The 115343-nt window shown below is 64.4% G+C and carries 104 protein-coding genes, 1 tRNA gene, 1 other RNA gene, 1 pseudogene and 1 riboswitch (1 of these 108 running past the window's edge); of the genes and pseudogenes, 41 read left to right on the top strand and 66 right to left on the bottom strand.

What is annotated here, in order from left to right:
* Both BUE39_RS03265 and BUE39_RS03260 read right to left on the bottom strand, forming a co-directional pair.
* On the bottom strand, positions 1-233 hold the start of the coding sequence (locus tag BUE39_RS03265; protein WP_073427205.1) for a thymidylate synthase. Its footprint begins 739 nt before the window's first position; only the first 233 of its 972 coding nucleotides appear in the window; the start codon lies at positions 231-233; the stop codon falls past the left edge of the window.
* A gap of 281 nt (positions 234-514) precedes the next feature.
* Positions 515-1912: a sigma-54 dependent transcriptional regulator gene (locus BUE39_RS03260; RefSeq protein ID WP_073427204.1), complete on the bottom strand. Its 1398-nt coding sequence runs from the start codon at positions 1910-1912 to the stop codon at positions 515-517.
* 789 nt (positions 1913-2701) lie between these two features.
* Here BUE39_RS03260 and BUE39_RS03255 point away from each other — a divergent pair.
* Entirely contained in the window at positions 2702-3202 is a 501-nt protein-coding gene (locus tag BUE39_RS03255; RefSeq protein WP_073427203.1) for a dihydrofolate reductase, read from the top strand.
* Between the two features lie 104 nt (positions 3203-3306).
* Here BUE39_RS03255 and pmbA read toward each other — a convergent pair whose 3' ends face one another.
* Entirely contained in the window at positions 3307-4677 is a 1371-nt protein-coding gene (gene pmbA, locus BUE39_RS03250; RefSeq protein WP_073427202.1) for a metalloprotease PmbA, read from the bottom strand.
* Positions 4678-5086: 409 nt separating this feature from the next.
* Between pmbA and yjgA the strand changes: the two genes are divergently transcribed.
* Entirely contained in the window at positions 5087-5698 is a 612-nt protein-coding gene (yjgA, locus tag BUE39_RS03245; RefSeq protein WP_073427241.1) for a ribosome biogenesis factor YjgA, read from the top strand.
* Positions 5679-6323 carry a molybdopterin adenylyltransferase gene (mog, locus tag BUE39_RS03240; RefSeq protein ID WP_073427201.1) on the top strand — a complete coding sequence of 215 codons (645 nt, stop codon included), beginning with the start codon at positions 5679-5681 and terminating at the stop codon, positions 6321-6323. Before yjgA ends, mog begins: the two co-directional genes overlap by 20 nt.
* 22 nt (positions 6324-6345) lie before the next feature.
* On the opposite strand, the gene orn is transcribed toward mog, so the two are convergent.
* Positions 6346-6954, bottom strand: a complete 609-nt coding sequence (gene orn, locus BUE39_RS03235; protein ID WP_073427200.1) for an oligoribonuclease — start codon at positions 6952-6954, stop codon at positions 6346-6348.
* A gap of 145 nt (positions 6955-7099) precedes the next feature.
* On the opposite strand from orn, the gene BUE39_RS03230 reads away from it, so the two are divergent.
* The 3 genes from BUE39_RS03230 to BUE39_RS03220 are packed head-to-tail and all read left to right on the top strand — an operon-like array spanning position 7100 to position 9658.
* The gene (locus tag BUE39_RS03230; protein WP_073427199.1) at positions 7100-8359 is read left to right on the top strand and encodes a M48 family metallopeptidase; all 1260 of its coding nucleotides are present in this window, start codon (positions 7100-7102) and stop codon (positions 8357-8359) included.
* Positions 8356-9306, top strand: a complete 951-nt coding sequence (gene rsgA / locus BUE39_RS03225; RefSeq protein WP_073427198.1) for a ribosome small subunit-dependent GTPase A — start codon at positions 8356-8358, stop codon at positions 9304-9306. Before BUE39_RS03230 ends, rsgA begins: the two co-directional genes overlap by 4 nt.
* A 31-nt stretch (positions 9307-9337) precedes the next feature.
* Positions 9338-9658 carry a putative signal transducing protein gene (locus tag BUE39_RS03220; RefSeq protein ID WP_073427197.1) on the top strand — a complete coding sequence of 107 codons (321 nt, stop codon included), beginning with the start codon at positions 9338-9340 and terminating at the stop codon, positions 9656-9658.
* Between the two features lie 53 nt (positions 9659-9711).
* Here the strand turns inward: BUE39_RS03220 and BUE39_RS03215 are convergent, their stop codons facing one another.
* From BUE39_RS03215 to rpsP, 6 genes are all read right to left on the bottom strand, one after another.
* Positions 9712-10650: a CobD/CbiB family protein gene (locus BUE39_RS03215; protein ID WP_073427196.1), complete on the bottom strand. Its 939-nt coding sequence runs from the start codon at positions 10648-10650 to the stop codon at positions 9712-9714.
* A 114-nt stretch (positions 10651-10764) separates the two neighbouring features.
* The gene (locus BUE39_RS03210; RefSeq protein WP_073427195.1) at positions 10765-11487 is read right to left on the bottom strand and encodes a CoA pyrophosphatase; all 723 of its coding nucleotides are present in this window, start codon (positions 11485-11487) and stop codon (positions 10765-10767) included.
* Positions 11488-11579: 92 nt separating this feature from the next.
* Positions 11580-11969 carry a 50S ribosomal protein L19 gene (rplS, locus tag BUE39_RS03205; protein WP_073427194.1) on the bottom strand — a complete coding sequence of 130 codons (390 nt, stop codon included), beginning with the start codon at positions 11967-11969 and terminating at the stop codon, positions 11580-11582.
* A 152-nt stretch (positions 11970-12121) separates the two neighbouring features.
* A complete protein-coding gene (gene trmD / locus BUE39_RS03200) occupies positions 12122-12889 on the bottom strand; it encodes a tRNA (guanosine(37)-N1)-methyltransferase TrmD (RefSeq protein WP_073427193.1) in 768 nt (255 codons plus the stop codon).
* A gap of 24 nt (positions 12890-12913) precedes the next feature.
* A complete protein-coding gene (gene rimM, locus BUE39_RS03195; protein WP_073427192.1) occupies positions 12914-13639 on the bottom strand; it encodes a ribosome maturation factor RimM in 726 nt (241 codons plus the stop codon).
* A gap of 120 nt (positions 13640-13759) precedes the next feature.
* Positions 13760-14014: a 30S ribosomal protein S16 gene (gene rpsP / locus BUE39_RS03190; protein ID WP_006050280.1), complete on the bottom strand. Its 255-nt coding sequence runs from the start codon at positions 14012-14014 to the stop codon at positions 13760-13762.
* Positions 14015-14184: 170 nt separating this feature from the next.
* Here rpsP and BUE39_RS03185 point away from each other — a divergent pair, with 170 nt between their 5' ends.
* Together BUE39_RS03185 and BUE39_RS03180 are read left to right on the top strand one after the other, a co-directional pair.
* Entirely contained in the window at positions 14185-15375 is a 1191-nt protein-coding gene (locus BUE39_RS03185) for a PQQ-dependent sugar dehydrogenase (RefSeq protein ID WP_073427191.1), read from the top strand.
* A 124-nt stretch (positions 15376-15499) separates the two neighbouring features.
* Positions 15500-15967: an NINE protein gene (locus BUE39_RS03180; protein ID WP_073427190.1), complete on the top strand. Its 468-nt coding sequence runs from the start codon at positions 15500-15502 to the stop codon at positions 15965-15967.
* Between the two features lie 15 nt (positions 15968-15982).
* On the opposite strand, the gene BUE39_RS03175 is transcribed toward BUE39_RS03180, so the two are convergent.
* Positions 15983-17110: a PA0069 family radical SAM protein gene (locus BUE39_RS03175; RefSeq protein WP_073427189.1), complete on the bottom strand. Its 1128-nt coding sequence runs from the start codon at positions 17108-17110 to the stop codon at positions 15983-15985.
* A 92-nt stretch (positions 17111-17202) separates the two neighbouring features.
* Positions 17203-17691, bottom strand: coding sequence for an Lrp/AsnC ligand binding domain-containing protein (locus tag BUE39_RS03170; protein WP_073427188.1), 489 nt, complete (start codon positions 17689-17691; stop codon positions 17203-17205).
* Positions 17692-17856: 165 nt separating this feature from the next.
* Here BUE39_RS03170 and BUE39_RS03165 point away from each other — a divergent pair, with 165 nt between their 5' ends.
* Positions 17857-19143, top strand: coding sequence for a D-amino acid dehydrogenase (locus BUE39_RS03165; RefSeq protein WP_073427187.1), 1287 nt, complete (start codon positions 17857-17859; stop codon positions 19141-19143).
* 89 nt (positions 19144-19232) lie between these two features.
* Here BUE39_RS03165 and BUE39_RS03160 read toward each other — a convergent pair whose 3' ends face one another.
* The 6 genes from BUE39_RS03160 to BUE39_RS03135 form a co-directional block, all read right to left on the bottom strand.
* Entirely contained in the window at positions 19233-21023 is a 1791-nt protein-coding gene (locus BUE39_RS03160) for an acyl-CoA dehydrogenase (RefSeq protein WP_073427186.1), read from the bottom strand.
* A 100-nt stretch (positions 21024-21123) separates the two neighbouring features.
* Positions 21124-22059 (bottom strand): electron transfer flavoprotein subunit alpha/FixB family protein, encoded by a 936-nt coding sequence (locus tag BUE39_RS03155; RefSeq protein ID WP_073427185.1) that lies wholly within the window; start codon positions 22057-22059, stop codon positions 21124-21126.
* 22 nt (positions 22060-22081) lie between these two features.
* Positions 22082-22831: an electron transfer flavoprotein subunit beta/FixA family protein gene (locus BUE39_RS03150; RefSeq protein ID WP_073427184.1), complete on the bottom strand. Its 750-nt coding sequence runs from the start codon at positions 22829-22831 to the stop codon at positions 22082-22084.
* A 238-nt stretch (positions 22832-23069) separates the two neighbouring features.
* Entirely contained in the window at positions 23070-23870 is an 801-nt protein-coding gene (locus BUE39_RS03145; protein WP_073427183.1) for a MetQ/NlpA family ABC transporter substrate-binding protein, read from the bottom strand.
* 53 nt (positions 23871-23923) lie between these two features.
* The gene (locus tag BUE39_RS03140) at positions 23924-24577 is read right to left on the bottom strand and encodes a methionine ABC transporter permease (RefSeq protein WP_073427182.1); all 654 of its coding nucleotides are present in this window, start codon (positions 24575-24577) and stop codon (positions 23924-23926) included.
* Positions 24567-25601 carry a methionine ABC transporter ATP-binding protein gene (locus tag BUE39_RS03135; RefSeq protein ID WP_073427181.1) on the bottom strand — a complete coding sequence of 345 codons (1035 nt, stop codon included), beginning with the start codon at positions 25599-25601 and terminating at the stop codon, positions 24567-24569. Before BUE39_RS03135 ends, BUE39_RS03140 begins: the two co-directional genes overlap by 11 nt.
* A gap of 256 nt (positions 25602-25857) precedes the next feature.
* Here BUE39_RS03135 and BUE39_RS03130 point away from each other — a divergent pair, with 256 nt between their 5' ends.
* On the top strand, positions 25858-26760 hold the full coding sequence (locus BUE39_RS03130; RefSeq protein ID WP_073427180.1) for an alpha/beta hydrolase: 903 nt from the start codon (positions 25858-25860) through the stop codon (positions 26758-26760).
* A 90-nt stretch (positions 26761-26850) separates the two neighbouring features.
* Here BUE39_RS03130 and BUE39_RS03125 read toward each other — a convergent pair whose 3' ends face one another.
* Complete coding sequence (locus BUE39_RS03125; RefSeq protein ID WP_073427179.1) at positions 26851-27651, bottom strand: enoyl-CoA hydratase; 801 nt, start codon at positions 27649-27651, stop codon at positions 26851-26853.
* Between the two features lie 54 nt (positions 27652-27705).
* Entirely contained in the window at positions 27706-28629 is a 924-nt protein-coding gene (locus tag BUE39_RS03120; protein WP_073427178.1) for a histone deacetylase family protein, read from the bottom strand.
* 291 nt (positions 28630-28920) lie between these two features.
* On the opposite strand from BUE39_RS03120, the gene mltB reads away from it, so the two are divergent.
* Complete coding sequence (mltB, locus tag BUE39_RS03115) at positions 28921-30084, top strand: lytic murein transglycosylase B (RefSeq protein ID WP_073427177.1); 1164 nt, start codon at positions 28921-28923, stop codon at positions 30082-30084.
* Between the two features lie 146 nt (positions 30085-30230).
* Here the strand turns inward: mltB and cysM are convergent, their stop codons facing one another.
* The 17 genes from cysM to gyrA all read right to left on the bottom strand — a co-directional run bounded on the left by cysM (position 30231) and on the right by gyrA (position 49844).
* Positions 30231-31133, bottom strand: a complete 903-nt coding sequence (gene cysM, locus BUE39_RS03110; protein ID WP_073427176.1) for a cysteine synthase CysM — start codon at positions 31131-31133, stop codon at positions 30231-30233.
* A 338-nt stretch (positions 31134-31471) separates the two neighbouring features.
* Positions 31472-31864 carry a ComEA family DNA-binding protein gene (locus BUE39_RS03105; protein WP_073427175.1) on the bottom strand — a complete coding sequence of 131 codons (393 nt, stop codon included), beginning with the start codon at positions 31862-31864 and terminating at the stop codon, positions 31472-31474.
* A gap of 77 nt (positions 31865-31941) precedes the next feature.
* Entirely contained in the window at positions 31942-32934 is a 993-nt protein-coding gene (gene rfaD, locus BUE39_RS03100) for an ADP-glyceromanno-heptose 6-epimerase (RefSeq protein ID WP_073427174.1), read from the bottom strand.
* 145 nt (positions 32935-33079) lie between these two features.
* Complete coding sequence (rfaE1, locus tag BUE39_RS03095; protein WP_073427173.1) at positions 33080-34087, bottom strand: D-glycero-beta-D-manno-heptose-7-phosphate kinase; 1008 nt, start codon at positions 34085-34087, stop codon at positions 33080-33082.
* On the bottom strand, positions 34041-35456 hold the full coding sequence (locus BUE39_RS03090) for a UDP-glucose dehydrogenase family protein (RefSeq protein ID WP_073427172.1): 1416 nt from the start codon (positions 35454-35456) through the stop codon (positions 34041-34043). Before BUE39_RS03090 ends, rfaE1 begins: the two co-directional genes overlap by 47 nt.
* A gap of 159 nt (positions 35457-35615) precedes the next feature.
* A complete protein-coding gene (lapB, locus tag BUE39_RS03085; protein WP_073427171.1) occupies positions 35616-36791 on the bottom strand; it encodes a lipopolysaccharide assembly protein LapB in 1176 nt (391 codons plus the stop codon).
* 72 nt (positions 36792-36863) lie between these two features.
* Positions 36864-37157, bottom strand: coding sequence for a LapA family protein (locus BUE39_RS03080; RefSeq protein WP_073427170.1), 294 nt, complete (start codon positions 37155-37157; stop codon positions 36864-36866).
* Between the two features lie 260 nt (positions 37158-37417).
* Complete coding sequence (locus tag BUE39_RS03075) at positions 37418-37741, bottom strand: integration host factor subunit beta (RefSeq protein ID WP_073427169.1); 324 nt, start codon at positions 37739-37741, stop codon at positions 37418-37420.
* A 110-nt stretch (positions 37742-37851) separates the two neighbouring features.
* Positions 37852-39585, bottom strand: a complete 1734-nt coding sequence (gene rpsA, locus BUE39_RS03070) for a 30S ribosomal protein S1 (protein ID WP_073427168.1) — start codon at positions 39583-39585, stop codon at positions 37852-37854.
* A 164-nt stretch (positions 39586-39749) separates the two neighbouring features.
* Positions 39750-40436: a (d)CMP kinase gene (gene cmk / locus BUE39_RS03065; protein WP_073427167.1), complete on the bottom strand. Its 687-nt coding sequence runs from the start codon at positions 40434-40436 to the stop codon at positions 39750-39752.
* Positions 40437-40470: 34 nt separating this feature from the next.
* A complete protein-coding gene (gene aroA, locus BUE39_RS03060; protein WP_073427166.1) occupies positions 40471-41775 on the bottom strand; it encodes a 3-phosphoshikimate 1-carboxyvinyltransferase in 1305 nt (434 codons plus the stop codon).
* Positions 41776-41793: 18 nt separating this feature from the next.
* Entirely contained in the window at positions 41794-42735 is a 942-nt protein-coding gene (locus tag BUE39_RS03055) for a prephenate dehydrogenase (protein WP_073427165.1), read from the bottom strand.
* Between the two features lie 51 nt (positions 42736-42786).
* On the bottom strand, positions 42787-43899 hold the full coding sequence (gene hisC, locus BUE39_RS03050; RefSeq protein ID WP_073427164.1) for a histidinol-phosphate transaminase: 1113 nt from the start codon (positions 43897-43899) through the stop codon (positions 42787-42789).
* Positions 43900-43970: 71 nt separating this feature from the next.
* Positions 43971-45053 (bottom strand): prephenate dehydratase, encoded by a 1083-nt coding sequence (gene pheA, locus BUE39_RS03045; RefSeq protein WP_073427163.1) that lies wholly within the window; start codon positions 45051-45053, stop codon positions 43971-43973.
* Between the two features lie 63 nt (positions 45054-45116).
* Positions 45117-46199 (bottom strand): 3-phosphoserine/phosphohydroxythreonine transaminase, encoded by a 1083-nt coding sequence (gene serC / locus BUE39_RS03040; RefSeq protein WP_073427162.1) that lies wholly within the window; start codon positions 46197-46199, stop codon positions 45117-45119.
* Positions 46200-46481: 282 nt separating this feature from the next.
* A complete protein-coding gene (locus BUE39_RS03035; protein WP_073427240.1) occupies positions 46482-47084 on the bottom strand; it encodes a DUF2059 domain-containing protein in 603 nt (200 codons plus the stop codon).
* A 123-nt stretch (positions 47085-47207) separates the two neighbouring features.
* Positions 47208-49844, bottom strand: coding sequence for a DNA gyrase subunit A (gene gyrA / locus BUE39_RS03030; RefSeq protein WP_073427161.1), 2637 nt, complete (start codon positions 49842-49844; stop codon positions 47208-47210).
* A 475-nt stretch (positions 49845-50319) separates the two neighbouring features.
* Here gyrA and ompA point away from each other — a divergent pair, with 475 nt between their 5' ends.
* The 6 genes and pseudogenes from ompA to BUE39_RS03000 all read left to right on the top strand — a co-directional run bounded on the left by ompA (position 50320) and on the right by BUE39_RS03000 (position 54063).
* Entirely contained in the window at positions 50320-50967 is a 648-nt protein-coding gene (gene ompA, locus BUE39_RS03025) for an outer membrane protein OmpA (protein ID WP_073427160.1), read from the top strand.
* A 211-nt stretch (positions 50968-51178) separates the two neighbouring features.
* Positions 51179-51877, top strand: a complete 699-nt coding sequence (ubiG, locus tag BUE39_RS03020; protein ID WP_073427159.1) for a bifunctional 2-polyprenyl-6-hydroxyphenol methylase/3-demethylubiquinol 3-O-methyltransferase UbiG — start codon at positions 51179-51181, stop codon at positions 51875-51877.
* 31 nt (positions 51878-51908) lie between these two features.
* The gene (gph, locus tag BUE39_RS03015; RefSeq protein WP_073427158.1) at positions 51909-52622 is read left to right on the top strand and encodes a phosphoglycolate phosphatase; all 714 of its coding nucleotides are present in this window, start codon (positions 51909-51911) and stop codon (positions 52620-52622) included.
* Positions 52623-52746: 124 nt separating this feature from the next.
* Positions 52747-53116, top strand: a transfer-messenger RNA (tmRNA) gene (ssrA, locus tag BUE39_RS03010).
* Positions 53117-53343: 227 nt separating this feature from the next.
* Positions 53344-53607 (top strand): annotated as a pseudogene (locus tag BUE39_RS03005) (substrate-binding domain-containing protein); the annotation flags it as partial.
* Between the two features lie 96 nt (positions 53608-53703).
* Positions 53704-54063: a COG4315 family predicted lipoprotein gene (locus BUE39_RS03000; protein WP_073427156.1), complete on the top strand. Its 360-nt coding sequence runs from the start codon at positions 53704-53706 to the stop codon at positions 54061-54063.
* 90 nt (positions 54064-54153) lie between these two features.
* Here BUE39_RS03000 and BUE39_RS02995 read toward each other — a convergent pair whose 3' ends face one another.
* Both BUE39_RS02995 and BUE39_RS02990 read right to left on the bottom strand, forming a co-directional pair.
* Positions 54154-54420 (bottom strand): hypothetical protein, encoded by a 267-nt coding sequence (locus tag BUE39_RS02995; protein WP_073427155.1) that lies wholly within the window; start codon positions 54418-54420, stop codon positions 54154-54156.
* A gap of 108 nt (positions 54421-54528) precedes the next feature.
* A complete protein-coding gene (locus tag BUE39_RS02990) occupies positions 54529-55608 on the bottom strand; it encodes a substrate-binding domain-containing protein (protein WP_073427154.1) in 1080 nt (359 codons plus the stop codon).
* Positions 55609-55745: 137 nt separating this feature from the next.
* On the opposite strand from BUE39_RS02990, the gene BUE39_RS02985 reads away from it, so the two are divergent.
* The 4 genes from BUE39_RS02985 to BUE39_RS02970 are packed head-to-tail and all read left to right on the top strand — an operon-like array spanning position 55746 to position 61016.
* Positions 55746-56231, top strand: a complete 486-nt coding sequence (locus BUE39_RS02985; RefSeq protein WP_073427153.1) for an NAD(P)H-dependent oxidoreductase subunit E — start codon at positions 55746-55748, stop codon at positions 56229-56231.
* Positions 56228-57796 carry a formate dehydrogenase beta subunit gene (locus BUE39_RS02980; protein ID WP_073427152.1) on the top strand — a complete coding sequence of 523 codons (1569 nt, stop codon included), beginning with the start codon at positions 56228-56230 and terminating at the stop codon, positions 57794-57796. Before BUE39_RS02985 ends, BUE39_RS02980 begins: the two co-directional genes overlap by 4 nt.
* 15 nt (positions 57797-57811) lie before the next feature.
* On the top strand, positions 57812-60757 hold the full coding sequence (gene fdhF / locus BUE39_RS02975) for a formate dehydrogenase subunit alpha (protein ID WP_073427151.1): 2946 nt from the start codon (positions 57812-57814) through the stop codon (positions 60755-60757).
* A 7-nt stretch (positions 60758-60764) separates the two neighbouring features.
* On the top strand, positions 60765-61016 hold the full coding sequence (locus tag BUE39_RS02970) for a formate dehydrogenase subunit delta (protein ID WP_073427150.1): 252 nt from the start codon (positions 60765-60767) through the stop codon (positions 61014-61016).
* A 111-nt stretch (positions 61017-61127) separates the two neighbouring features.
* On the opposite strand, the gene BUE39_RS02965 is transcribed toward BUE39_RS02970, so the two are convergent.
* The 3 genes from BUE39_RS02965 to BUE39_RS02955 all read right to left on the bottom strand — a co-directional run bounded on the left by BUE39_RS02965 (position 61128) and on the right by BUE39_RS02955 (position 64473).
* Positions 61128-62861 (bottom strand): FAD-dependent monooxygenase, encoded by a 1734-nt coding sequence (locus BUE39_RS02965; protein WP_073427149.1) that lies wholly within the window; start codon positions 62859-62861, stop codon positions 61128-61130.
* 137 nt (positions 62862-62998) lie between these two features.
* Entirely contained in the window at positions 62999-64129 is a 1131-nt protein-coding gene (locus BUE39_RS02960) for a cation diffusion facilitator family transporter (protein WP_073427148.1), read from the bottom strand.
* Positions 64126-64473, bottom strand: coding sequence for an ArsR/SmtB family transcription factor (locus tag BUE39_RS02955; protein ID WP_073427147.1), 348 nt, complete (start codon positions 64471-64473; stop codon positions 64126-64128). The genes BUE39_RS02960 and BUE39_RS02955 overlap by 4 nt, the downstream gene beginning before the upstream one ends.
* 140 nt (positions 64474-64613) lie before the next feature.
* On the opposite strand from BUE39_RS02955, the gene BUE39_RS02950 reads away from it, so the two are divergent.
* Entirely contained in the window at positions 64614-66461 is a 1848-nt protein-coding gene (locus BUE39_RS02950; RefSeq protein ID WP_073427146.1) for a tetratricopeptide repeat protein, read from the top strand.
* Between the two features lie 128 nt (positions 66462-66589).
* On the opposite strand, the gene tcuC is transcribed toward BUE39_RS02950, so the two are convergent.
* Positions 66590-67891, bottom strand: a complete 1302-nt coding sequence (tcuC, locus tag BUE39_RS02945; RefSeq protein WP_073427145.1) for an MFS transporter — start codon at positions 67889-67891, stop codon at positions 66590-66592.
* Between the two features lie 304 nt (positions 67892-68195).
* Between tcuC and BUE39_RS02940 the strand changes: the two genes are divergently transcribed.
* Together BUE39_RS02940 and BUE39_RS02935 are read left to right on the top strand one after the other, a co-directional pair.
* A complete protein-coding gene (locus BUE39_RS02940) occupies positions 68196-68720 on the top strand; it encodes a GNAT family N-acetyltransferase (protein ID WP_073427144.1) in 525 nt (174 codons plus the stop codon).
* 298 nt (positions 68721-69018) lie between these two features.
* Positions 69019-70212 carry a hypothetical protein gene (locus tag BUE39_RS02935; protein ID WP_073427143.1) on the top strand — a complete coding sequence of 398 codons (1194 nt, stop codon included), beginning with the start codon at positions 69019-69021 and terminating at the stop codon, positions 70210-70212.
* A gap of 77 nt (positions 70213-70289) precedes the next feature.
* Here BUE39_RS02935 and BUE39_RS02930 read toward each other — a convergent pair whose 3' ends face one another.
* From BUE39_RS02930 to BUE39_RS02920, 3 genes are all read right to left on the bottom strand, one after another.
* Positions 70290-71003 (bottom strand): DUF2968 domain-containing protein, encoded by a 714-nt coding sequence (locus tag BUE39_RS02930; RefSeq protein ID WP_073427142.1) that lies wholly within the window; start codon positions 71001-71003, stop codon positions 70290-70292.
* Positions 71004-71533: 530 nt separating this feature from the next.
* On the bottom strand, positions 71534-72967 hold the full coding sequence (locus tag BUE39_RS02925; protein ID WP_412534839.1) for a gamma-glutamyl-gamma-aminobutyrate hydrolase family protein: 1434 nt from the start codon (positions 72965-72967) through the stop codon (positions 71534-71536).
* A 307-nt stretch (positions 72968-73274) separates the two neighbouring features.
* Positions 73275-75032, bottom strand: coding sequence for a cation:proton antiporter (locus BUE39_RS02920; protein ID WP_073427140.1), 1758 nt, complete (start codon positions 75030-75032; stop codon positions 73275-73277).
* Positions 75033-75239: 207 nt separating this feature from the next.
* Between BUE39_RS02920 and BUE39_RS02915 the strand changes: the two genes are divergently transcribed.
* The 10 genes from BUE39_RS02915 to guaD all read left to right on the top strand — a co-directional run bounded on the left by BUE39_RS02915 (position 75240) and on the right by guaD (position 88233).
* A complete protein-coding gene (locus BUE39_RS02915) occupies positions 75240-75926 on the top strand; it encodes a DUF2848 domain-containing protein (RefSeq protein ID WP_073427239.1) in 687 nt (228 codons plus the stop codon).
* Between the two features lie 11 nt (positions 75927-75937).
* Positions 75938-77290 (top strand): MFS transporter, encoded by a 1353-nt coding sequence (locus BUE39_RS02910; RefSeq protein ID WP_073427139.1) that lies wholly within the window; start codon positions 75938-75940, stop codon positions 77288-77290.
* A 155-nt stretch (positions 77291-77445) separates the two neighbouring features.
* Positions 77446-78126 (top strand): GntR family transcriptional regulator, encoded by a 681-nt coding sequence (locus BUE39_RS02905; RefSeq protein WP_073427138.1) that lies wholly within the window; start codon positions 77446-77448, stop codon positions 78124-78126.
* A gap of 64 nt (positions 78127-78190) precedes the next feature.
* Positions 78191-79570, top strand: a complete 1380-nt coding sequence (locus BUE39_RS02900; RefSeq protein WP_073427137.1) for an amidase — start codon at positions 78191-78193, stop codon at positions 79568-79570.
* A gap of 123 nt (positions 79571-79693) precedes the next feature.
* Positions 79694-80203, top strand: coding sequence for a disulfide bond formation protein B (locus tag BUE39_RS02895; RefSeq protein ID WP_073427136.1), 510 nt, complete (start codon positions 79694-79696; stop codon positions 80201-80203).
* A gap of 336 nt (positions 80204-80539) precedes the next feature.
* Positions 80540-82096 carry a xanthine dehydrogenase small subunit gene (gene xdhA / locus BUE39_RS02890; RefSeq protein ID WP_073427135.1) on the top strand — a complete coding sequence of 519 codons (1557 nt, stop codon included), beginning with the start codon at positions 80540-80542 and terminating at the stop codon, positions 82094-82096.
* Positions 82096-84552 carry a xanthine dehydrogenase molybdopterin binding subunit gene (gene xdhB / locus BUE39_RS02885; RefSeq protein WP_073427134.1) on the top strand — a complete coding sequence of 819 codons (2457 nt, stop codon included), beginning with the start codon at positions 82096-82098 and terminating at the stop codon, positions 84550-84552. Before xdhA ends, xdhB begins: the two co-directional genes overlap by 1 nt.
* 96 nt (positions 84553-84648) lie before the next feature.
* Positions 84649-85665 (top strand): xanthine dehydrogenase accessory protein XdhC, encoded by a 1017-nt coding sequence (gene xdhC / locus BUE39_RS02880; protein WP_073427133.1) that lies wholly within the window; start codon positions 84649-84651, stop codon positions 85663-85665.
* Positions 85666-85688: 23 nt separating this feature from the next.
* Positions 85689-86741, top strand: coding sequence for an adenosine deaminase (locus tag BUE39_RS02875; protein WP_073427132.1), 1053 nt, complete (start codon positions 85689-85691; stop codon positions 86739-86741).
* Positions 86742-86844: 103 nt separating this feature from the next.
* The gene (gene guaD / locus BUE39_RS02870) at positions 86845-88233 is read left to right on the top strand and encodes a guanine deaminase (RefSeq protein ID WP_073427131.1); all 1389 of its coding nucleotides are present in this window, start codon (positions 86845-86847) and stop codon (positions 88231-88233) included.
* 80 nt (positions 88234-88313) lie between these two features.
* Here the strand turns inward: guaD and BUE39_RS02865 are convergent, their stop codons facing one another.
* Positions 88314-89573, bottom strand: a complete 1260-nt coding sequence (locus BUE39_RS02865) for an NAD(P)/FAD-dependent oxidoreductase (protein ID WP_073427238.1) — start codon at positions 89571-89573, stop codon at positions 88314-88316.
* A gap of 92 nt (positions 89574-89665) precedes the next feature.
* On the opposite strand from BUE39_RS02865, the gene BUE39_RS02860 reads away from it, so the two are divergent.
* Positions 89666-90394, top strand: a complete 729-nt coding sequence (locus BUE39_RS02860) for a class I SAM-dependent methyltransferase (protein ID WP_073427130.1) — start codon at positions 89666-89668, stop codon at positions 90392-90394.
* Positions 90395-90463: 69 nt separating this feature from the next.
* On the opposite strand, the gene BUE39_RS02855 is transcribed toward BUE39_RS02860, so the two are convergent.
* Genes BUE39_RS02855 through BUE39_RS02770 form a run of 18 tightly spaced genes read right to left on the bottom strand, consistent with a single transcriptional unit; the run spans position 90464 to position 107807 of the window.
* On the bottom strand, positions 90464-90907 hold the full coding sequence (locus BUE39_RS02855) for an excinuclease ABC subunit A (protein WP_073427129.1): 444 nt from the start codon (positions 90905-90907) through the stop codon (positions 90464-90466).
* 51 nt (positions 90908-90958) lie between these two features.
* Positions 90959-91438, bottom strand: a complete 480-nt coding sequence (locus BUE39_RS02850) for a signal peptidase (protein WP_073427128.1) — start codon at positions 91436-91438, stop codon at positions 90959-90961.
* Positions 91439-91472: 34 nt separating this feature from the next.
* Positions 91473-92726: a beta-ketoacyl-[acyl-carrier-protein] synthase family protein gene (locus BUE39_RS02845; protein WP_073427127.1), complete on the bottom strand. Its 1254-nt coding sequence runs from the start codon at positions 92724-92726 to the stop codon at positions 91473-91475.
* Positions 92723-93949 (bottom strand): beta-ketoacyl-ACP synthase, encoded by a 1227-nt coding sequence (locus BUE39_RS02840; RefSeq protein WP_073427126.1) that lies wholly within the window; start codon positions 93947-93949, stop codon positions 92723-92725. Before BUE39_RS02840 ends, BUE39_RS02845 begins: the two co-directional genes overlap by 4 nt.
* On the bottom strand, positions 93949-94674 hold the full coding sequence (locus tag BUE39_RS02835) for a 3-ketoacyl-ACP reductase FabG2 (RefSeq protein ID WP_073427125.1): 726 nt from the start codon (positions 94672-94674) through the stop codon (positions 93949-93951). Before BUE39_RS02835 ends, BUE39_RS02840 begins: the two co-directional genes overlap by 1 nt.
* Positions 94671-95156, bottom strand: coding sequence for a hotdog family protein (locus tag BUE39_RS02830; protein ID WP_073427237.1), 486 nt, complete (start codon positions 95154-95156; stop codon positions 94671-94673). The genes BUE39_RS02835 and BUE39_RS02830 overlap by 4 nt, the downstream gene beginning before the upstream one ends.
* Positions 95157-95178: 22 nt before the next feature.
* Positions 95179-96363: a beta-ketoacyl-[acyl-carrier-protein] synthase family protein gene (locus tag BUE39_RS02825; protein WP_073427124.1), complete on the bottom strand. Its 1185-nt coding sequence runs from the start codon at positions 96361-96363 to the stop codon at positions 95179-95181.
* Positions 96360-98804 (bottom strand): MMPL family transporter, encoded by a 2445-nt coding sequence (locus BUE39_RS02820; RefSeq protein ID WP_073427123.1) that lies wholly within the window; start codon positions 98802-98804, stop codon positions 96360-96362. Before BUE39_RS02820 ends, BUE39_RS02825 begins: the two co-directional genes overlap by 4 nt.
* Positions 98804-99511 (bottom strand): LolA family protein, encoded by a 708-nt coding sequence (locus BUE39_RS02815; protein ID WP_073427122.1) that lies wholly within the window; start codon positions 99509-99511, stop codon positions 98804-98806. Before BUE39_RS02815 ends, BUE39_RS02820 begins: the two co-directional genes overlap by 1 nt.
* Positions 99499-99930 carry an acyl-CoA thioesterase gene (locus BUE39_RS02810; RefSeq protein WP_073427121.1) on the bottom strand — a complete coding sequence of 144 codons (432 nt, stop codon included), beginning with the start codon at positions 99928-99930 and terminating at the stop codon, positions 99499-99501. Before BUE39_RS02810 ends, BUE39_RS02815 begins: the two co-directional genes overlap by 13 nt.
* On the bottom strand, positions 99927-101528 hold the full coding sequence (locus tag BUE39_RS02805; RefSeq protein ID WP_073427120.1) for an HAL/PAL/TAL family ammonia-lyase: 1602 nt from the start codon (positions 101526-101528) through the stop codon (positions 99927-99929). The genes BUE39_RS02810 and BUE39_RS02805 overlap by 4 nt, the downstream gene beginning before the upstream one ends.
* A complete protein-coding gene (locus BUE39_RS02800) occupies positions 101515-103254 on the bottom strand; it encodes a glycosyltransferase family 2 protein (protein WP_073427119.1) in 1740 nt (579 codons plus the stop codon). Before BUE39_RS02800 ends, BUE39_RS02805 begins: the two co-directional genes overlap by 14 nt.
* Positions 103254-105029: an AMP-binding protein gene (locus BUE39_RS02795; RefSeq protein ID WP_073427118.1), complete on the bottom strand. Its 1776-nt coding sequence runs from the start codon at positions 105027-105029 to the stop codon at positions 103254-103256. Before BUE39_RS02795 ends, BUE39_RS02800 begins: the two co-directional genes overlap by 1 nt.
* Positions 105026-105688, bottom strand: coding sequence for a COG4648 family protein (locus BUE39_RS02790; RefSeq protein WP_073427117.1), 663 nt, complete (start codon positions 105686-105688; stop codon positions 105026-105028). The genes BUE39_RS02795 and BUE39_RS02790 overlap by 4 nt, the downstream gene beginning before the upstream one ends.
* A complete protein-coding gene (locus tag BUE39_RS02785) occupies positions 105688-105939 on the bottom strand; it encodes an acyl carrier protein (RefSeq protein WP_073427116.1) in 252 nt (83 codons plus the stop codon). Before BUE39_RS02785 ends, BUE39_RS02790 begins: the two co-directional genes overlap by 1 nt.
* A gap of 3 nt (positions 105940-105942) precedes the next feature.
* Positions 105943-106242 carry a phosphopantetheine-binding protein gene (locus tag BUE39_RS02780; RefSeq protein WP_073427236.1) on the bottom strand — a complete coding sequence of 100 codons (300 nt, stop codon included), beginning with the start codon at positions 106240-106242 and terminating at the stop codon, positions 105943-105945.
* Positions 106217-107011, bottom strand: a complete 795-nt coding sequence (locus BUE39_RS02775; RefSeq protein ID WP_073427115.1) for a lysophospholipid acyltransferase family protein — start codon at positions 107009-107011, stop codon at positions 106217-106219. The genes BUE39_RS02780 and BUE39_RS02775 overlap by 26 nt, the downstream gene beginning before the upstream one ends.
* Positions 106995-107807, bottom strand: coding sequence for a beta-ketoacyl synthase chain length factor (locus BUE39_RS02770; RefSeq protein WP_073427114.1), 813 nt, complete (start codon positions 107805-107807; stop codon positions 106995-106997). The genes BUE39_RS02775 and BUE39_RS02770 overlap by 17 nt, the downstream gene beginning before the upstream one ends.
* Positions 107808-108398: 591 nt before the next feature.
* Positions 108399-108564, top strand: a riboswitch (yybP-ykoY riboswitch).
* 58 nt (positions 108565-108622) lie between these two features.
* On the opposite strand from BUE39_RS02770, the gene BUE39_RS02765 reads away from it, so the two are divergent.
* The gene (locus BUE39_RS02765) at positions 108623-109195 is read left to right on the top strand and encodes a TMEM165/GDT1 family protein (protein WP_073427113.1); all 573 of its coding nucleotides are present in this window, start codon (positions 108623-108625) and stop codon (positions 109193-109195) included.
* Between the two features lie 170 nt (positions 109196-109365).
* Here the strand turns inward: BUE39_RS02765 and BUE39_RS02760 are convergent, their stop codons facing one another.
* Positions 109366-110073 carry a DUF4136 domain-containing protein gene (locus BUE39_RS02760; RefSeq protein WP_073427112.1) on the bottom strand — a complete coding sequence of 236 codons (708 nt, stop codon included), beginning with the start codon at positions 110071-110073 and terminating at the stop codon, positions 109366-109368.
* Between the two features lie 246 nt (positions 110074-110319).
* Between BUE39_RS02760 and pepN the strand changes: the two genes are divergently transcribed.
* The 5 genes from pepN to BUE39_RS02735 all read left to right on the top strand — a co-directional run bounded on the left by pepN (position 110320) and on the right by BUE39_RS02735 (position 115265).
* On the top strand, positions 110320-113025 hold the full coding sequence (gene pepN, locus BUE39_RS02755) for an aminopeptidase N (RefSeq protein ID WP_073427111.1): 2706 nt from the start codon (positions 110320-110322) through the stop codon (positions 113023-113025).
* 216 nt (positions 113026-113241) lie between these two features.
* Positions 113242-113523 carry a type II toxin-antitoxin system RelE/ParE family toxin gene (locus tag BUE39_RS02750; protein ID WP_073427110.1) on the top strand — a complete coding sequence of 94 codons (282 nt, stop codon included), beginning with the start codon at positions 113242-113244 and terminating at the stop codon, positions 113521-113523.
* Between the two features lie 16 nt (positions 113524-113539).
* The gene (locus BUE39_RS02745) at positions 113540-113995 is read left to right on the top strand and encodes a HigA family addiction module antitoxin (RefSeq protein WP_073427109.1); all 456 of its coding nucleotides are present in this window, start codon (positions 113540-113542) and stop codon (positions 113993-113995) included.
* A 122-nt stretch (positions 113996-114117) separates the two neighbouring features.
* Positions 114118-115134 carry a class 1 fructose-bisphosphatase gene (locus BUE39_RS02740; RefSeq protein WP_073427108.1) on the top strand — a complete coding sequence of 339 codons (1017 nt, stop codon included), beginning with the start codon at positions 114118-114120 and terminating at the stop codon, positions 115132-115134.
* Between the two features lie 55 nt (positions 115135-115189).
* Positions 115190-115265, top strand: a tRNA-Thr gene (locus BUE39_RS02735).
* Positions 115266-115343: the final 78 nt, after the last annotated feature.

Here is a 115343-nt window from a genome sequence, read left to right as displayed (position 1 = left end):
TTGCAGCCGAGGTCGCGGAAATCGGCGGCGCTGCGCGACGCGCGCAGGAACCCGACCAGTTCGCCCACCGCCGACTTGAACGCCAGCTTTTTCGTGGTCACTGCGGGAAAGCCCTGCTGGAGATCGAAGCGCAACATGGCGCCCGGCATGCTGATGGTGCGGATGCCGGTGCGGTTCTCCTGCCACGTGCCGGTATCGAGGATCATGCGGACGAGGTCCTGGTACTGTTTCATGCGGTTTCCTTCGACGAGGCGCGTGCCGCCGTCAGTACGCGTCACGGATTGAGCGAAAAACCGATTTTAGCAAGCGCGGGCAGGCAACGTCCGGTCGCGGCGTGCATCGAGGAAAACATCGCGGAAGGGAGCGCTATGGGCAACACTGGGCAAGATGGGGACGCGCGCTCGGTCGAGGCCGTTGGCGGCCTCCGGCAAACTCGCACGAAACGCATGCCGGGCTCGCCGACACGCATCGAGACCCGCTCGGGACTCGTCAAGACCTCAGGCTGATCTCAGGCTCAGAGGTGCGGCACCGAAGCCGGCAAGTCTCCGCCGTGCGGCGCGGCGAGCGGTTCGCCTTCCATATGGCGCATGCCGTGCGAGCACAGCAGACGATACAGCGTCACCCGCGAAATGCCGAGTTCCTGCGCCGCGTCGCCAAGCCTTCCGCGATGGCGCAGTAGCGCCAGTTCGATCGCCTGGCGCTCCGCCGCTTCGCGCGCTTGCGCGAGCGAGACCGGCACAATCTCGACGTATTCGGCCAGTTCCAGATCGCGCGCGGTGATCGCGCGCCCTTCGGACATCACAATGGCCCGCCGCACGCGGTTGATCAATTCACGCACGTTGCCCGGCCAGCCGTAGTTATGCAGCGCCGCGATGGCGTCCGGCGCAAAGCCGCGCAAGCGCCGGCTCGCATCCTTCTTGAAACGCTCCAGCATGTGCCGCGCGAGGAGTTCGATGTCCTTGCCGCGCGCGCGCAGCGGCGGTTCGTCGATTTGCAGCACGCACAGCCGGTGATACAGGTCGGAGCGGAAGCGCCCTTCGATCATCGCCGCGGTCATGTCCACGTGAGTGGCCGAAATGATCCGGACGTCGACGTCGATCGCGCCGTGGCCGCCTAGCCGCTCCACCTTGCGCTCCTGCAGGAAGCGCAGCAGGCTCGCCTGGCTTTCGAGCGGCAGGTCGCCGATTTCGTCGAGAAAGAGCGTGCCGCCGTTGGCCGCTTCCACCCGGCCGATCTTGCGCTGGTTGGCGCCGGTGAACGCACCGCGCTCGTAGCCGAATAATTCAGATTGCAGCAGATGCGGCGGAATCGCGCCGCAGTTGATCGGCACGAAAGGCGCGTTGCGGCGCGCCGAGCGTTCGTGAATCGCGACCGCGGTCAACTCCTTGCCGGTGCCCGATTCGCCCGAGATGAATACCGGTGCGTCGGTCATCGCCACTTTGCGAATGGAGCGGAACAACGCGAGCATGGCGTCGCACGAGCCGACCATTTCGCCCTCCGCGCCTTGCGAACCATCGTTCGAAGCCGGTTCGCCCAGTGAGATCATTCCGTAGGCGTGCCCGACCGAATCGACGATCCTGTCGCCCGCATACGGCACCGTGACATAGTCGAAACAGTAGTCGCGCACGAGCCGGCGCAAGGCGGCGTCCTGCAATTGCCCGGGCATGGTGGCCGCGACCCAGCCGACATTCGGCATGGTGAGGCAGGATTCGAACGCGGCGATTTCGTGCGGCTGAAAATGGCTGGACAGATCGAGCAGCCCGCCCGCGGCCATTCCGGCGCGAACGGCTCGGCGCACGTCGCGCGCCGATCCCACGACCTCGACTTGCCAGCCGCGCTGGTGAAAGCGGGTATTCAGTTCCGCGCTCGGATCGCGCGAAACGTAAATCAGTTGCCGCGTTGCGGGTTCCATTATTCAGATCCTCTCGTCAACGAACGTTAAGGATGACGCACGTACCTGAACCACGTTCAGACACGCTGACTCGTCCGGGATTCGCGAAATAGCAAAAACCGAACGGCCATTCCATTCCGTGCGGACAGCTGATCCCCAAGAAAAGCGGCGTGTGTGTTTGAAACGGCCCGTGAGTGGGCTTTTTTAAATGCGAAGCTGTTTTTACAGAGCTTACTATACGCGCGTCGCTTGGAAAACAACTATGCGAATTTAATCAGCGGATCATTGGAGCAAGGGATGGAGCGCCAATAGACCCTTATTCAGCCGACGAATTAAACAAATCCCGGCAAGCGCTTTTTCGTGTTCGCCGTCCATGTAGTTCATACCATGCGAATTAAGCCATTGCAGTATTTTCCATCTGCCGTTTCAATGCTGAAACATTTCTGCCCGTTTCGCTTATTGCCACGCCAGGAATTACCGATCCATCCCTATCCGCCAATGGATTGCCAGCGATGGCACGCATTTCGCTAAATAATCCCCATCAAGGAGATATATCGTGCGATCCGCTTTGCGCCGCGATCCCGGTGATATTCCGGCTCGCGTGATCTTATGGGACGAACTTGCGCCGCCTTCGCCGCTGCCGATCCCCGTGGATGCCGCACGTAGTAATGCCGCCAGTTGATCTGACAAGGTAGGCGGACCGGATCGAACGGCGCGAACAGGTGCAAGCCGCCGCACCGGAGCCTGACGAGGCGGCGCCCGCCACCGCGTCAGGTAGAATCGCTCCGGTTATGTTCCCTTTCCCATTCGATGACGACGCTCACCCTGATCGTCGCTCGCGCCAATAATGGCGTGATCGGCCGCGACAACCAGTTGCCCTGGCGACTTCCCGAAGATCTCGCGTTCTTCAAGCGCACGACCATGGGTGCGCCCATCATCATGGGCCGCAAGACGCATGAATCGATCGGCCGGCCGCTGCCGGGACGCCGCAACATCGTCGTGACGCGCGATGCCACGCGCCGTTTTCAGGGTTGCGACACGGCGACGACGCTGCAGGAGGCGCTCAAGCTCGCCGCGCGGGATCAGGCGCCCGAAGCGTTCCTGATCGGCGGCGCGCAGTTGTATGAGGAAGGTCTGCGTCGGGCCGACAAGCTCATCGTCACCGAGATCTCCGCCGACTTCGAAGGCGACGCAACCTTCCCCGCGCTCGATGAAAACGAGTGGCAAGAAGTCGCGCATGAAACGCATCGCGCGCATGCGCCGAATGATTTCGACTACGCGTTCGTCACCTATAAACGCAAGGGCGTTTAAGGTTTTTGCGGCGCCCATGAAAAACGCCACGCAATCACTTGCGTGGCGTTTCCGTTTGCAGCGCCGGGCATGCTGCACAACCGGCGGCCCAAAACCAGAACCGCTTACTGGCCCGCGATCGTCATCCGCTCGATCAGCACTGAGCCGGTTTGCTTGGTGCCGCGCGTGATCGTATCCGCGCCGATCGCGACGATATGGTGGAACATTTCCTGCAACGTGCTCGCCACCGTGATTTCCTCGACCGGATACTGGATCTTGCCGTTCTCGACCCAGAAGCCCGACGCGCCACGCGAATAGTCGCCCGTCACGTAATTCACGCCCTGCCCCATCAGTTCGGTGAGCAACAGGCCCGTGCCGAGTTTCCTCAGCATTTCCTCGAAGTCGTCCTCCGCGCGCGTGGTCGAACTGCGCAACGACAGATTGTGCGAGCCGCCCGCATTGCCGGTGGTCTGCATGCCGAGCTTGCGCGCCGAATAGGTCGAGAGGAAATAGCCTTCCACCACGCCGTCCTTCACGACCGAACGCTGCCGCGTGCGCACGCCTTCCTCGTCGAACGGCGCGCTGCCCATTGCACGCGCGACATGCGGATCCTCGACCACCTGCACGTGCGGCGCGAACACCGGCTTGCCGAGGCTGTCGACCAGGAACGACGTCTTGCGGTATAGCGCACCCCCGCTCGTGGCCTGCACGAACGCGCCGAGCAGGCCGGCGGCGAGCGGCGCCTCGAACAGCACCGGCACCTTGCGGGTATCGAGTCCGCGCGCGCCGATGCGCGCCAGCGCGCGTTGCGCCGCGTAACGGCCGACCGCTTCAGGATCGGCCAGGTCTTCCGCGCTGCGGGTGGACGTGTACCAGTCGTCGCGCTGCATGTTGCGGCCGCTACCGGCGATCGGCGCGCACGCGACATAGTGGCGCGAGTACGGATAGCCCGCGAGGAAACCGCGCGAGGTGGCGAGCACGAACTGCGAGTGCTGCGCCGAGACGCTTGCGCCTTCCGAGTTCTTGATTTGCGGATCGGTGGCGAATGCGGCGTCTTCCGCGCGGCGGGCGATTTCGACGGCTTCGTCCGCCGAGAGATTCCACGGGTGATACAGGTCGAGATCGCGCGGCGCGGTTTCGAGCAACTCCGCTTCCGCGAGACCCGCGCAGTCGTCTTCAGCGGTGAAGCGCGCGATGTTGTACGCCGCCGCCACCGTGTCCTTCAAGGCCTGCGACGAAAAATCCGAGGTGCTCGCGTTGCCGCGCTTGTTGCCGATGAATACGGTCACGCCGACCATCTTGTCGCGGTTGTGCTCGATCGTCTCGACTTCGCCGCGCCGCACGGAAACGGACAGGCCGTCGCCCTCGGAAATCTCGGTTGCCGCGTCGGTGCCGCCGAGCGACTTCGCGTGACGAAGGATGTCCGAGGCGATTTCCTTCAGTTCATCCTGGGTATGCGGAAAAAAGCGCTGCTTGACGTCCATGTCTGCTGCCATTGTCGTTGCCGTCCTGTTCGGGGCCGGGCGGCCCTGTGGGTTCACACATGCCACGCACTTGCGTGCGCATTTGCATCGTTAAGCATCCCGCGATCATAGCAAGGTACGCGCTGGTGTACCTGGCATTCGCGGCTGTTTCCCTGCATTCTCCGGGCCTCATGGTGCCGCTGCTTCGCTGCCGCTTCGCGGTGTTGCCTGGGCACTGCCTGGTTGTGGCTTTCGTGCCGCCCAGGTGCGGCTCGAATGCGGCTCGAATGCGGCTTGGATGCGGCTTGGATGCTGCCGCTGTGCCGTCGAGCCGCGGCTCAGTTACGACCGGCTGCCGCTATAGCGCCACCGTTGCCCCGCGCGATGCCGTATGGGCGACAACACGGCGGGTTCAGCACGCCCGGCACGCTACAATATCGGTATGACACGCAAAACCCGCATTCAACCGATCGAATCCGCCGAGCCGGAAGTCGACGAAAACGGCTACGACCGTCCCAGCAAGTCCCAGCTCAAGCGCGAAATGCACGAGTTGCAGGAACTGGGCTCGGCGCTCATCGCGCTGCCCAAGGACGCGCTCAAGCGCATGCCGATGCCCGAAAAGCTCGACGACGCCGTGCGTGAAGCGCGCCGCATCACCGATCACGAAGGCAAGCGCCGCCAGGTGCAATACGTGGGCCGCGTCATGCGCTCGCTGCTGGACGACGAAACCGCCGCGCTGCGAACCGCGCTCGACACGTACAACGGCGTCAACAAGGCGGAAACGGCCAAGCTCCACTGGATCGAACGCACGCGCGAGAAACTGCTCGCCGACGACGCCGCGCTCACCGAGTTCATCCGCCAGCATCCGAACGCGGACCCGCAGCAGGGCCGCACGCTGATCCGCAACGCGCGCAAGGAAGCGCTGCAGAGCAAGCCGCCGCGCTACTTCCGCGAACTGTTCCAGTGGATCAAGAATGCGGACGGCCCCGCCGCCGGCACCGATTCCGCAGCCGACGACGCCCTGGAAGACGACGATGACGACCGCCACGAATAAGCTGACGCGTCAGCACCCCGACGAAATCGTGATCGGCCTCGTGTCGATCAGCGACCGCGCCTCCACCGGCGTGTACGAGGACAAGGGGATTCCGGCCTTGCAGGAATGGCTCGCCGCCGCCTTGACCTCGCCGTGGCAGGTGGTCACCCGCCTGATTCAGGACGACGCGCCCACCATTTCGGCCACGCTGACCGAACTGGTCGACGAAGCAGGCTGCGATCTGGTGCTGACGACCGGCGGCACCGGCCCGTCGCGCCGCGACGTGACGCCCGAAGCAACCCTTGCGGTGGCGACGAAGGAAATGCCCGGCTTCGGCGAGCAGATGCGGCAGATCAGCCTGAATTTCGTGCCCACCGCGATCCTGTCGCGCCAGGTGGCGGTGATCCGCGAAACCGCGGACCACGCGGCGCTGATCATCAATCTGCCGGGTCAGCCGAAGTCGATCAGGGAAACGCTGGAAGGCCTGCGCGACGCCGAAGCGGGCGGCGCCGTGAAAGTGCCGGGCATCTTCGCCGCAGTGCCCTATTGTCTCGACCTGATCGGCGGCCCGTATGTGGAAACCAACGCCGACGTGGCGAAGGCGTTCCGGCCGAAGAACGCGGTGCGCGCCCCCCGGCAGGCTTGACTCGCGAACAGCGGTTGCCGCGTTACATCACCACCGGCGCTTGCGGGGCCGTCGGAATCAGGAAATGCTCGCGGTAGTACTTGAGTTCCTCGATCGACTCATGAATGTCGGCCAGCGCCGTGTGCAGCGCGCGCTTCTGGAAGCCCTTGTAGATGGCCGGCTGCCAGCGGCGGCACAGTTCCTTCAGCGTGCTCACGTCGAGATTGCGGTAATGGAAGAAGCGCTCCAGATCCGGCATCCAGCGCGCCATGAAGCGGCGGTCCTGGCAGATCGAGTTGCCGCACATCGGCGATTTGCCCGGCGGCACGTAGGCGCTGAGAAAGTCGCGGATCTGTTCGGTGGCGTCGGCTTCGCTCACCGTCGAGGCCTTCACGCGGTCGATCAGACCCGAGCGGCCATGCGTGTTCTGGTTCCACTGATCCATCCTGGCGAGCGTCTCGTCGCTCTGATGAATCGCCAGCACCGGCCCCTCGACCATCCTGTCGAGCGTCGAATTCGTCACCACCACCGCGATTTCGATGATGCGGTCGGAATCCGGTTCGAGCCCGGTCATTTCCATGTCGAGCCAGACGAGATTCATGTCGCTGCGCACGAGCGACGGATGTTCGATGGAGGCGAGGATGTCAGTCATGAAGGGCAACCCTGTATCCGCGCAGACGGCCTCCCAGGAAGCCCGCTTGCCGCGGCGAATGTTCGTTTGAAATTGGTTTGAGCGTGTCCCGCCTGGCGGCGGGAAGAAACATATAATTCTCGCATAGATACCACGGAATCCCTGGATGCCTACCCTGTACTTCACCGTCCTGTTCGTCGTCGCCGTCGTGGCGATGGTCGGCACCAAACTGTGGCTCGCGTCGCGGCAGATCCGCTTCGTCGCCGGCCATCGCGAGCAGGTGCCGAGCCAGTTCGCGGGCACTATCGCGCTCAGCGCGCATCAGCGCGCCGCGGATTACACCGTCGAGCGCACCCGTCTGACGATGATCGAGGTCGTGGTCAGCGCGGCCGTGTTGATCGGCCTCACGCTGCTCGGCGGCGTGCAGGCGCTCGATCTGGCGATCTCCGATTGGCTGGGCCGCGGCTATGCCGGCCAGATCGCGCTGGTCGCGGCGGTCATCGCGATCACCAGCGTGATCGACCTGCCGTTCGATTACTACCGGCAATTCGTGGTCGAGCAGCGCTTCGGCTTCAACCGGATGAGCAAGGGCATTTTCTTTCTGGACCGTCTGAAGGGCGTGCTGCTCGCCGCGGCGTTCGGCCTGCCGCTGCTGTTCGTCGTGCTGTGGCTGATGAACCGCGCCGGCAGCCTGTGGTGGCTGTGGACGTGGATCGTCTGGGTGGTGTTCCAGATGCTCGTGCTGGTGCTGTATCCGTCGTTCATCGCGCCGCTCTTCAACAAGTTCGAGCCGCTCAAGGACGAAGCGCTGAAAAGCCGCATCGAAGCGCTGATGAAGCGCTGCGGTTTCGCCGCCAAGGGCCTCTTCGTGATGGACGGCAGCCGCCGTTCGGCGCACGGCAACGCGTACTTCACCGGCTTCGGCGCGGCCAAGCGGATCGTGTTCTTCGACACCTTGCTCGCGCGCCTGTCGGGCAGCGAGATCGAGGCGGTGCTTGCGCATGAACTCGGCCACTTCAAGCGCCGTCACGTGATCAAGCGCATGCTCGTTACCTTCGCGATCAGCCTTGTGATGCTCGCCCTGCTCGGCTGGCTGAAGGAAAGCGTGTGGTTCTATGAAGGGCTGGGCGTGCGGCCGTCGCTGCTCGGCGGCAATGACGGACTTGCGCTGGTGCTGTTCTTCCTTGCACTGCCGGTATTCATCTTCTTCGTCACGCCGCTCGGCAGCCTCAGTTCGCGCAAGCATGAGTTCGAAGCCGACGCGTTCGCCGCCACGCAAACCGATGCACATGACCTCGTCAACGCGCTCGTCAAGCTCTATGAAGACAACGCGTCGACCCTGACGCCCGATCCGCTCTATACCGCGTTCTACTACTCGCATCCGCCGGCGTCGCAGCGGATCGACCGCCTGCTGCGGCACGCATGAGCGGCCGCTCCCCGAAAGCGCCGCGCGCTCCGTCCAGCACGCGCGTAGGCGGCCTCGTGGTGGCGGCTCATGGCCGCCATTACCTCGTCGCGCCGGAAGACGGCGGCGCCATGCTCCAGTGCTTCCCGCGCGGCAAACGCAGCGAAGTGGCGGTCGGCGATCGCGTGATCTACGAGCCGACCTCGGCGGATCAGGGCGTGATCGTCGAGATCGGCGAGCGGCGCAATCTGCTGTACCGCTCCGATCAGTACAAGTCGAAACTCTTCGCGGCGAATCTCGATCAGTTGCTGATCGTGCTCGCGACCGAGCCGCATTTCAGCGAGGACCTGCTCGGGCGCGCGCTGGTCGCCGCCGAGGCGCACGAGCTGAAGCCGTTGATCGTGCTGAACAAGATCGACGTTGTGGCAGAACTGGAAGGCGCGCGTACCCGGCTGGAACGTTATCGCGCGCTCGGCTATACGGTCGTGGAAGTGTCGATCAAGATGCAGCCCGATGCCGCGCGTGCGGCGTTGATCGAGCATCTGCACGGTCATTCGACGCTGCTGCTCGGGCAGTCGGGCATGGGCAAGTCGACGCTGGTCAATCTGCTGATTCCGAACGCTGAAGTCGCCACGCGCGAAATTTCTACCGCGCTGAACAGCGGGCGTCATACCACCACCTTCACGCGGCTCTACCCGCTGCCAGACAGCGCGGACGGCGACGGCGGTGCGTTGATCGACTCGCCCGGCTTCCAGGAATTCGGCCTGCACCATCTGACCGAAGGCCGGCTCGAGCGCGCGTTCCCCGAATTCCGCCCGCTGCTGCCGAATTGCCGCTTTTACAACTGCCATCACTTGCACGAGCCGGGTTGTGCGATTCTCGAAGCGGTTGCCGACGGCCGCATTCGGCGCGAGCGGCACGCGTTGTACGCGCAACTCGTGCATGAAGCCAGCCAGATCGTTCGGTGAAGCACGTCGCCGTCACCCTCCTGGACTCACGATGAAATTGATGCGAGCGCCGAATCTGATCATCGGACAGCATTGGGTCAATGTGCTCGAAGCGGCGGGTATTGCCTGCGAGTTGCACAACCGCTACCTGAACGGCGCGCTCGGCGATATTCCAGCGGATCAGTGCGCGCCGGAATTATGGCTGGTCGATGAACGGGATGAGGCGATGGCGCGGCAGTTGATCGATGCCGCTTCGCGTGGGCCTGCCTCGGGGTCGCCTGCGTGGCAATGTCGCAAGTGCGGTGAGACGCTCGAAGCGCAGTTCACCGTATGCTGGCAGTGTGGGACGGCGCGGGATCCGCGCGACGGGTGAGGCGGTTCGGGGCTGCCCTTAGGCAAGCATCGAACGGAGCCTCAAGCGGAGGCTCAAGCGAGCCATACGGCGATCGTCAGCATCAACAGCAGAATCATCCACAGCACCACCGCGCGCCAGACGAGGCCCACGGCCGATTGGAGCGTGCGAGGCGTGCAATCGTCACCGACCTGCATCGGACCGCCGTCGCCGGTGGCGAGCGCGTCCAGACTCGACGGCTCGGCAAGCGGCCCGCTCAGCCGCGCGCCCAATGCGCCGCTGCCCGCGGCCAGCAACACGCCGTCGTTGGCATCCGGCCACTGGCGCGCATGGTTGCGCCACGCGTAAATCGCGTCCTCGAAATTACCGACGATCGCGAAGCCCAGCGACGTGAGCCGCGCCGGCACCCAGTCGATCACGAAGAAAGCGCGCTGCGCGAAGCTCGAAAACGCGATGGTGCGATCGTCGACCGGCCGTGCCCACGTGCGTGCCAGATATTCGGCGATCCGATACAGCACTGCGCCCGCCGGCCCGACCGGAATCAGGAACCAGAAGAACACGCCGAACACATGGCGATGCGAAGCGACCACCGCGTGAATCAGCGTATGACGCACGATCTCGCTGACAGGCATGTCGACGGTGTCGAGCCCGGTCCATTCATTGAGGATTTCACGCGCGCGCGGCACGTCGTCGTTGTTCAGCGCGAGGTGGATGTCCGTGAAGTAATGGCTGAACTGCCGGAAACCGAGCGTGAAGTACAGCACCGCGACGTTCCACAGGAACGCCAGCGCAAAATGGATGTGATACAGCACGTAGTAGACGAGCGCGACGGCCAGCGTCCAGGGCACCACCACGACGAGCCAGGCAAGCAAGCCATGCTTCGGCTTGCCGGCATCGAATCCGTGCGCCGCCGACTCCGCATGGTATTGAAGCAACGCCGATACGGGATTGTTCGGCGATAGCGCGCGTACCTGTTCAATGATCAGAGCCAGCAATACAGAGAAAAAAGTCATGCGGTGCGCCGTGCTTTTCGAGTTTTACGATTGTTATATAACGATAGCACAGGGTCGGATGCGACTGAGCGTGGACCTCGACAAACATCCGACAACCGCACAGTCTGCGTTGGCTTACGCCGCGAGAAAGCGATAGAAGTTGCGCAGCATCGCCGCCGTCGCGCCCCAGATGAAATAGTGGCCGCCTACTGAATTTGCACTTGCGCCGCCGTCGGATTCCAGCGACGCCGTACGCGGATACGGCATGGCGAAAAAGCGCCGCTCGCCGTTTTCCCAGCGGAACACGCGCTCTTCGTGATGCGCGGGGTTCATCAGAAAGGCGAGCGGCACCTCGAAGACTTCGGCCACTTCAAGCGCGTCGGCTTCCAATGTGAACGGCGGGTGCACGAGGCCGATCACCGGCGTGACGCGGAAACCGGTACCCGTCAGATAGTCGGGCAACGCACCGAGAATCTCGACACGCGACGGATCGAGGCCGACCTCTTCCTGTGCTTCGCGCAGGGCGGTGGCGGTGGCGTTCGCGTCGAATGGCTCCTGACGGCCGCCTGGGAAGCTCACCTGGCCGGCATGATCGTTCAGATGGTCCGCGCGCTGGGTCAGCAGAACGGTCAGGCCGTGATCGCGGACCACCAACGGCACCAGTACCGCCGCGACTCGGGGATCGACGTGCGTATCGCGCCAGGGCGCTTCGACAATCGGTTCAGGCGCCCATGAAAGACGCTGTTCGAAGCGTGCGCGCAGACCGTCGGGCGTGAGACGTCCGCCGGACACCGGCGGCAGATCGGCGCCCGTCGCTTCGACAGGCAGGGTTTCAGGTTCAAAGACGGGGCGGATCAACGGATCTCTCGAACGAGCGGATAGGGGACATGCCGCTATTTTGACCTGGCAAACAAAAAAGCACCCGCGAGGGGTGCTTTTTCTTACAGCATTTACGCTTGGGGAGCAGCGCGGTCTTTCTTCATGACCAGCTTTTCCTTGATCCGGGCCGACTTGCCCGAACGGTCGCGCAGGTAGTACAGCTTCGCACGACGCACATCGCCGCGGCGCTTCACGACGATGCTTGCCAGCAGCGGCGAGTACGTCTGGAACGTACGCTCGACGCCTTCGCCCGACGAAATCTTGCGGACGATGAACGACGAATTCAGACCACGGTTACGCTTGGCGATCACGACGCCTTCGTAAGCCTGAACGCGCTTACGCGTACCTTCAACCACGTTCACGCTGACGATCACCGTATCGCCGGGGGCGAAATCGGGAATGGTCTTATCGCCGAGGGCGCGCGCGATTTCTTCCTGCTCGAGTTTTGCAATCAGATTCATCACTGACTCCTAGGTCCATCTTGTCGGCGTTCGTACCTGCCTTGCGCGGAGTTTGTTTGCGCTCGGCTACGGCCCCGATAGAGGATGGGTTCACATCAGGCGCCGTACACGCATGTGCGGCACCGCCTATGTCCGCTCGAAAGATCGGGGCTTTACGCCTTCGACGCTTCCTTCGCGAGACTCGCGAGCCATGCCTCGTCGGCACGGCTCAACATCTTGTTCTTTCTGGCCTTCACGATCAGATCGGGCCGTTTGTTCAACGTGTTGCGCAACGCTTCACGCCGGCGCCACGCTTCGATTTCCGCATGATGGCCGCCTAGCAGCACATCGGGCACGCGCACGCCGTTGTATTCCTCGGGGCGCGTGTAGTGCGGACAATCCAGCAGCACGTCGACGAAACTGTCCTGCACCGCCGATTGCGAGTCGTTCAGCACGCCGGGCAACTGGCGCACGACCGCGTCCATCAAAGCCATGGCCGGCAATTCACCGCCTGACAGCACGAAGTCGCCAAGACTGACTTCTTCGTCCACGACACGGTCGAGCAAACGCTGATCGATCGCTTCATAGCGCCCGCACAACAGAATCAGACCGGGTTCGGCCGCGAACCGCATGACACGCTCGTGGTTCAGCGCAGCGCCTTGCGGCGACATCATCACGACGCGCGATGCACCGATGCCCTGCTCCGCCTGCGCCGCTTTCGCCGCGCCGATCGCGTCTTCCAGAGGCTTGGCCAGCATCACCATGCCAGGTCCGCCGCCGTACGGGCGATCGTCGATCGTGCGGTAGTTGTCGGTGGTGAAATCGCGTGGATTCCACGTGCGCAACGCGTAGCGCTCCTGCTTCGCCGCCCGACTGGTGATACCCCAATCGGTCAGCGCGCGAAACATTTCAGGAAAGAGCGTGACGACATCGAACTGCATCGCTCCCTCCATTCAGCGAATTATTTAGTAATCGGCTTCCCATTCGACGACGATCTGCTTCGCCGCCTGGTCCACCGTTTTGACAAAGACGCCGACGAACGGGATCAAGCGCTCACCGGTGACCGGCTTGCCGCTTTTGTCGGCGGCCGGATATTCGATACGCATTACCGAGTGCGCACCGTTGTCGATCATGTCCGCAACCTTGCCGAGGTGGACCCCGGCAACGTTCACCACATCCAGGCCGAGCAGGTCGACCCAGTAGAATTCGTCGGCTTCGAGAGCCGGGAATTCACTGCGGCTGATATAAACGCGGGAGCCGCGCAGTGCCAATGCGACATCGCGGTCAGTGACGCCGCCCAGATGGGCCACCACACTGTCGCTATGTATTTTCGCCTGCAACGACGGCGCCGACTTGCGCTCGTGACCTTTCAGCAGCCACCAGCGCTTAGCGCTCAGCAACGCGTCGCCGCCATGCCCGGCATCCGCATGAGCGGCTACCTTGACCCAGCCTTTGAGGCCGTAAGCGTCGACGATCGCGCCGACCTCGACCGCGTCGGCCGGCCAGCTTTCGGCCGTTTCCGCGCGCATTTCTGCTGCCCCGGAAGCGGCGCTTGCAACCTTGGCTTTCGCCTTGCCCTCGGCTCGTTCGACCGGCTTGCGGACGAATGCACCGAACGGCGCCTGATCAGACGTCTTCGCGCGCGGGGCGGTCCTGGCGGGACCTGAACTACCGGAATCACGCTCAGACATAAGAGAACCTCGCTGCCAACTTCGACGTCTGCTTCAGCACAACACTTCGCGCATCGGACTGCTCACGCAAGCGGCGCGAGCCGCCGGCCGAACCGACGACGATACGCATGCGAGCGGCCATTAAGCAGCCGGCTGCGCCTTTTGCGCTTCTTTCACGAGACGCTCGACGGTCGGCGACAGTTGCGCGCCAACGCCTTGCCAGTACGTCAGGCGGTCTTGAGCGATACGCAGCGATTCACCCTTCGTAGCGACCGGGTTGTAAAAGCCAACGCGCTCGATGAAGCGGCCGTCACGACGGTTACGCGAATCGGTTGCGACGATGTTGTAGAACGGGCGCTTCTTGGAGCCGCCACGAGCCAAGCGGATGATGACCATACTAGAATCCTTGAAAACCGGGGTTCGGAACGACTGAAACACGCGATTATAGCGGGAAACCAACGCCTTAACAAACACTTACCCGGATAAACTGGGCGACGACGTGGCCCCGGCCATACCGCGGGGCTCCAGATCATATCCAAACGCCCGCACCACCTGACGGAGCGCCTGTGAAATTCCCGCCGCCAACTGTGCTTTTGCTTGCGTTATTCACCCTCTTCGCGCGGCTTGCCGGCCTGGCGCGCTCCTCACGCCTTCGCGCTCGGGCCCGGCGCTCCGCGACAGCCCTGTGGCTCGCCGCCATAGTCCCGCCGGCGCTCGCCGCGCCGCCGATCGAACGTATCAAAGTCCCGCCCGGCTTCCACGTCGAGATCTTGTCGGACGCCGTACCAAGCGCGCGCGCCATGGCGCTGTCGCCGAAGGGCATTCTCTATATAGGAAGCTTCGACGGCCGCGTCTACGCGCTCGAACTGCAAAACGGACGCGCGACCGCGCGCCATGTGCTCGCCTCCGGCCTCGACATGCCCGTGGGCGTAGCTTGGCGGGACGGCGCGCTGTATGTGTCCGCCGTGTCGAAAATCTTGCGTTTCGATGCGATCGACACCCGTCTGAACAATCCGCCCAAGCCCACCGTCGTTACCGATAAATTGCCCGCCGAGACACACCACGGCGCCAAATTCATCGCTTTCGGGCCGGACGGCAAGCTGTATGTGCCGCAAGGCGCGCCGTGCAACGTCTGTCTGAAGGACCGCAGCCGATACGCGCTGATCGGCCGGATGGACCCGGACGGTAGTCATTACGAAGTCGTGGCGCGCGGCATCCGCGACACGGTCGGCTTCGACTGGCATCCGGTGACGCACGAGTTGTGGTTCACCGACAACGGCCGCGACCTGATGGGCGACGACGTGCCGGACGACGAACTCAACCGTGCGCCGCGCGCCGGCATGGACTTCGGTTTTCCGTATTGCCACGGCGTCGGGACGCCCGACCCCGAATTCGGCAAGGATCATCCGTGTAGTTCGTTCACGCCGCCAGCGGTCAAGCTTGGCGCGCACGTCGCGGCGCTCGGCATGCGGTTTTATAGCGGCTCGATGTTTCCGCCCGCCTATCGGAACAATATTTTCATCGCCGAACATGGTTCGTGGAATCGCAGCAAGAAAGTGGGCTACCGGGTAGTGCGGGCAACGCTCAACCCGGACGGCGGCGACGCCCGCCAGGAAGTATTCGCCGAAGGCTGGCTGCAGCCCGGCGAAGCCGTGTGGGGCCGCCCCGCCGACGTGCTGCCGATGCCCGACGGCTCGCTCCTGATCAGCGACGATTACGCCGGCGCCGTCTACCGCGTGACGTATTCAGCGCCTTAGGCCGCCACAGCGCGACCGCCCGCCACGTGCCCGGCAGCGCGTGGCGGGCGTAGAATGCGCACCGGTCTGCGCCCACCGGTGCGCCGCTCCTTTCGACCGCCCCGTCACTTCTGCCCTCGCCTACATGTCCACCCTTGCTTCGACTTCATCGCGGTTCAAATCCAAGACAATGACCGCCGCGCTGGCGTTCTTCTTCGGCAGCCTCGGAGCTCACCGCTTCTATCTCCACGGCATGCGCGACATTTACGGCTGGGCGCATTTGCTCGGCACGCTGATAGGCATTCCGGGCGCCATGCTGGTGGTGGCGAGCGAACGCGCTTCGATGCTCGGCTGGACCTTGGCGTTTCCGGGCGCGGTTTCGCTGCTCGCCGCGTTTCTTGCCGCGATCGTCTACGGGCTGCGTCCCGACGAGAAATGGGATGCGCAGTTCAACGCGCGGACCCAGCGCAAAAGCCGCTCCGGCTGGACCGTCATTTTCATCGTGATCTTTTCGTTGCTGATCGGCGCGTTCCTGCTGATGACAGGCCTCGCCATTTCATTCCAGACCTACTTCGAAGGCCAGGTGCAAGCAGCCAAAGCACTCTCGCAATAACAGCCGCGCGCCCGGCTAGAAAAGATCCAGTTGGGAATCGTCACGCGCCGGTTCGACCCGACGGAAGTGCGACATATCGAGAATGCCGCGGTCACGCCGGTTCAATCCCAGACGGCGCACGGCATTCTGGAAGCGCTGCTTGAGCAGATCCGCCCACAAGCCTTCTCCCTTCATTCGTTTGGAGAAGTCGGAGTCGTAGTCCTTTCCTCCCCGCATATCGCGCACACGGCCCATGACCCGTTCCGCGCGATCGGGAAAATGCGCCGCGAGCCAGTCTTTGAATAGCGGCGCCACTTCCCACGGAAGACGCAGCACGATATAGCTCGCATTGCACGCGCCGGCTTCGGCACATGCCTCCAGCACGCGCTCCATATCCGGTTCGGTGACGAACGGGATCACCGGCGCGATGCTGACGCCGACCGGAATGCCCGCCTCACTCAACGTGCGGATGGTGCGCAAACGGCGCGACGGCGTGGCCGCGCGCGGTTCGAGGGTGCGGGCGATTTCCGCGTCCAAGGTGGTAACGGTGATCGCCGCCATGAATTGACCACGCGCCGCCATTGGCGCGAGCAGATCGAGATCGCGCTCGATCAGCGACGATTTCGTGATCGCCGCAAACGGATGGTTGCGCTCGCCAAGCACCTCCACCACCCGCCGCGTGAGGCGTAAATCGCGCTCGACGGGCTGCCAGGCGTCGGTATTGACACCCAGCGCGATCGGCTCCGGCACGTAGGATTTTTTCGACAGTTCGCGCTGGAGCAATTCCGGCGCGTTCACCTTCGCGTAAATGCGGCTTTCGAAGTCGAGCCCCGGCGACAGCCCCAGATAACTATGCGTGGGCCGCGCAAAACAATAAATACAACCGTGTTCGCAGCCGCGATACGGATTGAGCGACACGCCGAACGGAATGTCCGGCGACGCGTTGCGCGTGAGAATGCTTTTGGCGCGCTCTTCGAACACCTGAGTGCGCAAGGCCTTGGGCTCGCCCTCTTCCTCGGCCGCGGACAGCCAACCGTCGTCCACCGCCTCACGCTGGTCGACTTCGTAGCGGCCTTGCAGATTCGTCACGGCCCCGCGCCCCTTGCGAGGGGTGGGCGGAGCAATCGGAAATTCGGTTGCGAAGCGGATGTGGGAGTTGGTCATGGATAAGCACGCAAAAACGGCGCAAAACACCTGTATAAATATACAGTGTTTACGCCGTTTGTCGAGCCCCGCTTTGCGCGCCGCGCGGCGGTTTATTCGCCGACCGCGATCGTTAGCGTCTCCTTGATCTCTTCCATCACCACATAGCTTTTCGACTGCACCGCGCCGGGCAGTTGCAGCAGGATGTCGCCCAGCAGCTTGCGGTAATCGGCCATTTCGCCGATGCGCGCCTTGATCAGATAGTCGAAGTCGCCCGACACGAGGTGGCATTCCAGCACCTCGGGGATCTTCTGCACCTCGCGGCGGAACTGGTCGAACATGTTGCCGCTTTTGTGGTCCAGCGTGATCTCGACGAACACGAGCAGCGCCGCGCCAAGCTCGGCGGGGTTCACGCGCGCGTGGTAGCCGGTGATCACGCCATCGCGTTCCATTCGCTTGACGCGCTCGATGCACGGCGTAACCGACAGCCCGACCTGTTCCGCGAGGTCTTTCATCGCCATCCTGCCGTCCTGTTGCAGGAGCCGCAGAATCTTGTGATCGAGTTTGTCGAGGGACCGGACCGGTTGGCGTTGTGTACGCATGATGTTTTTGCTGAAAATCCTGAAAATACAATAACAAAAACTGCCTGACTGTTAATAGTATAGCGGTTAACACTGGTTGATCCGCGTTGCACCTCGTTAATCGAATGAATCCAAACGAATCGGCGAGCGCGCCCCGTCCTATCTCTTCCGTTTCCTGGAGCATCTATGCGAGTCGTCGTTTTGGGCAGTGGCGTCGTCGGGGTGACGAGCGCGTACTATCTGGCGCGCGCCGGCCATGAAGTGACCGTCATCGATCGCGAGGCGGGCCCGGCGCTCGAAACCAGTTTCGCCAATGCGGGGCAAATCTCGCCGGGTTACGCGTCGCCGTGGGCCGCGCCGGGCGTGCCGCTGAAAGCCGTCAAATGGATGTTTCAAAAGCATGCGCCGCTGGCCATTCGGCTCGACGGCACGCAATTCCAGTTGCAATGGATGTGGCAGATGCTGCAGAACTGCACGTCGTCGCGTTATGCGGTGAACAAGGGCCGCATGGTCCGGCTCGCCGAATACAGCCGCGACTGCCTGCAGGCGCTGCGCGCCGAAACCGGCCTTCAATACGAAGGGCGCACCGGCGGCACGCTGCAGGTGTTCCGCACCCCGCAGCAATTCGACGGCGCCGCGAAAGACATCGCCGTGCTGCGGGAAGCCAACGTGCCGTTCAAACTGCTGTCGCCGGCCGAACTGGCGCAAGCCGAACCGGCGCTCGCCGCGGTGTCGCACAAGTTGACAGGCGGGCTGCGTCTGCCGGGCGACGAAACCGGCGACTGCCAGATGTTCACCACGCGCCTCGCCGCGCTCGCCGAGCAACTGGGCGTGAAATTCCGCTACAACACGCCGATCGACGCACTCGCGTTGGCGGGCGACCGCATCGCGGGCGTGCAGTGCGGCGGTGAACTGGTGCGCGCCGATTCGTTCGTCGTCGCGCTGGGTTCGTACTCGACCCAATTCCTGTCCGGTCTGGTCAAGATTCCGGTCTATCCGCTCAAGGGTTATTCGATCACCGCGCCAATCGTCAACGAAGCGGCGGCTCCCGTTTCAACCGTGCTCGACGAAACCTACAAGATCGCGATCACGCGTTTCGACAACCGCATTCGCGTCGGCGGCATGGCGGAGATCGTCGGCTTCGATAAATCGTTGCGCGAGGCGCGCCGCGAAACGCTCGAGATGTGCGTAAACGATCTGTTCCCCGGCGGTGGCGATACGTGGAAGGCGAGCTTCTGGACCGGTCTGCGTCCAATGACGCCCGACGGCACGCCGATCGTCGGCCGCACGCCCGTGCCGAACCTGTTTCTGAACACGGGCCACGGCACGCTGGGCTGGACCATGTCGTGCGGCTCGGGCCAGTTGCTCGCCGACGTGATGTCGGGCAAGCAGCCGGCCATCAAGGCGGACGATCTGTCGGTGCATCGCTATCTCGGCGAGACCGGCGGTGCGCATCGGCCGGCTTATGCTTGAGGTTTAACGCCTGGCGGTTCGCCGGCGGTCCAAAAACAAACGGCGCCTTCAATCAAGGCGCCGTTGTCGTTTAGCTCAAGCGTGCAACGTCAGAACTGGTCTTCCGACAACGCAAGCACGCCCTCGCCGCCCTTCGCATTGACGATCGACGCTTCCAGCGCCGACGCCAGCGGCAACACATGCTCCGCATAAAACTGCGCGGTCGCGATCTTGGCGCCGTAAAACGACGGGTCCTCATCGCGCTTCTGAGCCGCCACGAGCAGCGCGCGCGCCATTTGCCAGCCACCGAGCACGATGCCCGCGAGCTTCAGATACGGCACGCTGCCGGCAAACACCGCGTTCGGATCGCCCTTCGTATTCGCCACAACGAAATCGACCACCGCGCTCAACGAGCGATGTCCCTGCGCCAGATACGTCTTCATCGAATCGAACGCCGCCCCTTGCTGCGAACCCAGCGCCTCCACCGTTCCCGCAATGCCGGCGAGCAGCGACTTTGCCACCTTGCCGCCGTCACGCACGGTCTTGCGGCCGATCAGGTCGTTGGCCTGAATCGCGGTCGTGCCTTCGTAAATCGGCAGAATGCGCGCGTCGCGGTAATACTGCGCGGCGCCCGTTTCCTCGATGAAGCCCATGCCGCCATGCACCTGCACGCCGAGGCTCGCGACGTCGATCGACAACTCCGTGCTCCAGCCCTTCACGATCGGCACGAGAAATTCGTAGATCGCCTGATGTTCGGCGCGCGTGCCTTCGTCGGGATGACGATGCGCGATATCGCAGTGAGCGGCGGCGACATAGGCGAGCGCGCGCGACGCTTCGGTCAGGCCGCGCATCGTCGCCAGCATGCGGCGCACGTCGGGATGCTGAATGATCGCCACCGGCTGCTTCGCGGAGCCATCCACCGGACGGCTTTGCACGCGATCCTTCGCGTACGCCACCGCTTTCTGATACGCGCGGTCCGACACGGCGACCCCCTGCATCCCCACCGCAAAACGCGCCGCGTTCATCATGATGAACATATATTCGAGACCGCGATTTTCCTCGCCGATCAGATGGCCGATCGCGCCGCCATGATCGCCGAATTGCAGCACGGCGGTCGGGCTCGCCTTGATGCCGAGCTTGTGCTCGATCGACACGCAATGCACGTCGTTGCGCTCGCCGAGCGAACCGTCTTCGTTGACGAGAAACTTCGGCACGATGAAGAGCGAAATGCCCTTGACGCCCTCGGGCGCATCCGGCGTGCGCGCCAGCACGAGATGGGCGATGTTCTTCGCCATGTCGTGCTCGCCCCATGTGATGAAGATCTTCGTGCCGAACAGCTTGAACGAACCGTCGCCCTGCGGCTCGGCGCGCGTGCGCACCAGCGCGAGATCGGAGCCGGCTTGCGGCTCGGTCAGGTTCATCGTTCCGGTCCATTCGCCGGAAATCAGCTTGGGCACATAGGTCTGTTTTTGCGCTTCGGTGCCGGCGGTGAGCAGCGCTTCGATCGCGCCGTCGGTCAGCAACGGACACAGCGCGAACGACAGGTTCGACGCGTTGAGCATTTCGACGCAGGGTGTCGCGATCAGCTTCGGCAGGCCCTGGCCCTCGTAGTCGACCGGATGCTGCACGCCTTGCCAGCCGCCTTCGGCGAACTGGCGGAACGCGTCCTTGAAACCCGGCGTGGCGGTGACCACACCGTCTTTCCAACTGCTCGGATTGCGATCGCCTTCGACGTTCAGCGGCGCCAGTACTTCGCCGCATAGTTTCGCCGATTCTTCGAGCACGGCCTGAGCCGTGTCGAGGTTCGCGTCCTCGAAGCCCGGCAGCGTCGCGATTTCCTCGAGACCGGCCAGTTCCTTCATCACGAACAGCATGTCCTTGATGGGCGCCGTATAGCTCATTTCAGTTCTCCTCCTGCCTTGATATAAAAAAAGGGCGCCGGACTTGATGGCCCCGCGCCCTTTCCTGTTTTGTCAGACGCCTTTTACGGCGCTGCGGCGTTTAGCCGAGCTCACCAACGAGCTCAGGCACAAGCGTGAACAGATCACCCACCAGACCATAATCGGCGACGCTGAAAATCGGCGCTTCCGGGTCCTTGTTGATCGCGACGATCACCTTGCTGTCCTTCATGCCCGCCAGATGCTGGATCGCACCGGAGATGCCGACCGCGATGTACAACTGCGGCGCGACGATCTTGCCGGTCTGCCCGACCTGATAGTCGTTCGGCACGAAGCCCGCATCGACCGCCGCGCGCGAGGCGCCCAGCGCCGCGTTCAGCCTGTCGGCCAGCGGCTCGAGCACCTTCGTGTAGTTCTCGCCATTGCCCAGACCGCGGCCGCCCGAGACGATGATCTTCGCCGAGGTCAGTTCGGGACGGTCCAGCTTCGTCAGTTCACGGCTCACGAACTGCGAGATACCCTGGTCCGCCGCGGCGTCGATCTTTTCCACCACTGCATTGCCGCCTTCGGCCGCGACCGCATCGAAACCGGTCGTGCGCACGGTGATGACCTTGATTGGGTCCTGCGACTGCACCGTGGCGATCGCATTGCCCGCGTAGATCGGGCGCTCGAACGTGTCGGCCGAATCCACCGCGGTGATGTCGCTGATCTGCGCGACGTCCAGCTTCGCGGCGATACGCGGCGTGATGTTCTTGCCGTAAGGCGTGGCCGGCGCGAGGATGTGCGTGTAGTCCTTCGCGATGTCGAACACCGTCGCCTCGACGTTTTCCGCGAGGCCCGCTTCCAGTTGCGGCGCGTCGGCCAGCAATACCTTCGACACACCCGCGATCTTCGCGGCCTCGTCCGCCGCGGCCTGCGCGTTGTAGCCCGCCACCAGCACGTGAATGTCGCCGCCGATCTTCTGCGCCGCTGCGATCGTGTTCAGCGTCGCCGGCTTGATCGATGCGTTGTCATGTTCTGCCAATACAAGATTCGTCATTTGCCCTGTCTCCGCGTTTTACTTAAAGCACCTTGGCTTCATTCTTCAGCTTCTCGACCAGCGTCTTCACATCCGCCACCTTCACGCCAGCGGAGCGCTTCGGCGGCTCGGCGACTTTCAGCGTCTTCAGGCGCGGCGTGACGTCAACACCGAGGTCCTCGGGCTTGAGCGTTTCCAGCGGCTTCTTCTTCGCCTTCATGATGTTCGGCAGCGTCACGTAGCGCGGCTCGTTCAGGCGCAGATCGGTCGTGACCACGGCGGGCAGCTTGAGCGACAGCGTCTCGGCACCGCCGTCCACTTCGCGCGACACGGTGGCCCTGCCGTCGGCCACGACAACCTTCGACGCAAACGTCGCTTGCGGCAGGCTGGCGAGCGCGGCAAGCATCTGGCCGGTCTGGTTCGAATCATCGTCGATCGCCTGTTTGCCGAGAATGACCAGTTGCGGCTGCTCCCGGTCGACCAGCGCCTTCAGCAGCTTGGCGACCGCCAGCGGCTGCAGTTCCTCATTCGATTCGATCAGCACGGCGCGGTCCGCGCCGATCGCCAGCGCCGTGCGCAGCGTTTCCTGCGACTGCGTGACGCCGCACGACACCGCGATCACCTCGGTCGCCACGCCCGCTTCCTTCAGACGCACCGCCTCTTCCACCGCGATTTCGTCGAACGGATTCATCGACATTTTCACGTTCGCGATGTCGACGCCCGTGCCGTCCGACTTCACCCGGACTTTCACGTTGTAATCGACCACTCTCTTGACTGGCACCAGGATTTTCATGCACACGCTCCAAAGTTACGAATACGTCAACCCAGCGAACATTATAACGACTGCCCTTGCGGGAGCCTTGTCGCGGGTGCTTTAGCAGGAGGATATCGCTCCCCAGCGGCGTGACGGCAATAGCGAACGATCGTTCTATTTTAATCACGAAAAAACCCGGGTGACAACCCCGGGCTCCGATTCACGACTCTAAATTTGCATTGCCGTCGTGCTTGCCATGTTCACATGGCTGCCGGACTCACCAGGCGGTAATCACCGCGCCGCCGAACTTGCCTTCAACGAACTGCTTCACTTCCGGCGAGTGATACGCCGCAACCAGCTTGGCGACCCACGGCTTGTTCCTGTCGGCTTCGCGAATCGCGATGATGTTCACGTACGGCCCCTTCGGATCTTCGATCGCAATGGCGTCCTGTTTGGGCTTGAGACCCGCTTCCATCGCGAAGTTCGTGTTGATCGCGGCCGCTTCCACGTCGTTCAGCGAACGCGGAATCTGCGCGGCGTCGAGTTCGACGATCTTCAGCTTCTTCGGATTCTCGACGATGTCGAGCGGCGTCGCCTTCAGCCCCGCGTCGGCGCGCAATTTCAGCAGACCCTGCTTTTGCAGCAGCAAGAGTGCCCGGCCGCCATTGGTCGGATCGTTCGGCACCGCGATCTTCGCGCCCGGCTGCAGTTCGGCCAGCGTCTTCACCTTCTTCGAATAGATGCCCATCGGATAGGTGACCGTGTCGGCGACGCGAATCAGCTTGTAGCCGCGGTCCTTCACCTGCGCCTGCAAGTACGGCTCGTGCTGGTAGCTGTTCGCGTCCAGATCGCCGCCGGCGAGCGCGGCGTTGGGCTGCACGTAGTCGGAGAATTCGACGACCTTGATGTTCAGACCGTTCTTCGCCGCGACCGTCTTCACGACTTCCATGATCTGCGCGTGCGGACCGCCCGTGACGCCGACCTTGATCGTGTCTTCAGCGTGAGCCGCCGTGGTGGCGGCGAACAGCGAGGCGGCGCCGAGCGCGGCGGCCAGCTTGAGGATGAAACGACGTTGCATGATGGACCTTCCGAATCTATCGATTCTGTTTAGCGGGCAACGATGGCCCCTGTTTATTTATGGCTCAAACGACGCACGAGCCAATCCCCGAACGACTGCACCAGTTGCACGAAGACGATCAGAATCACCACGACCGTCAGCATGACCTCCGGCAAAAAACGCTGATACCCGTAACGAATGCCCAGATCGCCGAGTCCGCCGCCGCCGATCGCGCCGGCCATCGCCGAATAGCCGACCAGCGACACGAACGTGATCGTCAAACCGGCGACCACGCCCGGCAACGATTCCGGCAGCAGCACCTTGAAAACGATCTGGCTGGTGGTCGCGCCCATCGCCTGCGCGGCTTCGATCAGGCCACGGTCGACTTCACGCAGCGCGGTCTCGACCAGACGCGCGATGAACGGTGCGGCCGCGATCGTCAACGGCACCACGGCGGCGGCCGTGCCGATCGACGAACCCACCACCAACCGGGTAAACGGAATCACCGCGACCAGCAAAATGATGAACGGCGTCGACCGCACCGCATTGACCACCACGCCCATCGCGCGATTCACCGCGACGTTCTGCAACACGCCCTGACGGTCCGTCAGATACAGCAGCACGCCGAGCGGCAAGCCCACCAATGCGCCGACCAGTCCGGAAATGCCCACCATCACGAGCGTTTCCCAGAACGACTGGACGAACATATCCAGCATTTCACTCAACATACGAGAGCTCCTCCACCACCACACCCTGTTCACGCAGATACGTCAGCGCCTGCGCCACCTTCTCCGGTTGGCCGCCCGCGAGCACCGCGAGCGAGCCGAACGCCTGCCCCTGGATCTCGTCGATCTGGCCGTGCAGGATGTTGAAGTCGAGCTCGTAACGGCGAATCGTCTCGGACAGTATCGGCTGATCGACGCCCGAGCCGGTGAACGCGAGACGCAGCAGATGACCGCTGCCCGTCTTCAAGCGCTCGGCCACGCGCGCCTTCATGGCGGGCGGCAATTCCTGCGCGATCACGTCGCCGATCAGCGCGCGCGTGACGTCATGATGCGGCTGAAGGAACACGTCGATCACCTTGCCCTGCTCGACCACGCGGCCCGCGTCCAGCACCGCGACGCGGTCGCAGACCTGCTTGATCACGTCCATCTGGTGGGTGATCAGTACGATCGTCAGGTTCAGTTCGCGATTGATGCGCTTGAGCAGATCGAGAATCGAGCGTGTGGTTTCCGGATCGAGCGCGGAGGTCGCTTCGTCGGAGAGCAGCACTTTCGGCTTGCTCGCCAGCGCGCGCGCAATGCCGACGCGTTGCTTCTGCCCGCCGCTGATCTGCGCCGGATACCGATCCTTCTGCGCCGACAGGCCCACCAGGTCGAGCAGCGGCACCACGTTCGCCTCGATCTCGTCGCGCTTCAGGCCGGCGAGTTCGAGCGGCAGCGCCACGTTCTCGTACACCGTGCGCGACGACAGCAGGTTGAAGTGCTGGAAGATCATGCCGATTTCGCGGCGCGCCTCGCGCAATTGCGCGGCGGGCAGCGTGGTGAGATCGCGGCCGTTGACGACGATGTTGCCTTCGGTGGGCCGTGTCAGCAGATTGATGGTGCGCACGAGCGTACTTTTGCCCGCACCGCTGCGCCCGATGATGCCGAACACCTCGCCCGGCGGAATCGACAGATTGACGTTGTGCAGCGCTTCGACCCAGCCCCGGGGTCCGGCGAACCGCTGGGAGATATTGCGTATTTCGATCATGGAAAAACGAAACGGCGGAGTTTGTCGGCGAGCGTTGAATGCTCCCGGCAAGCGGCCGCCGTTGCTTTTATTAGGATTTGAGCCGGCAATTCTACCGCAGCCCCGACATCCCCTTTAATAATCAATTACGATCTTTTCATAACCAGACGGCATTAAAGCGCTACCCCGGATAAGCAACGATCGCGCGCGCGGATTCGCTGCGGCTATGATCGGACGGAGTCAATGCAGGACACACCTCGGACACGACATGGCAGCCATGGAGACAATCCCCACCGGTAATGCAAGGCCCGCCGCGGGCGCCCGCAAAGGCGGCGCCGCGCTGCGCTCGACGGTTACGACAAGCGACGGCGTCGACCTGCCGTTGTATCGCTGGCCGGCCACCGCGCCCCTGCGCGCCACGGTCGCGCTGCTGCACGGGCTCGCGGAACACGCCGGGCGTTACGCGGCGCTCGCGGATCGGCTAAGCCCGGCCGGCATCGAACTGGTCGCCGTCGATTTGCGCGGACATGGGCTGGCGCCGGGCAAGCGCGCGCGAATCCGCCGCTTCGACGACTATCTGCTCGACGCCCAGGCTTTGCTCGATGCGGCTGCCACGAGTTGCGCACCGCTCTTTCTGATGGGCCATAGCATGGGCGGCGCAATCGCGGCGCTCTACGCGATCGAGCGGCTGGACGCGAGCGGGCGTCGCTTGAGCGGACTGATTTTGTCGAGCCCCGCGCTCGCGCCAGGGCACGACGTTCCGCGTTGGATGCTCGGCTTGAGCCAGTGGATCAGCCGCGTATGGCCGGGTTTCCCGGCGATGAAAATCGACGCCGCCTTGCTCTCGCGCCTTCAGCCGGTGGTGAACGCCAATCGCAACGATCCGCTCGTTCATCACGGCTCGATTCCGGCGCGCACCGGCGCCGAACTGCTGCTGGCGATGGCGCGAATCGAACGCGGCCGCGCGAGCCTGCGCGTGCCGTTATTGGTCTATCACGGCACGGCGGACAAGCTCACCGAACCCGAAGGCAGCCGCGCATTCGGCCAGCACGCGGGCTCGCCGGACAAGACGCTCACGCTGCACGAAGGCAGTTATCACGAGACGATGAACGATATGGATCGCGATCGGGTGATCGGGCAATTGATCGAATGGATCGAAGCGCGGGTTGCGAAGTCCTGAGCATGTGATGGTTTTCGCAGCACAGGCTGCGATGCGAAACGCGTTGAACGCCGCCGCGCCGGAGGTCGGCGGATACCTTGCTCACGCCGTTCAACGCTTCCAGTCGGGCGGGCGTTTGTCGATGAATGCCTGCACGCCTTCGAGCGCCGATTCATCCATCATGTTGCAGGCCATCGTCTGGCCGGCGAGCTGGTAAGCCGCTTCAACGCCCATTTCCAGTTGCCGGTAGAACAGGCCCTTGCCGGCGCTCACCGCTTCCACCGGTTTCGCGCAGATGCGGGTGGCGAGCCGCGCGACTTCGGCGTCGAGCGCGTCTGCCGGGACCACGCGGTTGACGAGCCCTTGCTGCTGCGCTTGCGCCGCGTCGATGAAATCGCCGGTGAGCAGCATTTCGAGCGCCGCCTTGCGTGACAGATTGCGCGACAGCGGCACCGAAGGCGTCGCGCAGAACAGCCCCAGATTGACGCCCGACACGGCAAAACGCGCTGTCTCGGCGGCGACCGCCAGATCGCACATCGCGACCAGTTGACAACCGGCCGCCGTGGCGATGCCGTGCACACGCGCGATCACCGGTTGCGGCAAGCGCTGGATCGTCAGCATCAGCTTCGTGCAGCGCGCGAACAGCGCCTGGTAATAAGCCAGCGACGGCGCCGCGCGCATTTCCTTCAGATCGTGTCCCGCGCAGAACGCGCGGCCCGCGCCGGCGATCACGACCACGCGCGCGTCCGTCCGCGCGATGTCGGTCAATGCTTGTTGCAGGTCGTCGAGCAAGGCTTCGGAGAGCGCGTTGAAGGCATCGGGCCGGTTCATCGTCAGGCGCACGACGCCCGCCACACTGTATGCGTCGCGTTCGATCTCCACCAGTGACGCGCTGCGGATCTCGGCGTTCATGGCTCGCTCCTCATTACGTTGATGCGGCTTGCGCGGTTCGCGCGCCGCCGCGCGTCAGATTCCGGCCAACGCCCGCACGTGCGCGACCACGCTGCGCCCGAGCGCCGACAGGTTATAGCCGCCTTCGAGACAACTGACGATCCGGCCACGCGCATAGCGTTTGGCGATTTCGCGCACCTGGTCGGTGATCCACGCGTAGTCGTCCTCGACGAGGCCCATGTTGCCGAGATCGTCCTCGCGATGCGCGTCGAAACCGGCGGAGATGAAGACCATCTCGGGCTTGAAGTCATGGAGACGCGGCAGCCACAGCAGGTCGACCGCCTCGCGCACGGCCATGCCTTTCGAGCGCGCCGGCATCGGCACGTTGCACATGTTGGGCGCCTGGTTCTCGGCGCCGGTGTACGGATAGAACGGATGCTGGAAGATGCTGCACATCAGCACGCGCGAATCGCCGGAGAAGGCCGCTTCCGTGCCGTTGCCGTGATGAACGTCGAAGTCGATGATCGCCACCCGCTGCAAGCCGTGCACTTCGAGCGCATGACGCGCGGCGATCGCCACGTTGTTGAAGAAGCAGAAGCCCATCGCGCGCGCCGGTTCCGCATGGTGGCCGGGCGGGCGCACGCTGCAGAAGGCGTTGTCGAAACGGCCTTCGATCACGGCATCGGTCGCGGCCACCGCGGCGCCCGCCGCGCGCAACGCGGCTCGCAGGGTATGCGGATTCATCGACGTATCGGGGTCGATCTCGGCGAGGCCTTCGGCGGGCGAACAGTTGCGGATGTAGTCGATGTGCGCCTGCGTATGCACGCGCAGGAGCGCGGCTTCCTCGGCGAGCGGCGGCGACTCGCGCTCGATCAGCGAGTCGATGCGGCTCGCGATCAATTGGTCTTCGATTGCCTGCAGGCGCGCCGGGCATTCGGGATGCCATTGCCCCATATCGTGCAGCAGACAGTCGGCGTGGGAATAGAAGCCTGTTGCCATGATCCTCTTGCGCGGCGCGGCGCCTCGAGGCGCGCGCGGCGTGTCTCCGTAGAGGGCGCGCGCCCTCGGCGCGCCAACATTTATCAACTTACCACACGAGGCGGGTGTGACGTGTCCGGCACAGTTTTGCGGAAGGCGTCGGGTATACTGCCCCGAACCGTTTTCCCTGTCTGTTTTCCTGTCTCTTTCGCACTGCGCCCTCAGCTCACTATGACCGTCAAGCTTGCCCTGTCCGCACGAAACCGGCTACGCATCAAGACTCTCGCCGCCGCACTCTCCGTCGCATCGTGCATGTTCATGGCAACCAGTCCGGCGATAGCGCAGAGCGCCGGCAAAAAACCACCGCTGCTGGTGCAAAGCCAACCGCAACCCGCGGTGCAGCAAGGGCAAACCTTCGAAGAAGAAATCATCCCGCAGCGCTACGCGAACAATCCCAATGTCGACGCGTTCATCAACGACATGGTCGCGCGCTACGACTTCGACGAAGCCGCGCTGCACGCGCTCTTTGCCGGCGTGAGTTATTCGGCGACCGCCGTCAAGCTCGTGACGCCGTCGCCCACGCCCTCGGTCAAGAACTGGCGCGCGTATCAGTCGCGCTTTCTCGACCAGGTTCGGATCAACGCGGGCGTGCGCTTCTGGCGCGCCAATCAGGCAACGCTGCAACGCGCCTACGAAGAGTTCGGCGTGCCGCCGGAAGTGATCGTCGGCATCATCGGCGTGGAGACGATTTACGGGCGTTTCATGGGCAACTTCCGCGTGCTCGATGCGCTCACCACGCTGACCTTCGACTACCCCGACACCGCCAACCGCGCTGACCGTCAGGCGACCTTCCGCAAGAATCTCGAAGATTACCTGGTGTGGACGCACGATGCGCAGATCGATCCCAACACGGTACTCGGTTCCTACACGGGTGCGATCGGTATTCCGCAATTCCTGCCGAGCAGCATCGTGCAATACGCGGTGAACTATGACGGCAACAAGCGCATCGACCTGCGCACGAGCGAGGCGGATGCGATCGGCAGCGTGGCGAATTACCTGCGGCAACACGGCTGGGAAAACGGCCGGCCGGTGGTGTGGAAGATCGGCACCGACGCCGGCAGCCTGGGCGTTGCGCAGGCCGCCGCCGACGGCCAGCCCGAGCCGCACTGGCCGCTCGACCAATTGCTGCGCGCCGGGCTGCTGCTGAACGAACCGCAAGTGAATGTCGCCTCGGAAGCCGGCACGCCGGTAACGATCGTGGATCTGCCGTCGCCTGGACGTGGCACCGAGTACATGCTGGGCCTGAAGAATTTCTATGTGCTGACGCGCTACAACCGCAGCTTCTTTTACGCCCTCGCGGTGTATCAGTTGGGCGAACGGGTCAAGGCGCAGATGGCCTCGAGCGATGCGGTGAATGGCAATGGCAATGGCAATGGCAATGGCAATGCTGCCGTGCCCGGTGCGGCTTCGCAATAAGCCGCGGGCGTTGATTCCCGCGGGCTTGTGAAAAAAAGCGCCGGTTTTGCCGGCGCTTTTTTGTTGAGCTCGTGTGACCCATGCAGACGTGCATGCGGGAATGTGGGCGTGCTTGCGCGCGCAAACGAATCCGCAACCAACTCCGCTTACGCCGGAAACACCCCGGTCGACAGATACCGATCGCCGCGATCGCAAACGATGAATACGATTGTCGCGTTCTCGACCTGACGCGCGATGCGCAATGCCACTTCACACGCGCCGCCCGACGAGATGCCGGCGAAGATGCCTTCGACCGACGCCATGCGCCGCGCCATCGCTTCGGCGGCGGCCTGGCTCACGTTCTCGACACGATCCACGCGGCTGCGGTCGAAAATCTTCGGCAGATACGCTTCCGGCCATTTGCGGATGCCCGGGATGCGCGAACCTTCTTCCGGCTGCGCGCCGATGATCTCGATCGCCTGGTTCTGTTCTTTCAGGTAAGTCGACACGCCCATGATCGTGCCGGTCGTGCCCATCGACGATACGAAATGCGTGATGCGCCCTTCCGTATCGCGCCAGATTTCCGGGCCGGTGCCTTCGATGTGCGAGGCCGGATTGTCCGGATTCGCGAACTGGTCGAGGATGATGCCCTTGCCTTCGCGCTGCATCTGCTCGGCCAGGTCGCGCGCGTATTCCATGCCGCCGGTGACCGGCGTCAAGACGATCTGCGCACCGTACGCGGCCATGCTTTGACGGCGCTCCACCGACAAGTCCTCCGGCATGATCAACACCATCTTGTAGCCGCGGACCGCAGCCGCCATCGCGAGCGCGATGCCGGTGTTGCCGCTGGTCGCTTCGATCAGCGTATCGCCCGGCTTGATGCGGCCACGCGCTTCCGCTTTCTTGATCATCGACAGCGCCGGACGGTCTTTCACCGAACCCGCGGGGTTATTGCCCTCGAGCTTCGCAAGGACCACGTTGTTGCGGCTGCGGATCTCGTCGTCGGGAAGCCGGACGAGTTGCACGAGCGGCGTATTGCCGATCGTGTCTTCAATCGTTTTGTAAGCCATATGGATTTTGAACTGTCGATGCGCGGAGTCTTGATTCATCGATTCTAAACTACCGTGCCCGCCGCTGCCGCGCGGCCCTTCTGACCGCATGGATGCAGGCGTTCACCGGCGAGCGCGCGCGAAGCTCGGGGCAAGCGAGCATGACGCCCCGCGTCGAACCGAAAAAACCATGGAAAGCCGCCGCTCGATCCACGCAAAAAGCCCGCGGCCGAGAACCGCGGGAGCCAGTCATCTGCATGACAGCTGAAGGAGTGCTCTTGCCAACTCCAACCATGAAGGGAACGACAGTGACGGGCCGCGTGCGCGGGTGACCATGCCCGCGCACGGCCCGCCTCAGGCTACTTCTTCACCGCCACCGCGGCGTTGCTCTTTTGGGCGTTGCCCGCGTTCGCCGCATTAGCCGCATTCGTCGAAACGGCCGGCTCCCTGGCCTGTGCAGACGCCGCAGCCTGCGTGCCAGCAGCCGCGCCAGCCGGACCGACAGCGAGACCCTCCGCCTGCAGGCGCTCGACGGTATGCCCGCCCATGCCCTTGACGCGCTTGCCGAGATCGGCCGGGTCCTTGAACGGACCATGCGCTGTACGCTCGTCGAGAATGGCTTTCGCTTTGGCGGGACCGATACCCTTGACGCCGCGCAGCGCGTCCTCGTTAGCCGTATTGACGTCGACCGCCGCATACGCGTGGCCGAAAGCGGCCAGCATGGCCGCGGTAACCAGAATTTTTCGAAACATATGGAACCTCCCTCGTACAACCGGTTGGCGACCATCACCAACCGGGAGATTCCAGTGTAAAGAGGTACCCGAAAAATTTACACCTGGCCGAATAGCCAACGTACGTAGCGATCGACACCTTCCTGAACGCTCAGGAACGGCGCGTCGTAACCGGCCGCGCGCAGCTTCGACTGATCGGCTTGCGTGAAGCACTGGTATTTGCCGCGCAATGCATCGGGGAACGGAATGTATTCGATCAACCCGCGCTGCACCTGATCGGCGAGCGACAACGGCGGCTCGTTGTTCAGCGAGCGCAGCGTGTTGACGACCGTCGTGGCGATGTCGTTGAAGGGCTGCGCGCGACCGCTGCCCAGATTGAAGATGCCCGACTTGTCAGGGTTGTCGAAGAAGAACAGGTTGACCTTCACCACGTCTTCAACAGAGACGAAGTCGCGCGTCTGTTCGCCCGCGGCATAGCCGTTGTATTCGCCGAACAGCTTCACCTTGCCCTCGGCGCGGAACTGGTTGAAGTTGTGAAACGCCACCGACGCCATGCGCGCCTTATGCGTTTCGCGCGGGCCGTATACGTTGAAATAGCGGAAGCCGGCGATCTGGCTTTTCGCGCTGGGCAGCACGCGGCGAATCACCTGGTCGAACAGGAATTTCGAATAGCCGTATACGTTCAGCGGCTGCTCGACCTCGCGCTCCTCGACGAAGCGGCTCGACCCGCCATACGTGGCCGCCGACGACGCGTACAGAAACTGGATGTTCTGCGCGAGGCAGACATCGAGCACGTCGCGGCTGTAGCGGAAATTGTTGTCCATCATGTAGCGGCCGTCGGTTTCCATCGTGTCCGAGCAGGCGCCTTCGTGGAAAATCGCGCGCACCTTGCCGAAGTCGCCCCGCTTGAAGCGTTCGACGAATTCGGTCTTGTCGACGTAATCCTCGATCTCGCAATCGACGAGGTTCTTGAACTTGTCGGCGCGTGTGAGATTGTCGACCGCGATGATGCGTTGCTCGCCGCGCTCGTTGAGCGCCTTCACGAGATTGCTGCCGATAAAGCCGGCTGCGCCGGTGACGATGAGAGTCATGATGAGCCTGCGGTAATGAGCTTTGCATGGGATCGGAGCCAGCGCTCAAGCGCTAACCCCGATCGACAGCTTCGGTTGACGCCCCGCGGATCCCTTTTGCGCGCCGTCAAGCAGCGCGAAGCGAGGGACCGGCGGGCCGCATCAATCAAGGAAAGAGTTCGTCGTAGTCGACGGTGGCGGTGCCGAGCTTGCCGACCACGATGCCGGCCGCGCGATTCGCGAGCCCGACCGCCTCGATCAGCGTGAGACCCGCGCCGAGCATGGCGGCGAGCGTGGCAATCACGGTGTCGCCCGCACCCGAAACATCATACACTTCGCGCGCGACGGCCGAAGCGTGCAGGATGCCGTCGTCGGAGAAGAGCGTCATGCCCTCTTCCGAACGCGTGAGCAGCAACGCCTTGAACTGCAAATCGGCGCGCAGCTTCGTCACACGCGCGATCAGATCTTCTTCCGACTTCCATTGCCCGACGACCTCGCGCAACTCGGCGCGGTTCGGCGTGATCAACGTCGCGCCGCGGTAGCGGTCCCAGTCGTCGCCCTTCGGATCGACCAGCACCGGCTTGCCCGCCGCATGCGCCTTCGCGATCATCTGCGTGACATGCGTGAGGCCGCCCTTCGCGTAGTCGGACATGAGGATCACGTCGTGCGAAGGCAGCAGGTCGTCGAAACGCTGGAGGCCCGCGAGCAGCACTTCGTGCGCCGGCGTGTTTTCGAAGTCGACTCGCAGCAACTGCTGCTGACGCGACAGCACGCGCAGTTTGATAGTGGTGAGTAGATCCGGATCGCGTTCGAGATGCGGCGTCACGCCGCTTTCGCTGAGCAACTGCACGATGCGCTCGCCGGGTTCGTCGCGGCCGACCACGCACAGCAAACCCGCCTGCGCGCCGAGGGCGACCGCGTTGCGCGCGACGTTCGCCGCGCCGCCGAGGCGGTCTTCCTGCCGCTGGACGTGCACCACGGGCACCGGCGCTTCCGGCGAAATGCGGTTCACGTCGCCGAACCAGTAGCGATCGAGCATCACGTCGCCGACCACCAGCACGCGGGCGGCACCGAGCTGTTTGCGCGGCACCACGGTCAGCGTCGGCGCGAGTGAGGACACAGCGGCCTCAGGCATCGTCTGAGACATCGGCCGAGACTCCAGAGGGTTGGGCATAAGGGCGTCCAATCGAGTGATAGTCGATGCCGAGTTCGGTCATCGCATCCGGTTCGTAGAGGTTGCGGCCGTCGAAAATCAGCGGCGACTTCAGCACCGATTTCAGGTGCACGAAATCCGGACTCTTGAATTCCTTCCATTCGGTCACGATCACGAGCGCGTCGGCGCCGGTGAGCGTTTCGTCCTGCGTATTCGTGAACGTGAGACGCGCAAGCTGGTCCGGCGCATCATGCAGATCCATCGCGAACACGCGGCGCGCTTCGGCTACCGCGACGGGGTCGTATGCGCGTACCTGCGCGCCGCGCTTGAGCAATTCGGCGATCACGCGGCGGCTCGGCGCCTCGCGCATGTCGTCGGTATTCGGTTTGAACGCGAGCCCCCACACGGCGAACGTGCGGCCGCTCAGATCCTCGCCAAGCGTGGCGGTGACCTTTTGCACCAGCACGTCTTTCTGCCTGTGGTTCACTTCCTCGACCGCTTCGAGAATCCGCAGGTTGTGGCCGCTTTCGCTGGCGGTGCGAATCAGCGCCTGCACGTCCTTCGGGAAGCACGAACCGCCGTAGCCCGCGCCGGCATACAGAAAGTGATAGCCGATGCGTGGGTCCGAGCCGATGCCGCGGCGCACCGCTTCGATGTCCGCGCCGACCCGATCCGCGAGATTCGACATCTCGTTCATGAACGAGATGCGCGTGGCGAGCATCGCATTGGCCGCGTACTTGGTGAATTCGGCCGAGCGCACGTCCATCGTCAGCGTGCGTTCGTGATTGCGGTTGAACGGCGTGTACAGACGCTTCATCAGTTCCCGCGCGCGCAGACCGGCTTCGTCGTCGTCGCTGCCGAGCACGATGCGGTCGGGCCGCATGAAATCGTCGACGGCCGCGCCTTCCTTCAGAAACTCAGGATTGGAGACCACCGAGAAACGATGCTGCGCGCTGTTCGCGAGCCCCCGCTTCGCCAGTTCTTCTTCCACCACGGCACGCACGCGCTGCGCGGTGCCGACCGGCACCGTCGATTTGTCGACGATCACCTTGAAGCCGTTCATCGTACGGCCGATGTTGCGCGCCGCTTCGAGCACGTATTGCAGATCGGCCGAGCCGTCTTCGTCGGGCGGCGTGCCGACTGCGATGAACTGCACGTCGCCGTGCGCCACGCTCGCCGCGATATCGGTCGAAAACGTGATGCGCCCCGCCGCGCGTGTGCGGGCGATGATCTCCTGCAAGCCCGGCTCGTGGATCGGCACACCGCCGTTGTTCAGGATGTCGATCTTGCGCTGATCGACGTCGAGGCAAAAAACGTCGTTGCCGAGTTCAGCGAGGCACGCGCCAGTGACGAGGCCGACATAGCCGGTGCCGATAATGGTGATTTTCATACGCTTTCCGGTGGAAGATTCCGGTGATGATTCCCGGCGATGAAGCCGGTCAAGAACACGCCGCGAGATCCGCCCGCGCGGCTGCTGCTGCCATGCGCGCGGCGAGACGGCTGCCGCGCCCACGTAGACACCGACGTTGGCACGGCCCCCGTCGGGGCGTCAGTTCGACGTCGTGATCGGTTCGACTCGACGCGGCGCATAGGTTTCCCAACCGCTGCAACCGGGGCACTGCCAATAGAATAGCCGCGCCCTGAAACCGCAATTCTGGCACGTGTAGCGCGGCAGATTCTTGGTGCGCTGACGAATCAGCGTGCGCATCAGTTCGAGTTCGCTGCGCCGCGGCTCTTCGGCGACGGCTTGCTGCGCCTCCAGAAGACGCGTCATACCCGCGAGATTCGGCGACTTCTGCATCTGCGAGCGTGCCAGCGCGTGCGCCGCATCGGGGCCCCGCAGCGACGCGACGTGCTGATACGCAACGTCGAGCAGATCGTTCGAGGGATAGCGGTCCACCCACGTGGTGAGCAGGTCGGCGCCGTCCTGAGGACGGCCGAGCGCATCGTAAGCCTTCATCAGCTTTTCGGCGACGAGCGGCAGATAAGCCGGATTCTGCTCCTCGACGCGCCGCCACTGCGCGATGGCCGCTTCTTGCGCACCGCCGGCCGCGTCGACATCGCCGAACAGGATCGTGGCGCGCACGTTGGTCGGATTCGCTTTCAAGGCGAGGCCGAGTTGTCGGCGCGCCTCATCCGGGTTTTGCTGTTGCAGCGCTTCCTGGGCGAGTTCGCAATGGAATTGCGCGATCTCCTTGTCGAGCGATTCCGAACCCATGGTTTCCAGATGACGCGCTGTGTCGATCGACTTGATCCAGTCCTTCTCGATTTCGTAGATGGTGAGAAGCGCGCGTTGCGCGCCCAGCGCATAGTCGCCCGTCTCGAGCGAACGGAAGGTTTCCTCGGCGCGATCGAGCAGGCCCGCTTTCAGAAAGTCTTGCCCCAGTTCGTAGAGCGCGTGATCGCGCTCGCTGACCGGCAGATCGGCACGGCTCAGCAGGTTTTGATGCACGCGGATCGCGCGGTCGGTTTCACCGCGGCGGCGAAACAGATTGCCGAGCGCGAAGTGCAACTCGATCGTTTCCGGATCGAGCTTGACGACTTCGATGAAGGCGTCGATCGCCTGGTCCGGCTGCTCGTTGAGCAGGAAGTTCAGGCCGCGAAAATACGAGCGCGGCAAGTTGGCGCTTTCCGACAGCAGCGTCTTGAGGTCGTAGCGCGCGGCCATCCAGCCGAACGCGAATGCGACGGGTATGACCAGCAGCCACCAGAAGTCTAGATCCATGCGATTGATGCAAACGTGCGGGAAAGCGAAAACGGAAAGCCGCGCCCACCAAGGCGCGCGGCGGAAGACAACTTAGATCAGCGGCGGCATGGGCGGCTGTTCGACCACCACCGGGGCCTCGCGCGCCACCCGCAACTCACGCTTGAGCCGGCCGTTTTCCATGCGCAGGCGCAGCATGGCCGGCAGCGACGACACGAGCCCGGCCACCAGCCCCACCACGAAGAACGCCAGGCCGATCAGGATCAAGGGCGCCGACCACGCGTAGCCAGCGAGGAAATTCAGCGTAGCAGGTTGTGTATTGGAGAGCGCGAGCACCAGCAGCAGCACGAACACCAGCACCCGGATCAGCCAAACGATAAATTTCATGAATAGGTCTCTTGACGGCAGTTGCGGGGTGACGCCGGCTTGATGACGCGTCGCGCCACGGTGTTGCCCGCGCCGAAGTGACCCGTATTGTAATTGAAGCCCTCGCGGCTGGGCAGGAACTGGCCGATTGTGGGCTTACGCGAGGTTTATTTTGCGGTGGGCGAAAAAAAAGCGCCCGAAGGCGCTTTTCTGTTTTTTTGCCGACTGGCTCTAGCCGCTGACGCTACCAAGGCCACGCTGCTTATCACCCAGCCTGGCATTTAGAGATCGTCGTCCGGCTCTTCAGCCTTCAGCGGCTCTCCCGCACGGCGATCTACCCGCTCGCGCAATTCCTTGCCCGGTTTGAAATGCGGTACGTGTTTCTCGGGTACCAGCACCTTCTCGCCCGACTTTGGGTTACGCCCGACACGGGAGGGACGACGGTTGAGACCGAAGCTGCCGAAGCCGCGAATTTCGATGCGATGACCTTTGGCAAGCGCCTCCGACATCGCATCAAGCATCGTCTTCACCGCGAAGTCCGCATCTTTGAGTACAAGCTGCGGGAATCGCGTAGCCAGCTGGGCGACCAATTCCGATTTGGTCATACTGCAGCAGACCTCTTAAGAAAACGCCGGGCCGCCCCCAATTTTTCCGTTCCGCAGGTGGTCCCCTTGCGGGACTGGTACGAAGCGACAGGGTTGGGGGCGCTCCTCAATTACTGGTTCTGACCGTCGAGCTTGGCCTTCAGCAACGCGCCGAGGTTCGTCGTGCCGGTGGCAGCCGAGCCCGAATCCGACGAAGCCAGGCCGCGGATCGCTTCCTGTTGTTCAGCCGAATCCTTGGCCTTGATCGACAGGTTGATACCACGCGACTTGCGATCGATGTTGATGATCATCGCGTTGACCTTGTCGCCTTCCTTCAGCACGTTGCGAGCGTCTTCCACGCGGTCTTGTGCGATTTCGGAAGCGCGCAGGTAACCTTCGACTTCAGCCGACAGCTGAACCACTGCACCCTTCGCGTCCACCGTCTTGACCACGCCGTCGACGATCGAACCCTTGTCGTTCATTGCAACGAAGTTGCTGAACGGGTCGCCTTCGAGCTGCTTGATACCCAGCGAGATGCGTTCCTTCTCGACGTCGATGCCAAGAACGATCGCTTCCACTTCGTCGCCCTTCTTGTACTTGCGAACCGCTTCTTCGCCCGTTTCGCTCCAGGACAGGTCCGACAGATGAACCAGACCGTCGATGCCGCCCGGCAGACCGATGAAGACGCCGAAGTCGGTGATCGACTTGATTGCGCCTTGCAGCTTGTCGCCCTTCTTGAAGTTGCGGCTGAAGTCGTCCCACGGATTCGGCTTGCACTGTTTCATGCCGAGGCTGATACGGCGGCGGTCTTCGTCGATTTCGAGAACCATGACTTCGACTTCGTCGCCCAGCTGTACAACCTTCGACGGTGCAACGTTCTTGTTCGTCCAGTCCATTTCCGACACGTGGACGAGGCCTTCGATGCCCGATTCCACTTCGACGAATGCGCCGTAGTCGGTGATGTTCGTGACCTTACCGAACAGACGCGTGCCCGACGGGTAACGGCGCGAGATGCCTTCCCACGGGTCGTCGCCCAGTTGCTTGATGCCCAGCGAAACGCGGTTCTTCTCTTGATCGAACTTGAGGATCTTCGCGGTGACTTCCTGGCCAACCGACAGCACTTCGCTCGGGTGACGCACACGACGCCATGCGATGTCGGTGATGTGCAGCAGGCCGTCGATACCGCCGAGGTCCACGAACGCGCCGTAGTCGGTGATGTTCTTCACCACGCCTTCGACGATCGCGCCTTCCTTCAGCGTTTCGAGCAGCTTTGCGCGCTCTTCGCCCTGGGTCGCTTCGATCACGGCACGGCGCGACAGCACGACGTTGTTACGCTTGCGGTCGAGCTTGATGACGCGGAATTCCAGCGTCTTGCCTTCGTACGGGGTCGTGTCCTTGACCGGACGCGTATCGACCAGCGAGCCTGGCAGGAATGCGCGGATGCCGTTGACCATGACGGTCATGCCGCCCTTGACCTTGCCCGTGATCGTGCCGGTCACGAGTTCGTTGTTGTCGAGCGCTTTTTCCAGCGACAGCCACGAAGCCAGGCGCTTCGCCTTGTCGCGCGACAGGATCGTGTCGCCATAGCCGTTTTCCAGCGCGTCGATCGCGACGGAAACGAAGTCGCCCGCCTGCACTTCTACCTCGCCCGCGTCATTCAGGAACTCTTCGAGCGGGATGTAGGCTTCGGACTTGAGACCAGCGTTGACGACCACGAAGTTGTGGTCGACACGCACGACTTCGGCGGAAATCACTTCGCCGGCGCGCATGTCTTGCTTGGTCAGCGACTCTTCGAACAGAGCCGCAAAAGATTCGGTATTCGGGGTAGAGGTTTGCAGGTCGGACATAAAAATCAAAATTTGCATGGTTCTCGCGGTGCCCGGCTGGCCGGACGGTCAGCAACTTCGGCGAAGAAGGCGAATGCCACGCGGGGTTAAAGGGTTAAAACACGCTCCACGACGATCGCGGAGCACCTACTGATTACGCTACTTCTACTGCGCCCGCTGCTTATGCACAATGCGTACATTCATCAGGCATGCGGGACTAACGCTTCGTACCACTGCACCACTTGCTCAACCGCCTCGTCGATCGACAATGCGGAGGTATCAAGCAGCTTTGCATCCGCTGCGGGCTTGAGCGGCGCGGCAATGCGCTGACTGTCACGCTCGTCGCGCTCACGCAAATCCCGGAGCAAGTCATCTATATTAGCAGAAAAGCCTTTTTGGATCAATTGCTTATGCCGTCGCGCCGCGCGGGCCTCGACGCTGGCGGTCATGAATACCTTCAGCACGGCGTCCTGGAAGATCACCGTGCCCATGTCGCGGCCGTCGGCAACCAGCCCCGGTTCCTTGCGGAACGCCCGCTGACGCGCCACCAGCGCGGCTCGCACGGGTGCGTGCACGGCGATCGCGGAAGCGCGGCTGCCGACTTCCTCGGCGCGGATGTCGGCGGAAACGTCGACACCGTCGAGTTGCGCCAGCCCCTCGCGAAACGTGATGTGCAGATCGTCGATGAGTTTTACAAGGGCGTCGGGATCATCCGCCCCGATGTCGTAGCGCAGGCTCGCGAGCGCCGCGAGCCGGTACAGCGCGCCGCTGTCGAGCAGGTGGAAACCGAGGCTCGCGGCAACCAGCGCGGCCACGGTGCCTTTGCCGGAGGCACTCGGGCCGTCGATCGTAATGACGGGCGTCTGGTGAAAGGGACGGGTCGGTTTCATCGAAAAAGTCGCACGTCAGTCGATTCGGGTCGAATCAGGGTTGGGCAAGCGCGGTAAAGCGCTCGAAATAATCAGGAAACGTCTTGCCGACGCACTTGGGGTCGTTGATCCGGACCGGCACCCCGCCGAGGCTCACCAGCGAGAAGCACATGGCCATGCGGTGATCGTCGTAGGTGTCGATCGCGGCGTTCGGAATCAGCTTTTCAGGCGGCGTGACGACGAGGAAATCCTCGCCCTCCTGCACCTTCGCGCCGACCTTGCGCAGTTCGGTCGCCATCGCGGCGATCCGGTCGGTTTCCTTCACGCGCCAGCTGGCGATATTGCGCAGCGTGGTCGTGCCGTCCGCGAACAACGCCGCGACGGCGATCGTCATCGCCGCGTCGGGAATCAGGTTGAAGTCCATGTCGATCGGCTCGAGCTTGCCGTTGTCGTGGCCGACGCCGCGCACCTCGATCCAGTCGTCGCCCATCTGCAGGTTCGCACCCATCCGGATGAGCGCATCGGCGAAGCCGACGTCGCCCTGAATACTGGCCCGCCCCACGCCCTCCACCCGCAGCGGCCCGCCGCCGAGTGCGCCGGCCGCGAGAAAATACGACGCCGACGACGCATCGCCCTCCACCATGATCGTGCCCGGCGACTGATATCGCTGCCCCGCCGGAACGACGAACTGGTGCCAGCCGTGGCGCTCGACCTCGATGCCGAAGCGCGCCATCAGCTTGATCGTGATCTCGATGTACGGCTTCGAGATCAGCTCGCCGTCCACCTGCACGGTGCTCACGCCGCTTTCGGTGCGCAGAAGCGGCAACGTCATCAGAAGCGAAGTCAGGAACTGGCTCGACACGTCGCCGCGTACGCGAATCGGCGCCTCGGCCGAAATCTGCGCCGGGCGAATCCGCAGCGGCGGATAACCTTCGTTCTCTTCGTAGTCGATCCTCGCGCCGATCTGCCGCAAACCGTCCACCAGATCGCCGATCGGCCGCTCGTGCATGCGCGGCACGCCATGAATGCGGTAGTCGCCGCCGTTCACGGCCAACGCCGCGGTCAGCGGACGCACTGCCGTGCCGGCGTTGCCGAGGAACAGATCAGCCGTGCGCGCCGTGAATGCGCCGCGCGTGCCGGTCACGACGCACGTGTCGCCCTCGCGCTTCAGACGCACGCCGAGCTTTTCGAGCGCCTCGAGCATGACGCGCGTGTCGTCGGAGTCGAGCAGATTCGTGATCGTGGTTTCGCCTTCGGCGAGCGCGGCGAGCAGCAGCACCCGATTCGAAATGCTCTTCGAGCCGGGCAGCCGGATCGTGCCGGACGCACGGGAAAATGGTCCGAGATCGAGGAATTCCATGATTGTGTCCAGTTCCGGTTATTTCGACGCGTCGCTGTTGCTCACGCCCGCAGCGCGCTGTTCCTGCCATTCGGTGCGCGCCACGCGCGAGCGCGCGAACACGGCTTCGAGGGCGGCGCCGTCGGCGGCTTCGATCGCCGCGCGCAAGCGCGCGAGCACCGCCGTGTAGGCGTCGAGTTCATCCAGCAACGCGGCGCGATTCGCGACGCACACGTCGCGCCACATTTCCGGGCTCGACGCGGCGATGCGCGTGAAGTCGCGGAAACCACCGGCGGCGAATGAAAATTTCAACGCGGCGTCGGGCGAATTGAGAATCTGCTCGACGAGCGCGAACGACAACACATGCGGCAAATGGCTGACCGACGCCAACACGCGGTCGTGCTGCGCCGGCGTCATGTCACGCACGACGGCGCCGGTGGCGCGCCACATCGCCGCAACGCGCTCCACCGCTTGGGGGGCGTTCTCCGGCAACGGGCACAACACGACATTGCGGTCGACATACAGGTCGGGCAACGCCGCATCGACGCCGCTCGCTTCACGGCCGGCAATTGGATGCCCCGGCACGAACTGGCCGATGCGCGCGCCGAGCGCCGCACGGGCCGCCGCGACGACATCCGACTTGGTGCTGCCGGCGTCGGTGACGATCGTGGCCGCGTCGAGAAACGGCGCGATGCGCTCGAGCAACGGCTGCGTCTGCGCGACGGGCGCCGCGAGCAGCACGAAATCGGCGCCGGACAGCGCTTCACGCAACGCGGCGTCGTCATTCAACGCTGCGGCGCCGTCAATCACACCGAGTTCCAAAGCCCGCGCGCTCGACGCGGCCGAACGCCCGACACCGATCACCGCGCGCGCGCCCACCGCCGCGCCCCGCTCGCGCAGCGCGCGCGCAAGCGATCCGCCGATCAGGCCGACCCCAAAAATCACCAGCTTGTTAAAAGAAAACGCGGCCACGTCGGTCACAGAAAAAGCGCGCCTTGATGCCAATGAGGTGCGCGGGTCAAGGATTACCGCTTAGGCGGTGGCGAGCGTTCTTTCCAGCGCCGCAAGGAACGCTTCGTTTTCTTCCGGCAGGCCGATCGTGACGCGCAACCATTGCGGCAGACCATAGTTGCCCACCGGCCGCACGATCACGCCCTGCTTCAGCAATTCGAGGTTGACACGGTTGCCGGCCGCGTCGTCGTTGCCGACGCGCACCAGCACGAAGTTGCCGTCCGACGGCACATACTCGAGACCGAGCTTGTCGAACGCTTCGGTCAGACGGCGATAGCCTTGCGCGTTCAACGCCGCGCTTTTTTCCAGAAACGCCGTGTCGTTCAGCGCCGCGATCGCCGCGGCTTGCGCCAGCGTGTTGACATTGAACGGCTGACGCAGACGATTCAGCAGATCGGTCAACTCAGGCTGCGCGATCGCAAAGCCGACACGCAAGCCCGCCAGACCGAACGCCTTCGAGAACGTGCGCGATACCAGCAGGTTCGGATAACGGCGCACCCACGCGATCGAGTCGTAGCGCTTGGCTTGCGGCAGATATTCCGTGTACGCCTCGTCGAGTACGACGGCCACGTTGCGCGGCACCTTGTCGAGAAACGCCTCGAGCTTCGGACCTTCGATAAATGTGCCAGTCGGGTTGTTCGGATTGGCGACGAAGATCAGGCGCGTGTCGTTCGTAATAGCCGCGAGCATCGCGTCGAGGTCGTGACCGTACTTGACGGCGGGCACGATGATCGCGCGCGCGCCCACGCCCTGCGTGGCCAACGCGTAGACCGCGAACGAATACTGCGCGTAGACGATCGACTGATCCTTTTCCACGAACGCGTGCGCCGCGATTTCAAGGATGTCGTTGCTGCCGTTGCCCAGCGTGATCCAGTCGGCCGGCACGCCGTAGCGTTCGCTCAGTGCCGCCTTCAACTCGAACGCATTCGCGTCCGGATAACGGCCGAGTTCGCCAGCTGCCTGCGCCATTGCGCGCTGCGCCGATTCCGGCATGCCCAGCGGGTTCTCGTTCGAGGCGAGTTTCACGATGGTCGCTTCGTCGAGGCCGAACTCACGCGCCACTTCCGAAATCGGTTTGCCCGCGACGTAGGGCGCAATCGCGCGCACATAGGAAGGGCCGAAAGACGCTGTCATGAAATCTCCGAACGATTATTAGCTAATGAGTATGCGGTTGACCTTGCAATGCCGCTGAACGCCGTTTGAAGCTATCGGGCGCGCGGGTACGAGCCCAGGATCTTCAGGAACGCGGCCTTCTCGCCAAGCTCGACGAGCGCGGCGGCGACCGACGGATCGTCCCGATGGCCTTCGACGTCGATGTAAAAGTAGTACTCCCACGTGCCGACGCGCGCCGGACGCGATTCGAAACGCGTCATCGAAACGCTGTGGCGAGCGAGCGGCTCGAGCAGCTTGAACACCGCGCCCGGCTCGTTCGCCACCGAAACGATCAGCGACGTCTGGTCATGCCCGCTCACGCCCGTGCGCTCCTTGCCGATCATCACGAAGCGGGTGCGGTTGTGCGGGTCGTCCTGGATCTGCGCATACGCGACTTGCAGACCGTAGTGCGTTGCCGCCCGATCGCCGGCGATGGCCGCGACGGTGGGATCTTCTGCCGCCATGCGCGCCGCTTCCGCGTTGCTCGACACCGCCTGGCGCTCCAGATGCGGTGCGTTCGTCGCGAGCCAGCGCTGACACTGAGCGAGCGCCTGCGCGTGCGCGCACACGCGCGTCACGCCCGCGAGATCGCCGTTTTGCGTCAACAGGTTGTGGTGAATCGGCAAAGCCAGTTCGCCGCCGATCGTCAGCTGGGTTTGCAGCAGCAGATCGAGCGTGCGCGACACCGCGCCTTCAGTGGAATTCTCGACCGGCACGACGCCGAATTCCGCGGCGCCCGCCTCGACCGAGCGAAACACTTCGTCGATCGACGGGCAAGGCAGGCCTTCGATCGACTGACCGAAGTACTCGTGCATCGCCTGTTCGCTATAGGTGCCGACCGGTCCCAGATACGCAGCCTTGATCGTCTTTTCGAGCGCGCGGCTCGCGGCCATGATCTCGCGCCAGATTGCGCTGATATGCTCGCTCGCGAGCGGGCCCTCGCTCATGTCCTGCAAGCGCGCGATCACCTGCTGTTCGCGCTCCGGGCGGAACACCGGCGCGTTGAAGTGCTTCTTCACCTCGCCCACTTCGAGCGCCACCGCCGCGCGCTGATTGAGGAGCGCAATGAGTTGCGCGTCGATCTCGTCGATACGTTCGCGAAGAGGTTTGAGTCGGGTATTGAGTTCGTCGTCCATGCTTGAAAACGGCCTTGCCGGTAGCTGCTGGAAAGATGCGCGCGCCTGAATGTCCTGACAGTTTCAGGCGCTGCGCTGTTCGAATTCCTTCATGTATTCGACAAGCGCTTTGACGCCTTCGAGCGGGACAGCGTTATAAATCGACGCCCGCATGCCGCCGACGGACTTGTGGCCCTTTAGCTGCACCATTCCCCGCGCTTTCGCGCCGGCCAGGAAATCTTCGTTGCGCGACTCGTCAGCGAGGAAAAACGGTACGTTCATCCGCGAGCGCGAGCCGCGCTCGACCTTGTTCAGATAGAAGCTGCTCGAATCGATCGCGTCATACAACAGCTTCGATTTTTCGAGGTTGCGTGCTTCGATCGCGGCTAGGCCACCCTGCTTCTTCAACCACTTGAACACCAGCCCCGCGACGTAAATCGCATAGGTGGGCGGCGTGTTATACATCGAATTATTCTCGGCAACGATCTTCCATTCGAATGCCGACGGACAAATCGCTTGCGCGCGATTGAGCATGTCTTCGCGCACGATCACGACCGTCACGCCCGCCATGCCGATGTTCTTCTGCGCACCGCCGAAGAGCACGCCGTACTTGGCGATGTCCATGGGACGCGACAGGATGTGCGACGATGCGTCGGCCACGAGCGGAATATCGCCGAGATCGGGAATTTCGAAAGTTTCGACGCCGTGGATGGTCTCGTTCGTGCACAGATGCACATAAGCCGGATCGTCCGACAACTGCCATTCCGAACGCTTCGGCGCGCGCGTGAAACCGTCGGCCGTTTGGCCGCTCGCAGCCAGATGCACGGTGCCGTACTTTTGCGCTTCCTTGAAAGACTTTTGCGACCACGAGCCGGTGACGACGAAATCCGCGCGCGGCTTCGCGCCCATCAGATTCATCGGCACGATCGCGTTTTCACCCAGACCGCCACCTTGCAGGAACAGGATGCGATGGCTCGCCGGCACCTCGAGCAACTCACGCAGATCGACGAGCGCTTCCTCGTGGATCGACATGAACTCTTTGCCGCGATGGCTCATCTCCATCACGCTCATGCCGCTGCCTTGCCAATCGAGCATCTCGTCGGCAGCCTGACGCAGCACTTCTTCTGGCATGGCCGCGGGGCCCGCGGAGAAATTAAAGACGCGCATCGTGAGATCCTGGAAGCAGGCGCGAAAACGGGAAATCGCGCAAAAAAACGGCGAAGCTGGGAGCCGCGAAGGCAACCATCATGAAGCTGACAACGCGATCCTGACGACCGCATCGCCAATAATTCCGCGCCGAAAAGAAAATGGCCGTTCGCGCTTGTGCGCAAACAGCCATTATCGCATTGTCGCCGCCAACCCGCCAAACCCCGCATGCCGTATAGCTTGCCGGGCGGCGGCTAGCGCGACATCAGCGCAGCCTTTCGACCTTTAGCTTGCCTGGCAGGCTTACTTCGCCGGCTTGACCGAAGCGACTTCCTTGTCGGCCTGGTCACGCGTTGCCTTGATCGATTGCGGCATGTACTTTTGCATGAGACCGTTCACGACGTCGCGGCCAACCTGGTCTTGCACCTGGATGAACTTGCGGCCGGTCGGGCTCTTGTAGAACGCGGTCAGGTCCTTGATTTCCGACGTGCTGTAGTACTTCGCGTATGCGTCGTATTGAGCTTGCATCGCGTCCTGACGGAAGCTGTCGGTTGCGAACACCTGGCCCGCGCCGTCAACCAGCTTCGGCACCGCATTTTTTTGCAGCGCCGGGACGGAAGCCTGCTTCTGCTTGTCCGTCATCGTCTTGTTTTCGCTCAGGGCGTCCGACAGGATGGCCGGAACCAGTTGCTTGGCTTGCATCTGCGCGCTGTTGCCAATTGCGCCGACGAGCTTCTGCGCGTCGATTGCGTCCAGCAGTTCCTTGATGGCAGCCTGCTTGGCCGGATCAACCGGTGCCGCGGCAGCAGCCGGCGCCGCCGGAGCCTGGCTCTGAAGCGCTTGAGCCATGGCAAGGGTCGGCACGAAAGCAGCCAGCAACATCAGTTGTTTGAATCGTTTTTGCATCATTACTCCCTAATAGAAATGAACTTGAACTGCGAGCTGCGCGAGACGCGTATCGGCCCGACACGCCATTATTCTCCGCGCAGCTTTCAACTCGTTACTGAGACTGAAAGCAGCCGACGCGGATCAAACCGCATCGCCATTTTCACCGCCGTTGTCGCCTTCGGCTGGACCTTCGACGTCGGCTTCCACATCGACATCCGCTTCCGCCTCAGCAACCTGTTGCAGACCTGAAAGCTTGGTCCCTTCGTCAAGGCTGATGAGTGTAACACCTTGGGTTGCGCGTCCCATTTCTCGAATTTCCGACACACGCGTGCGGATCAGCACACCAGTAGTCGTGATCAGCATGATCTGCGCCTCCTGGTCCACCAGCGTGGCGGCGACGACCTTGCCGTTGCGCTCCGACGTCTGGATTGCGATCATGCCCTTCGTACCGCGCCCATGACGCGTGTACTCGGTGATCGGGGTGCGCTTGCCGAAACCGTTCTCGGTTGCGGTCAGCACCGACTGCTGCTCGTCGCCCGCCACCAGCAGCGCGATCACGCTCTGGCCGTCTTCGAGCTGCATGCCGCGCACGCCGCGCGCCTCACGGCCCATCGGCCGCACGTCGTTCTCGTCGAAACGAACCGCCTTGCCCGAATCGGAGAACAGCATCACGTCGTGCTGGCCGTCCGTGATGGCCGCGCCGATCAGGTAGTCGCCGTCATCCAGACCGACCGCAATAATACCCTTGCGCAACGGTCGGCTAAAGGCTTCCAGCGGGGTCTTCTTTACCGTTCCCAAGGCGGTGGCCATGAAGACGAACTTGTCGGCCGAGAACTCCTTGACCGGCAGCACGACCGTAATCTTTTCGCCTTCCTGCAGCGGGAACATATTGACGATCGGCCGGCCGCGCGAATTCCGCGAACCCTGCGGCACTTCGTAGACCTTGACCCAATAAACACGGCCGCGATTCGAGAAGCACAGAATGTGATCATGCGTGTTGGCGATGAAGAGCGTGTCGATCCAGTCGTCTTCCTTCATGGAAGTGGCCTGCTTGCCGCGACCACCGCGTTTCTGAGCGCGATATTCGGACAACGGCTGCGATTTCACGTAGCCGGTATGCGACATGGTCACGACCATTTCCTGCGGCGTGATCAGATCTTCGGTGTTCAACTCGGTTGCGTTCAACTCGATCTTCGAGCGGCGCGCGTCGCCGAATTCGGCTTTGACCGACGTCAGTTCGTCGACGATGATCGCCGTAATGCGTTCCGGGCGGGCCAGAATGTCCAGCAAGTCGGCGATTTGCGCCATTACTTCGCGGTATTCGCCGATGATTTTGTCCTGCTCCAGACCCGTCAGGCGTTGCAGACGCATCTGCAGGATTTCCTGAGCCTGGGTATCGGAGAGACGGTAGAGTCCGTCGGACTGCATGCCGAAGGACGGATTCAATCCGTCCGGACGATAGGCTTCGCGACCACCGGCCGACGCGTTTTCCGTCTCGGCACGCGCCAACATCTCGCGCACCAGCGACGAATCCCACGGACGCGCCATCAATTCCTGTTTGGCGATCGGAGGAGTTGGTGCGGCCTTGATGATCGCGATGAACTCGTCGATGTTGGCGAGCGCCACCGCGAGGCCCTCGAGCACGTGGCCGCGTTCGCGGGCCTTACGCAGTTCGTATACAGTGCGCCGCGTCAGCACTTCCCGGCGATGCGACAGGAAGCACGACAGCATTTCCTTCAGGTTCAGCAGCTTCGGCTGGCCATCGACCAGCGCGACCATGTTCATGCCGAACGTGTCCTGGAGCTGGGTGGCCTTGTACAGATTGTTGAGCACCACCTCGGGCACTTCGCCGCGCTTGAGTTCGATCACGACGCGCATGCCGCTCTTGTCCGACTCGTCGCGGATGTCGGAGATGCCTTCGAGCTTCTTTTCGTTGACCAGTTCGGCGATGCGCTCCAGAAGCGAGCGCTTGTTCACCTGATACGGCAACTCGTCGACGATGATCGCCATGCGCTGGCCGCGATCGATTTCCTCGAAGTGCGTGAGCGCGCGCATCACCACGCGGCCACGGCCCGTGCGGTAGCCGTCGCGCACGCCGGCCACGCCGTAGATGATGCCGGCGGTCGGGAAATCAGGCGCCGGGACGATCTCGATCAGTTCGTCGATCGTGGCTTCCGGGTTCTTGAGCAGATGCTGGCACGCGTCGACGACCTCGTTGAGGTTGTGCGGCGGGATATTGGTCGCCATGCCGACCGCGATGCCGGACGAGCCATTGATCAGCAGATTGGGGATGCGCGCCGGCAGAATGGCCGGTTCGTTTTCGCTGCCATCGTAGTTCGGCGTGAAGTCGACCGTTTCCTTGTCGATGTCGGCCAGCAGTTCGTGGCCTATCTTCGCCATGCGGATTTCGGTGTACCGCATGGCCGCGGCGTTGTCGCCGTCGACCGAACCGAAGTTGCCTTGGCCGTCCACCAGCATGTAGCGCAGCGAAAAATCCTGCGCCATCCGGACGATGGTGTCGTAGACAGCGGTGTCGCCGTGCGGGTGATATTTACCGATCACATCGCCGACGATACGCGCCGACTTCTTGTAAGCCCGGTTCCAGTCGTTGTTGAGCTCGTGCATGGCGTACAGCACGCGCCGGTGCACCGGCTTCAGGCCATCGCGAACATCGGGAAGCGCACGCCCCACGATCACGCTCATCGCGTAATCGAGATACGAACGGCGCATTTCCTCCTCTAGGGAGATTGGCAGAGTCTCTTTGGCGAATTGATCCATTATCCGTATCTTTTACGTGCCAAGGCGGCAGTAAACCGCGCCTTCGCGTAAGCATTGCAGGCGCAACGCATCACGCGATTCTAACATGCCGCGTATTCCGCCCTGGCGCGGGTACGTATACCTATTAGCGGGCGCGCGTGAAGAGCGCGCCGCCGCCCCACTTTCGAGCCGAAGCAGGCTCGAATTGTGCGTGGCGCAATCCGCCGCTGAGCCATGACTGGCGGCCCGTCCAGGCGATTGCTTTTGTTGCGCATGCACCACAATTGGAGGGCGATTCGATCGGGGGCGGATTTTTTTATCGTCGGAAGGGAACGATATGGCAAAATGCCAACGCACAAAGAGTTAGACACTGCTCGAAGTCTACACAGCACCTTTTTTGTTCTGCACCGATGTTATACTTCGAGCAATGTATGACTTGTCTTCGTCAACAGGCTCGCAGTAAACCTGCGGTAATCTCAATTTCGAGAGGAGAAATATGAATAAACTTTCAAAGCTCGCGTTCATTGCAGCTACCGCGGTTATGGCTGCATCCGCCATGGCACAGTCGGTGCCGGCGTCGCGACAAGCTACGAACGACAACTGGGTGAATGGTACCGGCGAATACGTGTGGATGAACGGCACGAACGAACTCTGCTGGCGCGATGCATTCTGGACGCCGGCAACGGCCAACGCCAAGTGCGACGGCGCCCTGGTTGCTCAGGCTCCGACGCCGCCGGCTCCGGTCGCACCCGCACCGGCCATCACCAGCCAAAAGATCACGTATCAAGCTGACGCACTGTTCGACTTCGACAAGGCGATCCTGAAGCCGGCAGGCAAGGAAAAGCTGAACGATCTCGCATCGAAGATCCAAGGCCTGAACCTGGAAGTCGTCGTCGCAACGGGTTACACGGACCGCATCGGTTCGGACAAGTACAACGACCGTCTGTCGCTGCGCCGCGCTCAAGCTGTCAAGGCATACCTGGTCAGCAAGGGCATCGAATCCAACCGTATCTATACGGAAGGCAAGGGCAAGCGCAACCCGGTCACGACCGGCTGCAACCAGAAGAACCACAAGCAACTCGTCGCCTGCCTCGCACCGGATCGTCGCGTGGAAGTCGAAGTTGTCGGTACTTCGAAGCAGTAAGCTACAAATTACCGCAGTATCGAAAAGCCCCGCTTCGGCGGGGCTTTTTTTGTGTCTGCCCTCTGCGGCGCCAGCCGGTTCCCGAAACGCGGGCGCAATGCCTCCTCTAAATGCTTCGTGGCGCCGATGGACGGCATTTTGCCGCCTCGCCCCTCCGCCTATATACTCACGGTTTATCCTCGAGCACCCTCTCATCGAGGCAGCTTTCGCCATGACCAACGCCGATCCCCACGAACTACAGAAATTTAGCGATCTAGCGCATCGTTGGTGGGACCCGAATGCCGAATTCAAACCGCTGCACGAACTTAACCCGATTCGCCTGAGCTGGATCGACGCCCATGCACATTTGCCCGGCAAGAACGTTCTGGACATCGGCTGCGGCGGAGGCATTTTGTCGGAATCCATGGCAGGACTGGGCGCGCACGTTAAAGGCATCGATTTGTCGAACCAGGCGCTCGGCGTCGCCGATCTTCACAGCCTTGAAAGCGGCGTAACGGTTAGTTACGAAGAAATCGCCGCCGAGGCACTCGCAGCCCGCGAACCGGGAACCTACGACGTCGTTACCTGCATGGAAATGCTGGAGCACGTACCGCAGCCGGCCGCCATTGTCGAGGCATGCAAGACACTGGTGAAACCCGGCGGCTGGGTGTTCTTCTCAACGCTGAACCGCAATGTGAAGTCGTACCTGTTCGCTGTGATCGGCGCCGAATACATCGCGCGAATGCTACCGAAGGGCACCCATGACTACGCGCGCTTCATCCGCCCGTCGGAATTGGCGGGTTTCGTGCGCGCCGCCGGCCTGCGCACGGCCGATATCAAGGGCATTGTCTACAATCCGCTCAGCAAGCATTTCACGCTGTCCGCCGACACGAGCGTGAACTACATGCTCGCCTGCCGCCGCGACGTCTGATCCGCCCCGACCCGCCGGACCTGGACTATTAATGAGCGATCCCACGCCCCTGCCCCAACGCGAAGACAACGACGATGCGCTCGGTCTTTGCCAGGCCGTACTGTTTGACCTGGACGGCACCTTGGCCGACACGGCGCCTGATCTCGCGGCGGCCGTCAACAAAATGCGACATGATCGCGGCCTCGCGATGGTGCCGCTCGAAAACCTCCGCCCACTTGCTTCCGCGGGAGCGCGCGGGCTGATCTGCGGCGCGTTCGGGATTGGCCCGGAGGATCACGAGTTCGCCTCGATGCGGGAAGAATTCCTCGCTAACTACGAAGCCGACCTGTGCATCGAGACCACGCTGTTTCCGGGCATTCCCGAATTACTCGACGAACTCGATGCACGAGGCGTGCGCTGGGGCGTCGTCACGAACAAGGTCGCGCGGCTCACCGAGCCGTTGATCGCGCAACTCGGCCTCGAGGAGCGCGCGGGCTGCGTGGTGAGCGGCGACACGACGGCGCATTCGAAGCCGCACCCTGCACCTTTGCTGCACGCCGCGCGCGAACTGGACGTGGTGCCCGAGCGCATTGTCTACGTTGGCGACGACCTGCGCGACGTGCAAGCGGGCTTCGCCGCCGGCATGAAGACGGTGGCGGCCGCGTACGGTTACTGCGGCGACGACATTCCGCCGACGCAATGGCACGCACAACACGTCGTGCAATCACCGGCTGAATTGCAAAGACTGCTGCGCGAGATCGGCTAACATGCGCGCGGACTGCGCTGCGGCCGCGACAGCACAAGGCCGCGCCGCAAACAATCAGCGAGGACGCGGCGTTCAAACTATTGTAAAATTGCTGTTGGCCCATAAGTACTGGGCAACGAACCGCGGGGGCGACCTGGTTTCGACAGGGGTTGCGAAGCGGCTAGGGCATGTCGAGGACCCGTCACCTCGTTAATCAATGGGAAAAACGTAACTGCAAACGACGATACGTTCGCACTGGCAGCCTAAGGGCCGCCGTCCTCTGCCTAGTTCACTGACGGGCTAGAGTCGCAAGACCGGTAGCAATACCGACAGAGGTCATATACGTCAGTTAAGCCTTGGCGGTGTCACGACGTCCGGGTCGAAAATCTAGTGAATCGCCGTAGTGCAGCGTGTTCGTCCGCGTCGCTGCGGTTAAATCAAAAGACTGAACTAAACATGTAGAACTGGTCGTAGAGTGCTTCTGGACGCGGGTTCGATTCCCGCCGCCTCCACCAAATTCTGTTCCAGCAGAGTCCTAGAACCCGCGATAGCTTTTGCTTCGCGGGTTTTTTGCTGCCTGTCGCTGTCCTTCCCGCCGGCCACCCGCTCTGCCTGGCCGCCGCAACAAACCCGGGTTCACAAAACACCGCTCATGATGGAAGATGCGCCGCATCCGCGCGCGCGCCGCCGCCCACACGACGCATTTCTCATAGTCCATTCTCCAGTTCTGTCCCAAGGCGACCGTGTCCCCGATCGGCTCGTCGTCGCGAACGGCGAATATCATTTGGGCTTTCAGCAGGTCAGCGAGTCGCTTCCGGTGCCAACCCAGCACCAGTTCGTCGGCAAGATTCCGGAACCGCTGCAGTCGGTCACGCGCTACGCCGCCCACATTCCCACCCGCACGCGGCATCCGCAGGAAGCGCGGCAATTGCTGCAGCTTCTCGCCTCGCCCGAAGCCGCCGCCGACATCGCCGGAACCGGTCTCGACCCGCCGAACAAGAAGTGAATGGAATAAACGGCAACGCTCGATCGTTTGTACGTCACGCGCGGCCGCACGCCGCGTTCCGCGCGAGACCAACACCAAAATTCAGGAGCCGACAACATGCGCAAGACTCTCTTCTGCCTCGCCCTTCTCGCACTGCAGCAGACGGCGTTCGCCGAGGCGCCGAAAGTCGTCGACGGCCGCTTCGTCACCGCCGACGGCATGACGCTTTACACCTTCGACAAGGACACCACGCCTGGCGTGAGCGCCTGCACTGGCGGCTGCGTGAATTATTGGCCCGCGGCAACAGCTAGCCCATCGGACAAGCCATCGGGCGACTGGACGCTGATTCCCGGCGCCGACGGCAAGCAGCAGTGGGCGTACAAGGGCCGTCCGCTCTATCGCTACGCGGCCGATAAGCAGGCGGGCGATACGAAGGGAGACGGCTTCAAGGACGTGTGGCATACGGCGAAGCCCTGAACGAGCGTCAGTCCCAAACAGCCAGGCAGTACGCCCAAACGCAAAACGCCGGCAGAACGCCGGCGTTTCGCCAACAAACAGAACCCCCGCTTACTCGTCTTTCGGACACTGCAGGTTGCAGCCGTTCGGGTCGCCCATGTCGCCGCGCTTGCGCTTGGCCGACTTGTTGCCGTGCTGATATTTGTCCGAAGGCGCGGATGCGGCGAACGGCATTTGCGGATGTTCCGCGAGGCGGAACTCGTCCTGCAAGATGCCGCCCGGCACACCGGGCGAATTCTGTGCAAAGGCAACCGAAGCAGTGGCGACCAGCACACCGGCCGTCGCGGCGGCAACGCATGCGTGAAGAAATACTTTCATGTCGATTCAGCGCGTTCGCGCGCGGTTAGGGTCAAAGCGGAAAGCTGAGAGAGTATCCCAAACGGACACCCCGCGCAGTGCCCAACCCTGCTTTATGTTTACAACGGCTTACGCCGCGGCTTCGCCGAGTCCAAACTCCAGGTCGAGCAGCTTGCCGCAGTCGCGCGGATCGTAGCCTTCGAGGTGGTCGACGCTCTGCCGGAACGCCGCGCCGCGCAGCAATTCGATCACCGTCGCGAGCGGCCCGCGCTCGAGCCGCGCGCGGTCGCACGCGAAGTAATAGTCTTCGTCGACGACCGGAATGAAGTCGAGCCCGAAATGATGCGCGGCGGGCTCCACGCCGAAGCCCGCATCCGCCATGCCGCTCGCCACGAACGCCGCGATCGCCGAGTGCGTGAGCTCGGTCGACGCATAGCCGTTGACGCGATCCGGATCGACCCCGACTTTGCGTAGCGCAAGATCGAGCAGCATGCGCGTGCCCGAGCCGGGCTGGCGAGTGACGAAGCGAATATCGTCGCGCGCGAGATCGCTCAGGCCGCCGATTCCCTTCGGATTGCCCTTGCCGAGGAAGAGCCCCTGCTTGCGCCGCGTCAGATGCACGAGCACATGACGCTGCGGATCCAGCCAGCGCCGATAGGTATCGGCACAGACCGCGCGAAACTCGCCGAGCGGCAAATGAAAGCCGGCCAGATCGCATTCGCCGCGCGAGAGCGCAATGACCGAGTCGGCGCTGTCGCGGTACTTGATATCGACCGGCAGATCGTTGGCGACCAACGTCGTGACGAGCGCGGCCACCGCGTAGCCATGCGACGCGTGAATGCGCACGTTCTCGGTGGGCGGCGCGAGCCAGCGGTTCAGATCGCTTGCCACCTCGCTCGCGAGCGCCCGCATGTTGCCGTCGAGCCGCTCGCCGCACAGACGTTGCGCGCGCAGCACCGCTTGCCCGAGTTCGGAGAGCACGGAGCCGCGGCCGCGTTCCTTCGCGATCAGAGGGCCGCCCAAACGCTCCTCGATACCACGCAGCAAACCCCACGCGTGACGGTAGGACAAACCCTTAAGCGTCGCCGCCTGCGCGATGCTGCCGGACTCGTCCACCAACGCGAGCAGCGGCACCACGTCCGACAGGCTTACCTCCCGGCCGTCCGGACCCTTCACCACCAGTTGTGCCTGGCACTCTATCCTGATCATATATGCTCAATCATTTCCTATTGCGCAAGCCGTTCCTGCCGCATATCGTTGGGTATCTTATATATCTAACAAGCAAAGCATACGTGCACGCATTATGAATCACAAGTGCATATATATGACTTTGGAGGAGCCCCCACTTGGACGATTCAAACGCCATCGCGCCGGAGCAGATCGTGCAGCGTCACGCACAACCGGGAATGTCGCTGCTAGCGGTACTGCACGCGATTCAGGACGAACTCGGCTACGTGCCGCCTGACACGGTCGCGCCGCTCGCACGAGCGATGAACCTGTCGCGCGCGGAAGTGCACGGCGTCATCACCTACTACCACCACTTTCGCACGCATCCCGCCGCGCCTGTCACGGTGCAACTGTGCCGCGCCGAGGCATGCCGCAGCATGGGCACCGAAGCGCTCGCGCAGCATATCGAGGCGCATACCGGTTGTCGATTCGACGCGGAGCATCAGCATGATGCGACGGTCGAACTGGAATCGGTGTACTGCCTCGGCCAGTGCGCGCTGTCACCGGCGCTGATGCTCAACGGCACCTTGCACGCCAGGGTCACGCCGCAGAAGTTCGACGCCATCTTCGCGGCCGCCAGCAAATGTGTGGAGGTGACGGCATGACGCGCATCTACGTTCCCTGCGACTCCTCCGCGCTGGCGCTCGGCGCCGATGCGCTTGCCGAAGCAATCGCGGCCGAGGCTGCACGCCGCGGCATCGAAATCGAACTGGTTCGCAACGGGTCGCGCGGCCTGCTGTGGCTCGAGCCGCTCGTCGAGGTCGCAACCGCGGCAGGCCGCATCGGCTACGCGAACATCGAGGCGAGCGACGTCGCGGCGCTCTTCGACGCCGGCTTCGTGGAAGGCGGCGAGCATGCGCGGCGCGTCGGCGTGGTCGACGACATTCCCTACCTGAAGAAGCAGCAGCGCCTGACCTTCGCGCGCATCGGCATCACCGATCCGCTTTCGATCGACGACTACGCCGCTCACGGCGGCCTCGAAGGTCTGCGCAACGCATTGCAAACCGACGGCGACGCCGCCTGCGAAGCCTTGATCGAATCCGGTCTGCGCGGCCGCGGCGGCGCGGCCTTCCCGGCCGGCATCAAATGGCGCACGGTGCGCGGCGCCAAGGCGGCGCAGAAGTACATCGTCTGCAATGCGGACGAGGGCGACTCCGGCACCTTCTCCGATCGCCTCGTGATGGAAAGCGATCCCTACGTGCTGATCGAAGGGATGATCATCGCGGGCGTTGTGACCGGCGCGACGGTCGGCTACATCTACGTGCGCAGCGAATATCCGCATTCGATCGCGACGCTCGAAGCCGCGATCGCCAAGGCGCGCGCCGCCGGCTGGCTCGGCGACAGCGTGCTCGGCTCGGCGCATCGCTTCGACCTGTTCGTGGCGAAGGGCGCCGGCGCTTACGTGTGCGGCGAGGAAACCGCGCTGCTCGAATCGCTCGAAGGCAAACGCGGCATCGTGCGCACGAAGCCGCCGGTGCCCGCGCTCGTCGGTCTGTACGGCCAGCCCACGGTGATCAACAACGTCATCACGCTCGCCACCGTGCCGATCATCTTCGCGCGCGGCGCGGCGTTCTACAAAGACTTCGGCATGGGCCGTTCGCGCGGCACGCTGCCGTTCCAGCTCGCCGGCAACGTGAAGCAAGGCGGCCTGGTCGAACTCGCGTTCGGCGTGACGCTGCGCGAACTGCTGTACGACTACGGCGGCGGCACGGCAAGCGGCCGGCCGGCGCGCGCGGTGCAGGTGGGCGGCCCGCTCGGCACGTATCTGCCGGAAAGCCAGTGGGACATTCCGATGGACTACGAGGCGTATGCGGCGGTCGGCGCGGTGGTCGGCCACGGCGGCCTCGTCGTGCATGACGACACGTCGAACCTCGCCGAACTCGCGCAGTACGCGATGCATTTCTGCGCGCTCGAATCCTGCGGCAAGTGCACGCCATGCCGGATCGGCTCGACGCGCGGCGTCGAGGTGATCGCACGGATCCGCAACGGCGATACCTCCACGCGGCAAGTGCAGTTGCTGCGCGATCTGTGCGACACGATGGTGTCCGGATCGCTGTGCGCGATGGGCGGCATGACGCCGTTCCCGGTTCTCTCCGCGCTCGACCATTTCCCCGAAGACTTCGGTCTCGCCAACCTAGACGATAGCGCGCCCAAAGCGGCCGCGGCCTGACCCAGGAGCCCCACCATGTCCGACATGCTCAACTCCCCTGCCGGCGGCTGCGGCTCCGGCAACTGCGCGTGCAAATCGCAAGCGCAACAACGCGCGACCCGCTCGGTGTACGACGACACCGACTACGGCACGCCGGCGCGCCACGCCGACATCGACGTCACGCTCGAAATCGACGGCCAGTCGATCACCGTTCCAGCGGGCACTTCGGTGATGCGCGCCGCCGCCGAGGCCGGCGTGAACGTGCCGAAGCTCTGTGCGACCGATTCGCTCGAACCGTTCGGCTCGTGCCGTCTGTGTCTGGTCGAGATCGAAGGCAAGCGCGGCTATCCCGCGTCGTGCACGACGCCGGTCGAAGCCGGCATGAAGGTCCGTACGCAAACGGATCGTCTGCAATCGCTGCGCCGCAACGTGATGGAGCTGTACATCTCCGATCACCCGCTCGATTGCCTCACCTGCCCCGCCAACGGCGACTGCGAACTGCAGGACATGGCGGGCGTGACCGGCTTGCGCGAAGTGCGCTACGGCTTCGACGGCGCGAATCACCTGAAGGACAAGAAAGACGAATCGAATCCGTACTTCACGTATGACCCGTCGAAGTGCATCGTCTGCAATCGCTGCGTGCGCGCGTGCGAGGAAACGCAAGGCACGTTCGCGCTGACCATCGCCGGGCGCGGTTTCGAATCGCGCGTGGCGGCGAGCGAAAACAAGCCGTTCATGGACTCGGAATGCGTGTCGTGCGGCGCGTGCGTCGCCGCGTGCCCGACCGCAACCCTGCAGGAGAAAACCGTCATCATGCTCGGCCAGGCCGAGCACTCGGTCATCACCACTTGCGCGTATTGCGGCGTCGGCTGCTCGTTCAAGGCGGAGATGAAGGGCAACGAGGTCGTGCGCATGGTGCCGCACAAGAACGGCGCGGCCAACGAAGGCCACGCCTGCGTGAAGGGCCGCTTCGCCTGGGGCTATGCAACGCACAAGGACCGCATCACCAAGCCGATGATCCGCGCGAAGATCACCGACCCGTGGCGCGAAGTCAGCTGGGAAGAAGCGCTCAACTACGCGGCTTCGGAGTTCCGCCGCATTCAGGCGAAGTACGGCCGCGATTCGATCGGCGGCATCACGTCGTCGCGTTGCACGAACGAGGAAACCTATCTCGTGCAAAAGCTCGTGCGCGCCGCGTTCGGCAACAACAACGTGGACACCTGCGCGCGCGTGTGCCACTCGCCCACCGGCTACGGCCTGAAGACCACGCTCGGCGAATCGGCGGGCACGCAGACCTTCGCCTCGGTCGACAAAGCCGACGTCATCGTTGTAATCGGTGCGAATCCGACCGACGGCCATCCGGTGTTCGGCTCGCGTCTGAAGCGCCGCGTGCGTGAGGGCGCGAAGCTGATCGTCGTCGATCCGCGCCGCATCGATATCGTCGATACGGCGCACGTGAAGGCCTCGCATCATCTGCAATTGCGCCCCGGCACCAACGTGGCCGTCGTGAATGCGCTGGCTCACGTGATCGTGACCGAAGGCTTGCTGAACGAAGCGTTCGTCGCCGAGCGTTGCGACACGCGCGCCTTCCAGCAATGGCGCGATTTCGTGGCGCTGCCGGAGAACGCGCCGGAAGCGACCGAGCAAGTCACCGGCGTGCCGGCGCAAGCCGTGCGCGAAGCCGCCCGCATCTACGCCACCGGCGGCAACGCCGCGATCTACTACGGCCTCGGCGTCACCGAACACGCGCAAGGTTCGACCACGGTGATGGGCATCGCGAATCTGGCGATGGCCACCGGCAACATCGGCCGCGAAGGCGTGGGCGTGAATCCGCTGCGCGGTCAGAACAACGTGCAGGGCTCGTGCGACATGGGCTCGTTCCCGCATGAGTTGCCGGGCTACCGCCACATCAGCGACACGGTCACGCGCACGCTGTTCGAGCAAGCGTGGAACGTCACGCTGCAGCCGGAACCGGGTCTGCGCATTCCGAACATGTTCGACGCGGCGCTCGACGGCAGCTTCATGGGCCTGTACTGCCAGGGCGAGGACATCGTGCAGTCCGACCCGAACACGCATCATGTATCGGCGGCGCTGTCGTCGATGGAATGCATCGTCGTGCAGGATATTTTCCTGAACGAGACCGCCAAGTACGCGCACGTGCTGCTGCCGGGTTCGTCGTTCCTCGAAAAGGACGGCACCTTCACCAACGCGGAGCGCCGCATTTCGCGCGTGCGCAAGGTGATGCCGCCGCTGCCGGGTTACGCGGACTGGGAAGTGACCATACTGCTCGCGCGTGCGCTCGGCTACGAGATGGACTACACGCATCCGTCGCAGATCATGGACGAGATCGCGCGTCTCACGCCGACTTTCCACGGCGTCTCGTACAAGAAGCTCGACGAGCTCGGCAGCATTCAGTGGCCGTGCAACGAGAACGCACCGGACGGCACGCCGACCATGCACATCGACACCTTCGTGCGCGGCAAGGGCAAGTTCGTCATCACGAAGTTCATCGCGTCGCCGGAAAAGGTCACGCGCAAGTTCCCGCTGCTGCTCACGACGGGCCGCATCCTGTCGCAGTACAACGTGGGCGCGCAAACGCGCCGCACCGAGAACTCGCGCTGGCACGACGAGGACCGGCTGGAAATCCATCCGCACGATGCCGAGGAACGCGGCATCAAGATGGACGACTGGGTCGGCATCGAATCGCGTGCGGGGCAGACCGTGCTGCGCGCGAAAATCACTGAACGGATGCAGCCGGGCGTCGTCTACACGACGTTCCACTTCCCCGAATCGGGCGCGAACGTGATCACCACCGAGAGCTCGGACTGGGCAACCAACTGCCCGGAATACAAGGTGACCGCGGTGCAGGTGATGCCGGTCGAACAGCCGTCGCAATGGCAGAAGGACTACTCGCGCTTCAACACCGAGCAGCTGGATCTGCTGAAGCATCGCGAGTTGGCCAACGTGACGTCGGGCAAGTGAGGCGAGCATGGACAAGCAGAACCTGATCGACATGGCGAACCGGATCGGCGAGTTTTTCGAGTCGATGCCGGATCACGACGAAGCACTCGCCGGCGTCGCCGATCATATCCACCGCTTCTGGGAGCCGCGCATGCGGCGCGCATTGCTGGCGTCGCTGGATCACCCGGACGCCGACGGCATTGCGATGTCGGCGATCGTCAAGGAAGCGCTCGTCAAGCATCGTGAGGCGCTGACGCCGGCTGCGCCCGCCACGGCCTGAGCAGGCGCGGCTGTCGCCATGTTTTGGCGCAAGCGGGCGGCAATTGCCGCCCGCCCGTCACCCCACCGCAACCCACCGCAACACCCCGCAGCCAGCACGCGAGGCGGCCCCTCACAGGGCCGCCTGCTCCGGTATCTCGCCACTCACCGCAAACCACGCTTCGCAGTGCCGCGCCAGGCCGTGTAGATCGGAGCCGGTGCGCCCGCGCGCGCTGATGTAGCCGTCCGGCCGCACCAGATAGAACGACGGCCGCGTGCGTCCATACGATTCGGCGAGCGCGGGACCGCCGTCGCCGGTCGTATCCGTGATGCGCCAGATGCGCACCGCGCCCGGCAGCAACGTCTCCACTTCGGCGGCGAGCCGCTCCAGTTCCGCGTCCGGCGGCGGCGCGTGCTTCGCCGCGGGATCGAGCGGCGTTTCGTCGACGGGCAACGGCGGCACCAGCAGGAACAGCGAGAAGAACGCCGGGTCGTGCAGATCGTAAATGCAGCCGACGCCCGGCGCGCGGCCGAGCGGTCCGTCCACCACATGCACCAGCGCATCGGGCGCCCTTTCGCCGGCACGCGGGCCGCCGTCGAGCACGCGTTCAAACGTAAGCGGACTGCGCCGGTACTGGATCGACAACTCGCTGATGGTCAGGCGCGCCGCATCGCGCAGCGGCCCAAGCGCGGCGAGCACCGGCATCACGCGCTCGCGCAGCAGCTTCAACGGCCCATGATCGGCCTCGGCCATCTGCGTGATGAAGCCGGTCTGCCGCAGCACGTCGCGTTCGATTGGATGACGTTCGAGATGATAGGTGTCGAGCAAACGGTCCGGCGCCGCGCCCTTTAAAACGAGCGCGAGCTTCCAGCCGAGATTGAACGCTTCCTGAATGCCCGTGTTCATGCCTTGCGCGCCGGCCGGACTGTGGACGTGCGCGGCGTCGCCCGCGAGGAAGATGCGGCCGACGCGCAGCCGCTCGACCATCCGGCTGTTCACATGAAAATACGACGACCACGCGAGATCCGACACGTCGACTCGTTCGCGCACGCGCCGCGCGATCAGCGCCTTGCATGCTTCGAGCGACGGCGCCGGCACGCTGTTGAGCGGCGGCTCGCCCAGCACCGCGGGCGTCGCGAGCATGGCGCGCGACACGCCGCCAGCAGGCTCGGCCGCATGATCCGCGATCAGACGATGCCGGCCATGGCCCATCGGAAACAACGCGACCAGGCCCTCGCCGGAAGCGAAAATATGGAATTCGTCTTCGGGCCAATCGGTTTCGGCGTGCAGATCGGCGAGCAGGAAAGTCTGCTCGAAGGTCTTGCCCGTGAAGCTCAAACCCAGCCGATGACGGATCGCGCTGTGCGCGCCGTCGGCGGCGATCATGTACGACGGACGCAGCGTTTCCGTGTGGCCGTCCGCGCGCCGCAGCGTCGCCTGAATGCCCGCGGCGCCCTGCGAAAACATGGTCAGTTCGACGCCCCGTTCGACCGTCACGCCGAACTCCGCCAGATGCTCGGTCAGCAGACGTTCAGTCACCGACTGATCGAGAAACAGCAGATACGGATAGCGCGTGTGCAGCGGATCGAAATCGAGCTGCGCGAGCCGCATGCCGTTGGAAAAAAGGTTAGCGGCACGCGCGCGATGACCCCGTTCCAGAAACCGCTCGACCAGCCGATGCTGCTCGAGTAGTTCGAGCGTGCGCGCCTGGATGCCGATGGCCCGCGAGTACGGGTTCGGTCGCATCGCTTTGTCGATCAGACGCACGGGGATGTGGGCACGCGCGAGACTCATCGCCGCGGCAAGCCCGGTGGGCCCCGCCCCGACGATCAGCACCGGCGACGCGTCGTTTGCAGCAGCGTCCATGCAGAACTCCGGAGACAACGGTGCGCTCTAGTGTACGCCGCCAACCGCTTGCTCAACGGTGCGCCGCATCAATCGCGGGGGCGCGGACAAGTGTGCGGCTGTTGCGCTTCGTCGCGATGCCGTGCGTGTGCCGCGCGTCAATGCGCATGCGGCGGATGGTCCATCGCGCAACGATGCTCGGTCGTGCCGAGGTCGACTTGCAGCGTCGCATGCTGCATCGAAAAACGTTCGCGCAGCGTGACGACGATGCCGTCGAGCGATTCGTCGCCGGGATGGCCCGCCGGCATCACCAGATGTGCGCTGAGCGCGTTGCCGGTAGTCGACAGCGCCCAGACGTGAAGATCGTGCACGTCGACGACGCCCGGCTGATCCGCAAGATAGTCGCGAATGCGCTGCATATCGACGCCCGGCGGCACGGCGTCGAGCGCGAGATGCGCCGAATCGCGCAGCAGACCCCACGTGCCGTACACGATCACCGCGACCACGAGCAGGCTCATCACCGGGTCGAGCCACGTCCAGTTGGTGTAGAGAATCGCGAGGCCGCTGAGCGCGACCGCCGCGGAGACGCCGGCATCCGCGGCCATGTGCAGGAAGGCGCCGCGAATGTTCAGGTCTTCCTTCTGACCGCGCATGAAAAGCCATGCGGAAATCCCGTTGACCACCATGCCCACGGTGGCGACGACGAACACCGCGAGTCCGGCGACCGGCGCCGGATTCATCAGGCGCCCGATCGCCTCGGCGACGATCACGCCGCACGCGAACAGCAGCAGCGCCGCGTTGGCAAGCGACGCGAGAATCGACGAGCTCCCGAAACCGAACGTGAAGCGTGCCGACGGACGCCGCGTGGCGAGCCATGTGGCGCCCCACGCGAGCAGGAGGCCGAGTACGTCGGAGAGGTTGTGGCCGGCGTCGGCGAGTAGCGCGGTGGAATGCGCGATCACGCCGTAGACGGCTTGCATCATCACGATCGCGACGTTCAGCGCGACGGCGAGCGCGAATGCGCGACCGTGGCCGGCGGCGGGCGCGTGGGCGTGGGCGTGGGCGTGGTGGGCGTCGCTGTGGCTGCCGCTGCTGTGGCTGCCGCTGCTGTGGCTGCCGCTGCTGTGGCTGCCGCTGCTGTGGCTGCCGCTGCTGTGGCTGCCGCTGCTGTGGCTGCCGTCGCTGTGGCTGCCGTCGCTGTGGCTACCGCCACCGTGGCTGTGGCTATGGCCGACGTGTTCGTCCTCGCGCTCGTCGTCAGGGCGGTTCGGGGCAACGTTGTTCTTCATGTCGAATCCAGAGGAAATTCGCTGGCCGGTTCGGCCACGTGCTCGAGCATCCCGGCCAGCATCGCGCTGATGTGGCGGTCCGCGGCGAGGTAGAACACCTGCTTGCCCTGCCGCTCCGCGCGCACGATTCGCGCGGCGCGCAGCAGCCGCAAGTGGTGGCTCACCAGCGACGGCGATAGACGCAGCGCCTGCGCCAGCGCGCCGACCGCGCGCCGTTCGTCGGCGCACGCCAGCACGATGCGCAACCGCGTCGGGTCGCCGAGCAGGCGGAACAGATCGGCCAGCGGCACGAGGGTGTCCGCGGAACGCTCTTCAGGGCTGCTCGGCGGCGCGGAAGAAACCATGACAGGCGGTAGCGTGAGCGTACATATGAACAGGTATTCATACGTTATACATTATTGAGACGACCGGTCAAATCGCAGCGCGGTCCGGCGAGTGTGGGAAAATGCGGCGGTTCGTTTCATCCGGCCCACCCTTCCCCGTCATGCAACCTGTATTTGACCGCGCTTTCGCGGCGCATCGTGACGGCCGCCTCGACGACGCCGAACGCGGCTACCGCGCGACGCTCGACGGCAATCCCGCGCACGTCGATGCGTTGCATCTGCTGGGCGTTCTGCGCCACCAGCAAGGCCAGCACGCCGAAGCCGCCGAGCTCGTGCGGCGCGCGGTGAACCTGCGCCCGCAAGACGCCGCGCTGCAACTGAATCTCGGCAACGCCCTGAAGGCGCTCGGCAAACTCGAGGACGCCATCGAACGATTCCGCAACGCGCTGACGCTGGCGCCGTCCTTCCCGATGGCGCACTACAACCTCGGCAACGCCTATGCCGCCGCGGGCCGTCATGAAGACGCCGCCGATGCCTTCGCGAAATCGCTGCGCCTGCAACCGAACGACGCCTCGTCGCACAACAACCTCGGCAATGCGCTGCACGCGCTCGGACGCCACACGGAGGCGATCGCGTCGTTCCAGCGCGCGCTCGAACTGCGTCCCGGCCACGCGGGCGCGCTCAATAACATGGGCATGTCGCTGAACGCGCTGGGTCGCGCGGACGAGGCGATTCCGTGCTTCCAGGCCGCGCTCGCCGCCGAGCCGCGCTTCGTCGCCGCGCACTTCAATCTCGCCAATACCTTCGACGCCACCGGCCGTCACGCCGAAGCGGTCGCGTCATTCGAGGCCGCGCTCGCCTTGCAGCCGAACCTGCCGCCGGCCATCTACGGCATGGGCAATGCGCTCGCGGCGTTGGGGCGTCATGCGCAGGCGCTGCCGTATCTGGAGCGCGCGGTCGGTCTCGATCCGCAATTCGCGCTCGCATGGCTGAGCCTCGGCGCCGCGCATCAGGCGCTCGGCGCGCACGCCACGGCCGTGCGCGCGTTCGACCAGGCGTTGCGCTTGCGCCCCGACCTCGCGAGCGCGCACATGAACCGCGCGCTGGCATGGCTCGCATTGCGCGATTTCACACGCGGACTGCCGGAATACGAATGGCGGCTGCAAACGATGGCGCAACCGGCGATCCAGACGCTGCCGCGCTGGCACGGCGAGCCGATCGAACAGCGCACGCTGTTCATTCATGCCGAACAGGGTTTCGGCGATACGCTGCAATTCGTGCGCTTCGTCCCGCTGGCCGCGCAGCGCGCGGCGCGCGTCGTGCTCGAAGTGCAGCCGCAACTGCTGCCGCTGCTGGCGACGGCTGCGGAAGCCTGGCGCGTCACGCTGATCGCCCAGGGCGCGCCGCGCCCCGCCGCGGATCTGCACTGCCCGCTGCTGAGCTTGCCGCTCGCGCTCGGCACCACCTACGACACCATTCCGGCCCGCACGCCCTACCTCAGCGTGCCGCCCGCCTATGCCCGCAAATGGCGCGGCTCGCTCGGCGGTCAGGCAAAACGCAAGATCGGCATCGCGTGGTCGGGACGCATCCAGCAAAACGAAACACGTTCGATGCCGCTCGCCGCGCTCGATCCGCTCTTCGCGCTCGACGGCATCGACTGGATCGTGCTGCAACCGGAACTGAGCGCCGAGGAACGTGCGGCGCTCGACGCACATTCGCGGGCGGCGTCGATTCATCGTTTCGACGAGCGGATCGGCGATTTCGCGGACACCGCGGCGATCATCGCGCGGCTCGACGCGGTGGTGTCGGTGGATACGTCCATCGCTCACCTTACCGGCGCGCTGCGCAAGCCGCTCTGGCTGATGCTGCCGTTCGCCGCGGATTGGCGCTGGTTTGCCGGCGAGACGCGCAGTCCCTGGTATCCGGGCGCGACGCTCGCGCGTCAGCCGCGGCCTGGCGCATGGGGTGAGGTGGTCGAGGCGGTGGCGGACGAATTGCGCCGCGGCTAGGCGCGCCGTTCGCCCTGCGTCGTTCGGCGATCGCGGCGATCGCGTTGCCTCGGCAGCGGCAAAAGAAAAACCCCGCGTTCTCACGAACGCGGGGTTTTTCTTCTATTGCCCGAATGAACGGGCGACCGTCAGGCCGTCCGATACTGATCGCGTGATCCCGGCGTGCGATACAGCGCCAGCGTCGCAACCAGCCCACAGACCGCCGCAAGGCCCAGGAACAGACCAGGCGCGGCCTTGTTGCCCGTGTCGTGAATCAGCAGCGTCGAAATAGCCGGCGTGAAGCCGCCGATCGTCGTCGCCAGGCTGTAAGCCAGAGAGAAGCCGGCCGTACGAACTTCGACAGGCATGACCTCGGTCAGCGCGACGACCATCGCGCCGTTATAGCTGCCGTACAGGAACGACAGCCACAGTTCGACGCCCAGCAGCCGCGCGAAGGAAGGCTCCGCGACCAGCCATTGCAGCGCCGGATAGGCGGTGACGATCGTCAGCGCGGTGAAGGCGAGCAGCACCGGACGGCGGCCGATGCGGTCCGACAGCGCACCCGCGAGCGGCAGCCAGATCAGGTTCGACAAGCCGATGCAGACGGTGACGACGAGCGTATCGATCGACGAGAGCTTAAGCACTTCCTTGCCGAAGGTCGGCGTGTACGCGGTGATCATGTAGAACGACACGGTGGTCATGATGACCATGCCCATGCCGCCGAGCACGGTGCCCCAGTTGGCGGCCATCGTCTTCACGATCTCACCCATGCCCGGATGATGCTTGCGCGCCTCGAACTCCTCGGTTTCCTTCAGCGAACGGCGGATCAGGAACAAAAACGGCACGATCAGACAGCCAATGAGGAACGGCACGCGCCAGCCCCAGGCGACCATCTGGTCCGCCGGCAGCATCTTGTTGAGCACCACGCCGATCAGCGCGGCGAACACCACGGCAACCTGCTGACTGCCCGACTGCCACGCGCAATAAAAGCCCTTGTTGCCCTTGGTGGCGATCTCCGACAGATACACGGAAACGCCGCCCAGCTCCACGCCGGCGGAGAAGCCTTGCAGCAGACGGCCGAACAGCACGAGCACCGGCGCGAGCACGCCGATCGTCGCGTAGCCTGGGATCGCCGCGACCGTGAGCGTGCCGAGCGCCATCAGGGCGAGCGTGAGGATCAGGCCCTTGCGGCGGCCGTGATGGTCGATGTAGGCGCCGAGGACAATCGCGCCGAGCGGCCGCATCAGGAAGCCCGCGCCGAACACCGACAGCGACAGCATCAGCGAAGCGAATTCGTTGCCGCTCGGAAAGTAGGTCTTGGCGATCGCGGAGGCGTAATAGCCATAGACCATGAAATCGTACATCTCAAGAAAGTTGCCGCTGACGACGCGGAAAACTGTCTTGAACTTGGATTCTTGCGATGAGGAAGCGGCGTGTGACGCAGTAGACATGACACTCTCTAATGAGCCCTTCGCCATGCGTGCGCGCGGCGATCAGGCAGTTGGTACGATCCATGGGATTCGGCAAGCGGATGCCACGCGCGGATAGAAGAGCGGACGCGCCGGGGGCGCTGCATTCTCTTATTCAAATCATTTGCGTGGTATCAGGGTAAACGTTGTGAATCACGCGAAACCCCGTCCGCATAATGTTAGCGTTGATTGCGCTGTGGCGTAATTCATACAGTTTCATTACCGAACAGCGCCGTCGTAACCTCGCGGTAAACTTTGCAGCCAGCACTTTCGTCGAGCACTACCGATGCAAACCACCCGCGCTCTTTCGCTGCGCCCCGCGACCCTCGCGGACTGCGCGCTCATTGCATCGATCCACAGCACCAGTTGGCAGGCCACCTATCGCGGCCTGCTGCCGGACGCCTTCCTCGACGGCGAAGTCACGCGGGAGCGTGCCGCCTATTGGGAAGCCCGACTGAGCGCACCGGGCGGCGAGCGCCGCGCCGTACTGATCGCCGAGTTGGCGGGCGAGCCGATCGGTTTCGTCTGCGTGGAACGACAACCGGACTCCGCGTGGGGCGTGCTGCTGGACAACCTGCACGCGTTGCCCGCGTACCAGGGCATCGGTGCGGGCAAGCTGTTGATGCGCGCCGCCGAGGATTGGGCTCGCGCGCAAGGCGAGGCGCAGTTATATCTGTATGTGCTCGAAGGCAATACGTCGGCGATCGGCTTCTACGAGCGGCAAGGCTGGCAGTTCGTCGGCGCGGAGCCGGATCATATGGGCGGCGTGGATATTACCGCCTTGCGCTATGTGTACCGGCTGGATCGATAAAACAGGCGCGCGCGTCGTTTGATCGTCGGCCAGACGATCGCGGGCGAAGGTCGATCCGCATTGCTTTTCGGAACAGTCCGATCGTTTGTTCGGCGGCCTCTTGGCATTATCTTCGCCACTCCGATGGCTTCACAGTAAAACGCCCACGCGCCCACGTGCTCCCCGGAGCGCGGCACTTCCCTGCAACGTCGACCCACCCACACACGCCAGGCGTTTCGCTCGCATCGTCCTGAAGCCTGAGTCCCTAGACCTGCGTCCGCTGATCGGCGGGCTACCTTAAAGGCGCTGGAACAGACCGATGCTCACCATTCCACTCACCCCAATCGTAGGCGCCATGGCGCTGCCGCGCTTGCGCCCGCTTGGCCACTTGCCGGCGTCTTTCGGTCACGACTGGACGCTGCTGCCGCCGGTCCGCAGTTTGCGTGCGGAACTCAAGGCGCTCTACGCAGCGATGCTGCGTACCTTCTGCATGAGCGAAGAGACCATCCGCTCGCTATGCAAATGGGTGCCGCTGGAGGAACGGCGTGCGACTGCGCCGACAGTATTCGATGCGCCGTCCAACCACTTCCCGCCCATTACCGCTGAAGGGCAGCCCTTCGAGCGAATCAGGATGCCTGCATTCGAGCCGGAATCGCATGGATCGTCGGTACATTGGAGCGCAATAGCGGGTGGTGCCTGCGCACTCGGCGGCGCTGCGATGCTTGCATGGATCGCTGTCGGTCAGTTGGGCCCTCGCCCGACACTTGGCGACAGTATTTTCGGCAGTTCGTTGACGGTCGATCGCGGCTCACCGTCGGCCGATGATCGCAGGGCTGACGCAGCAGCGACTCAGCACGCGGCCGCGAACGGCGAAGCAAATCGGCGAGCGCCGGGTGGGCAGTCGGCGCATGTGAGCGCAGGTGCCTCACCAACGGATGCAACCGCGAACGCAACCGGATCTTTCAAGGAGTCCGCAGTCGCGACCGCGTCGGAGGCCAACACACCGCGTCCAACGGGTCCGATTCCGTCGCGTCATGCCGAAAAGACTTCTCCCGATGCAATCACGGCTCGTGTCGCAACCGCCGCCACCGTCTCATCCGTGCAGGCCCCAGCGGGCAAGGCCGTCTCACAGCGCCGCAGCAAGTTTCGCGAGAAGGCTGCCGGCCTGCACGGCAAGAGCTACCGTCAAAACAGCCATAACGGCACGGTAAAGCGGCTTCCGTATCAGCCGGCACCGAACGATGACATCCCGCCTATCGCGGCTCCCTCGACTACGCAATACACGCTCGCGAAACCATCGGCGGCGGGATCTTATTCGCCACTGGAGCCATCGCGGCTTGGCGTCGACGAATACACGTCCGTGGCGATGTCCGCCGGCACGCACCTTCAAGACATCGCGCGGTCGCCGCGCGCAGCTTCCACAAGTCATCCGTCTGGAACGAATGGAACGGAATGGATGAATCACATGTCGCAGCGCCGTGTAACCGAAGTCCCGGATCAATTCGCCAGGTAAGCGCAACGCCGTCGCGAACTCGCGGCGCAAAAAAAAAAGCCCGGCCATGCATGGCCGGGCTTTTTACCTTCATACCCTTACTTCTGGCCTGGCAGGCCAAGTTCCGTTTGCCGCTGCAGTTGCATCACTTCGTTCTGCACCTGACGCAGTTGCGCCTGCGCCCTTTCCTTTTCCGCGTGCAATGCGGCCGCTTCGCCTTGAGTCTGCCGCTGGTAGTCGTTGACCTTGGCCTGCTGCGTGCGCGCGACGTCGAGATCCGCTTGCAAGCGCTTCGCGCGCTCCGCCGACAACGCGATGATGTCCTCGATGTAAGCCTTTTGGGCCTGCAACTGTGTGCGACGAATCTCGACCTCCGCGAGTTGCGCCGTCTGCTGGACGAAGCCCGCATAGATCGCCTCGGCTCGGCCCGCGTTCTCCGACTTGATCACGCGCCAGAAATGTTTGTCCTGAAATAATGCGACGTAGTAGGCCATCTCCCGAGGATAGAAGAACAGGCTCGCGCCGTAACTACCGTTATATGTGGTGCGCAGTTCGCTCAGCTTCGCGTCGTGAATCATCTGCATCAGTTCGGCGACGTTGCCTTGCGCGTCCGCGGCGGCGGGCGTGCCTGAGGCCGCGCTGCGCAGCGCGGCGGCCACCGGCTCCGGTGTCAACGTGTTCATGGCCGGTCGCGTGCCGACCAGAGGGGCGGCCTCGTCGCTTTGCGCTGCCAGCACAAAACCGCCATGCTGCAACAGCGCACACGAGGTCGCGAGCAGCATGGCGCGCCGTACAATCAAGGGGTACTTCATACGTGCATGCTCCATGCAAATCCAGATCAGCCTAGGATTATCGCGCGGATTAGTCGTTAAGCGAAGCGTTCAGATGTTGCGCGCACAGACTTTAAATCGAGATAAATCGCCGGCGAATGGATTGGCCAAATAACTCGGGTAATCGCGGAATAAAAAATTTCAGATAGGACCGAAACGCAACGATCCGCCTTTTGTGGACTGCGGTCGGATCACGTTAATTTGACGGAAATCCAACGATATGCGGGCTTGCAATACGGAGATAGATTGCTTGTCGTTAAATTCGCGTGCCGTCGATCTTGGTTCATCAACAACTCGCCTTCCTCGCCGCCTTAAAAGCGACCGGTAATCAAGCGGCGGACAAAAGCATTGCTGCATCGACAAGCCAAGACTCGGTGAGACTGCGGAGCGTGGACCGAAAGACAACGACCGGGAAACCAACGCGAGGCGCGCCGCCAAATCCAACAGCAACGCGCCCCCGACAAATCCACCTCGCGGGACGCGCTTTTGACCACGCGCGAATCTCAGCACCGTCAAAACCGCGTTTCGCGCGCCACCCGCAGAAAGGTATCGAGCAATGGCGTGCAGTCGAGCAGTTCCTCGCCACCCGCGCGATGGAACTCCGGGTGCCACTGCACGCCCATCACGAACGGCGCCCGCCGATAGCGCACGGCCTCGATGATGCCGTCCGAAGCCGACACCGCTTCGATGTTGAGATCGCGGCCCAGCGTCTTGACCGCCTGATGGTGAATCGAGTTGACGATCGCATCGCGCCGGCCCGGAAACATATTCACCAGCGTGGAGCCGTCCGGGAAGTGAATCCCGTGCCGATGCTGATCATAGTTCTCGTTGACGTGCGCGCCCGCGGTCGGCACATCGGTAGCGATGTCCTGATACAAGGTCCCGCCAAACGCCACGTTGATCAGTTGACAGCCGCGGCATACACCCAACACCGGCTTACCCGACTCGATGAACTCGTGCAGCAGTTCGAGCTCGTACATGTCGCGCACACGGTCGCCCGGCCATTCGTGACTGGTTGCCGCTTCCGCGTAGGACTGCGGCGAGACGTCCGCGCCGCCTTGCAGCAACAGGCCGTCGAGATGCTTTGCATAATCGCGCAAACGGATATTGCTCGGGTGCAGCATGCCCTGATGACCGACCGTCGGAATCATGAACACCAGCACGTCGCGCGACATCACCCAATGCGCGATCGATTCCTCCAGGTACTGCAGCGTCTTGCCGCGCAAGCCCCTCGCCCCCGGCTCCGGATGAAAGATGCGCGCCGACACGCCGATGCGCAGCGTGCGCTGCGTGATCCGCTGGCCGGCGCGATCGAACAACTGGCGCGCGCGCGCCGCGATGATGCGGCCGAACACCGTCCACGCCGAATCGTTCTGCTTCAGATAACGCGGCGGCGACGGCGGCAATGCGTTCGGCGGCGGCGGATTGGACGCGCTGAAGTCGGGCGCGGCGCCGAAACCGGGCGGCGGCGAGCCGGCCGGGCGCCCGCTGGATGCCGCTGCCTGACCTGAAGCGGCGGTATCGCCGGCAGAGGTAACCAGTTCGCCGTCGATCGCTTCGCTGCTCGCGGGCGGCATGGGTGGCGGCGTCACGGGACGGGTGCCGACACGCTGCGCGTCACGCTCGTGAGCCGCCGCTTCCTGCTTCGCGGTGGATGCCGCCGCTGAACTGCGTGCCTCTTCGGCGTCGCGTTGCCGCGCCGTTTGCGAATCGGTGGGTGTGACGGCCGACGCGCTTTCAGGGTCGTCGGTGGATGACCGGACGGCGGCTCCCTCAGTTGCCGCAGATGTGGTGGAAGCACCGCTAGCGCTCGACGGCGAACCTTCCGGCAACACGCTGGAGCGCGGCGCGCCGGCGCTGGAATCCGCACCCGCGGCTGACGCCGCGGCGCGTGAAACCCCGCCCGCTGAAGGACTCGCGCCCTTGCCCGCCGTCCCCGAATACACCTGCGGCGTCACCGCATCCTTGATGGGAGATTGCGTGGAATCTTCATGCGAGGGAGGCAGCGAGGCTGCCGGCTCATTCGGCGCGATGTCGGATTTCTGTGCGCCCGGCGTGGCCGGCGACGCCGAAGGCGACGGTGGGCTGCCAGGCTCGCCGGCATTTTCAGGTTTGTTTTCGCTCATGACAGTCAGACAGGCGCCTTGCACGCGAACGAATGAATATGCCCTGATTATCCGCCAGCGGACCAAGCCCCGCAAACCCACACACAATTGGTCACATTGTTGCGGCGGGCAATGCACGCCATCCGACTCAAGGATCGGGCTGTTCGTCGAACGTTTCGCGCAGCGCGATCTGCATCGCCGCGTGGATTTTCACGCACCAGCGCCACACGAGCGCAAGCAGCAGCGCGGCGCAACCGAGCACCGCGATGAGCAGGCCGGTCGGCGGCAGGATGCCGCTCGAGAGCGCCGCGACCAGCAGGAACACGCCGACCATCGAGACCACCGGCACCAGGTCGGAGATCGCGTAACGGATCGCACGCGTGAAGCGCCCCGCGATCGCCGGCTGCACGCTGACCTCGGCGAGCAGCAGCGCGAGCGACTTGGTCTTGCGATAGACGGCCACCAGAAACGGCATCGATATGACCAGCGCAATGCTCCACAAGACCACGCGCTGCATGGGCTCGGCCGTCAGCCAGCGCGCGAGCAAGCCGCCGGTGTAAGGCGCGCTATACGACACGATCAGAAAAATCGCGGCGACCAAAGCCAGGTTCACGGCGATCTGCAAAATGATTCGCCGCGTCATGCTGAACAACGTCGGTTCACCGGTTCCAGTGCTCAGGCTGCGCACCCACTGGCCGTACATGCCGAACACGTTGGCGAGCGTGCGCGGCATCGCGTGACCCAGCCGCTGCGTCAGCGGGTCCGCGGCCCGGATCAGATAAGGCGTAAACAGCGTGGTCAATGCCGATACCGCGACCGCGATCGGATAGAGAAACGCGCTCGTCACTTTCAGCGTCAAGCCGAGCGACGCGATGATGAACGAGAACTCGCCGATCTGCGAGACGGTCATGCCGACCCGCATCGCCGTGCGTCCGTCCTTGCCGGCGAGAAAGGTGCCGAGCCCGCACGAGACGATCTTGCCGACGATTACCGCCACCGTGATCACCGCGATCGGCCACGCGTAGTCGACCAGCACCGCCGGGTCCAGCATCAAACCGATCGTCACGAAGAAAATCGCGGAAAACGCGTCGCGCAGCGGCGCAATCAGATGCTCGATGCGGTGCAGATGGCGCGACTCCGCCATGATCGCGCCGATCAGAAACGCGCCGAGCGCAATGCTGTAATCGAGCTTCACCACCAGCAGACAGAAGCCAAAGCAGAAGCCGAGCACCGACACCAGCAGCATCTCGTCGCTCCTCGCGCGCGCCACATAGTTCAGCGCGCGGGGCACGACCAGAATGCCGACCACCAGCGACACCGTCATGAAGAGCAGCAGCTTGCCGAGCGTGACCACTGCGATACCCGCGCTCAGTTGACCGGTCTGCGCGATGCCGGACAGCAGCACGAGCATCGCGATGGCGAGAATGTCCTCGACGATCAGAATCCCGAACACCAGTTGCGCGAAGCTCTCGCGCTTCAGACCCAGTTCGGAAAGCGCCTTGACGATGATCGTGGTCGACGAGATCGCGAGGATCGCGCCGAGGAACAGCGAATCCATCGGACTCCAGCCGAACGCGCTGCCGATCTCGTAACCGAGCCACAGCATCAGCACGATTTCGGAGAGCGCCGCGACGATCGCCGTCGCGCCGACCTTGAACAGCTTGCGCAGGCTGAATTCCAGCCCCAGCGAAAACATCAGGAACACCACGCCGAGTTCGCCGAGGGTCTGAATGGTCTGCTCGTCGTGGATCAACTGGAACGGCGGCGTGTACGGCCCGATGATCACGCCCGCGGCGATGTAACCCAACACCACCGGCTGCTTCAGGCGATGGAACAGCACGGTGACGACGCCGGCCAGCGCCATCACGACCGCCAGATCCTGAATGAAGCCGATGCCGTGGTGCATGAATGCGTTCCTTACAGAAAGTAATCTTGAAAACGCAGTGTAGCAAACGCCCGCCTGGCGCCGAATCGCGGAAAGCGCCGAAGGGCGCGGGATTGCCGCCTGCTCTTGAACTCCCGACGATGCCGCGCAGCAGAATGTTTTTGACACGCTGGACGCCTGTGAAATATCACCATAATATTTGGCGAATATTTTTAGGGGAGTCGAATGATGCGGCAGGTGTCCTTCAATGTTGTGGAGCGTTCCGGCGACAGTCGCGCCGAAACGGTGGAAGTGAATCGCTTGACCATCGCCGGTTGGGCCGGGCGCGACCAGGCCGCGATCGAGCATCACATCGCAGAACTGGCCGCGCTCGGCGTGAAGCGTCCCTCCACTACGCCGTGCTTCTACCGCCTCGGCGCGGAGCTGCTGACGCAGGCCGAACTCGTCGACGTGGTCGGCGTGAAGTCCAGCGGCGAGGCGGAATGCGTGCTGGTGCAATCGAAGGCGGGCTTGCTCGTCACCGTCGGCTCCGACCATACCGACCGCGAAGTCGAAGCCTATGGCGTGACCGTCTCCAAGCAGGTATGCCCGAAACCGGTCGCGCGCGACGCCTGGCGTTTCGACGACCTCGCCGGCCACTGGGATCGACTGGAATTGCGCGCCTACGCGGTGACGAACGGCGAGCGGCGCGTCTATCAGCAAGGCAGCGTCGCCACGCTGCTGCCCGCCGCCGACTTGCTCGAGCGCGCGCCGCTCGCACCCGGCGCCGCGATGTTCTGCGGCACCCTCGCCGTGCAAGGCGGCATCGTCGGCATGGCCGACGGCGACGCGCTCGAACTCGAATTGCACGATCCCGTCCTGAACCGCACACTGCGCCACGCCTATCGCGTGCGAGCGCTTCCTATCGTCGAATGAGGCATCCGTTCATGACTCAACCTTCGCTCTCCGCCACCGCCGACGCGTCGTCAGACGCATTGCTCGAAGCCGCCGCCCTGCGCAAGATCACCTGGCGCATCATGCCGTTCCTGTTTCTCGTCTACGTGCTGTCGTATCTGGACCGCGTCAACATCGGTTACGCGAAGCTGCAGTTCACCGGCGACCTCGGCCTTTCCAACGCGGCCTACGGACTCGGCGCGGGGATCTTTTTCTTCGGCTATTTCGTGTTCGAAGTGCCGAGCAATCTGCTGCTGAAGAAGTTCGGCGCGCGCGCCACCATCGCCCGCATCACGATGCTATGGGGACTGCTGTCCTGCCTGATGATGTTCGTGCGCTCGGAAACGATGTTCTACGTACTGCGCTTTTTTCTCGGCGTCGCCGAAGCCGGCCTGGTGCCGGGCGTGGTGCTCTATCTGACCTTCTGGTTTCCGTCGGACCGCCGCGCGCGGATGGTCGCCGTATTCATGGCGGCGATTCCGGTGGCGGGCATCATCGGCGCGCCGTTGTCGGGCTTTCTGATGTCGGCGCTGCACGACGCGCACGGCTTGCGCGGCTGGCAGTGGATGTTCCTGATCGAAGGCATTCCGTCGATCCTCACCGGCTTCTGGGCGTTGGCCGTGCTGCGCAACACGCCCGCCGAAGCCGCCTGGCTCAGCGCCGACGAAAAGCGCGTGATCCTGAGCCGACTCTCGCGTGACAACAGTTCGGCCGCGGCGGCCGGCGCGGAGCACAGTCTCGCGGTGGCGTTGCGCTCGGGCCGCTTCTGGCTGCTCACGCTGATCTACTTTTGCCTCGTCACCGGCAACGCGGGCTTTTCGTTCTGGCTGCCTCAGATCGTCAAGGACCTCGGCGTGACCAACCTCGTCACCAATGGCTTCGTCACCGCGATTCCCTATCTGGCCGCGGGCATCGGCATGATCCTGATCGGCCGCTCGTCGGACGTGACCGGCGAACGGCGCTGGCACTACGCGGTGTGCTGCTTCATCGGCGCGGCGGGCTTGCTCGGCAGCGCCTCGGTGACGAACTCGATCCCGCTCGCCGTGACCGGCCTGTCGATCGCGTATATCGGCATCCTGGCGGGCTTCGGCATCTTCTGGTCGATGTCGACCACCTTCCTGCAAGGCACCGCGGCAGTGGCCGGCATCGCCGTGATCAATTCGATCGCGAATCTCGCCGGTTACGTGAGCCCGTATGTGCTCGGCATCGTCAAGGACGCGACGCATAGCGTGACGTTCGGTCTGGTGCTGATCGCGGGCGCGCTGATCGTCGGCGGGCTGGTCACGCTGATGATGCCGCGCGTGAAGGTACGGCACGCCGCCGGGATCGCGCCAAGCGGCGCCTGAGTGGCCGCGATGCGCGCGATCCGGGTGACCCGTGCGACATCCGCGCTGCGCGGACCGCGCGGCGCGCCGGTCGCCCAAGCCGACCGGCGCCCTCCACCCCGCACCCGCAAAACCTTGCTCTACAATGCGGACGACCCCGCCCGCTTTCTTTCGACATGAAGCTTTTGCAGACTGCCCGCCCTCCCCGGCCCACCCGCGCGACCGCCGCCGCGAGCCTCGCCGAACAGGCGTATGCGTTCGTCAAGCGCGAGATCATCACGATGCGCCTGCGGCCGAGCGAGGTGCTCAACGAGGCCGAATTGATGGCGCTGACCGGCATCGGCAGAACGCCGGTGCACCAGGCGCTGCACCGGCTCGTGCACGAAGGCATGCTGACCATCATGCCGCGCAAGGGCATCATGGTCCGCCCGGTTTCACTCGACGACGTGCTCGCGATCATCGACGTGCGGCTCGTCAACGAAAGCCACTGCGTGGAACTGGCCGCGCGCCACGCGCAGCAGCACGACTACGATGCGATGCAGGCGTTGCTGGAGCGCTCGGCCGTGTGCGTCGCGGCGCACGACATCGAAGGCATGATGGACATCGACCGCGAGTTTCATCTGGCGATCTCGGCGGCCTCGCGCAACCCGGTGCTCGCCGACATCCTGCGCGGGCTGCATGAACGCTCGCTGCGCTTCTGGTTTATCTCGCTGTCCGAGCCGCATCATCTCGAAGACGTGCACGAAGAACATCTCGAACTGTTTCGCCTGCTGCGCGAACGCGATGCCGAAGGCGCCCGTCGATCGGTGCAAAAGCACATCGAGGCGTTCCGCGCGACGCTCTTCAATCGCATCTGAACGACGCTGAACGAACCTGAAACCCGACCGGCTTCACGCGGTTCAACCTGACTCCACCGACATCATGGCCACCGAATTCACGCCCTTCCCGCCGCTTGCCCAGCTTGCCGCCGACCTCGCCGCCGGGCGCACCACCAGCCGCGCGCTCGTCGAAACCGCGCTCGAACGGATCGCCGATCCGGCGGGCCAGGGCGCGGTCGCCTTCATGCACGTCGACGCGGACAGCGCCCGCGCCGCCGCCGACGCGCACGACCGGCTGCGCGCGGCCGGCACGGTGCTCTCGCCGCTCGCCGGGATTCCGGTATCGGTGAAGGACCTGTTCGATATCGAGGGCCAGCCGACCCGCGCCGGCTCCATCGTGCTGGCGGGCGCGCCCGCCGCCAAGGCCGACGCGGTCACGGTCGCGCGCCTGAAGCGCGCCGGCGCGGTGATCGTCGGGCGCACCAACATGAGCGAGTTCGCGTTTTCCGGGCTCGGCTTGAACCCGCATTACGGCCATCCGTTGTCGCCGTACCGGCGCGGCGTGGAGGGCGACGAGCGGATTTCCGGCGGCTCCTCGTCGGGCGCGGCGGCGTCCGTCGCGGACGGCATGGCGGCGGTCGCGCTCGGCACCGACACGGGCGGCTCGCTGCGCATTCCGGCGGCGCTGTGCGGGCTGACCGGCTTCAAGCCGACCGCCGCGCGCATCCCGAAACAAGGCGGCGTGCCGCTGTCGTCGACGCTCGATTCGTTCGGACCGATCGGCGTCTCGGTGGCGTGCTGCGCGCTGGTCGACCGGATGCTGGCCGGCCTCGAACCGCGCATTCCGGCGGCCCGTCCGCTCGAAGGCGTGCGCCTCGGCGTACTCACTCACTACGTCACCGACGGCGTCGAGCCGGAAGTCGCGGCGGCGATCGATACCGCGCTCAAGCATCTGGAAGCGGCCGGCGCGATCGTCAGCGAAGTGCGTTTCGCGCCGCTCGACCGTTTGCCCGAGATCAACCGCTTCGGCTTTGCGCCGATCGAAGCGTATGCGTGGCATCGTCCGCTGCTGGAAAAGCACCGCGACCAATACGACCCGCGCGTGCTGGTGCGGATTCTCAAAGGCCAGCCTGCCAGCGCCGCCGACTATCTGGATCTGCTCGCCGAACGGCAGGCTATGCTCGACGAAGCCGCCCGCACGCTGTGGCAGCGTTTCGACGCGGTGGTCGCGCCGACCGTGCCGGTGGTCGCGCCGCGCGTCGCCGATCTGGTCGACGACGACGAAACCTTTGGCCGCGTCAACGCGCTGATGCTGCGCAATCCGGGCGTGTTCAACTTCCTCGATGCGTGCGCGCTGTCGCTGCCGTGCCACTTGCGCGGCGAAGCGCCGGTCGGCCTGATGCTGGCAGGCGCGCCGCACGCCGACGACGCCTTGCTCGCCATCGGCCGCGGCGCGGAAGCGGTGCTCAACGCGATTCGTTGAGCGTCGGCATGGACTCGACGGCGCTCAGTGACGGCGCAGTGCAGTGACGGCGCAGTGACCGGGCGGACGTTCGCGCTAGAATCGCGGGCACCGCCCTTTAGTCTAGAGAGAGCCACACGATCCATGAATAACGACGAAGCGATACTGCGCCGCGAGCGCACCCTGCTGGTCCTGCTTGGCCTGATCTGCGTCGGCCTGGTGGCCGGCGCGCTGTACCTGCAATACTTCAAGCGCGAAGACCCGTGTCCGCTGTGCATCATCCAACGGTATTTCTTCCTGCTGGTCGCGATTTTCGTGTTCCTCGGCGCGTTCTTTAACAGTTGGCGCGGCGTGCGTCTGCTGGAAGTGCTGGCGGGCTTGTCGGCGCTGGCCGGCATCGTGACCGCCGCCCGGCATGTGTATGTTCAGGCCCGGCCCGGTTTTAGCTGCGGTTTCGACGCGCTGCAGCCGCTGGTCGACGGCTTGCCGCCCGCTCAGTGGCTGCCGGGCGTGTTCAAGGTGGCCGGGCTGTGCGAAACGCCGTATCCGCCGATTCTGGGCCTGTCGCTGCCGCAGTGGTCGCTGATCGCGTTCGTGGTGGCGTTCATCGCGCTCGCGCTGAGCCTGTATCGCAATCGCGGCCGGGTGGTCTGAACGCGCTTGCCGCGTTGCAATAACGCCGGACCGCGCCGCCCGCCGTGGCGGCCGCGGTCCGGCGTTTTTTTGCCCCCAATTCCCCCGGCGTTGCCGCATCGCGCCAAATAGCGCGACCGGCGCACCCTCGCCCAATCTCCCGCAACTTCGCGGCCTGCCGCGAATCGTACCGATCACATGACCGCTTCCGAATAAGCTTCATGCGAGAAGGGAAATATTTTCGGGGCAAGCTAGTGCTATCTTCGGACATGGATGGCGATCTACGTGCGCGAGGCCGGCTTCGGCCCGACCCCATGCGTAACGCGCGCCCGGTCCGCACTGTCTTTCGGATTCGCCATGACAACGCAAACCATCCGCTTCTATCACCAGGGGTCCGTCCGTGAGGTCGCGGGCGTGCCCGCATCGCGCACCGTGCTCCAGCATCTGCGCGAGGACCTGCATTGCACCGGCACCAAGGAAGGGTGCGCGGAAGGCGACTGCGGCGCGTGCACGGTCGTCGTCGGCGAACTGGACGCGCAAGGCGGCATCGCGCTGAAGGCGGTCAATGCCTGCATCCAGTTCCTGCCGACGCTCGACGGCCGCGCCCTCTTCACCGTCGAAGACCTGCGCGGCGCCGACGGCGCGCTGCATCCGGTGCAACAGGCAATGGTCGATTGCCACGGTTCGCAATGCGGCTTTTGCACACCCGGCTTCGTGATGTCGATGTGGGCGCTATACGAGAACCAGCCGGCCGCCGCGGGCCTGCCCACGCGCGATGAAATCAACACCGCGCTATCCGGCAATCTGTGCCGCTGCACCGGCTACCGGCCGATCGTCGACGCGGCGCAGAAGATGTTCGACTACCCGCACTACCCACGCGTGACGCTGGACCGCAAGGCCGTCGCCGAGACGCTGCGCCAACTGCAGCGCCACGACACCTTCGAATACCGCGCGCCCGACGCACGCGGCGCCGCGTTCGGCTCGCCCGCCTTCCACGCGCCGCTCACGCTCGACGCGTTCGCCAGGCTGCGCGTTGAGCATCCGCAGGCGCGGCTGCTGGCGGGCAGCACCGACGTCGGCCTGTGGGTCACCAAGCAGTTCCGCGATCTCGGCGACATGCTGTATATCGGCAACGTCGCCGAACTGAAGACGGTCGAGCGCGACGCGCAAACGCTGACCATCGGCGCCGCCGTCACGCTCGAAGACGCCTACGCGGCGCTCGCCGTCGATTACCCCGAACTGGCCGAAATGTGGACGCGCTTCGCCTCGCTGCCGATCCGCAATGCAGGCACGCTCGGCGGCAACATCGCGAACGGCTCGCCGATCGGCGATTCGATGCCGGCGCTGCTCGCGCTCGACGCCGAAGTGGTGCTGCGCCACGGCGCGAAAACGCGCACGCTGCCGCTCGACGCGTTCTATGTCGGTTACCAGAAAACCGCGCTCGCCGTGGGCGAATTCGTCGCGGCGCTGCGCGTGCCGCGGCCGGCGGGCGATCTGCGTTTTCGCACCTACAAGGTCTCGAAGCGCTACGACCAGGACATCTCCGCGGTATGCGCGGCGTTCGCGCTGCGCCTCGGCAAGAACGGCGACAGCGGCACGATCAGCGAGGCGCGCGTCGCGTTCGGCGGCATGGCGGCCACGCCGAAGCGCGCCGCGCAAACCGAAGCCGCGCTGACCGGCGCGACATGGAACGAAAGCACCGCGCGGCAAGCGATGAGCGCACTCGCCGCCGATTACCAGCCGCTCACCGACATGCGCGCTTCGAGCGCCTATCGACTGAAGGTGGCGCGCAACCTGCTGTGGCGCTTCCACCTGGAAACGCGCGATGACGCGCCGCTCGCCCTCCTCGACGTGAATGCGTTCGCGTTCGAAGCCGGCGCGCCGGACGCGGCCGTTGCGAAGGAGCCGTCGTGATGAACCGGACCGATGCTTTTGTCGACCCCGCCGCGGACCATGAAGCAAAGCAGGAAGGAAAGCACGCCGCGCCTCAGGACAACGAGACGGCGATCGGCGCCTCGCTGCCGCATGAATCCGCCGCGCTGCACGTGAGCGGCGAAGCGACCTACACCGACGACATTCCCGAACTGCAAGGCACGCTGCACGCGGCGCTCGGACTCTCGCGGCATGCGCACGCGCGCATCGTCTCGCTCGATCTGGACGCGGTCAGAAAAGCGCCGGGCGTGATCGCCGTGCTGAGCGCCGAGGACATCCCCGGCGAAAACAATTGCGGCCCCGTGCTGCACGACGATCCGATTCTCGCCGCCGACGAAGTGCTGTATCTCGGCCAGCCCGTATTCGCCGTGATCGCCGAAAGCCATGACCTTGCCCGCCGTGCCGCCGCGCTCGCCAAAAGCGACGACGTGATCCGCTACGAACCGCTCGAAGCCATTCTTACGCCCGCCGACGCGAAGGCGGCGAAGCAGTTCGTGCTGCCGCCGCTGCATCTGAAACGCGGCGACCCCGAGGCGAAAATCGCCGCCGCGCCCAACAGGATCAGCGGCAGGTTCGAAGTCGGCGGCCAGGAGCAGTTTTATCTCGAAGGCCAGGTCGCCTACGCGGTGCCGAAGGAAATGGACGGCATGCTCGTCCATAGTTCGACGCAGCATCCGAGCGAAATGCAGCAGGTGGTCGCGCACATGCTCGGCTGGCCCGCGCATAACGTGGTGTGCGAATGCCGGCGCATGGGCGGCGGCTTCGGCGGCAAGGAATCGCAATCGGCGCTGTTCGCGTGCGTGGCGGCGCTCGCGGCGAAACTGCTGCGCCGCCCGGTCAAACTGCGCGCCGATCGCGACGACGATTTCATGATCACCGGCAAGCGGCACGACGCGGTCTACGAATACGAAGCGGGCTTCGACGATCAAGGCCGCATTCTCGGCGCGCGCGTCGAGATCGCGTTGCGAGCCGGCTATTCGGCGGACTTGTCCGGCGCGGTCGCCACGCGTGCGGTTTGTCACTTCGACAACGCGTACTACCTCTCCGACGTCGACATCGTCGCGCTGTGCTGCAAGACCAACACGCAGTCGAATACCGCGTTTCGCGGCTTCGGCGGACCGCAAGGCGCGCTGGTGATCGAAGTGATGCTCGACAGCATCGCGCGTCAATTGAATCGCGATCCGCTCGACGTGCGCATGGCCAACTATTACGGCATCGGTGAACGCGACACGACGCCGTACGGTCAGCGCGTGGAGGACAACATCATCGCGCCGCTCACCGACGAGCTGCTCGCCACCAGCGACTATCGCGCGCGCCGCGCGGCGATCGCCGCGTTCAACGCGAACAGTCCGGTGCTCAAGCGCGGCCTCGCGTTCTCGCCGGTCAAGTTCGGCATCTCGTTCAACGTGCCGTTTCTGAATCAGGCCGGCGCGCTGGTGCATGTGTATAAAGACGGCTCCGTGCTCGTCAATCACGGCGGCACCGAGATGGGTCAGGGGCTCAACACCAAGGTCGCGCAAGTCGTGGCGAACGAATTCGGCTTGCCGCTTTCGCGCGTGCGCGTGACGGCGACCGATACGTCGAAGGTCGCGAATACCTCCGCCACCGCGGCCTCCACCGGCAGCGATCTGAACGGCAAAGCCGCCGAAGCCGCGGCTCGCGCGATTCGCGCACGGCTCGCGGATCTCGCGGCTCAACAACTCGGCGGCGCCGCGGACGCGGTGCAATTCGCCCACGGCGAGGTGTCGGTGAATGGCGGTGCGATGCCGTTCGAGCAACTGGTCGGCGCCGCGTATCTGGCGCGCGTGCAATTGTGGTCCGATGGTTTCTACGCCACGCCGAAAGTGCATTGGGATGCAAAAACGCTGACCGGTCACCCGTTTTATTATTTCGCGTATGGCGCGGCGGTGTCGGAGGTCGTGATCGACACGCTAACCGGCGAATGGAAACTGCTGCGCGCGGACCTGCTGCACGACGCCGGTCAATCGATCAATCCGGCGATCGACATCGGTCAGGTGGAAGGCGGTTTCATTCAGGGCATGGGCTGGCTCACCACCGAAGAGTTGTGGTGGAACCGCGATGGCCGTCTAATGACCCACGCGCCGTCCACCTACAAGATTCCCGCTGTGAGCGACACGCCGGCCGCTTTCCATGTGCGGCTCTATCAGAACCGCAACGCCGAGCCGACCGTGTTCCGTTCGAAGGCGGTCGGCGAGCCGCCCTTGCTGCTGCCGTTCTCGGTGTTCCTCGCGATTCGCGACGCGATCGCGGCTGCGGCGCCTGGTATCACGGCCGGTGCCCAACCCGCGCCGCCGCTGCGCGCGCCGGCCACGCCTGAGGCGATTCTGGATGCCCTGGAAGCACTGCAAGCGCCCGCTGCGAACGAACCCGCAACGCAGTCCGCAACCCGGTCCGCAACAACGGACACGACAGCTTGATAAACGATACCAAGGCCCGACGCGACATGAACGCGTCACGCCGCACTCAACCGGCCGCACGGACACCCCGCACGGCCACGCACGGAGAACCGCCGGATGCAAGCCTGGCTGCCTGACCTGCAACAACTGCTCGCGCACGGCGACGCCGCCGTGCTGGTGACGGTCGCGCGCGTCGAAGGTTCGGCGCCTCGCGGTGCCGGCACCAAGATGATCGTCACGCGCGACTCGGCGAAACATACGATCGGCGGCGGGCACCTCGAATGGAAGGCCATCGAGACCGCGCGCCAGGTGTTGCGCGACGGCATGCGCTCGCCGCACATGCGCCGCCTCGAACGTTTCGCGCTCGGCCCCAGCCTCGGCCAATGCTGCGGCGGCGCCGTGATCCTCGCGTTCGAGCGGCTCGACATCGGCGACCTCGGCTGGATCACGTCGCTTGCGAAGCGCGTGGCCGCCGGTCTTTCGACGGTGCGTAGCGTATCATTCGGCCCCGCCCCGGATGCGGTGATGCTGTCCGATCCCGAGCCGGGTGTGGATGCCGCCGACTGCCTGCTGTGGGACGGCGCCGGTTTCGACGACAGCGGCGCGCTGCTCACCGAAACCATCGCGCCGCGCGACTTTCCGGTCGTGCTGTTCGGCGCCGGCCACGTGGGCGCCGCGCTGGTTCGCGTGCTCGCCACGCTGCCGTGCAACGTGCGCTGGGTCGACGAACGCGATGCGCAGTTTCCCTCCGCGGCATCGCTGCACGCGCCGAACGTGAAGCTCGATCCGAACGACGCCCCCGACGAAGCCATCGATCAGGCCGCGCCGAACACCTACTTCATCGTGATGACGCACAACCATGCGCGCGATCTCGAACTGGCCGAGCGCATCTTGCGGCGCGGCGACTTCGCGTTCTTCGGCATGATCGGCTCGCACAGCAAGCGCAAGCAGTTCGAGCATCGGCTCGCCGCGCGCGGCATCGACCCGTCGCGGATCGCGCGAATGAAGTGCCCGCTCGGCGTCGACGGCATTCTCGACAAGTCGCCGGAGATCATCGCGATCTCGGCGGCCGCGCAATTGTTGCAGGCCGTCGAGGCGAACGCGAACCCGCGTCACGCCACGCAAACGGTCTAACGCTAACGAACTTTTGAACCACCATGAAAACAACGACCGCCACCCCGACATCGCTCGCCGAGAAAACCGCTCGCGCACCGAAGGCCGAACTGCATATCCATATCGAAGGCTCGCTCGAACCTGAACTGATCTTCGCGCTCGCCGAACGCAACGGCGTGAAGCTCGCCTACGATTCGATCGAAGCGTTGCGCGCCGCGTATGCGTTCACCGATCTGCAATCGTTCCTCGACATCTATTACGCCGGCGCGAGCGTGCTGCTGCACGAGCAGGACTTCTACGACATGACCACCGCGTACGTGGAACGCTGCCTCGCCGACAACGTGGTTCACAGCGAAATTTTCTTCGACCCGCAGACCCACACCGAACGCGGCGTGCCGATCGCGACCGTCGTGGCCGGCATCGAACGCGCGCTCGCGGACGCGGAAAAGCGCGGCATGACGAGCAAGCTGATTTTGTGCTTCCTGCGCCATCTGTCCGAGGAAGACGCGCTCGCCACCTTCGACGAGGCGCGGCCTTTGTTCGAGCAGTACAGGCATCGCCTGATCGGCGTCGGCCTCGATTCGTCGGAGCGCGGCCATCCGCCTTCCAAGTTCGAGCGCGTCTTTGCCAGGGCGCGCGCGCTCGGCCTGAAGCTCGTCGCGCATGCGGGCGAGGAAGGACCGCCTTCGTATATCTACGAAGCGCTCGATCTGTTGAAGGTGGACCGCGTCGATCACGGCGTGCGCAGCATCGAGGACCCGGCGCTCGTCACGCGCCTCGCGGATACGCGCGTGGCGTTGACCGTGTGCCCGCTGTCGAACCTCAAGCTGTGCGTGTTCGACGACCTCACCAAGCACACGCTGAAGGACCTGCTCGATAGCGGCGTCGCGGTGACGGTGAACTCCGACGATCCGGCTTACTTCGGCGGCTACGTGAACGCCAACTACTTCGCCACCATCGACGCGTTGAAGCTCAACGATGCCGAGGTCTACACGATCATCCGCAATGGCTTCGAAGCGTCGTTCGTCACGCCCGAGGAACGCCGCGACCTGATCGCGAAGCTCGACGCGTACTGGCATCGGAACGGCTCGCACTGACGGGCCAGCGCACGGCAGCCGGCGGCGGCTGGGGTTCCTTGCGAGCCGGGATAAAGCCGCCGTCCGCGCTGTTCGGCTTTTCACATTCGGAGACGGTTTTTCCATGACTCAATCGCCTAAAGCGACCAACGCGGCCAACGCGGCGCCTGAAGCAGCGGCCCAATCAGCATTCCGCGCGCAACTGCTGACCTTCAACGGCGATCCCGCGCACTCGTCCAATGCCGTGGTCTTCAACGAGGACGGCTTGCTGATCGTCGAGGACGGCCACGTCGTCGCGGCGGGCGCGTATGCGGCGCTCGCGCCGCGGCTCGCGCCCGGCACGCAAGTACGGGAGATGCGCGACAAGCTGATTGTGCCGGGCTTCATCGACACGCACATCCACTTTCCGCAGACCGACATGATCGCGTCGCCGGCGCCGGGGCTGTTGCCGTGGCTCGACACCTACACGTTCCCCACCGAGCGCCGCTTCAGCGATTCGGCTCATGCGCGCGAGACGGCGAGTTTTTTCGTCGACGAACTGCTGGCTTGCGGCACGACCACCGCGCTCGTGTATTGCACCGTTCATAAGGAATCGGCGGATGCGCTCTTCACTGAAAGCGAAGCGCGCAATCTGCGCATGGTGGCGGGCAAGGTGCTGATGGATCGCAACTGCCCCGAGTTTCTGCGCGATACCGCGCAATCGGGCTACGACGACAGCGCCGAACTGATCGGCCGCTGGCACGACCGGGGCCGTCAGATGTACGCGCTCACGCCGCGTTTCGCGCCTACCTCGACCGAAGCGCAACTCGAAGCATGCGGCACGCTCGCCCGCCTGCATCCCGATGTCTTTATTCAGAGCCACGTCGCGGAAAACACCGACGAAGTGAAATGGGTCGCCGATCTGTTCCCCGGCCACCGCAGCTATCTGGACATTTACGATCACTACGGCCTGTTGCGTCGCCGCGCGGTGTACGGCCATTGCATCCATTTCGACGACGAAGACCGCAAGCGCATGGCGCAGACCGGCGCCGTCGCGTCGCACTGCCCGACCTCGAACCTGTTCCTCGGCAGCGGCCTGTTCGACTTCGACAAGGCCGACAAAGCCGGCATGCCGATCGCGCTCGCCACCGACGTGGGCGGCGGCACGTCGTTCTCGATGCTGCAAACGATGAACGAAGCGCATAAGGTCGCGCGTTTGGGCGGCCATCATCTGACGGCCACACGCATGTTCTATCTCGCCACCGCGGGCGCGGCCGAAGCGCTCGATCTCGCGGACAAAGTCGGCACGTTGAAGCCGAAGTCCGAAGCCGACTTCGTGGTGCTCGATCCGCAAGCGACGCCGCTGCTCGCGCGCCGCACGGCGCGCACGGAGTCGCTGGAAGAACTGCTGTTTGCGTTCGCGCTGCTCGGCGACGATCGCGCCGTTTATGAAACCTATGCGGCCGGCAGGCGCGTGCATCGCCGCGACGATGTGCGCCAGCTTGCGCCGCGTGCGGCGAGAATCGCGGCCTGAAGCAAAATCGCTTGCAGGTAAAAAAACGGCGCTTCGTTTCTCCGAAGCGCCGTTTGCATTTTCCCCGCCGTATATCCCGGTCAACGCTGCGTGCACACCTCATGCAGCGCATTCAATCGACGCACCGGATCGGCCACATACGGATTCGATTCGTCCCATGCATAACCCGCCAGCACCGCGCTGATCATGCGCCGGATCGACGGCGTCTGGTCCGGGTAGTAGATGATGTCCTGCAACTCGCCGGTGTACCAGCGCTCGACGAATGCGCGGAACGTATCGATCCCCTTGCGCAAGGGCACATCGTAATCAGCGGACCAATCGACCGGCTCACCGTTCAATTGCCGGCTCAAGGTCTGCACCGCGAGATGCGCGGAGCGCAGCGCGATCGTCACGCCGGATGAAAACACTGGGTCCAGAAACTCGCCCGCATTGCCGAGCAGCGCATAACCCGGCCCATGCAAACGCTCGACGTTCGCCGCATAGCCGCCGATCTGCCGCACCGGCATCAGGAACGGCGCGTTGCCGATCAAACGGTTGAGCGTCGGCTCCTGCTGGATCAACCCGCGCAGTTTGGCTTCGTGCTCCGCCTCCGGCACATCCAGGAAACTCGACTCCGCCACGCAGCCCACCGACGAGCGGCCGCCCGCCAACGGAATCATCCAGAACCACACGTCGCGGCGCTCGGGATGCGTCGCGACACAAATCTTGTTGCGGTCGGTCGCGCCGGCCGGAATGCCGTCGCGCACATGCGTGAAGATCGCGGCGCGCGTCGGCATGCGCGTGGGCGCTTCGAGATTCAGCAAGCGCGGCAGCACGCGGCCAAAGCCGCTCGCGTCCAGCACGAAACGCGCTTCGACCTGATACGCATGATCAGCTTCATCGACCACATCGACGAGCGGCGTCGCGCCGGTGTGCATTGCGCGCACCGTGTGACCGAAGCGCACGTCGGCGCCTTGCCGCGCCGCGCAGCGAATCAGGATGTCGTCGAACACCGCGCGCTCGACCTGATACGTGGTGCCCCACCCCGGCGAATGCTTGTCGCGGAAGTCGAACGACGACGACTGATCGCGGTAGACGAAATGCGCGCCGTTCTTGTACTGGAAGCCGGCCTCGACCACCGCTTGCAGCATGCCCGCTTCCTCGAGGTAGGCCATGCTTTGCGGCAGCAGGCTCTCGCCGATCGAGAAGCGCGGAAAGTGCTGGCGCTCCAGCACCAGCACCGAGCGGCCCGCCTTGCGCAGCAACGCCGCCGCGACAGCGCCCGCCGGACCCGCGCCGATGATCGCGACGTCGACCGCCGTGCGCCGTGACGAATGTGTATCCAAATTAACCTCAATCATGTACTTGCCGCGAACAGCGTTACGCTGCATCCTTACTTCTCGTTACAATTCGCGTCGACCGTAAAAACAAAATATTTCGCCGGGAGTCCAGCGTGTCGCCATCCGAAACATCCAGCGTGCCTTTCGTGCCGGAAACGGCCTTCGGGATCTGGTTCCTGCGTACCCATACGTGGGAGCATCATGTGCTGCGCGTCGCGATCAACGACCTCAAGCGCCTGATCGATGCGCCCTTGCCCACCGCGCCGGTGATCGTCGACGTCGGCTGCGGGCAAGGCATATCGTTTCGCCTGCTCGCTAACGCGTTCAAACCGCAACGCATCATCGGCATCGACTTTCACGAGCCGTCGCTGGCGCTCGCCGCCAATGCGGCCAACGCGTGCCGCGACAAGCTCGCCGATATCGAACTGCTGCACGGCGACTGCGCCCAATTGCCGTTGCCCGATGCAAGCGCCGATATCGTGTTCTGCCATCAAACCTTCCATCATCTCGTCGAGCAGGAGCGCGCGCTCGCCGAGTTCCGCCGCGTGCTGAAACCGGGCGGCCTTCTGCTGTTCGCCGAATCCACCGACGCGTACATCAAATCGTGGGTGATCCGGCTGCTGTTCCGTCATCCGATGCAGGTGCAAAAGAGCGCCGACGGCTACCTCGATATGATTCGCCGCGGCGGTTTTGCGTTCGGGCAACGCAACGTTTCACTGCCTTATCTCTGGTGGAGCCGCGCGAAAGACTTCGGCCTGCTCGAACGTCTTGGCCTGTACCGTCCGCAGCCCAGCAAGCGTCGCGAGACACTCGTCAATGTGGCGGCGGTCAAGGCGGATTGACGGCCTGGAACGTCTCACGAGGCGGTAGCCGCGCCACCGCCTCGCCTCCGCACTTGCGCTTACTTGCGCTTACTTGCGCAACGTCACCACATCGCCCTTCAACGCGACGCCCGCGATCACCGCACCCGCGCCGCATGTGAACTCGGTCGCGCTCTCGCGCACTTCGTTCTTGTAGTTGCTCTTGATGTTGATCACCGCGTTGCCGCCTTCCTTGCGCGCGCGGTCCTGCAATTCGATCACCGCCGACAGGAACACGTGCTGGCAAGCCGCGACGTCGCTCTTGCCGAACGCGTTGGTCTTCTTGTTGGTGGCGAACTCGCCGATCGTCTTGACGACGGCCGGATGCCGCTGGCCCGCGAAATACAGCGGGATGTCGTCGCCGACCTTGCCCGGCTCGCTTTTCAGCGCCTCTTCGACCGGATAGTTGCCGACCGTGTCGCGGGCAAAAACCGGCGCGCTGCCCAGCACGGCGAACGAAGCGAACAGCGCGGCACACATCAGATGGCGTTTCATTGAGGTTCCTCGTTGGTTTTTGTTGGTCAAGTGTTCTGTTTTTTATTCGGCTCAGTTCGCTTCGAGCACGACGAGCCGGCCGCTCACCGCGATCGCGGCGGCGCTCGGACTGACACCGCAGGTGAACTCGGTCGCCGAGTTGCTTTCGCTGCTGTGAAAACGCGTCGACACGTCGATCACGGCATTGGCGTTGCGCTCGCGTGCCGCCGCGCGCAGCTTCTGCACCGCCTCGGCAAGCGCTTCATGGCAGGCGTCGTCCGGGCTCGATACCTTGCGGGCGATCCGCACGGAATACGACACGTCGCCGAGTTGGCTTTTCACCGCCGGATGATCCTGCTTGCCGAAATACACCGGCACGCCGCCGACCTGGCTCTTCACCGCCGGACGATCCTGCTTGCCGGCATTCACCGCCACGCCGCCGGGCGATTCGCCGCCCGCCGCCGCGAGCGGCAGCGACTTCACCTGCGTCGCGCAGCCCGCTTGCGTGAGCACCACGGCGGCCACTGCGCCCCATACCAAAGCTTTTTTCATTTTTGTCACCCTCGATTTTTCGAATGCGGCCGTGTCAGCCGCCCTGCCATGCTTCAAACATCAGGCTCGCGCAACTGCCGCCGAACCCGAACGACACCGACATCGCCGTGTCGATACATGCAGCGCGCGTCGTTCGCACGAGCGGCATGCGTTCGACAACGGGCTCCGGCGTTTCGATGCCCGCCGTGCCCGCGATGAAACCGTCGCGCATCATCAGCAGCGTGTAGATCGCCTCGTGCGCGCCGCACGCGCCGAGCGGATGCCCGGTCATGCCCTTGGTCGACGAAAACGCCGGAACCTCGCCACCGGACGCCACGCCGAATACCTCGTTCAACGCGCGCAGTTCCTCGATGTCGCCGAGCGGCGTCGACGGTGCGTGCGTGTTGACGTAGTCGGGCCGCTTGCCCGCTTCGTCGAGCGCGCCGCGCATCGCGCGCGCGATCCCCGCCGCACGCGGCGCGACCATGCCCGCGCTGTCCGTGCACTCGCCGAAGCCCGTCAGCTCCGCGTGGATGCGCGCGCCGCGCGCCAATGCATGGTCCAGCGCTTCGAGCACCAGCACGCCGCCGCCCGAGGCGATCACGAAACCGTCACGCGCGGTGTCATAAGGACGCGACGCCGCTTGCGGCGTGTCGTTGAAGTGCCGCGACAACGCGCCCATCGCATCGAACATCAGCGTCATGTTGTCGTGCAGCGCTTCGCTGCCGCCCGCCAGCACGATCTGCTGACGGCCGCTCTGAATCAGTTGCATCGCCTGGCCGAGCGCGAGCGCCGAGGTCGTGCACGCCGACGACGGCGAATAGCCGACGCCTTCGAGCCCGAACACCTGCGCGACATTCGCCGACGCGGTGCTGCTCATCGCCTGCGGCACCGTGTACGGCGGCACTTTCTCGACGCCGCGCGCATGGGCGATCGCCATCGCCGCGTCGTAACTCGCCATCGCGCCGACACCCGAGCCGATCACCGCGCCGGCGCGCGGCGAATGCAGCGCGGCGGCGTCGAGCCCGGCGTCGGCGATCGCCTGGCGCGCGGCATGACACGCGAAACGCGCGGTGTCGCCCATGAAGCGTTCGAGCTTGCGCTCGAACGGCGGCTCGTGCGCGACCGAGGCGACGCCCGCCACCTGCGAGGCGAAGCCGCGCTCGCGCCACGCGTCGATCCGCTGGATGCGCGAGCGGCCCGCGCGCAAGGCGGCGGACACTTCGTCGAGCGTATTGCCGAGGCACGACACGATGCCCATGCCGGTCACGACCACGCGTTGCAATTTGCGTTGTGCCGCCACGTTCATCGAACGCGCCTGAAAATCAGCGACGTATTGATGCCGCCGAACGCGAAGTTGTTGCTCATCACATGCTCGGCGTCGATCTCGCGCCCCGCGCCGACGATGTAATCGAGCGGCGCGCAAGCCGGGTCCACGTTCGCGAGGTTCAAGGTCGGCGCATACCAGTTGCGCTTCATCATCTCGATGGTCCACCACGCTTCGAGCGCGCCGCACGCGCCGAGCGTGTGGCCGACGTAGCTCTTGAGCGAACTGATCGGCATGCGCTCGCCGAAGGTCTGCGCGGTCGCATGGCTTTCGGCGATGTCGCCGCGATCCGTCGAAGTGCCGTGCGCGTTCACGTAGGCGATCGCTTGCGGCGGCAGTTGCGCGTCGGCGAGCGCGAGCCGCATCGCGAGCGCCATCGTTTCGGCGGTCGGCTGGGTCATGTGCGCGCCGTCCGAATTGCAGCCGAAGCCCACAATCTCCGCGTGAATCGGCGCGCCGCGCGCCACCGCGTGTTCATACTCCTCCAGCACCAGCGTGGCCGCGCCTTCACCGACCACGAGGCCGTCGCGCGCGGCGTCGAAAGGACGCGGCGTGAGATGCGGCGCGTCGTTGCGCGTGCTCGTCGCGTACAGCGTGTCGAACACGGCGACCGCCGGACCCGACAGTTCTTCCGCGCCGCCCGCCAGCATCAGCGTCTGCTTGCCGGCCTGGATCGCTTCATACGCGTAGCCGATCGCCTGGCTGCCCGACGCGCACGCGCACGAGGTCGGAATGATCCGCCCTTTCAGGTCCCAGAACAGGCTCACGTTGACCGCCGCCGTGTGCGGCATCATCTGCACGTAGCTGTTCGACGTGACGTCGCTCATCGAGCCGGTTTCGAGCATCGTGCCGAACGCGCGAATCGGCTGCACCGAGCCCGACGACGAACCGTAGGCGACGCCCATGCGGCCGTCCTTGATGCTCGCGTCTTCGGCGAGGCCGGCGTCCATCAACGCCAGTTCGCTCGCGCGCACCGAGTACAGGGAGACCGGCCCCATCGAGCGCGTTTTCTTGCGCGGATAGTGCGCGGGCGCGTTGAACGCCGGCAGCGGACACGCAAGCCGCGTATGCAGCGATTCGAAGTAATCCCATTCGGGCATGCGCCGCACCGCGTTCACGCCGCTCTTCAGGCGCGTTTCGATGACGTCCCAGCTATCGCCGAACGCGGTCACGCCGCCCATGCCGGTAATGACGACGCGCTTCATCACACCATCCCGCCGTTGACGCCGATCACCTGGCGCGTGACATAGGAGGCCGCATCCGACATCAGGAAGCTGACCACGGACGCCACCTCGGCAGGCTGGCCGACGCGGTTCATCGGCACCGTTTTCAGTGCGTGTTCGAGCGGCATGTCGTCGAGCATGCCGGTTTCGATCAGTCCCGGGGCCACGCAATTGACGGTGATATTGCGCGTCGCCAGTTCGACGGCGAGCGCCTTGGTCGCGCCGATCAAACCGGCCTTGGCCGCGCTGTAGTTGACCTGGCCGCGGTTGCCCATCACGCCCGACACCGACGCGATCGTGACGATGCGCCCGCCCTTGCGCGCGCGCACCATCGGCATGGTCAGCGGATGGACGACGTTGTAGAACGAGTCGAGACCGGTTTCGATCACGATGTCCCAATCTTCCTCGGTGAGCGCGGGGAACGCGGCGTCGCGCGTCACGCCCGCGCTGCACACGATGCCGTAATACGGGCCGTGCGCCGCCACGTCCGCTTCGAGCACCTCGCGGCACACGGCGCGCTCGCGCACGTCGAATTGCAGCACGCGCGCCGTGCCGCCTTGCGCGGCGATGCCCGTCGCGACCGCCTCGGCTTCGGCGCGTCCCGTGCGGCAATGCACGGAGACGGCGAAGCCGTCGGCGGCCAACTGATACGCAATCGCGCGGCCAATGCCGCGGCTTGCGCCGGTAACGAGAACACGCCGGCTCATGAACTGAAACTCCCTTCGATGAATGACTGAAAATCGGCCGGTTGAAACACCTTGATCACCGCCTCGGCGCAGCACACGTCGCCATCGTGGATCGTGCATTCATAGGCGCCGTGGCCTTCCTCGCTGCGCAGCAGTTCGGTGGCGTGGATCAGCAATTGCGCGCCGCCCGCGAACGACGCCTGCAACGCCTTGTAGCTGCGCGAACCGAGCAGCACGCCGGGACGCGCGCGGCCGCCGCCGCGCATGGCCAGCAACGCGACGTGCGCGGCGATCGCCTGCGCCATCAGCTCGATGCCGATCCATGCGGGCATCGCGCCCTCGGCGTTCGCATACCATGCGTCGGCGCGCACGGTGCCGCGCGCGCTCAGCGTCTCTTCGCTGAAACTGCTCACCGCGTCGAGCAGCAGCATGGTGCCGCGATGCGGGATGATCGCTTCGATCGGTTGATCGATCAGTTCCTGGAGAGTTGGCGTCGGGTTCATCGCGCGCATTATCGGGCAAGAATCATCGGGCGAGAATCAGGCTGACATTGCTGCCGCCGAACGCAAACGAATTGCTCATCACGTACTGCTCGCCGACGCCGCGCGGCAAGAAGCGTTCGCTCTCGACGAGATCGAGCGCGGGCAGCGCGGGGTCGGCCTCGCCGTCCCACAGATGACGCGGCAGCGCGACATCGTCGCGCGCGAGCGTGAGCCATGCGAAGCCGAGCTCGGTCGCGCCGGCCGCGCCGAGTTGATGACCGGTCAACGGCTTGGTGCCGCTGGTCGCCACGCCGCCGGGGAACACGCGCGCCATCAGATGCGCTTCCATCTCGTCGTTCTTGCGCGTGGCGGTGGCGTGCAGATTCACGTAGCCGATCGCCGACGGCGCGATGCCCGCATCGGCCAGCGCCCCGCGCAACGCGAGTTCGCCGCCCGCGCCGGTGGGATCGGGCGACGAAATGTGATGCGCGTCGCTCGATTCGCCGACGCCCGCGAGCCGCACCGCCGCTTCGTCGCGGCTCATCAGGAACACGGCCGCGCCCTCGCCCACGTTGATCCCGCAACGGTTGCGGCTCATCGGATTGGTGCGCACGCCGCTGGTCGATTCCAGCGATGCGAAACCCTGCACCGTCAACTCGCACAATGAATCGACGCCGCCCACCACCACCGCATCGCACAGTTGCAGTTGCAGCAGCCGGCGCGCCGACGCGAACGCCTTCGCGCTCGACGTGCAAGCGGTCGAAATCGTGAACGCCGGGCCACGCAGGTCGAGCACGGCGGCGGCGAACGGCGCGGCCGTGCCGATTTCCATTTGCCGGTAATTGAAGTTGGCGGGCAGATCGCCCGCCTGGGCCTGATAGACGAACGCGGCCTCGGCCGCTTCGATGCCCGACGTGCTGGTGCCGAGCACCACGCCGATCCGATCCGCGCCGAAGCGCTCGCGCGCGGCGTCGACCGCGGGCGCGATCTGCGCGAGCGCGCCCAGCAGCAAGCGGTTATTGCGGCAGTCGTAACGGGCGAGCGCGGCGGGCGGCGCCAGATCGAGCGGCGCGAGCACGCTGCCCACGAACGCCTCGCCGATGCCCGTGTGCGCATTCGCCATGCCGGGCGCGCGAGCGGCGGCGAGCGCGGGAACGATCCGGTCGAGGTCGCCGCCGAGCGCATTGATCATGCCGAGCGCGTGCAAATAAACCGATGGCGCATTCATGCGAGCCTCCTTGATTCCGATGGCATGCCGATCGGCGCGAGCAGCACCGATACCGCGATGCCGAGCGCGAGCGTCGCGCCGAAGCTCTTCAACGCCGGCATCGCGCTCATGCCGAGCATGCCGAACGACAGCAGCGTGGTGGCCGCCGAGAGCAGCACGCCCGTCCACACCGCGCCAAGATCCGCGTCCGCGCGCAAACAGCCTTCGCGCAGAAACACCGCATAGTTTGCGCCGACGCCGAGCACCAGCATCAAGGCGAGCCAGTTGAACAGATTGAGCGGCACGCGCGCGTAGCCGAACACCGCGAGTGTGACGCCCACCGCGAGCAGGACCGGCAAGGTGACGGCGATGCCGCCGCGCGGGGCGTAGCGCAGCATCAGCAGCACGAGCACCAGCGCCAGCGCGCCGCCGAGCCACCAGCCGCTGTCCACCCGGTAAGCGCCGAACAGCTTCGACACGCTCGCCGCCTTGTCGACGAAAGCGACGCCCGGCACCGCCTGGGCGGTGGCCATCAGCGCGGCTTCGTTGCGCGGTGTGACGCCTTGCGGAATCACCACGGCCGCATAGGCTTGCGTGTTCGAATCGACTTCGCCCAGCCAGAGATGCCTGTACGGTTGCGACCAGGGCGCGGCGAGCCATTTATCCACCGTCAGCAAGGGCTGCGGTTGCGCGAACGCGGCGAGCCACGCATCCGCGACTTCGTCCTTGAAGCCAGCTTGCAGCAGCGTGGCGCGCAACGCGGCGGGATCGTCGAATACGTGCCGTGCGAGCAACGCGCGGTCTTCAGCCTGCTGTTTCGCGGAGGGCACGAACTGCGCCACCGATTGATAGCCGCCGACCTGGTTCGCGGTGCCGCTCAACGCATCGAGCTTCGCGCCCAACGCTTCGGCGCGTTGCAGCACGCGTTCCGGCGTCTCGCCGCGCACGACGAAAAACTGCGCGCTGTTATCCACGCCGACCGCCGCGCGCACTTTGTCCTCCTGCGCGACGAGCGATGGATCGCGCTCGATCAGCAGATGGATGTCGTCGTCGCTCGTCAAACGCAGCCAGCCGGGAATCGCGACGATCAGCAACAGCGCCGCCACGAACCACGCGCGCTTGCCGCCAATCGCGCGATGCCACACTGTCAGCCCGCGCGCCGCGCCGGCAAAGAGGCGCCGCGGACTGCGCTTCGGCGCGTGCGTGAGCAGCGCGGGCAGTAGCCACAGCACGGACGCGAACGCCGTCATGATGCCCGCGATCGCGAAACACGCGATCTGCTTGAGCGCGGGAAACGGCACCCACATGAGGATCGCGTAACCGAGCAGGCTCGTCGTCAACGCGACCGTCAATGCCGGGCGCACCGTGCGCCCGCCGCGGCGCGAATCCCAATCGCGCTGCGCGCCGAGATACACGACGAAGTACTGGATCGAGTAATCGACCGCTTCGCCGATCAGGCTCGCGCCGAACACGAGCGTCAACAGATGCAGCTTGCCGAACACCAGCATCGTCACGGCGAGCGCGCAGACGATGCCGAGCGCCGTCGACACGAAACCGAGCAGCAATAGACGCGGCGAGCGGAACACCCACATCATCAGCAACGCGATGCCGCACAGCGACGCGACGCCGATCAGATGCACCTCGTGTTCGGAGGCGCTGCGCGCCGATTCGGCGTAGAACACGGCGCCGGTTCGCGCGACCGAGACGTCGGGGAACGCCTGCTTCAAGGCGTTTTCGCCTTGGGCGAGCGCGGCGAGCACGGCGTGTTGAGTTTTCGATTCGTAGGCGGAGCCCGGCAACGTGGCGACGATCAGCACGCTCGTGTCGGCGCCGCGATGCGCGACCAGCATGTTGTCTTCGAGTTCGAGATTCGACGTGGCGAGCGGCAGGCCGCCGAGCCAGTGTTCGAGCCAGCCGAACGGATCGTCGGCGAGCGGCGTGGTCAGGCCGCCGCGCAAGGGGCTGTAGATGCGTTGGGCGAGCATGCCCGCCAGCGCCTTGGGGGCTTCTTTGGAGGCGTCGCCCGCCGTGGCGCTCGACGCATTGCTCGTCGCCAGGGCCGCGCGGTCGGACGGCGTCAGCAAACCGAAGCGGTACGGCATGTACAAGGCGGCGATCCGCGACAAATCGAACGGCGGCAACTCCGCCGTGACCGAGCCGAACGCCCCGCTCTTTTGCAGCGACGCGCCGAGCTGCTTCGCTGCCGCTTTCGCGTGCGCGTCATCGTTGCTGCTGACGAGAAAAACCGTGCGGTCGCCGAGCGCGCTCGCGAGCGTATCGACCGCTTTTTCGGCGACGGGGTCCGCTTCGGTCGCGGGAAGCAAGGCGAGCAGATTGGTCTGCAACGGCGACGGTCCCGCGAAACGCCAGCCGCAATACAGCGACGCGACGAGCGCGAGCAACAGCCATGCGGCACGTATGCCCCACACCTGTTTCGCGGATCGCTGTTGCAGCATGTCCATCACGGCGCTCCGAGCAGCGTGCGCTCAGCCGGCGCGAGTTCGGTCACCGCCGCGCTCTTCGCGAAGTCGAGCTTCGTGATGTCGCCGTTCGCGAGCGTGATGCGCAAGCTTTGCAGATAGTCGCCGCCATTCATCTGCAAGCCCTTGATCGATTGCGCGATTTGCGGCTGGTTCGGCGTGAGCTGCATGCGCCATTGCGCGGCGCTGCCCTCGGCCTGCACGTCGAATTGCGAATACAGCGCCGACAGATCGCCGCCGAGCATCGCACGCATCATCTTCGAAACTTGCGCGACGCCGCGCGTGCCTTGCGCGCCGCGGGCCGTCACGCGCCGGCCGTTGGCGTCGACTTCGGTCACGCCGCTGTCGGTGATCACATAGGTGGCCTGGTACGGTGTGTCGATCCGCCAGATCACGCCGCGCTCGCGGAAAAACAGCAGCGAGCCGGTGCTGACGAGCGGCTGCTTCATCGCGGCAAGCGTCTGGGTTTGCGTGAATTGCGCACGCACGCCTTTGGCTTGCGCGAGGTGTGAAGCGATTTGGGAGACCAGGGCGGGGTTGCCGGCGGGCGTTGTTTCCGCGGCGCGGGCCGTGGCCGGCCAGCTCACGATGGCCGATACGCTCAGCACGCATGCCGCGCTTGCCATGCTTGCCACGCTCAATGCGATCAAACGGCCCGCTGACGTGCGGCGCAACTTCATCGTCCCCATACGCGCTCCAGCTTGTCGAACACGACCGGCGGCGACACGAACTGCAACTCCTGCGTCGCGGCGTCGACGGCGACCTGGATCGTGTAGCCCTTCGTCAGCCGCGTGCCGGACCCGCAATCGACGATTTCATAGCCTATTTTCAGGCGGTTTTCGTGTTCGAGCAGTTCGGTGCGGACTTCGATCCGCTGACCGTAAGTCGCGGGCCGCACATACTTCAGATGCGCCTCGACGATCGGCCATAGATAACCCGAAGCCTGCATCTCGCGATAGTCGTAATCGAACGCGCGCAACAAAGCCGCGCGGCCAATCTCGAAGTACTTCAGATAGTGGCCATGCCAGCACACGTTCATCGCGTCGACATCGTGAAACGGCACTTCGACCATCGCGCTTGCCGTGAGCGTTTTGCGGGAGCGGGTCATGCGTTCGCGCCTCCGCGATAGTCGTGCAGCAATTCGCATGCGACGATGCGCGCGGTCAGCGCGCGCAGTTCGTTTTCCAACGCGCGGTCTTCGTCGACGAATGGCGACTGCGCGCTCACGCTGTCGATAAACGCTTGCAGCGGCGCGGGAATCGGCGTGGCGCTATCGATCTTCAAACGCAGACGCGCGGCTTGCACCGTTGCGAGCGTATGCGCGGCGGCGACCTGCTCGGTCAACTCGAGCACGCGCAAGCAGTCGCGCGCGGCGATCGTGCCCATGCTGACCTTGTCCTGGTTGTGCGCCTCGGTCGAACGCGAAAAGACGCTCGCGGGCATCGTGTTCTTCAGCGCCTCGGCCGTCCACGCGGACGACGAAATCTGCACGGCCTTGAAGCCATGATTGATCGCGGCGCGCGCGGGCGCGGCGCCCGACAGATTGCGCGGCAAGCCGTTGTTGAAATTCACGTCGACCAGCAGCGCAAGCTGACGGTCCATCAGATCGGCGAGATTGGCGACCGCGACCTTCAGCGAGTCCATTGCGAACGCGATATGGCCGCCGTAGAAGTTGCCGCCGTGCAGCACGCGTTCGTTGTCGGGATCGATCAGCGGATTGTCGTTCGCGCTGTTCAGTTCATTCTCGACGTCGCGGCGCACCCATGACAGCGCGTCGCGCGCCACGCCGATCACATGCGGCGCGCAGCGAATCGAATAGCGGTCTTGCAGACGATGCCCCGGCGTATCGTCGCGTCCGCTCAGATCGTCGCGAATCCACGCGGCGGCTTCGGCCTGGCCGGCGTGCGGCTTCACTTCGAACAGCATGGCGTCGAAGTGCGCGGCGCGGCCGTCGAGCGCCACCGTGGAGAGCGCCGTCAGGCGCGCGGTGAGCCGCGTCAGATGATCGGCGCGGGCAAACGCGAGACAGGCGAGGCCCGTCATCACCGCGGTGCCGTTCATCAACGCGAGACCTTCCTTCGGCGCGAGCGTGAGCGGCGCGTGGCCGAGTTCGCTCCACACGTCGCGCACATCGCGCAAGCGGCCTTCGAACATCACGTCGCGCTCGCCCGCGAGCGCCGCGGCCACATACGAGAGCGGCGTCAGATCGCCGCTCGCGCCCACCGAGCCTTCCGACGGAATGCGCGGCAGCACGCGATGATTGATCAGGTCGGCAAGGCGTTCGAGCAAGACGGGGCGCACGCCGGAAAACCCATAGGCGAGCGAGTTGAGCCGCGCGGCGATCACGGCCAGCGTTTGCGCGTCGTCGAGATGCCGGCCCATGCCGCAACCGTGATAACGCGTCAGTTGCAGCGGCAAGGCTTCGACCAGTTCCATCGGCACGTCGACCACGCATGCGTCGCCGTAACCGGTATTCACGCCGTAGACGGTCGCGCCCGCCGCCAGATGACGGCGCAGGAAATCCGCGCCGCGCTGAATGCGCGCGCGCCACGCCGGATCGGCGCTCAACGCAACCGGCGCGCGACGATGCGCGATTGCGACGACCTCTTCGATCGTCAGCTTGCGCGCGCCGATCACCACCGGGTCCGCATTTGCGTTTTCGTTTGCGCTTGCGCTCGGCGTTTCGATCAGATCATGTTCGGCCATTCGCGCCTCGCTTGGGGCTGGCCCAGAAATCGAAGAAATTGAACCATTGATAAGGAGCCTTGCGGCAATAGTGTTCGAGCCGCGCCGCGTAGCGCTGCGCCCACGCGGCGAGATGCTGCGCGCGTTCGCGGCGCGGCAACTCGATGCGTTCGGCGAACGGCTCGAAATACAGCCGATAACCGCCGCGCTCTTTCAGGCAGAAGAACAGATAGACCGGACAGCCCAGCGCATGCGCGAGCACGTAGGGACCTTGCGCGAAGGGCGCGGCCGAGCCGAGAAATTGCGCTTCGGTGGTGCGGCCCGCTTCGTGCGCGGGAACGCGGTCGCCGACGATCACCAGCAGCTCGCCCGCATCGACACGCTCCTGCATCATCATCGCGGTCTCCGGTCCGAAGTCGCTGACTTCGAGCAGATGCCGGGCGAACTCGCTGTTGGCCGACGCCAGCACGCTATTGAAACGCCGCGCGTGCTCCGTATAGACGACCGCCGTGACCTTCGCGTACGCGCCGCGCGCGGCGAGCGCGCGAGTCATTTCCAGGTTGCCGAGATGCGCGCCGATCACGAGCGCGCCCTTGCCGCTTGCGACCAATGCCTCGAACGCGGAAGGATCCTCGAAGGTGACGTCGGCGGTATTCACGCGGCCCGACCATGCGGCGAGCTTGTCGAAGCCCGATTGCGCGAAGGCCAGCATGTGCCGGTAGGCGGACAGCCAGCCGGGGCGCGGCGTATCGTCTTGCGGCGCGGCCTCGCCGAGACGTCTGAAGTAGTTGCGCGACGCCTCGCGCGCGGCGCGGCCCGTCAGCAGGAAATACGCGACGATCGGATGCAGCCAGAGCGAGGTGAAGCGTCGGCCGAACAGCTTGCAACTGAGCGCGAGCAAGGACATGCCGAGGTGAGAGCCGCGTTCGGCGATACGCCACCAGTCTTGCGGGCTTTCCGCGGTTGCGGTTGCGGTTGCGGTTGCGGTTGCGGTTGCAGAGCGGCGCGGCATCAGCTTGTGCGCGAGCAGCATCGGCAGACGCCACAGCATCCCGAACACGAGCCGCGTATGACTGCGGCTGATGCGCACGTTGTCCCACAGCACGTCGAAATGCGAGACGCCGTCGGCGGCATACGTGACGCGCGTCGGGATCGAGCGGAACGCCGCGCGCCGCCAGTAGAGGCGCACGAGAATCTCGATGTCGAAGTCCATGCGCGTCGGCAACCGCACGCGGTCGATCAGATCGCAGGCCAGCGCGAGCGGATAGAGGCGAAAGCCGCACATCGAATCGCGGATCGTCAGCGAGAGCGTTTCGATCCACACCCACACGTGCGTCAGATAGCGGCCGTAGAGGCGCGCTTTCGGCACGCTCTCGTCGTAGACCGGGCGGCCGAGGATCACCGCGCCCGGTTCGGCGCGCGCGGCGTCGATGAAACGGGGCACGTCGGTTGCGTCGTGCTGGCCGTCGGCGTCGATCTGCAACGCGTGCGTGTAGCCCGCCGCGCGCGCGGCGCGCAGGCCCGCCATCACCGCCGCGCCCTTGCCGCCGTTGACCGGCAAACGCAGCAGCGTGAGTTGCCCCGCGTATTGCCGCGCGAGCGCGGCGAGCACGTGCTGGGTCGGCTCATCGCTGCCGTCGTCGACGACGAAAACGGCCAAGCCGTGCACCGCGAGATGGGCGACGGTCGCGCCGATCGCGTCCTTGTGGTTGTAGATCGGAATGACGATGCACGGAGCGAAGCTCATCACGCGGGCTCCCGATACACGATCACACCGGACGCGCAGTCGCGGCCGCTCAGCCGATAACTGAACTGCACACGCCGGCGCGCGGCGTCGTGAGCCAGCGTGAGATCGAGCACCGCGCCGGGCGGCACCGGCGCCATGAACTTCAGGCGGTCGATCGACGCAACCGCGCTGACGGCCGGCAGATGATCGGCGGCGAGACGCATTGCCCAATCCACCTGCACCACGCCCGGCAGAATCGGCAGACCGGGGAAGTGGCCGGCGAAATGCGCGAGCGTCGGCGGCACGCGCAGCTCGTAATGCAGCGTGTCGCCGCTGCGCGCTTCGGCGAGCACTTCCACGCCCTCGGCGCGCGGCTCGAAAGCCGCCGCCACCGCGGCGACCGGCAGCTTGCCGCGCGCGTCGAACGGCAAGGTCACGCGAAACCGCCAGTGGCGCGGCAGCACCACCACATCGAAATATTCAGCGAGATGACGGCGCAGCGTTTTCGCGAGCAGCACGCGGCCCTGGTCGCGCAACGCCGCGCTGCCCGCTTCGGACAGCGCCACCACGGCGCCGACGCGCTCGCGCGAAGCGCCTTCGAGCGGCACGATCGCCGCTTGCACGACATACGGATGCAACGCGAGCCGCGCTTCCAGTTCCGGCAGCGAGACGCGCTTGCCGTCGAGCTTCAGCACGCGATCGAGCCGGCCTTGCAGACGGAAACGGCCGTCGGCGTCGAACGCGATCTTGTCGTCGGTGCGATGCCAGCCGTCGTGATCGAGATGCGGCGAGCGGACGTTCAGCGCGCCGTCTTCGTCGCGGCGCACTTCGATGCCGGTCACCGGTCGCCATGCATCGCTCTGATCCTGGCGACGCCACGCAATGCCGCCGGTTTCGGTGCTGCCGTAGATTTCGAGCGGCGCGGCGCCGAAGGCCGCGGCATATTCCTGCGCGGCTTCCAGCGCGAGCGGCCCGCCCGACGAGAAGAACGCGCGCGGCGCGGGCGTCAAGGCGGCGAAGCCGGGCAGCGCGGGCCAGCGCGACAGTTGTGCGGGCGTCGAGACGACCACGGTCGCGCCGCAGTGCCCGATCTGCGTTTGCAGATGCAAGGGTTCGATGCTGACCGCGCGGTCGAACGCGCGGCCCGCCGCCAGCGGCCACAGCACGCGAAACAGCAGGCCGTAGATGTGATGATGCGGGACGCTCGCGAGCATGGTCGCGTCGCCGACCAGCGCGCCCCACTGCTGTTCCAGCGTGTGCACTTCGGCGTTGAATTGCGCGAGCGTCTTGCGGATCGGTTTGGGACGGCCGCTGCTGCCCGAGGTGTAGAGCGTGAGCGGGGCTTGCGGATCGATCGTGTATGCGGTGGGTGCGCCGCGCGGCGCATCGGCGGCGTTGGCGTTGGCGTTGGCGTTGGCGTTGGCGTTGGCGTTGGCGTTGGCGTTGGCGTTGGCGTTGGCGTTGGCAGCAGCATCCCACACGAAGGGCGGCAGGTCGGCGTCGCTCAACACCACATCGTAGGCGTCGGCGAGATCGGCCAGATAGCCCGGCGTCGCATTGGCCGGGATCACCGGCTCCTTGCCGCACGCGAACAGCGCAAACAGCGCGCACGAGAAATCGAACGGATCGTCGACGCACAACGCGTAGCGCTGCGCGGACCGCTCCCGCACCAACGCGGCCAATGCCGAGACGCGCGCGCGAAACGCCGTGCGATCGAGCACGGCACCGCCATCGCGGCATACCGGCGCATTCGCCGCCGAAGCCTCGACGGACAACAGATCATGCAGCGCGATCATGCGGCCTCCGAACGCGCGGCGCGCGGCAGCACCACGAGATAACGCCAGATCACTTCGGCCACCAGCAGCACGCCGATCAGCCCATAGGCGATCGCGCCGTTATAGAGCGACCAGCTCGCGCGGCTCCAGTACAGCGCCGTATAAGCGGAGAACGCGCCGTTCAGCGCGAAGAACACGCACCATACCTGGGTCACGCGCCGCGTATGGCGCACCGCGCGAGGCGGCAGATCCGGATTGCCCAGGCGCGCAAATTTTTCGATCATCGTCGGCCCGCGCACGAGCGTCGCGCCGAACGCGATCAGCAAACCGAGATTCACGAGCGACGGATAGAGGCGCAACAACAATTCGCTGTTGGTGAAGACGATCGCCGCGGACGCGCAACTCAGCAAGCCGACCACGGTCCAGTCGATCGTCGAAAGACGCCGCAGCGAAGTCGCGACCGGGCCGCTGCCGGCCCAGCGCTGCAGCCACAGGATCGCGAACAGCATGCAGCCGACATAGCGCGGCGTGTCCCAGCGCCACGCGCACAGGATCAGCGCGGGATACGCGAGTTTCAACAGCACCTGCAAGACGGTTTTGGCCCAATGGCGCCCCGCGCGAGGCGAGGCCTGCGCGACCCGGTCCGACGCCGCCTGCATTCGCGGACGCACGGAATGCATCAGCCCTGTGCCGCCAGCAGCGATTCGACGGCAACGATCACGTCGCCGACGGTGCGCACCGATTTGAACTCCTCGGGCTTGATGCGGCGGCCGGTCATTTCCTGCAGCTTGATCGCGAGGTCGACGGCGTCGATGCTGTCGAGATCGAGGTCTTCGAACAGATGCGCCTCGGGCGTGACACGCTCGGGCTCGATCGCGAAGTTCTCTTTGAAAATGGCGCGGATGCGCTCAAGAATCTCAGCCTCGGACACGGTTTATTCCCCCTTCTTTGTAGTTTCGCCGACAACCTGCGCCGCTTCGCGCTGACTCGCCACCAGCGCGGCCAGCGTGCTGATGGAGCGAAAGTGCTCGCGCGTGCGCTCGTCGTTCGCCGCGATGGTCAGTTGGTATTGTTTGCGCAGCACGATGCCGATTTCCAGCGCGTCGATCGAATCGAGACCGATGCCGTCGGTATCGAACAACGGTGCGTCGTCGTCGATATCGGCAGGGCTCAGGTCTTCCAGATCGAGAGCTTCGATCAGAAGCTGTTTAATTTCCAGTTTTAAAGAATCCATAATCGAACAGGTGCCGGGTAATGTGTGCCTCGACGGCGCTCGTCACGCTGCGCGCGGCGAGAGCCGGTGTAGTGTCGTCGTCCGCGAACTGCTCGACGCCAAGCGGCTCGAGCACGTTCACACGTATGCGGAACGCGCGCGCCGGCACGTCGTACCAGCGCATCTGCTTGGTGAACGCGGGCGGGTCGCAATCCATCAGCACCGGCACGATCGGCGCGCCGGCCTTCAACGCCATGTGCGCGAAACCACGCGAAAACGCGTGCAGCCGGTTCGGCGCGGGGCTGCGCGTGCCTTCGGGAAAAATGATCATCGTATAGCCTGCCGCGAGCTGCCGCGCGCCGGCTTCGACGAGATCGGTGGGATCGGCATTGCTCACGTATTCCGCCGAGCGCACGATGCCCCAGAAACAGGGGTTGCCCCAATGCGCGTTTTTCACCACGCAACAGGCATGCGGGGTGAGCGACAGCAGCACCATCACGTCGAGGTAGGTCGGGTGATTGGCGACCACGATCGCCGGACCGCCGGCGCGCAACATCCGCGCGCCCGACACCTCGAGTTCCATCACGCCGATGCGCTGCAGCACCGCGACCAGCGCGCGGAAAAACCAGTGAATCACGGTCGTCACCGCGAACTGGCGCGACGCGCGATGCGGCCACAGCCACGCGAACGGAAACACCAGCACCGAAAACAGCAGTCCGCACACGCCGAACACCACGAAGGCCATGCCCGTCGCGCAGAACCGCCAGATGTAATCAAGCCGCGCGATCATGCCAACTCCAATGCCAGATAACCCCGGCGCCTTGCCAGGCGGTGGTCGCGCCGGTTTCCAGACAGTGCAGCAGCGCCTGGCTTTGGGTCGCGAAACGCTCGGCGCGGGGCGTGGGGCTTGCCTTGTTTGTTTCGCCTGCCTGGTTTGTTGCGCCTGCCTTGTTTGTTGCGCCTGCCTTGTTTGTTTCGCCTGCCTCGTTTGCCTCGATTGCCTCGATTGGCGGCGCTGCCTGAGCCTCGCCGGCCGCGGACCGCGTGCACGTCAGGCGCCCCGTCGCCGCCTCGTCATCCAGCAGGATCGCGATCGCGCCGCCCTGCACTTCGTCCTCGATCGTGCCGTAGGCTGTGTCGGCCGGTTCGTCAGCGTACACCAGCAGCACGGGCGCGCCCGGCTCGGTGGCGTATTGCGCGTAGGCTTCCAGCAGCGCGTAGCCGAGCGTCTCGGCGCCGGCCGAGATCGCGCTGGCCGCCGAGCGGTCGCCGCGCGCGATGCCGAACACGCCCGTCATCGCATTCAACACCGACAGGCTGAACGCGGTCGGCGAGACCGGCTCGCCCGCGCTGATGGCGCGCAGAATGTCCGTGGTGCGCCGCAATTCGCCGTGGCGCGAGGCGAACACGACCCGAACCTCGTTCCGCGCGACACAATCGTGCGCAACTTTCAACGCGGCTTTGGACAGCGTGCTCAGGCGACGCCGCACGATCGGCTCGATAAAGCCGATATCGGGTGGTGCGGATGCGGCAGCAGGCCAGCAAGACCAGCGAGCGACCGGAATGGTCCAGTGCGGATCGGGCATATCGGTGTTCGCGCGTAGAAGCAGGGAGAGGCTGAAGCGCCTGACGGAATACACAGCCGTCACAGCGTGTAGGCGCCGCGCGGACCGGCAATCTCCAGCCGGGGTCAAACCAATCGTCTTTTATGTAGGTTCAGCGGATTAACGGCACTTTGGTCGATTATTAAGTGCCTTTTGATATTTGTTGGTGGATGGTCTCGGGCTCCTTGGGTCGCCGGAATCATACTGAATATTCTGGATTAAATCAGCCGGAAAAGACGTATCCATCTGTAATCCGTCTCGCCAGTGCCACGGATCCGCGAAGTAGCCGTTTCGCGCCGGTCCGGCGCCCCCGCCGCCCTGATCGGATCGGGTGCGGGACGGTTTGCGACGCTCCCCGGCGGCGCGATGCCGGGGATTAACGGACACATACTTTCATTTAACTTTCCAAGAACTGTTTCACCTGGGAACATCTCAATAACGTCGGCCGGCGCGTGAGCGAGCGGCTATCCATGCAGTCCAAGGCCCGCTTCGCCGTGCCAACCAATCGCGCCGTTCCCGTACTGGCCTGCGGCGTCCTCGTTGCGCATAAGGACAGGTCACGCCTGCTATACTCCGTCCCTCATTGGGGAGTAGCCGCCCCGCGGCACGTCGGCACCGCTATCCGGTGCATCGCACGTGCGGTTCGCGGGGGCGTCTGTCAACACACTTGGCCTGTACGGCCATGGCAGCCGCAGCCTCTGGCCTGGCGAGACCGATGATCCACACGCGCCGCAAGAGGGCCCGGCGTGTCGTGGGTCGTCGCTCGTTCACATCTCGGCCCGGGGAACCTATACAACGTGGATCACGCTTTCATCATTTCGACCGGAGCGGTCGCGCTCGCCGAGATCGGCGACAAAACACAACTGCTCTCGCTCGTGCTGGCCGCGCGCTATCGCAAGCCGCTGCCGATCATTCTCGGCGTGCTGACCGCCACCCTCATCAATCACGCCTGCGCCGGCGCGCTCGGCGCGTGGCTCGGCTCGCTGCTCACGCCGACCATCATGCGTTGGACGCTGGCGGTATCGTTCATCGGCATGGGCTTGTGGATTCTCGTGCCGGACAAACTCGACGCGGACGAAGCCGATACCAGCCGCACGCATTTCGGCGTGTTCGGCGCGACCGTGGTGACGTTCTTTCTTGCGGAGATGGGCGACAAGACGCAGATCGCGACGGTGGCGCTCGCCGCGCGCTTTCACGATTACGTCGGCGTGGTGGCGGGCACCACGGTCGGCATGATGGTCGCCAATGTGCCGGCGATCCTGCTCGGCGACCGCTTCGCGCATCGCCTGCCGACGACGCTCGTGCACGGCATCGCGGCGGTGATATTCATCGTGCTGGGCGTGCTGGCGTTGTGCGGCGTGGGAGTTTAGCCGTGGTTCGCAAGCGCGGCCGGACCTGAGGGCGGCGGTGCAACGCCCGCCCCACCGCGCGGCGCCTCGCGGCGCGCAAAAGAAAACGGCCCGGCGAGGATGACCTGCCGGGCCGTTTGAGCCATGCCACAGCCAACGCCTTTTGCACGCGCCGGCTTCACACCGCTTGCCTACTGCACCGCTTTCGCGCCCGACGCCGGCGCCGGCGCGGCCGCTGGCGCGGCGCCGGTCGCGGCCACTTCGTTCGAGGCGCCGCCGTTCTTGTCGAGCGGAATCTTCACCGTGCGCACCACGCCGTTGCCGATCGGGAAATCGGCCAGCGCGCTGCGCGCCAGATACGGCATGGCCCGCACCAGCGACGACTCGCCGCCCGAGTTGCGCGCCGTCACGTTATAGACCTCCTTGCCGGTGGCGCGCTCGGTAATCCGCACGCCCAGCAGATGCGTGAAGATCGGGTAGCTCTGATTCACGTAGGCGGTCGGAAACGGACCCCAAGGCCCCCAGGGACCCCACGGATCGAACGGCCTTCCCCAATAAGGCGCCGGCCACGGGTTGTAATACACCGGCTCGGCGACCGTCACCATGTCGGAGCGAATGCCATACGAGAGCCCGACCAGATAGCGCGCCTGCGCGGTGTCGACCTGGCGGAACGCATGCGCGGCGAGTTCGTTGGCGACGATGCGCTCGTAAGTGCTGAGTTCCAGATTGTTCTGCTGATCCGCCGCCCGCGTGAACGCGTAGGTACGGGTAGCGTCGCTGCCGCTCCAGTCCGAGAACGCGGTGACTTGAGTGGTCACATAGGTGGTGCAGCCGGACAGCAGTACCGTCAGCGCCGCCAGTAGCAGCGTGGCGCGGCGGGTCCATCGATTGATTTTCATGGTCTACCTCGTGAAGCCTCAGTGTTGCCTCTGCCTTGGGTTCTCCCATTCATACGGCTTATCCGCATGGGCGCCCGATAATACGCTGACCTGGCGGTTCGGTAAAAAGTTCGGCCCGCACGATCCGCCGAGGCTTTGTACAATGGCCCGACAAGCCCGGCTGGTCTGCGCTTTCATTGCCCTTCATATGAGCTTCATATGAGCTTCAGGCAGCCGGCCGCTCAAGTCCCATCACCACAGAACGCCATGGCCGATACCGCAACGCCCAATGTGATCCGCCGCGCCGATTACGCGCCGCCTGCCTTCCTGATCGACACCGTCGCACTGGAGTTCGATCTGGTCCCCGAACGCACCGTCGTCAAAAATACGATGCGCGTGCGCCGCAATCCGGACGCGTCGCGCGCCGCGCACCTGGAGCTGATGGGCGAGCAACTGGAGTTCGTCGGCGCCGCGATCGACGGCAAGCCCTTCGCCAATGCGCATGCGCATGAGCACGGCTTGCTGCTCGACAACGTGCCGGACAGCTTCGAGCTCACGCTCACCAGCATCTGCAATCCGGCCGGGAACACCACGCTGTCGGGGCTCTATGTATCGAGCGGCAACTTCTTCACGCAGTGCGAGGCCGAGGGTTTTCGGCGCATTACTTACTTCCTCGACCGTCCGGACGTGATGGCGACCTTCACGGTCACCCTGCGGGCGAGCAAGGCGGATTATCCGGTGCTGCTGTCGAACGGCAATCTGCTCGAGGAAGGCGATTTGCCGGACGGCCGCCATTTCGCGCGCTGGGAAGATCCGTTCAGAAAGCCGAGCTATCTGTTCGCGCTGGTCGCGGGCAAGCTGGTCGCGCTGGAGGAACGCGTGAAAACCGGTTCGGGCAAGGAAAAGCTTTTGCAGGTGTGGGTCGAACCGCACGATCTCGACAAGACCCGTCACGCAATGGATTCGCTGATCCATTCGATCCGCTGGGACGAAAAACGCTTCGGGCTCGAACTCGATCTGGACCGCTTCATGATCGTCGCGGTGAGCGACTTCAACATGGGCGCGATGGAGAACAAGGGGCTCAACATCTTCAACACGAAGTACGTGCTGGCGAACCCCGAGACGGCAACCGATACCGACTTCGCGAACATCGAGGCGGTGGTCGGCCACGAGTACTTCCACAATTGGACCGGCAATCGCGTGACCTGCCGCGACTGGTTCCAGTTGAGCCTGAAGGAAGGCCTGACGGTGTTCCGCGATCAGGAGTTTTCGGCCGACATGGCCGGCGGCCAGAGCAACGGTAGCGACGAAGCCGCGCGCGCCACCAAGCGTATCGAGGACGTGCGCGTGCTGCGCCAGATGCAGTTCGCCGAGGACGCGGGTCCGATGGCGCATCCGGTGCGCCCGGAAAGCTACGTCGAGATCAACAACTTCTACACGATGACGGTCTACGAGAAAGGCTCGGAAGTCGTGCGGATGTATCAGACGCTGTTCGGCCGCGAGGGTTTTCGCAAGGGCATGGACCTGTACTTCGAGCGTCATGACGGGCAGGCCGTGACCTGCGACGATTTCCGCCATGCGCTGGCCGATGCGAACGGCCGCGATCTGGCGCAGTTCGAGCGCTGGTACAGCCAGGCCGGCACGCCGCGCGTGTCCGTGCGCACGAAGTACGACGCCGCGCAGCAGCGCTACAGCGTGACGCTCACGCAAGGCTATGGCGAGGCCGCGCCTGCCGCGCGCGAAACGCAAAAGGGTCCGCTGCTGATTCCGTTCGCGATCGGCCTGATCGGCAAGGACGGCCGCGACCTGCCGCTGCAACTCGAAGGCGATGCCGCGGCGTCGGCCTCCACCACGCGCGTGCTCGAGTTCACGCAGACCGAACAGACCTTCACGTTCGTCAATGTGGCGCAAGAACCGCTGCCCTCGCTGCTGCGCAATTTCTCGGCGCCGGTGATCGTCGAATACGACTACTCCGCGGAACAGTTGGCGTTCCTGCTCGCGCACGACAGCGATCCGTTCAACCGTTGGGAAGCCGGCCAACGGCTCGCCACGCGTGAACTGCTGGCGCTCGCCGGACGCGCGGCCACCGGCGTTGCGCTGGAACTCGACGACTCGGTGGTCGCCGCGTTCGCCCGCGTGCTCACCGACGAAACGCTCTCGCCTTCGTTCCGCGAACTGGCGTTGATGCTGCCGTCCGAAGCGTATCTCGCCGAGCAGATGGCGGAATCCAATCCGGCCGCCGTGCACGCCGCGCGACAGTTCGTGCGCAAGCGCCTGGCGAATGCGCTCAAGAACGAATGGCTCGCGGTGTATGAACAACATCGCACGCCCGGCGCATATGAAGCGACACCCGAGGCCGCCGGTCATCGCACGCTGAAGAATCTCGCGCTGTCGTATCTCGTGGAACTGGACGATCCGGCCGACGCCGTGCGCCTCGCGTCCGCGCAATACGATGCCGCGAACAACATGACCGACCGCTCGGCGGCGCTTGCGGCGCTGCTCAACGCAGCGGCTGCGCATGGCGGCGGCGCGCAGGCGCAGCAGGCGCTGGACGACTTCTACCGGCGCTTCGAGAAGGAGCCGCTCGTCATCGACAAGTGGTTCGCGCTGCAAGCCACGCAGCGTGGCAGCGCGCAGCGACCGGTGATCGAGATCGTGCGCAAGCTGATGACGCACCCGGCCTTCAACCTGAAGAACCCGAATCGCGCGCGCTCGCTGATTTTCAGCTTCTGCGCGGCCAACCCGGCGCAGTTCCACGCCGAAGACGGCTCGGGCTACGCGTTCTGGGCCGACCAGGTGATCGCGCTCGACGCCATCAATCCGCAAGTGGCCGCCCGCCTCGCCCGCTCGCTCGAACTGTGGCGCCGCTTCACGCCGACGCTGCGCGAGGGCATGCGTGCGGCGCTGGAGCAAGTGGCGTCGCAGGTGAAATCGCGCGACGTGCGCGAGATCGTGGAGAAAGCGCTCGCGTGATGCACACCTGAAAGCTGTTCTTGCATCGGAAAGCCGGCACGTGTTGCCGGCTTTTTTTCGTCCCGCGCGTGTGCGTGTGCGTGCGCGTTTGCGAGTCGGCCGGCCCGCGCCGATCAAGGTTAGCCATCCAGACGACTGTTCGTTTGACGCTGGCGGAGTGAAAGTAAACGCATCCATTTAACTCTTTGCGTTTAACGCGATGCGTTATATCATCCCATGATCACGACATTCGGCGACAAGGCCACGGCGAGAATTTTTCAGGGCAAGTTCGTGCACTCACTGCCGCTTCACATGCAGGCGCTCGCGCACCGCAAGCTGCTGATGATCGACGCCGCCAGCTCCATCCACAGTCTGCACGCGCCGCCCGGCAACCGGCTCGAAGCTTTGCAAGGCCGGCGCAGCGGGCAATGGAGTATTCGGATCAATGCGCAATGGCGCATCTGTTTTCATTTTGTCGACGGAGAGGCGCTGAATGTCGAGATTGTCGACTATCACTGACTATTGGGAGACCGGCATGGTCATCAAACGCTCCGATCTGAACAGCATCGATTTCTCCGACATCGATACCGGCGACAGCATCCCGGAGATTCATCCGGGCGAGATTCTGCGCAGCGAGTTTCTGGAGCCGCTCGGCATGTCCGTGAATGCGCTGGCGCTGGCGTTGCGCGTGCCGGCGCCGCGCATCAATGACATCGTGCGCGGCAAGCGCGCCATCTCCGCGGATACGGCGCTGCGCCTCGAGCGCTACTTCGGTGCGAGCGCGCAGTTCTGGCTCCATCTGCAAATCGCCTACGATCTGCGCGTCGCCACCGCGGCGGCCGGCGAGCAGATCGAACGCGAGATCGAACCCATGCCCAAGGCGGACCGCCCGAAAATGCCGAAAGTGTCGGCCGAGCATGGCCGCGCCGCTGCGCTTGCGGCCAGTCTCAGAGGCAACGCCGCGCTCGGCAAGGCGCGCGGCAAAGCCTGAAATTCGCCGCCTCGGCCGGTGTCACGCGCCACCGCCTCGCGCCCTTTGGTTTTTTAAAAGCACGGAGCCGGCACAGCGAGCGGGTAAAATCGAGACATTCCTCAAGCCTCCGGAGTACAGCAATGGCTTTGCAACGTCGTACCACTCTCACGAAGTACCTGATCGAGCAGCAGCGCGAGACCAACAACCTGCCTGCCGATCTGCGCCTTTTGATCGAAGTCGTCGCGCGCGCGTGCAAGGCGATCAGCTACCACGTCAGCAAGGGCGCGCTGGGGGATGCGCTCGGCACGGCGGGCAGCGAAAACGTCCAGGGCGAAGTGCAGAAGAAGCTCGACATTCTGTCGAACGAAATTCTGCTCGAAGCGAACGAATGGGGCGGCAACCTGGCCGGCATGGCGTCCGAGGAAATGGAGCAGTTCTTCCCGATTCCGGCCAATTACCCGAAGGGCGAATACCTGCTGGTGTTCGATCCGCTCGACGGTTCGTCGAACATCGACGTGAACGTGTCGATCGGCACGATCTTCTCGGTGCTGCGCTGCCCGGACGGCCAGCAGCCTACCGAACAATCGTTCCTGCAGCCGGGCACGCAACAGGTCGCCGCGGGTTATGCGGTGTACGGCCCGCAAACCGTGCTCGTGCTCACCACCGGCAACGGCGTGAACTGCTTTACGCTCGACCGCGAGCTAGGCTCGTGGGTGCTCACGCAAAGCGATATGCGCATTCCGGTCGAAACGCGCGAGTATGCGATCAATGCGTCCAATGAACGCCATTGGTATCCGCCGGTTCAGCAGTACATCGGCGAATTGAAGGCCGGCAAGGAAGGCTCGCGTCAGAGCGACTTCAACATGCGCTGGATCGCCTCGATGGTGTCCGACGTGCATCGTATTCTGAACCGCGGCGGAATCTTCATGTATCCGGCGGACAAGCGCACGCCCGACAAGCCGGGCAAGCTGCGTCTGATGTACGAGGCCAATCCGATGTCGTTCATCGTCGAACAGGCGGGCGGCGCGGCAACCAACGGCGAGAAACGCATTCTCGACATTCAACCCAAGAGCTTGCATGAGCGCGTGGCCGTGTTCCTCGGTTCGAAGAACGAAGTCGACCGGGTCACCCGCTACCATCTCGAAGCGAAAAAGTGAGTTCAGGGGCTTGCCAAGCTGATAAAGAAGTCCCTATAATCTCGATTCTCCTGATGCCGGAATAGCTCAGACGGTAGAGCAGCGCATTCGTAATGCGAAGGTCGGGGGTTCGATTCCTCTTTCCGGCACCAACAAGAATTCCCGAGCAGTACCAAGAAGTCCCGAAACCCGCGTCAGTCCTAGGATTGCGCGGGTTTTTCGTTTCTGGA

This window comes from Paraburkholderia terricola, from assembly GCF_900142195.1.
Lineage (GTDB): Bacteria > Pseudomonadota > Gammaproteobacteria > Burkholderiales > Burkholderiaceae > Paraburkholderia > Paraburkholderia terricola.
This window is presented reverse-complemented; position numbering and strand designations above follow the sequence as displayed.

Coding starts and splice junctions, on each gene's coding strand:
- BUE39_RS03260 (WP_073427204.1), bottom strand. CDS start 1,912: ATGGAACCCGCAACGCGGCAACTGATTTACGTTTCGCGCGATCCGAGC.
- BUE39_RS03255 (WP_073427203.1), top strand. CDS start 2,702: ATGACGACGCTCACCCTGATCGTCGCTCGCGCCAATAATGGCGTGATC.
- pmbA (WP_073427202.1), bottom strand. CDS start 4,677: ATGGCAGCAGACATGGACGTCAAGCAGCGCTTTTTTCCGCATACCCAG.
- yjgA (WP_073427241.1), top strand. CDS start 5,087: ATGACACGCAAAACCCGCATTCAACCGATCGAATCCGCCGAGCCGGAA.
- mog (WP_073427201.1), top strand. CDS start 5,679: ATGACGACCGCCACGAATAAGCTGACGCGTCAGCACCCCGACGAAATC.
- orn (WP_073427200.1), bottom strand. CDS start 6,954: ATGACTGACATCCTCGCCTCCATCGAACATCCGTCGCTCGTGCGCAGC.
- BUE39_RS03230 (WP_073427199.1), top strand. CDS start 7,100: ATGCCTACCCTGTACTTCACCGTCCTGTTCGTCGTCGCCGTCGTGGCG.
- rsgA (WP_073427198.1), top strand. CDS start 8,356: ATGAGCGGCCGCTCCCCGAAAGCGCCGCGCGCTCCGTCCAGCACGCGC.
- BUE39_RS03220 (WP_073427197.1), top strand. CDS start 9,338: ATGAAATTGATGCGAGCGCCGAATCTGATCATCGGACAGCATTGGGTC.
- BUE39_RS03215 (WP_073427196.1), bottom strand. CDS start 10,650: ATGACTTTTTTCTCTGTATTGCTGGCTCTGATCATTGAACAGGTACGC.
- rplS (WP_073427194.1), bottom strand. CDS start 11,969: ATGAATCTGATTGCAAAACTCGAGCAGGAAGAAATCGCGCGCGCCCTC.
- trmD (WP_073427193.1), bottom strand. CDS start 12,889: ATGCAGTTCGATGTCGTCACGCTCTTTCCTGAAATGTTTCGCGCGCTG.
- rimM (WP_073427192.1), bottom strand. CDS start 13,639: ATGTCTGAGCGTGATTCCGGTAGTTCAGGTCCCGCCAGGACCGCCCCG.
- rpsP (WP_006050280.1), bottom strand. CDS start 14,014: ATGGTCATCATCCGCTTGGCTCGTGGCGGCTCCAAGAAGCGCCCGTTC.
- BUE39_RS03180 (WP_073427190.1), top strand. CDS start 15,500: ATGTCCACCCTTGCTTCGACTTCATCGCGGTTCAAATCCAAGACAATG.
- BUE39_RS03175 (WP_073427189.1), bottom strand. CDS start 17,110: ATGACCAACTCCCACATCCGCTTCGCAACCGAATTTCCGATTGCTCCG.
- BUE39_RS03170 (WP_073427188.1), bottom strand. CDS start 17,691: ATGCGTACACAACGCCAACCGGTCCGGTCCCTCGACAAACTCGATCAC.
- BUE39_RS03165 (WP_073427187.1), top strand. CDS start 17,857: ATGCGAGTCGTCGTTTTGGGCAGTGGCGTCGTCGGGGTGACGAGCGCG.
- BUE39_RS03160 (WP_073427186.1), bottom strand. CDS start 21,023: ATGAGCTATACGGCGCCCATCAAGGACATGCTGTTCGTGATGAAGGAA.
- BUE39_RS03155 (WP_073427185.1), bottom strand. CDS start 22,059: ATGACGAATCTTGTATTGGCAGAACATGACAACGCATCGATCAAGCCG.
- BUE39_RS03150 (WP_073427184.1), bottom strand. CDS start 22,831: ATGAAAATCCTGGTGCCAGTCAAGAGAGTGGTCGATTACAACGTGAAA.
- BUE39_RS03145 (WP_073427183.1), bottom strand. CDS start 23,870: ATGCAACGTCGTTTCATCCTCAAGCTGGCCGCCGCGCTCGGCGCCGCC.
- BUE39_RS03140 (WP_073427182.1), bottom strand. CDS start 24,577: ATGTTGAGTGAAATGCTGGATATGTTCGTCCAGTCGTTCTGGGAAACG.
- BUE39_RS03135 (WP_073427181.1), bottom strand. CDS start 25,601: ATGATCGAAATACGCAATATCTCCCAGCGGTTCGCCGGACCCCGGGGC.
- BUE39_RS03130 (WP_073427180.1), top strand. CDS start 25,858: ATGGAGACAATCCCCACCGGTAATGCAAGGCCCGCCGCGGGCGCCCGC.
- BUE39_RS03125 (WP_073427179.1), bottom strand. CDS start 27,651: ATGAACGCCGAGATCCGCAGCGCGTCACTGGTGGAGATCGAACGCGAC.
- BUE39_RS03120 (WP_073427178.1), bottom strand. CDS start 28,629: ATGGCAACAGGCTTCTATTCCCACGCCGACTGTCTGCTGCACGATATG.
- mltB (WP_073427177.1), top strand. CDS start 28,921: ATGTTCATGGCAACCAGTCCGGCGATAGCGCAGAGCGCCGGCAAAAAA.
- cysM (WP_073427176.1), bottom strand. CDS start 31,133: ATGGCTTACAAAACGATTGAAGACACGATCGGCAATACGCCGCTCGTG.
- BUE39_RS03105 (WP_073427175.1), bottom strand. CDS start 31,864: ATGTTTCGAAAAATTCTGGTTACCGCGGCCATGCTGGCCGCTTTCGGC.
- rfaD (WP_073427174.1), bottom strand. CDS start 32,934: ATGACTCTCATCGTCACCGGCGCAGCCGGCTTTATCGGCAGCAATCTC.
- rfaE1 (WP_073427173.1), bottom strand. CDS start 34,087: ATGCCCAACCCTCTGGAGTCTCGGCCGATGTCTCAGACGATGCCTGAG.
- BUE39_RS03090 (WP_073427172.1), bottom strand. CDS start 35,456: ATGAAAATCACCATTATCGGCACCGGCTATGTCGGCCTCGTCACTGGC.
- lapB (WP_073427171.1), bottom strand. CDS start 36,791: ATGGATCTAGACTTCTGGTGGCTGCTGGTCATACCCGTCGCATTCGCG.
- BUE39_RS03080 (WP_073427170.1), bottom strand. CDS start 37,157: ATGAAATTTATCGTTTGGCTGATCCGGGTGCTGGTGTTCGTGCTGCTG.
- BUE39_RS03075 (WP_073427169.1), bottom strand. CDS start 37,741: ATGACCAAATCGGAATTGGTCGCCCAGCTGGCTACGCGATTCCCGCAG.
- rpsA (WP_073427168.1), bottom strand. CDS start 39,585: ATGCAAATTTTGATTTTTATGTCCGACCTGCAAACCTCTACCCCGAAT.
- cmk (WP_073427167.1), bottom strand. CDS start 40,436: ATGAAACCGACCCGTCCCTTTCACCAGACGCCCGTCATTACGATCGAC.
- aroA (WP_073427166.1), bottom strand. CDS start 41,775: ATGGAATTCCTCGATCTCGGACCATTTTCCCGTGCGTCCGGCACGATC.
- hisC (WP_073427164.1), bottom strand. CDS start 43,899: ATGACAGCGTCTTTCGGCCCTTCCTATGTGCGCGCGATTGCGCCCTAC.
- pheA (WP_073427163.1), bottom strand. CDS start 45,053: ATGGACGACGAACTCAATACCCGACTCAAACCTCTTCGCGAACGTATC.
- serC (WP_073427162.1), bottom strand. CDS start 46,199: ATGCGCGTCTTTAATTTCTCCGCGGGCCCCGCGGCCATGCCAGAAGAA.
- BUE39_RS03035 (WP_073427240.1), bottom strand. CDS start 47,084: ATGCAAAAACGATTCAAACAACTGATGTTGCTGGCTGCTTTCGTGCCG.
- gyrA (WP_073427161.1), bottom strand. CDS start 49,844: ATGGATCAATTCGCCAAAGAGACTCTGCCAATCTCCCTAGAGGAGGAA.
- ompA (WP_073427160.1), top strand. CDS start 50,320: ATGAATAAACTTTCAAAGCTCGCGTTCATTGCAGCTACCGCGGTTATG.
- ubiG (WP_073427159.1), top strand. CDS start 51,179: ATGACCAACGCCGATCCCCACGAACTACAGAAATTTAGCGATCTAGCG.
- gph (WP_073427158.1), top strand. CDS start 51,909: ATGAGCGATCCCACGCCCCTGCCCCAACGCGAAGACAACGACGATGCG.
- BUE39_RS03000 (WP_073427156.1), top strand. CDS start 53,704: ATGCGCAAGACTCTCTTCTGCCTCGCCCTTCTCGCACTGCAGCAGACG.
- BUE39_RS02995 (WP_073427155.1), bottom strand. CDS start 54,420: ATGAAAGTATTTCTTCACGCATGCGTTGCCGCCGCGACGGCCGGTGTG.
- BUE39_RS02990 (WP_073427154.1), bottom strand. CDS start 55,608: ATGATCAGGATAGAGTGCCAGGCACAACTGGTGGTGAAGGGTCCGGAC.
- BUE39_RS02980 (WP_073427152.1), top strand. CDS start 56,228: ATGACGCGCATCTACGTTCCCTGCGACTCCTCCGCGCTGGCGCTCGGC.
- fdhF (WP_073427151.1), top strand. CDS start 57,812: ATGTCCGACATGCTCAACTCCCCTGCCGGCGGCTGCGGCTCCGGCAAC.
- BUE39_RS02970 (WP_073427150.1), top strand. CDS start 60,765: ATGGACAAGCAGAACCTGATCGACATGGCGAACCGGATCGGCGAGTTT.
- BUE39_RS02965 (WP_073427149.1), bottom strand. CDS start 62,861: ATGGACGCTGCTGCAAACGACGCGTCGCCGGTGCTGATCGTCGGGGCG.
- BUE39_RS02960 (WP_073427148.1), bottom strand. CDS start 64,129: ATGAAGAACAACGTTGCCCCGAACCGCCCTGACGACGAGCGCGAGGAC.
- BUE39_RS02955 (WP_073427147.1), bottom strand. CDS start 64,473: ATGGTTTCTTCCGCGCCGCCGAGCAGCCCTGAAGAGCGTTCCGCGGAC.
- BUE39_RS02950 (WP_073427146.1), top strand. CDS start 64,614: ATGCAACCTGTATTTGACCGCGCTTTCGCGGCGCATCGTGACGGCCGC.
- tcuC (WP_073427145.1), bottom strand. CDS start 67,891: ATGTCTACTGCGTCACACGCCGCTTCCTCATCGCAAGAATCCAAGTTC.
- BUE39_RS02940 (WP_073427144.1), top strand. CDS start 68,196: ATGCAAACCACCCGCGCTCTTTCGCTGCGCCCCGCGACCCTCGCGGAC.
- BUE39_RS02935 (WP_073427143.1), top strand. CDS start 69,019: ATGCTCACCATTCCACTCACCCCAATCGTAGGCGCCATGGCGCTGCCG.
- BUE39_RS02930 (WP_073427142.1), bottom strand. CDS start 71,003: ATGAAGTACCCCTTGATTGTACGGCGCGCCATGCTGCTCGCGACCTCG.
- BUE39_RS02920 (WP_073427140.1), bottom strand. CDS start 75,032: ATGCACCACGGCATCGGCTTCATTCAGGATCTGGCGGTCGTGATGGCG.
- BUE39_RS02915 (WP_073427239.1), top strand. CDS start 75,240: ATGCGGCAGGTGTCCTTCAATGTTGTGGAGCGTTCCGGCGACAGTCGC.
- BUE39_RS02910 (WP_073427139.1), top strand. CDS start 75,938: ATGACTCAACCTTCGCTCTCCGCCACCGCCGACGCGTCGTCAGACGCA.
- BUE39_RS02905 (WP_073427138.1), top strand. CDS start 77,446: ATGAAGCTTTTGCAGACTGCCCGCCCTCCCCGGCCCACCCGCGCGACC.
- BUE39_RS02900 (WP_073427137.1), top strand. CDS start 78,191: ATGGCCACCGAATTCACGCCCTTCCCGCCGCTTGCCCAGCTTGCCGCC.
- BUE39_RS02895 (WP_073427136.1), top strand. CDS start 79,694: ATGAATAACGACGAAGCGATACTGCGCCGCGAGCGCACCCTGCTGGTC.
- xdhA (WP_073427135.1), top strand. CDS start 80,540: ATGACAACGCAAACCATCCGCTTCTATCACCAGGGGTCCGTCCGTGAG.
- xdhB (WP_073427134.1), top strand. CDS start 82,096: ATGAACCGGACCGATGCTTTTGTCGACCCCGCCGCGGACCATGAAGCA.
- xdhC (WP_073427133.1), top strand. CDS start 84,649: ATGCAAGCCTGGCTGCCTGACCTGCAACAACTGCTCGCGCACGGCGAC.
- BUE39_RS02875 (WP_073427132.1), top strand. CDS start 85,689: ATGAAAACAACGACCGCCACCCCGACATCGCTCGCCGAGAAAACCGCT.
- guaD (WP_073427131.1), top strand. CDS start 86,845: ATGACTCAATCGCCTAAAGCGACCAACGCGGCCAACGCGGCGCCTGAA.
- BUE39_RS02865 (WP_073427238.1), bottom strand. CDS start 89,573: ATGATTGAGGTTAATTTGGATACACATTCGTCACGGCGCACGGCGGTC.
- BUE39_RS02855 (WP_073427129.1), bottom strand. CDS start 90,907: ATGAAACGCCATCTGATGTGTGCCGCGCTGTTCGCTTCGTTCGCCGTG.
- BUE39_RS02850 (WP_073427128.1), bottom strand. CDS start 91,438: ATGAAAAAAGCTTTGGTATGGGGCGCAGTGGCCGCCGTGGTGCTCACG.
- BUE39_RS02845 (WP_073427127.1), bottom strand. CDS start 92,726: ATGAACGTGGCGGCACAACGCAAATTGCAACGCGTGGTCGTGACCGGC.
- BUE39_RS02840 (WP_073427126.1), bottom strand. CDS start 93,949: ATGAAGCGCGTCGTCATTACCGGCATGGGCGGCGTGACCGCGTTCGGC.
- BUE39_RS02835 (WP_073427125.1), bottom strand. CDS start 94,674: ATGAGCCGGCGTGTTCTCGTTACCGGCGCAAGCCGCGGCATTGGCCGC.
- BUE39_RS02830 (WP_073427237.1), bottom strand. CDS start 95,156: ATGAACCCGACGCCAACTCTCCAGGAACTGATCGATCAACCGATCGAA.
- BUE39_RS02825 (WP_073427124.1), bottom strand. CDS start 96,363: ATGAATGCGCCATCGGTTTATTTGCACGCGCTCGGCATGATCAATGCG.
- BUE39_RS02820 (WP_073427123.1), bottom strand. CDS start 98,804: ATGGACATGCTGCAACAGCGATCCGCGAAACAGGTGTGGGGCATACGT.
- BUE39_RS02815 (WP_073427122.1), bottom strand. CDS start 99,511: ATGGGGACGATGAAGTTGCGCCGCACGTCAGCGGGCCGTTTGATCGCA.
- BUE39_RS02810 (WP_073427121.1), bottom strand. CDS start 99,930: ATGACCCGCTCCCGCAAAACGCTCACGGCAAGCGCGATGGTCGAAGTG.
- BUE39_RS02805 (WP_073427120.1), bottom strand. CDS start 101,528: ATGGCCGAACATGATCTGATCGAAACGCCGAGCGCAAGCGCAAACGAA.
- BUE39_RS02800 (WP_073427119.1), bottom strand. CDS start 103,254: ATGAGCTTCGCTCCGTGCATCGTCATTCCGATCTACAACCACAAGGAC.
- BUE39_RS02795 (WP_073427118.1), bottom strand. CDS start 105,029: ATGATCGCGCTGCATGATCTGTTGTCCGTCGAGGCTTCGGCGGCGAAT.
- BUE39_RS02790 (WP_073427117.1), bottom strand. CDS start 105,688: ATGCATTCCGTGCGTCCGCGAATGCAGGCGGCGTCGGACCGGGTCGCG.
- BUE39_RS02780 (WP_073427236.1), bottom strand. CDS start 106,242: ATGGATTCTTTAAAACTGGAAATTAAACAGCTTCTGATCGAAGCTCTC.
- BUE39_RS02775 (WP_073427115.1), bottom strand. CDS start 107,011: ATGATCGCGCGGCTTGATTACATCTGGCGGTTCTGCGCGACGGGCATG.
- BUE39_RS02770 (WP_073427114.1), bottom strand. CDS start 107,807: ATGCCCGATCCGCACTGGACCATTCCGGTCGCTCGCTGGTCTTGCTGG.
- BUE39_RS02760 (WP_073427112.1), bottom strand. CDS start 110,073: ATGAAAATCAATCGATGGACCCGCCGCGCCACGCTGCTACTGGCGGCG.
- pepN (WP_073427111.1), top strand. CDS start 110,320: ATGGCCGATACCGCAACGCCCAATGTGATCCGCCGCGCCGATTACGCG.
- BUE39_RS02750 (WP_073427110.1), top strand. CDS start 113,242: ATGATCACGACATTCGGCGACAAGGCCACGGCGAGAATTTTTCAGGGC.
- BUE39_RS02745 (WP_073427109.1), top strand. CDS start 113,540: ATGGTCATCAAACGCTCCGATCTGAACAGCATCGATTTCTCCGACATC.
- BUE39_RS02740 (WP_073427108.1), top strand. CDS start 114,118: ATGGCTTTGCAACGTCGTACCACTCTCACGAAGTACCTGATCGAGCAG.